Raw genomic sequence first — 115343 nt, forward strand, 5'->3', positions numbered from 1 at the left:
GGGCTCCGGCACGAAGCGGTACACACCCCGAACGATCACGTTGCGCAGGTACTCCGTGCGAGACGTGAAGCGGATGTCGCGCATCGCCCGCTGGAGCGCCAGCTCGCTGCGCCACTGCTCTCGGCCTCCGCGGCGGGCGTATGCGCCGGCACCGACCCGATACATGACGAGCGGCTCCGCGAGATTGCCCACCGCCGCCCCGGTGTCGATCATGCGCGCGAACAGCCAGTAGTCCTCCATGAGCCCGAGCGGCAGGTATCCGCCCGCCCGCGCGACTGCGGCACGTCGATACACGACCGTCGGGTGGCTGAACGGGTCGTGGAACCGCGCATACCTCGCGATGTCACCGGCATCCGTTCGCGGCACGCGCCGGCCGACGATCGAGCCGACGTCGTCGAGGAACTCGAGCATCCCCGTTCCGACGAGGTCGAGTCCGGCCTCGACGAGGGGAACCTGCTTCGCGAACCGCTCGGGCAACGAGATGTCGTCGGCATCCATGCGCGCGACGATGTCGTGAGCGCAGTGCGCCAATCCCTCGGACAACGCCTGGGCGAGTCCGACGTTCTCCGAGATGCGGTGATGCACGACGGGGACGGGCGATCCCGCGATGGCAGCGCCGATCGCTTCGTCGAGCCGTTCACCGACCGGACCGTCCTGGACCAGCACGACCTCGTCGGGCCGTCGTGTCTGCGCCGTCACGCTCGATGAGAAGGCCTTCGCGAAATGCGCCGCGTCGTCGCCCCGGTAGACGGGCATCAGGAGCGTGAACGGTTCGCTCATCGGTGCTCCACGCGATCGATCGCCTCGCTGACCGCGCCGAGGCCGGCGAGCGACATCGAGTTCGGCCGGGGCCGGGTCCGCGTGCCGTCCCGGTACCCACGACGCCAGCCGTCACGAAGCACCGCACGATCCGATGAGCGTGCGAAGGTCTTCACCCAGCGCCGCACGCTCGAAGCACCGTAGACCGACTTCTCGAACACGGAGAGGCTCTGCGACCGACGGAACATCCACAGCTTGTTGCGCACCTCGTAGTAGAAGCGGGCACCCGGATCCGCGTCGGTCGAGCCGAGCACCTTCGTCTTGTGCACGACGACGGATGCCGGCACGTGGAGGCCGCGGCGGCCCCGCAGCACCCGCGTCGAGTACTCGAAGTCGTCGTTCCAGATGAAGTAGTCCGCGATCGGCAGCCCGGCCTCGCGAACGACGTCGGCGCGCACGAGCATCGACACGAACGAGGTGCTCCGGATCGCGATCCCGCCGCGCCGCGCGGCGTCGACGCGTTCCGCCTTCGACACGAACGGCTTCGATCTCGGCGTGTTCATCGGGTGCTCGGTGCCGTCGGTCCAGATGACGCGGGATCCCGCTGCCACGACATCGGTGCCATCGACCGCGGCGAGCAGCGCCGCGAGCGCTTCCGCGGTCGGGATGGTGTCGTCGTCCATGAGCCAGAGCCAATCCGGCTCGTGCCGATCGAGCGCGACGGCCATTCCCGCGGCGAAACCGCCTGCGCCCCCCGTGTTCCGGGGCAGCGAGACGAGATCCACGAGCTCGCCGGCCGCACGGGCGACGTCCGCCGAGTCATCCGTCGACGCGTTGTCGACGACGACGACGCGGGCGAGCGGGTGCTGCTGGGCGGCGAGGGCCTCGAGCACCTCGACGAGAAGGTCGCGCCGGTTGTAGGCGACGACGACCGCGACCACGCGCGGGCTGGCGGTTGACGAACTCATTGACCCTCTGGGTTCGGGGAAGGGGAACACTCCATCTTGCCCTGTCGCGTCGCACGTTCTCTCCACAGCGGCACCGATTCCCCGCGGATTCAACGGTTGGCGACGGTAGATTGGACGAGGTGCCCGCGCACCATCCGCACGAAGGAGCACAATGCCCACGACCCTCCGGATGATCGTCGACCAGGTCATCGCGCCGGTTCCGGGACCGCTCGGCCTCTACACCGAAGCACTCACGAGTGCGCTCATCCAGAGCACTCCGCCCGGCTGCGAGATCGAGGGCATCGTGTCCTCATCGCCGCCCTCCGACTACGACCGGCTCGAAGCGCAGTTCCCCGGCCTCTCCGGGCTCTACAAGACCACGCTCGCACGTCGTGAGCTCGCCGCGGCGTGGCAGCTCGGGCTGACGACCTCGCCGGGCGGCGGCATGATCCACTCCTCCGGGCTCTTCGCCCCGCTCCGCCGGCACGACCGCAGCGTCTCGGGCGACCAGGTCGTGGTCACCCTGCACGACCTTCTCCCCTGGACGCACCCCGAGTCGCTCACGAACGCGTCCGTCACCTGGCACAGGGCCATGCTGAAGCGAGCGCGCAAGCATGCCGACGCCGTCGTCGTGCCCACGCACGCCCTCGCCGAGCGTCTCGCGAACGTGGCCGACTTCGGCGATCGCGTCCGCGTCATCGGCACCGCTCCGAGGCCCGGTCTCGTCGTTCCGACGGATGCCGCCGACGCCGCGGCGCGCGCCGCACGTCTCGGCCTTCCTGCCGCCTATCTCGTTGCGACGGGCACGCTCGATCCGCGCAAGGGCATCGTCGACCTGCTCGAGGCCCTCGGGCGCCCGGGGATGCCCGAGATCGCCCTCGTCGTGATCGGGCCGGCGACCTGGGGCGAGCTGCATCTCGCCACCGTCGCCGAGGAGTCGGGCGTCGATCCGCGTCGGGTGCACGCCATCGACGCCGACGACCCCGCCGACCTCGCCGTCGTGCTGGCGGGTGCGACGGCCTTCGTCGCACCCAGCCACGAGGAGGGCTCGGGCACGTCCCTGATCGAGGCGTTCTCACTCGGGCTGCCGGTGATCCACTCCGACACCCCCGCCTACGTCGAGATCGCGGCGGAGAGCGGGCTCGTGGTGCCGATCGGCATCGGCGGCGGGTACATCGAACGGCTCGCGGCCGCGGTGAGCACGCTGGTCGAGAGCCCCGCCCTCGCCGAGCGCCTCTCCGTGACCGCCGGCGACCGTTCGCACGCCTTCAGCTGGCGCGACACCGCCGAGCGGGTCTGGCAGCTGCACGCCGACCTCTGAGCCGCCCCCGAGCCGCCCAGAGCCGACCGCCGCTGAGCCGACGACACCTCAGCGGCGCAGCTCAGCGGCGCAGCTCAGCGGCGCAGCTCAGCACCGACGGCCGATGAGCGGATGCCGCGGCATCCGCTCGAGTGGCGACCTCACTCCGCGGCGGGTTCCTCCGTGGCCGGCGCGACGGCCGGCGCGATGAGCGAGCGGATGTAGTCCCAATCGGGATCGGTGGGGTCCACTCCGTTCGCCGGCACGAGTTCGACCGTGGCGATCGGCAGTTCCTTGGTCTTCATCGAGAGGTCCACGAAGTAGCCGAGCATCGACTGCGGGATGTCGGTCTTCACGGTGTCCGCGCCCGCGGCCGCGACCTCCTGGAACTTCGCGAGCACGTTCGTCGGCGTGAATTGGTGCAGGACGGCCTCCTGCAGCACTCGCTGACGGGCCATCCGCTCGTAGTCGCCGCCGGCGGTGCCGTACCTGGCGCGCCCGTACCAGAGGGCGTGGTAGCCGTCGAGGTGCTGCTGGCCGGGCTCGATCCACCCGTCGACGCCCTCGTTGTCCTCGTCGCCGCCGATCGGGATGCGGACGTCGACGTTGATGTCGACCCCGCCGAGCGCATCGATGAGCTGCTGGAATCCCTGCATGTCGATGAGCGCGTAGTACTGGATCTCGAGCCCGGTGATGCCCTCTGCGGCGTCCCTGACGCCCTCGATGCCGGGTTCACTGCCTTCGGCGACGGCGTTCGGGTACATCTCGGGGCTCTTCAGCTCCACCTCGGTGTAGATCGAGTTGAGCTGGCAGACGTCGACCTCGCAGCCGTCGATCGCGCCGTAGCCCTCGGGGTAGACGGCCGCGAGCGGCGAGTCCTCGGGGAACGGCACGTACTCGAGGTCGCGCGGCAGGCCGATGGTGACGGCCTGGCCGGTCTCGGCGTCGATCGAGACGACGGTCATGCTGTCCGGCCGCATGCCCTCGCGGTCGGGGCCGGAGTCGCCGCCGAGCAGCAGGATGTTGTACCGGCCGTCGACGGGCGGTTCGCTCGGCCCGGTGGGGAACACCGATGCGAGGAAGCCGCTCGTCGTCGTGGCGAAGTAGGCGCCGTACGCTGCGGTGCCCGAGAGTCCGACCATCACGAGGGTGGTGACCGCGGCGAGCCACACCCTGGCCGACGGCGCCGTCTTCACGAGTCGGACGAGGCGCAGCGTGTCGAACGTCAAGATCACCCAGAGGACCGCGTAGAACGCGAGCACCGCGGCGATGATCCAGAGCGTGAACGACATCGAGAAGACCGTGTAGAGGGTCGCGGGCCAGAACAGCCACACGACGAAGGCCGCGATCGCGATGGTCCACAGCGCGAGCGTCGCGCCGAGTCCGAACCGGCCGAGCTTGCGGCTGCCTGCGAGTACCTGCGGGGCACCCGGGATCAGGAAGTTGAGCACGACGAGCCACCACGCGCGGCGGGTCATGACCGTACGCGAGGCGACGTCCGGGTAGCGGATCGGGCTGGCGGCGAGCGTCATCGGTTCTGCTTGAGCCGTTCGTTCTTCTCCTCGACGAGGGCGGCGAGGCCGGACGCGTAGTCGGCGAGCGCCGTGGTGAGGGAGTCGTCGGCGGTCGCGAGGATCTTCACGGCGATGAGGCCGGCGTTCTTCGCACCGCCGATCGAGACGGTCGCGACCGGCACGCCCGCCGGCATCTGCACGATCGAGAGCAGCGAGTCGAGGCCGTCGAGACGCGACAGCGGCACCGGCACCCCGACGACCGGCAGCGTCGTCACCGAGGCGAGCATGCCGGGCAGGTGGGCGGCGCCTCCGGCGCCTGCGATGATGACCTTGAGTCCCCGAGCCGCCGCCTGCTTGCCGTAGGCGATCATCTTCTCGGGCGTGCGGTGCGCCGAGACGACCTCGACCTCGTGCGCGACGCCGAACTCGTCGAGCAGAGCGGATGCGTCGCGCATCACGTTCCAGTCGGAGTCGGATCCCATCACGACGCCGACGAGGGGTGCGGTGTTCGTCTCAATCACTTGATCGAGTGTAGGGCCGCGGGCTGTGAGATGTCCGCAGGGCACGCGGCCGCGGCCACGAGGCGGACCGAGTCAGTCAGTCCTGGAAGAACGCCGCCGTCGCCCGCGCCTCGTACACGACCTCGTCGAGATCGTCGCCCGTCGCGGTGACGTGGCCGATCTTGCGTCCGGGTCGCGGCGCCTTGCCGTAGTTGTGCACCTTGACCGTGGGATGGTCGAGGAGCGCTTCGGCGTAGCGGTCGGCCAGCGAGCCCTCGACGGGGCCGCCGAGCACGTTCACCATGACCGACCACTCGTCGCGACTGCCGGTGGCGCCGAGCGGCAGGTCGAGCACGGCACGCAGGTGCTGTTCGAACTGCCCGGTGGTCGAGCCGTCCATCGACCAGTGGCCGCTGTTGTGCGGCCGCATCGCGAGCTCGTTGACGAGGATGCGCTCATCGCTCGTCTCGAAGAGCTCGACGGCGAGCACGCCCGTGACTCCGAGCCCCTCGGCGATCGTGATCGCGACGTCGGCTGCGACATCCGCGAGCCGGCCCGCCGACCGTGGTGCCGGCGCGATGACCTCGCTGCACACGCCGCCCACCTGCACGGTCTCGACGAGCGGCCAGGCGACGACCTCGCCGGAGGGGCGACGCGCCACGAGCTGGGCGAGCTCGCGGCGGAAGTCGACGAGCTCCTCGACGAGCAGCGCTCCTGCGCGCCCGTCCTCGGCGATCGTCGAGAACCACTCGGCGACCTCGGAGGCGCTCCGCACGACGCGCACGCCCTTGCCGTCGTACCCGCCCCGAGGCGTCTTGACGACCGCGGCGCCGCCGTGGTCGGCGATGAAGTCGTCGAGTTCGACGAGCGTCTCGACGCGGGCCCAGTCGGGCACCGGCAGTCCGAGTTCCGAGAGGCGTTCGCGCATGACGAGCTTGTCCTGCGCGAAACGCAGTGCGTCGGGCCCGGGGTGCACGGCCACGCCGGCGTCGACGAGCGCCCGCAGCACGTCCTGCGGCACGTGCTCGTGGTCGAAGGTGATGACGTCGACCTCGCGCGCGAATGCGAGCACCGTGGCCGTGTCGGTGTAGTCGCCGACCCGATCGGCCGCGATCGCCGCCGACATGCCCTCGGCCTCGGCGAGCACGCGGAGGTCGACTCCGAGTTCGATCGCCGCGGGGATCATCATCCGGGCCAGCTGCCCTCCACCGATCACTCCGACCCGCACGCCATGCACTCCGTTCACCGCCGCCATCGGCGCCCGCGCGGGCGCCCAGTTCAGTCTAGGCTGCGCCCGACGGCATAGGATGTGCCGGTGTCCACCCGCCTCGCGAGCGCCATCCAACGCCTCTGGGACGGCCTGCTCGCGTACGCGGTGAAGTTCGGCGTCGTGGGCCTCATCGGGCTCGTCATCGACGTCGCGCTCTTCAACGCGCTGCGGCTCGGCGTCTTCGGCGAGGGTCACTGGGCGCAGTCGGCGATCGGTGCGAAGACCATCTCGACGAGCGTCGCCATCGTCTTCAACTGGCTGGGAAACCGCTACTGGACCTTCCGCACCCACCGCCGCCGCAACTACGTGCGCGAGTTCCTCGAGTACGCGATCGTCTCGCTCGGCGGCATGGCGATCGCACTCGGATGCCTCTGGCTCAGCCACCATTGGCTCGGGTACACGAGCCTCGTGGCCGACAACATCGCGACGAACGTGGTCGGCCTGGGGCTCGGCACGGCGTTCCGCTTCGTGCTCTACCGGTACTGGGTCTTCGGCCACCATCGCGCCGACGGGCTCTCGAACCTCGCGCGCGTCGAAGAGGCGCAGCGCTCCCTCTTCGAGGAACCCGACACGCACGCCGCTCCGGTCGAGGAACCGGTCGCCGAGGCATCCGACAGCGAAGCGGATGTCTCGGCGCCCGCGCCCGCCGACGCGGTCACCGGTCCCGGCGACCGCGCCTGAGCTGGCGGTCGGGCGTCTACTCCGCCGGTTCGGCGGTCGGCTGGAACCAGGGCGGATACACCGCGACGCGGGCACGCACTCCTGCGCTGGCGAGCTCGGCCCGCACCCGGTCGCGCACCGGCTCGTTCGCCACCGCGATGAGCGCCACGTCGTCGAGCGGGAGGCATTCGCGCACGAGCAGCTCCGCACCGTCGAGTCCGGACCCCGCTTCGTCGCGGTGCAGGCGCTGCAGCATGCGCTGCACGTCGGACCACTCGGTCGCGACGGCCGCGCCGGTCACCGCGGCATCCGCTTCGCTCACGACGATCGTGCCCGGCACCTCGGCCTTGTCGCCCTGCGCGCTCGTGAGCGAGCTCACGAAGATGACGAAGTCGGCCGGCGCCCGCTTCACGGCGTCCTCATGGAGCCGCGGGTCGGGCGTCGCCGTTCGCACGGCGTTCCAGACGTGCGCGTCGGTCGTCAGCAGGAACGGCACGTAGTCGGCGATGACCGCATCGGTGCCGTCGATCGCGGCACCGCGCCGGTACTCGCGGGCGTGCGGCGCAGCGAGGTCGACGACCGGCACCGCGCCCGCCGCGTCCGCCAGCAACGCACCGGCGTCGAGGATCGGCGGCAGGTTGTCGATGTGCGTCACGTGGTAGATGCGCATCGCCTTCAGGTCGAGGCGCGGTGCGTCGGAGGCGATCATCGGTCGCGAGGCTCCGGGGACGCGCGCCGGCGGGCGGCCGCTCCTCGTCGTCGAGGATCGCGCAGATCGGGCCACCGGGGCGGGCGCAGGCTTCGCCTCGGGCTCCGGTGGGGGGAAGCAGATGGCGCAGAGGCCGTCATCGAAACCGTGTTTGCATTCGTCGGCCAAGAGGAACCCTTCATCGTGCGGCTCGCGCTCGGGCGACGCGAGACCACCTGTCAACGTTACGTCCTTTGGAGGCGTCCCGCTGCACGATCGCTCAGGTTCAGCGTCCGCCCCATGCCACGGTGTCGCCGTCGATCATGGATTGCTCGGCCCGACGGCGGTCGGCGACGCGCGAATGCTCCTCGCCCATGAGCTCCTGGAGCGCGCCCTGCACGAGGGCCGGCTTCGGCACGTCCTTCAGCACGAACGGCTGTTCGTGGCCCGTGTTGATGCGCACATCGCCCGAGCCGAACGCGCTCTGGAGCCACGTGCGACGCACCGTCACGTCGTAGCCCCGGCTGTGCAGCATCTCCTGCCGCACCCGCACGAAGATGCCGCTGCGCACGATGATCCGCCGCGTCGTGATCGTGGTGCGCCGCGTGAGCCAGGCGAGGAAGGGCAGGAACGCGCCGAGCAGGGCGACGAGCGCGGCCGCGCCGATGATCGCGAGCTCCTGCCAGAGTTCGGGAACCACGCCGACGCCGTAGGCCGTCGCTCCGGCCAGCACGATGAGCAGGATCGCCGGAACGGTCAGCACACGGGCGTGGCGCCGCAACCGGGCCACGACGCGCTCCGGCGGCTGCGCCGGCGGCACGGTCGCCTCGGGTGTCGCGGCAGGCCTCATACGCCCATTAATACCGCAGGTGCGTCACGTCCCCTGCGGCGACAGACCACGGCTCGCCGTTCTCGCGGTCGATCACGACGAGTCGGCCGTCGCCGTCGAGCCGTTCTGCACGTCCGAGGAGCTCGCGGTCGCCGGGCAGCTCCACGCGGACATCACCGCCGATCGTGCCGCAGAGCGCCGTGACCCTGGCGGCGATGCCGCTCGCCTCGGCGTCGCCGCCCGACCGGGCGAATGCGTCGAACAGCTCGAGGAAGGTGCCGAGATAGTCGGCGAGCACGGCGTCGGCGTCGGGCTGCTCACCGGTGACGAGCAGCAGCGATGTCGAGGTCAGCGTCGGCAGGTCGTGCTCGTCGAGGGTGAGGTTGAGTCCGGCACCCACGATCACGGCCCCTGAATCGGGCAGCAGCTCCGACAGGATGCCGCAGATCTTGTACCCGGAGACGAGCACGTCGTTCGGCCACTTGAGCTCGACGTCGACCCCGCCGCTCTCGTCGGGGCGTTCCGTCTCCTCCGGGCGCGGTCCGCGCCGGCGACGACGGGGGGCGGCGGCCGGAGGCCCGTCCCCCGGCTCCGACCCGGCGACGGCGGCCGCGGTCGCCTGCAGGTGCGGCTCGACTGCGCGCTGCACCGCCTCGGTCATCGCGGCACCGGCGATGAGCGGGATCCATCCGTAGGCGTCGGGCGGGAACGCCGGGCCCCCGGCGAGCCCGGGGCGCAGCAGCACCGAGATCGCGAGGGTCTTGCCCGTCGGCGCGAGCCAGACGCGGCCGAGGCGCCCGCGGCCGCGCGTCTGGTTGTCGGTGACGAGCGCCGCGCCGTGACCCCACTCCGCGGCATCCGATCCGCTCGCCGCTTCGCGCAGCTCGTCGTTGGTCGACCCGACCTCGTCGCGGAACTCGAACCTCGGCACCGCCGCGCGCGAACGCTCCCAATCCATGCGATCACCCTACCCAGCCGGGCTCACGCCCACTCGCATGGCGATAGCCACCAGCGGCGGGACCGTTTTTGTAGGAATCCCTCAACGAAGACGGCCAACTGCTCAGCGGTAGAGTGAACGGCGTGACCGAAGCGACTGACGGCCCCGACCTCTCCACGACCGCCGGCAAGCTCGCCGACCTCAAGCTGCGCTACCACGAAGCCGTGACGGCGTCTGGTGAGGCGGCGATCGAGAAGCAGCACGCCAAAGGCAAGATGACGGCGCGCGAGCGCATCGCCGAGCTCCTCGACCCGGGCTCGTTCGTCGAGCTCGACGAGTTCGTGCGGCACCGCACCCACGCGTTCGGCATGGAGGCCAAGCGCCCCTACGGCGACGCCGTCGTCACGGGCACCGGTACGATCCACGGCCGCCAGGTGGCCGTGTACTCGCAGGACTTCACGATCTTCGGCGGCTCGCTCGGCGAGGTCGCGGGCGAGAAGATCATCAAGGTCATGGAGCTCGCGCTGAAGACCGGCGTGCCGATCATCGGCATCCTCGACTCCGGCGGCGCGCGCATCCAGGAGGGCGTCGTCGCCCTCGGCAAGTACGGCGAGATCTTCCGCCGCAACACGCAGGCCTCCGGTGTCATCCCGCAGATCTCGATCGTGTGCGGCCCCGCAGCCGGCGGCGCGGTCTACTCCCCCGCCCTCACCGACTTCGTCATCATGGTCGACAAGACGAGCCAGATGTTCGTCACCGGTCCCGACGTCATCAAGACCGTCACCGGCGAAGACGTCGGCATGGAGGAGCTCGGCGGCGCGCTGACGCACAACACGGTCTCGGGCGTCGCCCACTACCTCGCGAGCGACGAGTCTGACGCGCTCGACTACGCGCGCACCCTCGTCTCGTTCCTCCCCGACAACAACATGACGGATGCCCCGGTGTACGACGCCGAGCCCGAGCTCGAGATCACCGACGAGGACCGCCGGCTGAACACCGTCATCCCCGATTCGCCGAACCAGCCCTACGACATGCACGCGGTGATCGAGGGCATCGTCGACCACGGGGACTTCCTCGAGGTGCAGCCGCTGTTCGCCCCGAACATCGTCGTGGGCTTCGCCCGCGTCGAGGGCCGCTCGGTCGGCATCATCGCGAACCAGCCGAGCCAGATGGCCGGCACGCTGAACATCGCTGCCGGCGAGAAGGCCTCGCGCTTCGTGCGCTTCTGCGACGCGTTCTCGATCCCGATCCTGACCCTCGTCGACGTGCCGGGCTACCTTCCGGGCACCGACCAGGAGTGGACCGGCGTCATCCGCCGCGGTGCGAAGCTCCTCTACGCCTACGCCGAGGCCACCGTGCCGCTCGTCACGGTCATCACGCGCAAGGCGTACGGCGGCGCCTACATCGTCATGGGCTCCAAGCAGCTCGGCGCCGACATCAACCTCGCCTGGCCGACGGCCGAGATCGCGGTGATGGGCGGCCAGGGCGCTGTCAACATCCTCTACCGCGGCGAGATCAAGCGCGCAGAAGAGGCCGGCGAAGACGTCGCCGCCGTCCGCACGAAGCTCGCGAACGAGTACACCTACAACGTGGCGTCGCCGTTCCTCGCCGCCGAGCGAGGCGAGCTCGACGGCGTGATCGAGCCGGCGGCCACCCGCGTCGCGGTCGTGAAGGCGCTCCGGGCGCTCCGTACCAAGCGCGCGAGCCTGCCGGCCAAGAAGCACGGGAACATCCCGCTGTAGGGGGCGACATGAGCGACGACACCGACGATCGCGCCGCTGCGCTGCGTTTCGAGACCCGACTGGTCACCCCCGATGACGCCGCGGCGGTCACTGCCGTGCTGCTCGGCGCGCTCGACGAGGAGTCGTCGGCTGCGGCATCCGCCCCCGACCCGGGCCGCAGCGCCTGGGTGCGCGGCGACGGCGCCATGCGACAGCCGTTGGTCGTCGGACCCGGCCGTTGGGTGCGCGGCGGGCGCTGACCCCGCTGTCCCCCGATTTCCACCGCCCCGGAATCGCCGATCAGCGCCGGATGCCCGGAACATGGCGAATCCGTCGAAAGGGGGACACTCCGTGTCCCCCGAAATGATGACTTTGCGAACCGCGGTTCGTGCTCCAGTATTGTCAGTGCAGGCTCCACAGGAGTCGCCACCGCCACCGGTCGGGTAACCGGTGGCAGTTGGGGGCGAGTCAGGGCGACATTCGGGTTGTCGCCGCGACTCGGGCTTGATGGGGGGCCGATCTCGGATCGGCCCCCCACCTTCATGTCCGGCGTCGTCGTCGCGAGGGAGCCATCGCCGCTGGCACGGCGGTCAGACCTTCCGCGGGATCTCCAGCCACAGGTCGACCTCGGCCTCGTCCGAGTCGGATGCCGACGCGTCGGAGTCCCGCAGCCCGACGACCGTGACCGCGACGGGCGACGCCTCGGCGGCGGTGCGGACGATGATGCGGTCGGCCGTCGACCCCGCCACCACCTCCGCGAGACGCGACAGCACCCGGTTGCGCACGGCCTCGTCGAGGTCGTCGATGCCGCCCTCGTCGAGGAGCGTCACGGTGATCCCCCGCGCGCGTGCACGCTGCACCTCGGCGCGGACGGCGTCGGTCAGCAGCATCCTGCCCCGGATCTCGTCGCGGATGGCCGCCTCGAGCATGCGGCATTCCGCACGCTGCGCCTCGGTCAGTGCGCCGTCCCGGTCGGCGATTCGGTGCAGCATCGGCGCGGCGAGGCGGTTCGTGTACGCGAGACGCATGCGCCCCTCGAACAGGTGGGCGTCCTGGGCCGCCTGCCAGGCGGCCGCCTCGCGCTCGGCCTGGGCGTAGCGCCGCGTCTCGCGTGCCGCGTTCGTCAGGGCGCTCGTCAGCATGTGGGCGATCCCGACCCAGACGATGCTGCCGATCACGCCGAGACCGCCGAGGGAGAACGGACCCGCCCAGACGATGCTCTGCACGGCGAGGGCGATGACCCCGAGCCATGCGGCCGTCAACTGGCGGCGCGCGGCGGCGATCGTCATGAGCGTTCCCACGGCGGCGACGTACCAGGTCGCATAGCCGTTGTCCGCGTCGGGATCGAGCTGACTCGTCACGAGCAACGGCAGCACGATGGACACGGCGAGGTCGAAGGCGGCGAGCCAGTCGGGCATGCGCACGCGCTTGGCCGGCCAGAGACTGAGGGTCGTCGCCGTCGAGTAGAGGAGCAGGGCGACGACCGCCGGCCACGGCGACGCCGTGCGATCGAGCGAGTAGATGCCGAGCACGACGTGGTAGGTCGAGAACAGTGCGCCCAGCACGAGCAGGAGCCAGCGGGGAATCGAGATCATGCGCCGCCACCTGCTCGCTGCGGCCAGGCGATCGTGACCGTCGTGCCGTGCCCGATCCGCGAATCGACCTGTGCGGCGCCGCCGGCATTGGCCATGCGCTCCTCGATCGAGACGCGGAGGCCGAGCCGCTCGGCCGGGACCTGCGCAGGGTCGAATCCGCGGCCGTTGTCGGCCACCTCGATCACGCAGCCGCCCGCTCGCACGCCTCTGATCCGGAGTTCGCGTCTCGTCGAGAGGCCCGGCTCGTCGGCGTGCTGCAGGCTGTTGACCATCGCCTGCACCGCCGCCGCGTACAGGGCCTCCATCGCCTCGACGGGGAGTTCGACGCCGCCAGCGTTCACGACGCGCACGGTGAAGGGCGTGTTGAAGGTCGTGAGCGCCGCGCGCAGACGGCGCACCAGCACCGGAAGCCCCACCCGGTCGAGGGCGCGCGGACCCGTCACGCCCGCCTCGTCGAGTCGCTGCACGGCGTCCCTGGCCATGCGCGCGGCGAGCTGCTCCTGATCGGGCGTCGTGGCGGCGGCGGCCGAGAGCAGCGTCGTCAGCACGCTGTCGTGCACGAGCGCGTCGACCTTGACCCGCTCGATCTCGTTCGCGTGCAGGCGTGCGGCGACGTCGTACCGCTCGAGTGCGGCCTCCTGTGCGGAGTCGACGGACTCGGCGGCCTGACGCAGCATCGTCACGATGACGAGCACGACGACGCCGAGCACGACCGAGTACATGGCGTCGAGCACGGCGAGCAGCGGGCCCGCGTCGCCACCCGCGGGCAGGAACCGGACCACGCCGTAGATCGCCGGGACGACGACCGTGTACACGGCCGCCCAGATCGGCCGCACCGCGACGACCGCAGCCGTCGTCGCGACCGTGCAGAGGTAGTAGAGCCAGGGTGCACTGCCGCCGAGCGCTGCCGGGACGTCGACGAGGAACGGCCACACGACGAGCGCGACCGCGTACAGCACCGCGAAGGCGAGACAGGCGGTGCGCACCCCGACCTTCGTCACGGTGGCGACGGCCAGCGCCACGATCGCGCCGTACAGCACGGCCATCAGCGCGGCCTCCGCGCCCGGCAGGAGGGCGTCGGCCTGCGCGAGCGCCACCGGCACGGTCTGGGCGCCGAAGACGAGCCCGAAGAGTCCGAGGGCGCGAGCCGTCACGGTCTCGACCTGTGCGCGGGTCACCGTGGAGCGGCGACGCGCGATGCGCGTCACGCGCCAGTCAACGGCGGGCATCTCCACCATCGTCGAGTCCGGGCAGGATCCCGTCCTCCACGGCACGGCGCAACAGGTCGACCTTCGTCGGAGCCGGGCGGCCCACCTCGATGTACTTGGCGCGGATGCGGTCGAGGTACTCCCGCGCGGTCGAGTGGGCGATGCCGAGCTGCGCAGCGACGAGCTTCAACGGAAGCCCCGAGGCGTACAGGTGCAGCACGTCGTGCTCGCGACGGCCGAGCTGGGCCTTCGCGAAGTCGCGGTCGGCTTCGATCGCGCTCGCCCATTCGACGTTGTTGAGCGCGTCGCCCCGCGCCACCGTCGCGATCGCGGCGATGACCGCCGCCATCGGCGACGCCTTCGGGATCACACCGGCGGCTCCCGCCGCGAGCGATTCGCGCACTGCCGCGACGCGGTCGGCGATGCTGTGCACGAGCACGGCGCTGCCGGTCGCGAGCACGGCGTGCACGTTGTCGGTCACCGACGAGCCGTCGCCCAGCGACAGGTCGAGCACGACGACGTCGCACGATCGGCCGGCAAGACCGTCGAGCAGTTCCTGCACCCCCGCCGCGTCGACCACGACGTCGTACCCGGCCTCCTGGCACGCCGCCCGGAGCCCGAGTCGCACGGCCTCGTGGTCGTCGACGATCGCGACCGTCGCCGCGGCATCCGCTGTTCGTGTCGGCGCTGCGGCCCCGACGTCCCCCTCATTCACGTTCACACGATAGCGCGGAGGCGGGCGACCGCCTCGACGTGGTGCGTGTTCGGGAACAGGTCGTACGCGCGCAGTTCGTCGAGTTCATAGCCGCGTTCGCGGAAGAGGCCGACATCGCGGGCGAAGGCGACGGGGTCGCAGGCGACGTACACGAGCTGTCGGGGTCGCAGCTCGGCGAGTCGCTCCACGACCTGGCGTCCGGCTCCGGCGCGCGGCGGGTCGAGCACGATCGTGGCATCGCGCAGGCGTGCGCGCTCGGACGAACCCGAATCGGCCGCGAGTTCGTCGAGGTACCGGTCGACGCGGGCGGTCACCGCGCGTGCGCCGATCCACTCGGAGAGGTTCGCGCCGGCGTGCTCGGTGGCTCGCGCATCGGACTCGACGGTCGTGATGCGCACGGTCTCGCCGAATCGGTCGCCGACGGCGGCCGCGAGCAGCCCCACACCGCCGTAGAGATCGTGGTTGGCCGCGCGTGGGTCGAAGAGGTCGCCGTCGATGAGGTCCTGCACGGCGCGAGTGAGCGTCGCTGCGGCACCCCGGTGCACCTGCCAGAAGCCGTCGCGATCGAGTCGGAAGCCGCGCTCGCCCACGCGCTCCTCGACGGTCGGCCGCGCGCCGCGTGCTGCACGGTCGCTCTCGACCATCACGATCGCCGGATCGCCCGCGCTCGGCGCGACGAGGTCGATCGCTGTCGCACCGGGGAACCGGTCGCCGAGCGGCGCCAGTGCCGCGAGTTCGGCCACGGCGAGCGGAACGGATGCCACGGGGACGATCGTGTGGCTGCGGGCCGCGTACGGCCCGACACGGCCGTCTGCACCGACGTGGAGGCGCATGCGGGTGCGCCATCCGGTGCCCGCATCGACGGACGCCCCCGGTGCGAGCTCGGGGTCGACCGGGGCGACGTCGACGGCCACCTCGACGCCTGCCATGCGGGACAGTGCCTCGCGCAGCACCTCGCCCTTCAGCTCGCGCTGCCTCGGCATGCGGATGTGTCCGAATTCGGCCCCGCCGGCCCGGAGCTCGGGCGCGCGGTCGACGGAGGCCTCGGCCCACACGTGCTCACGGCGGTCGGGCGAAGCGTCGAGGACCTCCACGGTCTCCGCGCGCCAGAAGCGGTCCTTGCCCTGGTCGCTGACGCGGGCCATGACCCGCTCCCCCGGGATCGCGTCGGCGACGAACACGACGCGCCCCTCGTGACGGGCCACGAAGACGCCGCCGTGGGCGACGCGCTCGATCTCGAGCTCGATGATCGGCCCGTCGGTCGCTGGCGGCTTCGGGGCGGGGCGAGGCAATCGCGAGGGCTTCCGCCCACCGCTTCGACGTGGGCGTCGGTTCTCTGGCATGCATCGAGCATTCCACAGCGCCGGCGGAGCCGGGCAGGATGGACGCATGCGCCTCTACCTCGCCTCGACCTCGCCCGCTCGGTTGCAGACCCTCCGCGCAGCCGGAATCGAGCCGATCGCGGCGCCCCCGGGTGTCGACGAGGACGCGGTCGTCGCCGCGCGCGAGGCCGAGACCGGACCGCTCGCGCCTCGCGAGATGGTGCAGCTGCTGGCGCAGGCGAAGGCCGAAGCGCTCGTCGGCACGACGCCCGACGGATCGCCGATCGACGGCCTCATCCTCGGCGGCGACTCCGCATTCCTCACCGGCGGCGCGATCCACGGCAAGCCGCACCGCCCCGAGGTGGCGCGGCAGCGCTGGCTCGCACAGAACGGCGGACACGGCGAACTGTGGTCGGGGCACTGGCTCATCGACCACCGCGGCGGCCGGGTGAACGCCGCAGTCGGGCGAGCGGATGTCGCGACCGTGCGCTTCGCGGCGCTCGACGACACCGAGATCGACGCCTACATCGCCACGGGCGAGCCGCTGCTCGTCGCCGGCGCGTTCACGATCGACAGCCTCGGGGGCCCGTTCATCCGACGCGTGGAAGGCGACCCGTCGACGGTCGTCGGCCTCTCCCTCTCGACGCTCCGCGACCTCGTGCGCGAACTCGGAGTGGCGTGGCCCTCGCTCTGGAATCGCGGGCCGGCCAAGGAATGACGGCGCGTCGATTGTCGACGTCCGCAAGAGACATCCGCTCTTTTTGTGGAAGACGCCCAAAGTGAAGCATGTAGCGAGCAATAGGCTTGAGGATTATGCCGCGCATCTCCAAGGTCCTCATCGCCAACCGTGGCGAGATCGCCGTCCGCGTCATCCGGGCCGCCCGTGACGCCGGTCTCGGCTCCGTCGCCGTCTACGCCGACCAGGACCGGGACGCCCGGCACGTGAAGCTCGCCGACGAGGCATACGCCCTCGACGGCACCACGAGCGCCGACACCTATCTCGTGATCGACAAGATCCTCTCGGTGGCCCGCCGGTCCGGCGCCGACGCCGTGCACCCCGGTTACGGCTTCCTCGCCGAGAACCCCGACTTCGCCCGCGCCGTGATCGACGCCGGCCTCGTCTGGATCGGCCCGTCGCCCGAGGCAATCGAGCGACTCGGCGACAAGGTCTCCGCTCGGCACGTCGCCGAGAAAGTCGGCGCTCCGCTCGCGCCCGGCACGCTCAACCCCGTTGCGGATGCCTCGGAGGTGCTCGACTTCGTCGACGTGCACGGCCTGCCCGTGGCGATCAAGGCCGCCTTCGGCGGCGGCGGCCGCGGCCTGAAGGTCGCCCGCACCCGCGAAGAGGTGCCCGAGCTGTTCGAGTCCGCCACCCGCGAAGCCGTCGCCGCGTTCGGCCGCGGCGAGTGCTTCGTCGAGAAGTACCTCGACAAGCCGCGCCACGTCGAGACCCAGTGCCTCGCCGACGAGCACGGCAACGTCGTCGTGGTCTCGACCCGCGACTGCTCGCTGCAGCGGCGCCACCAGAAGCTCGTCGAGGAGGCGCCCGCGCCCTTCCTCACCGAGGAGCAGACCGCGCAGCTCTACGAGTCGTCGAAGGCGATCCTCCGCGAGGTGGGCTACGTCGGCGCCGGCACCTGCGAGTTCCTCATCGGCCAGGACGGTACGGTCTCGTTCCTCGAGGTGAACACCCGCCTCCAGGTCGAGCACCCGGTCTCCGAAGAGATCACCGGCATCGACCTCGTGCGCGAGCAGTTCCGTCTCGCCGAGGGCGGCGTGCTCGACTACCCCGACCCCGTCACGACCGGACACTCGATCGAGTTCCGCATCAACGGCGAAGACCCCGGCCGCGGCTTCCTCCCCGCCCCCGGACCGGTGCACCAGCTGCGGTTCCCGGGCGGCCCCGGCATCCGCATCGACTCGGGCGTCACCTCGGGCGATGAGATCTCGGGCGCGTTCGACTCGCTGCTCGCCAAGCTCATCGTCACCGGTCGCGACCGCAAGGACGCGCTCGAGCGCGCACGCCGCGCCCTCGACGAATTCGAGGTCGCCGGCCTGCCGACCGTGCTCCCCTTCCACCGCGACATCGTGAACAACCCGGCCTTCGCCCCTGCCGGCGACGAGCCGTTCTCGATCTACACGCGCTGGATCGAGACCGAGTACGACAACCGGCTCGAGCCCTGGTCCGGCGAACTCGCCGATTCCGCCGGCCCCGCCGAGCGCACGAGCGTCGTCGTCGAGGTCGCAGGGCGCCGGGTCGAGGTCACCCTCCCGAAGCGCATCGCCGGCGGTCCCTCGGCCGCGCACACCGCCGGAGCCGCTCCCCGCCGCCGTGCCGCATCGCACGCCGTCGACACCGGCACCGGCGATGCCGTGAAGGCGCCCATGCAGGCGACCGTCGTCAAGGTGGCCGTCGCAGAGGGCGACAAGGTCGTCAAGGGCGACCTCGTGCTCGTGCTCGAGGCGATGAAGATGGAGCAGCCGATCCTCGCCCACAAGGACGGCGTCGTCGACACCATCAATGCCGAGGCCGGCGCCACCGTCTCGAGCGGACACCTGCTGCTCGCGATCGTCGACGCGTAGGCGCGAACACTTCGATCACATCGAACCGCCGTGCGGTGCCGAGCCCGGCACCGCACGGCGGTTCGATGTTCGCCTGCGCGTCAGCGGGCCGCCAGCGCCGCCAGCGTCGAGGTCGCCGCGCTGATGCCGGTGTCGCGCGACGAGGCGATCGTGCTGGTGACCATGCCGGCCCAGAAGATCGTCTCGTTGATCGGGGAGTAGAGGCCGTTGCCGTTCCAGCGCGAGAACGGCCCGGGATAAGCGCCGCGGGCGAACTCGTCCTTCGACCAGTCGTAGGTCGACGACTTCGTGTACTGGAGCCCCTGGTCGCCGGTCGCCGTGCGGAGGTTGTCGAGTGCGGCGGCGAAACGCTGCGACTCGGGCAGGTCGAGCAGCTCCTGCGCCTTGCCGCCGGTCATCCACGACACGACGACCTCGCCGGCGAAGCCCGGCGTGCCGACCGAGGCGTTCCAGTTGCTGGGCGGGTTCTTCGAGAAGGTCGTGAGGATGTCCCAGCCCTGCGGCACCGGGTGGCCGCCGGGGAGCACCGGGTGCGCGAACTCGAGGATGCCCTTGAAGACGGGCAGGTAGCTGATCGCCTGAAACCCGTTGTTCTTCGCTGGGGGCAGGGGCGGGTCGAACACGACATCGCCGTGCTTCAGCACGCCGCCCGGAAGCGCGACGACGAGCGATTCGGCCGTGTAGGTGCCGCGACTGGAGTGCACCTCGACGTGGCCCGGCGCGTGCTCGACCGTGTGCACCTTGGCGTTCAACAGCAGGGGAAGACCGGCGACGAGCGGCTGCAGCACCTGGTCGTAGCCGCCGATCACCCGGTAGTCGCCGTACTCCTCTGGCGGCATCGGCCCCGATTCGTTCAGGAGTTCGAGGCAGGACTTGACCGTGTCGACGACGTCATCGGCCGGCAGCACGTCGAACTGCTCGGTGTCGACCTCGATCGCCGCGAGCATGATCGGGTAGTTGTCGGGGGTGATGCCCACGCGCTGCAGCCAGTGCAACGCGGTCTCGCCGTCGGTCGCGGCGGGGAGCCCGTTCGGGTAGGAGGGCGCGCCGAGCGGGAAGTGCCACGATTCGTAGTGGAATCCGTCGATCCACGGCGTCTCCGGCCGAAGCCGCCCGAACAGTTTCGTCTGCCGGTGCGTCGACAGCCCGAGTTGGTCGATCAACCCCCACGTCGAGACGGTGCTGCCGTGCACGAGCTCGGCGCCGCGCTCGATCGGGATCGACATCGAGGTTCGATCGGTCCACATGCGTCCACCGATGCGATTCCGCGCCTCGAGCACGAGCACGCTGCGGCCGGCGTCGGCGAGTGTCCTCGCCGCGCCGAGGCCGGCGACGCCGGCACCGATCACGATCGCATCCCAGGTGCGGGTCTGCCAGTCGCCCTGGGGCGGTTTCGCGCCGGCGGTCAGGATGAGCCCTGCCGCTCCGGCCGCGCCCGCTGCGAGCAGGGTGCGCCGGGTCAGGCCTCCAGCGCTGCCCGTCGTGCCGCTCGCGTCATCGTTGTACATCGGTACTGCCTCCTTGAACGTCGTTGTCATGAGGTGGTTCGCCGCCCGGCGGGCGAGGGTCAGCGCGCGGCGAGTGCCGTCAGCGCGGCGTTCGCCGCCGCCACCCCGGAGTTGCGGGACGAGTGGATGGTGCTGGTCACCATGCCGGCCCAGAAGATCGTGTCCGCGATCGGGGCGTTCAGGCCGCTGCGCCGCGAGAACGGACCGGGGTACGCACCTCGGGCGAACTCGTCCTTCGACCAGTCGTAGGTCGAGGCGTTGACGTACTGCAGGCCCTGATCGCCGACCGCGGTGCGCACGTTGTCGAGTGCCGCCTGGAACCGCTCGGCCTCGGGCAGGTCGAGTAGCTCCTGCGCCTTGCCGCCCGTCATCCAGGCCACGACGACCTCGCCGGCGTAGCCCGGGGTGCCGACCGAGCCGTTCCAGAGGCTCGGCGGGTTCTTCGAGAACGTCGTCATGATGTCCCACGCCTTCGGTACGGGGTGCGCTGCGGGCAGCACGGGCTGGGCGAACTCGAGGATGCCCTTGAAGACCGGCAGGTACTCGATCTCCTGGAAGCCGTCGCGCTTGTCGGCGGGCAGCGGCGGGTTGAATGTGATGTCGCCGTTCTTCAGCACGCCGCCGGGGAGCGCGACGACGAGCGTCTTAGCCTTGAACGAACCGGCGCTCGAGTGCACGTCGACCCGGCCGGCCCGGTGCTCGACCGTGTGCACTCGCGCACCGCGCAGCAGGTCGAGCCCCGCGGCGAGCGGCTGCAGCACCTGGTTGTAACCGCCGATGACCCGGTAGTCGCCGTACTCCTCTGGCGGCATGGGGCCCGAGAGCTCCTGCATCTCGAGGCAGGCGGCCACCGTGTCGACGACGAACCAGGCCGGCAGCACGTCGAACTGCTCGCTGTCGACCTCGGCCGCGGCGAGCATGATCGGGTAGTTGTCGGGCGTGATGCCGACTCGCTCGAGCCAGGCGAGCGCCGTCTCACCGTCGACCGGGTCGGGCAGCCCGCCCGGCAGCGAGGGCGCGCCGAGCGGGAAATGCCAGCTCTCGAAGGTGAAGCCGTCGATCCACGGGCTGTCGGGGCGAAGCCGTCCGAAGATCGTCGTCTGCCGACGCGTGGAGAGGCCGAGCTGGTCGATGAGTTCCCACGTCGAGACGGTGGTGCCGTGCACGAGCTCGGCACCACGCTCGATCGGGATCGTCATCGAGGTGCGGTCGGTCCACATGCGCCCGCCGATGCGGTCGCGGGCCTCGAGCACGAGCACGCGCTTGCCTGCGTCGGCGAGCACACGGGCCGCGCCCAGACCGGATGCACCGGCGCCGATCACGATCGCATCCCACATGCGGTGATACGAGCCGGGGATGCCTGCACCGGGACGCGCGCCCGCGGTCAGGACCACGCCTGCGGCACCGGCTGCTCCGATGCCGAGGATCGCACGCCGGGTCACCCCGTGCGTGCCGTGGGTGCTGTCGATCTCGCCGCGTTCGTTCATGTCCGCCTCCCGGGACTCCACTGTCAGGGGTGGTGCCTGCGGGCTCGGAAACCGCTCCGGCGCCGCTGACGCCATGGTGCTGACTCGGACGCTAGCAACGAACGGCGGAGGAAATCAACAGCGTTGACAAGCTTGTTGTCAAAATGATTGCGAAAGCACTGGCACCGACTGCTCCGGATCACGTTTCGGTCACCCCGGCGGAGGACGCGGTCGGTCGCCTCGACGGAGCGACCGACCCTGCGTCGTCAGGAGCCCGCCGGCGGCTCCGCGCCCTGTGCCGTGGGCAGCTCGACCTCGCTCACGCGCAGCTCGAGACCGAGCCGCGAGCGGCGGCGCCCGTACAGCAGGTAGATGACGACGCCGATGACGAGCCAGACGAGGAAGCGCACCCAGGTGAGTGTCGTCAGGTTGAACATCAGCCAGACGCAGAGCACCGCCGAGAGGATCGGCAGCACCGGTGACCACGGCACGCGGAAGCCGCGCGGCAGGTCGGGGCGGGTACGCCGCAGCACCACGACGCCGATGCTCACGAGCACGAACGCCGAGAGCGTGCCGATGTTGATCATCTCCTCGAGGAGGCCGACATCGGTGAAGGCGGCGACGAACGCCACGACCGTGCCCGCGATGATCTGGATGCGAGCGGGCGTCTTCGTGTGTTCGGTGGTCTTCGACAGCCAGCGGGGCAGCAGTCCGTCGCGGCTGAGCGCGAAGACGATGCGCGAGAGCCCGAGCAGGATGATCATGATGACCGTCGTGAGGCCTGCGAGCGCCCCGAGCGAGATCACGGCCGATGCCCAGTCCTGCCCGACGAGCCGGAACGCGGTCGCGAGCGACGGCGTCTCCTCGGCCGCGAGCTCGGTGTACGACACCATGCCGGTCATGACGATCGACACGAGCACGTAGAGCAGCGTCACGATGCCGAGTCCGAGGAAGATGCCTCGCGGCAGCCGCTTCTGCGGCTCGCGCACCTCTTCGGCGCTCGTGGCGACGACGTCGAAGCCGATGAACGCGAAGAAGACGAGCGCCGCGGCCGAGAGCATGCCGAAGACGCCGTACTGCGCGGGCGCGGCGCCGGTCATCCAGGAGAACAGCGACTGCGTCCAGACATCCGTCGCGCCGCCGTCGGTCGGCACCGCCTCGGGGATGAACGGCGTGAAGTTCGCCGCCTTCACGAAGAAGAACCCGACGACGATCACGAAGAGCACGATCGCGACCTTGATGATCGTGAACACCGCGCCGACGCGAGCCGTGAGCTTCGTGCCGGCCACGAGCAGCGCCGTGAAGACGGCCACGATGAGGAAGGCCGGCCAGCTCACCTCGACACCGCCGAGGTCGAAGGTCGATGGGAAGGGCAGCCCGAAGGCGAGCAGCGCCTCGCCGAGGTAGACGCCCCAGTACTTCGCGAGCACGGCGGCCGCCGTGAACAGCTCGAGGATGAGGTCCCAGCCGATGATCCAGGCGAGGAGCTCCCCCATCGTCGCGTACGTGAAGGTGTAGGCGCTGCCGGCGACCGGCACCGTCGAGGCGAACTCCGCGTAGCACATGATGGCGAGCCCGCAGGTGACGGCGGCCAGCACGAACGAGACGATCACACTCGGCCCGGCGAAGTTCGCCGCTGCCTGCGCTCCGACCGAGAAGATGCCGGCGCCGACCGCGACGGCGATGCCCATGAGGGCGAGGTCGAACGTGCCGAGCGAGCGTTTGAGGCTCCGCTCCTCGTCGTGGGAGTCGGCGATCGACGACTCGACCGATTTCACGCGCAGGTTCATCGCTACCCCCTGAGGTCGGCGCCGCCCGCGCGACGCGGATTCACACTCAGCGTACGACGTGCATGGCCCTGGCGGCAACCGTCAGCGAACCGGTCAGCGACGGGTACACCGGGAACGCCTCGGCGAACTGGTCGACCGTCAGCCGGTGCTCGACGGCGAGCGCGAGCGAGAAGATCAGCTCGGACGCCTTCGGAGCGACGATGACGCCGCCGATGATCGACCCCGAGCCGGCCGAGGCGAAGAGCTTCACGAAGCCGTCGCGGATGCCCATCATCTTCGCGCGGGGGTTCGAGGCGAGCGGCAGCTTGTAGACGACGCCGGGCACGACGCCCTCCTCGATCTCCTTCTCGGTCCAGCCGACCGTGGCGATCTCGGGCTGCGTGAAGATGTTCGAGGTGATGTTGCGGTTCTCGGGCGGGTTCACGATGTCGCCCATGGCGTGGAAGACGGCGGTGCGCCCCTGCATCGAGGCCACCGAGGCGAGCGGCATGAACGTCGTGCAGTCGCCCGCCGCGTAGATGTTCGGGATCGAGGTACGAGCCACCCGGTTGACGCGGATGTGTCCCGAGTCCGACAGCTGCACGCCCGCCTGCTCGAGGCCGAGCTCGAGCGTGTTCGGCACCGAGCCGACCGCCATCAGGCAGTGGCTGCCGCGCACCTCGCGCCCGTCGGTGAGCGTGGCCACGACGCTGTCGCCGTCGCGCACGACCGACTCGGCGCGGGACTTGTTCATGACCTTCATGCCGTTGCGCTTGAAGACCTTCTCGATCACGGATGCTGCGTCGGCGTCTTCACCCGGAAGCACCTGGTCGCGGCTCGAGATGAGCGTGACCTTCGCGCCGAGCGCCCGGTATGCGGAGGCGAACTCGGCACCGGTCACGCCGGAGCCGACGACGATGAGGTGCTCGGGCACCTGCTGCAGGTGGTAGAGCTGGGTCCACGTGAGGATGCGCTCGCCGTCGGGCACCGCGGTCGGCAGCACGCGCGGGGAGGCGCCGACCGAGATGACGAGCGTGTCGGCCTCGATGCGGTCGAAGTCCGTGCCGCCCTTCGCGGTCGCGACGATGACCGCGTTCGGTCCGTCGAGGCGCCCCTCGCCCTGCACGAGGTGCACGCCGGCCTCGATGAGGTTGCCGCGCATGTCCTCCGACTGCTGCGCGGCGAGGCCGAGCAGCCGCTTGTTGACCGCGGCGAGGTTGATCGCCACGTTGGGCTTGACGGCCTTCTCGGCGTCGCCCTTCGCGTAGAACTGCACGCCGAGGTCCGCAGCCTCCTTGACGGCGTTCGAGGCCTCTGCAGTGGCGATGAGCGACTTCGACGGCACGACGTCGGTGAGCACCGCTGCGCCGCCGACCCCCGCCCGTTCGATGAGGGTGACCTCCGCGCCGAGTTGCGCCCCGGCCAGGGCCGCTTCGTACCCGCCTGGCCCTCCTCCGAGTACGGCAATACGTTGGGTGCGCTCGAACTCATAGGCCATGCTCATATTCTGTCAGCTCCCGGCCATCGGCCAGCAAACGAGCAGCTCCTCGCCGCGGCATCCGCTCGTCATTAGAGTGGGATGATGCACGCTGCCAATCCGCTCGACGACCCAACTGCCGACCCGTTCGCCATCGCCGCCACCGCGGCGGAGCGCATCGCGGAACTCACCGGAGTGGAGCGACACGACATCGCCCTCACCCTCGGCAGCGGGTGGGGCCGCGCCGCAGAGCTCATCGGCGAGACCACGCACACGATCGCCGCGACCGAGGTGCCCGGCTTCTCGAAGCCCGCGCTCGAGGGTCACGTCGGGACGCTCCGCTCGGTGCTGCTGCCGAGCGGCAAGCGCGCCCTCGTCATCGGCGCTCGCACCCACTACTACGAGGACCACGGGGTGCGCCGCGTCGTCCATTCGGTGCGCACGGCCGCCGCGACCGGCGTGAAGACGATGATCCTCACGAACGGCGCAGGCGGCATCAAGGAGCACTGGAAGCCCGGCACGCCCGTGCTGATCAGCGACCATATCAACCTCACGGCCGACTCGCCGCTCGAGGGCGCGACGTTCATCGACCTCACCGACCTCTACTCGAAGCGGCTCAGGGACCTCGCGCACTCCATCGACTCGACGCTCGACGAGGGCGTGTACTGCCAGTTCCGCGGGCCGCACTACGAGACGCCCGCCGAGGTGCAGATGGCGAAGATCATCGGCGGCCACATCGTCGGCATGTCGACCGCGCTCGAGGCGATCGCCGCGCGCCAGTCGGGCATGGAGGTGCTCGGCATGTCGCTCATCACGAACCTCGCAGCCGGCATCCAGCAGACGCCGCTGAGCCACGAAGAGGTCATCGAGGCCGGTCGCACGGCCGAGCCGGTGATCTCGAGCCTGCTCGCCAAGATCGTCGCCGAACTCTAAGGGGCAGCGGATGTCGCAGACCGACGCCGACCAGCAGCGCATCGCCCTCGCCGAGGCCTGGCTCGCGCAGGACCCCGACCCGGAGACGAGGGCCGAGCTCTCGGCGATCGTCGACGCCGTGCACGGCGGCGACGCCGAGGCGGCCGCCGACCTCGCCGATCGCTTCGACCAGCGGCTCGCCTTCGGCACCGCTGGGCTCCGCGGCGAGATCGCAGCAGGCCCGAACCGGATGAACCGGGTGCTCGTCTCCCAGGCGGCTGCGGGCCTCGCGGCCCACCTCGTCGAGCACGCCGTGCTCGGACAGACGCCGTCGATCGTGATCGGGTACGACGGTCGCAAGAACTCGGCCGTCTTCGCACGCGACACCGCCGAGATCATGGCCGGCGCCGGGGTGCGGGCCATCCTGCTGCCCCGACTGCTGCCGACCCCCGTGCTCGCGTTCGCCGTGCGTCACTTCGACGTGTCGGCCGGCGTGATGGTGACGGCCTCGCACAACCCGCCGAACGACAACGGCTACAAGGTGTACCTCGGCGGCGACGACCACGGCTCGCAGATCGTCGCCCCGGCCGACGCCGAGATCGCGGCGCAGATCCAGCGCGTCGCCGAGACGCGGCTCGTGCCAGAGCTTCCCCGTGGCGTGTTCGAGACGGCCGCCGAATCCGTCGTCGACGAGTACATCCGGCTGACGGCGCAGGTCGCCGCTCCCCCGGCGGCGCAGCCGCGCGTCGTGTACACCGCGATGCACGGCGTCGGCTGGCAGACCATGGCGAGCGTGCTCGCCGCGGCGGGCTTCGACGCCCCCGCCCTCGTCGAGGCGCAGATCGAGCCCGACCCGGCGTTCCCGACCGTGTCGTTCCCGAACCCCGAGGAGCCCGGAGCGATGGATCTCTCCTTCGCCCGGGCCCGTGCGGTCGACGCCGAACTCATCCTGGCCAACGACCCCGACGCCGATCGCCTCGCGATCGCGATCCCCGACGTCTCGGCCGAGGCCGGGTACCGGCGGCTCACCGGCAACGAGGTGGGACTCGTGCTCGGCTGGCAGGCGGCGGAACGCGCCGCGGCGGTCGCCGGCGATTCCGGCCCGAACGGCTCGCTCGCCTGCTCGATCGTCTCCTCCCCCGGACTCGAGGCGATCGCCCGCGCCTACGGCCTCGACTTCGAGGCGACCCTCACGGGCTTCAAGTGGATCTCGCGCGCGCCCGGCCTCGTCTTCGGCTTCGAGGAAGCGCTCGGCTACCTCGTGAACCCCACCACGGTGCGCGACAAGGACGGCATCTCCGCGGGCCTGGCCTTCCTCTCCCTCGCGGCGGAGCTCAAGGCCGAGGGGCGCACGGTGGCCGATCACCTCGACGCCTTCGTCGAGCGGTTCGGATGCCACGACTCGGCCCAGATCTCGATCCGCGTCACCGAGCTCGCCCGCATCGGCGAGATCATGGCGCGGCTCCGGGCCGAGCCGCCCGCGTCCATCGGCGGCATCCGGGTGGAGCGCATCGAGGACCTCGCCGACGGGTTCGGCGAGCTGCCGCCCTCCGACGTGCTCCGCATCGTGCTCGACGGCGGCGGCCGCGTGATGGTGCGTCCGAGCGGCACCGAGCCGAAGCTCAAGATCTACATCGACGCCGTGGCCGAGACGGGCACCGTCGCCGAACGTCGCGCCGCGGCATCCGCTGCCGTGTCGGCGCTCGACGCGGGCATGCGCGAGCTCGTCGCGTAGGCAGTCGCCGTCGCCCTGGCGCTCGTCGCATCGGTGCCGCTCGTCGCTCGGACGATCGGGCGCCCGGTGCCACGAGGTCAGCCGAGCGAGGTCTCGAGCTTCGTGCTGATCTCCTCGACGTCGAAGTAGTTCGACACCTCGACGATCTCGGCGAAGCTGCGGCCGACCGCGGCGCGCACGGCATCGGCGAGCTCGCTCGACGTCAGGATCACCTGCGCGTCGGCGGCGGCGGCGGCGATGCCCGCGAGATCGCTCGCATCGACGTCGGCGGAGAGCCCGAGCCGATCGAGCGCGCGCTCCGCGTTCACCTTCAGGATCGCGGAGGTGCCGATGCCGACTCCGCAGACGGCGATGATCTTCACGCCTCCGCCTCTCGATCGAAGCCGAGCATCGCCCGCAGCTCGTCGGCGGTCTCCGCCTTCGCGATGCGGCCGACGATGCCGCTGTCGTTGAAGGCGTTCGCGAGGCGGGCGACCGAGGCCACGTGCTCCTCGGCGTTGGAGACCGCGAGTCCGACCACGACGCGCACCGGGTCGTTGTGCGGATGCCCGAACGGCACCGGCTCGGCGAGCGTCACGACGGCGAGTCCCTCTGCACGCACGTCGGGCCCCGGCCGGGCGTGCGCGAGCGCGAGCCCTGGGGCGATCACGACGTAGGCGCCGAACTCCTCGATGACCGCGATCATCCGGTCGGCGTACTCGGAGCGGGTCGAACCGGACCGCACGAGGGCCCGCCCCGCCTCGCGGACGGCGCCGCGCCAGTCGTCGACGTGGGCGCCGAGCACGATGGCTTCGTCGGGGAGCGGCGGGAGGGTCATCAGGGTCCGTTCAGGGGGCTGCAGGCGGGTGCGCGGTGCTCCGGAGCGTCCGCGCGTCAGGCGTCGTCGAAGCCGTCTTGGATCAACTCGGCGAGCTCTTCGCGGTCGTCGAGCGGCAGGAAGGCCGCCGCGGCCGCGTTCAGCTGGAACGTCTCGAAGTCGTCGAGGTCGTACCCGAACGCGTCGCTCAGGAGCGCCAACTCGCGGGTGAGGCTCGTGCCCGACTGCAACCGGTTGTCGGTGTTGACCGTCACACGGAACCCGAGCTGGTACAGCAGGTCGAAGGGGTGGTCGATGAGCTCGTCGCCCCACGCCGCGATCGCGCCGGTCTGCAGGTTCGACGACGGGCTGGTCTCGAGCGCGATCTCCCGGTCGCGCACCCACTGCGCGATCGGACCGAGCGAGACGTAGGTGTTCTCGTCGTCCTGGCGATCGATCAGCAGGTCTTCCGCGATGCGCACGCCGTGGCCGAGCCGCAGTGCGCGACCGTCGAACAGGGCACTGCGGATGGACTCGAGCCCGTCGGCCTCGCCGGCGTGCACGGTCACGGGCAGGTACTGGCTCGCGAGGTAGTCGAACGCCGTGCGGTGACGGCTCGGCAGGAAGCCCGCCTCCGCGCCCGCGATGTCGAAGCCGACGACGCCGCGATCGCGGTGACGCACGGCGAGCTCGGCGATCTCGAGACCGCGGTCGGCGTGGCGCATGGCGGTGATGAGCTGACCGGCGCGGATGCCGAGTCCCTGGGCGCGCGCATCGTCGATGCCCTGCTCGATGCCGGACTGCACGGCCTCGACGGTCTCGTCGAGGCTGAGACCGCGCGTGAGGTGCTGCTCGGGCGCCCACCGGATCTCGCCGTAGATCACGCCGTCGGCCGCCAGATCCTGCACGAACTCGCGGGCGACGCGGGTCAGGCCCTCGCGGGTCTGCATCACGGCGGTCGTGAGGTCGAAGGTCTTCAGGTACTCGACGAGCGAGCCGGAGTTCGAGCGTTCGGCGAACCACTGGCCGAGCGACTCAGCATCGGCCGCGGGCACCTCGACACCCATCCCGTCGGCGAGTTCGATGAGCGTCTGCGGACGCAAGCCTCCGTCGAGGTGGTCATGCAGCGAGATCTTCGGCAGCGCCTGGATGTTCGTGCCGTCGCCTTCGAGGCGGTACTCCGTCGGAATCGTGTTCACGAGTCAACGATAGCGACAGGGCCCCCGCGAAGTCTCGGCAATCTCGAAGCAAGACGTCCCGCGCCAGGCGGCGAGCCTCCTCAGCGACCGATGCGGTCGGCGATGAGCGGCCCGCCGTCCTCGATCGCCTCGCCGGCGTCGCCGATGCGCCAGGCGCCCTCGACGGCGTCGAGCGCCCGGGCGAATCGGGCGGGCTCGTCGGCGTGCAGCGTGAACAGCGGCTCGCCCTTGCGGACGACGTCGCCGGGCTTGGCGTGCAGGTCGATGCCGGCGGCGTGCTGCACCGGGTCCTGCTTGCGTGCGCGACCGGCACCGAGGCGCCAGGCCGCGATGCCGAACGGCAGGGCGTGCTGGGCCACGAGCACGCCGTCTCGCTCGGCCGTCACGACGTGCTGCTCGCGGGCAACCGGCATCGCCGCATCGGGGTCGCCGCCCTGGGCGCGGATCGCCCGGCGCCACGTGTCCATGGCGCGGCCGTCGTCGAGCGCGGCTTCGACGTCGACGTCGGGCTGACCGGCGAGGGCGAGCATCTCGCGGGCGAGGGCGATCGTCAGCTCACGGACATCCGACGGGCCGCCGCCGGCGAGCACCTCGACCGACTCGCGCACCTCGTTGGCGTTGCCGATCGTGAGGCCGAGCGGCACGTTCATGTTCGTGATGAGGGCGGAGGTCGCCACGCCCGCGTCTTCGCCGAGCTCGACCATCGTGCGGGCGAGCTCGCGCGAACGGTCGATGTCGGTGAGGAACGCGCCGGAGCCGAACTTCACGTCGAGCACGAGCGCACCGGTGCCCTCGGCGATCTTCTTCGACATGATCGACGACGCGATGAGCGGGATCGCCTCGACCGTGCCCGTGATGTCGCGGAGCGCGTAGAGCTTCTTGTCAGCGGGCGCGAGCCCCGCGCCGGCAGCGCAGATCACGCCACCGACGTCGCGGAGCTGCGCGAACATCTCGTCGTTCGTGATCTCGGCGCGCCATCCGGGGATGGACTCGAGCTTGTCGAGCGTGCCGCCCGTGTGGCCGAGCCCGCGGCCCGAGAGCTGCGGCACCGCCACGCCGAACGTCGCGACGAGGGGCATGAGCGGCAGCGTGATCTTGTCGCCGACGCCGCCCGTCGAGTGCTTGTCGCTCGTGGGCTTGCCGAGCCCCGAGAAGTCCATGCGCTCACCGCTCGCGATCATCGCCATCGTCAGGTCGCGGATCTCGCGGCGCGTCATGCCGTTGAGGAAGATCGCCATCGTCATGGCCGACATCTGCTCGTCGGCGACGTAGCCGCGCGTGTAGGCGTCGACGAGCCAGTCGATCTCGGGCGTAGCGAGTTCGTGCCCGTCGCGCTTGGCGCGGATCAGGTCGACGGCGTCGAACGGTTCGACGGTGTTCATGCCTTCACTCCTCTGAATTCGGCGAGCTGCCGCGGGCCGAACGCATCGGGCAGCACCTCGTCGATGGTCTTGATCCCCGAGACGGTGTCGAGCAGCATGCCCTCGGCGGAGTGCTCGTACAGCAGCTGCCGGCAGCGCCCGCAGGGCATGAGGGCGGCGCCGTGGCCGTCGACGCAGGCGAACGCGACGAGTTTGCCGCCGCCCGACATGACGAGTGCCGAGACGAGCGAGCACTCGGCGCAGAGCGTCACCCCGTACGAGGCGTTCTCCACGTTGCAGCCGCTCACGATGCGGCCGTCCTCGACGATCGCGGCGGCGCCCACCGGGAACTCCGAGTACGGCACGTACGCCTTCGCCATCGCCTCGCGGGCGCGCCCGCGGAGCTCGTTCCAGTCGATCGCATCCGTTGCGGTCATGGTGCTCCCCCGTTCCAGGATGTCGGGATCCGGGCGCTCAGCGCGCCCGATCAGGATTTGATGTACGGTTTGCCGGCCGCAGCTGGGCCTCTGACCTTGCCGACGAGGCCGGCCACCGCGAAGATCGTCACGACGTAGGGCAGCATCAGCATGAACTCGCTGGGCACGGGCGAGCCGATGACCGAGAGCGTGTTCTGCAGGTTCGACGCGAAGCCGAAGAGCAGCGCCGCGAGCGTCGCCTTGATCGGGTCCCATTGGCCGAAGATGACGGCCGCCAGCGCGATGAAGCCCGCGCCCGCGGTCATCTCCTTGTTGAAGGCGATGCCCGATCCGATCGTGAAGAACGTGCCGCCGAGACCGGCGATGGCGCCCGCGAGGGCGACGTTCCAGAACCTGGTGCGGTTCACGTTGATGCCCACGGTGTCCGCAGCCTGCGGGTGCTCGCCGACGGCGCGGAGCCGGAGGCCCCATTTCGTGTGGAACAGCCCGATGTAGACGGCCGCGACCGCGATGTACATGAGGTAGACCACGACGGTCTGCCGGAAGAAGACCGGCCCGATGATCGGGATGTCGCCGAGCACCGGGATCGGCCAGCGGTCGAACCGGGGCGGGGTGTTCAGCAGCGCCGCGTTCGGCGCGAGCACCTGCGAGAAGAAGAAGCTCGTGAGGCCCGTGACGAGCACGTTGAGCACGACACCGACGATGACCTGGTCGACGAAGTACTTGATCGCGAAGGCCGCGAGCACGAATGCGACGAGCATGCCGGCGACCATCGCCGCGATGAGCCCGAACCACGGCTGCCCGGTGATCGACGCCACGACGGCCGCCGTGAACGCGCCGGCGAGGAGCTGGCCCTCGATCGCGATGTTGATCACGCCGACGCGCTCGCCGAGCACGCCCGCGAGCGAACCGAAGATGAGCGGCACGGCGAGGCTCAGCGAGCCGAACAGCAGGCCGATCATCGGCAGCGACGCACCGGCGGCCGCCCACGTGAGGAAGCCGAACATGAAGAGGATCGCGAACACGACGATGGTCCAGAGCGGCACGCGATGCTTCGTGGCGACGAGCCAGATGGAGTACGCGGTCACCGCGGCGAGGAGCACCACGACGGTCCAGAGCGCCGGCATCGTCGGCACCGTGACCTCGGGCAGCTGCACCGCATCGGTGGGAGAGGAGAGGCGGAACTTCGTGACGCCCTCGCGCGGCGCGAACACCGCGAGGGCGAGCTCTGCGAGCGTGAACACGGCGAACGCGATCGGCGCCTTCCAGCTCGTCACGACGGTGGTGGCGAGCGCTTCGGGCTGCGGCGCCGTGCGGTGGTGCTCTGCGGTCGTGCTCATTTCGCGTCGACCTCCTTCGTGACGATGGGGCGCGGTCGTTTCGGACCGGCCTTCGGGTCTGGCAGGCGGAAGATCGTGCGAACGAGCGGCGGCGCCGCGATGAAGAGCACGATGAGGGACTGCACGACGAGCACGATCTCGATGGGCACGCCCTCGGCCGCCTGCATCGAGAAGCCGCCCGCCTTGAAGGCGCCGAAGAGGATGCCTGCGACGAAGATGCCCCACGGCGTCGACCGGCCGAGGAGCGCCACCGTGATGGCGTCGAAGCCGATGCCGGCGTCGATGCCGGCGGTGAAACCGGTGGTGACGGTGCCGAGCACCTGGCTGACTCCCGCGAGCCCCAGCAGCGCACCCGCGATGAGCATCGCGTACACGTACATCGAGGAGACGTTGATGCCCGCGACGCGCGCCGCGTTCGGGTTCTCGCCGACCGCGCGGAACTTGAAGCCGAGGCTCGAGCGGGAGAGGATCCACCACACGAGGACGGTCGCCGCGATGACCAGGATGAAGCCGAAGTGCAGGTTGTACTGCGGCCCGAGCAACTGCGGGAAGATCGCTGTCTCCTTCATCGCCGGCGTCTTCGGGTTCGAGGAGCCGGGCGCCTGCAGCAGGCCTGGGGTGCGGAGCATCCACGAGACCAGGTAGAAGGCGATGTAGTTGAGCATGATCGTGACGATCACCTCGTGCGCGCCGGTGCGCGCCTTCAGGAGGCCGGCGATGCCGGCCCACAGCGCGCCGCCGAGCAGACCGCCGACGAGCGCGACGAGCATGTGGAGGCCCATCGGCAGGTCGAGGCCGAAGCCGATCCAGCCGGCGACGGATGCCGCGATGAGCATCTGGCCGCGACCACCGATGTTGAACATGCCGACGCGGAACGCGAGACCGACGCCGAGGCCACCGGCGATGAGCGGGGTGGCGAAGGTGAGGGTCTCGGTCAGCGGGCGGATGCCGGCGGCGAAGGTGTCGCGCCGGAAGTTGTACACCGAGCCCTGGAAGAGCGCCGAGTAGGCGCCCGACACCGACTGCCAGATCGCGACGAAGGTGTCGCCGGGGCGAGCGAAGAAGTACCCGCTCGCGGCCTGCACGCGCTCATCGGTGAATGCGATCATGACCGCGCCGACGAGGAGGGCGAGCAGCACCGACAGCACCGAGATGAGCGCGTTGCCGGTCGAGATCTGGCGCAGCATCGTGTGCCAGCGCGAGGGCGGTTCGACCTCGTCGGCGGGCGGGGCGGCTGCACTTCGCGCCGCGTCCGCGTCGGTGGCGACCGAGCCCGGCTGCTCCAGCGCGATGTCGGGATCGAGGTCCTTGCCGGCCGGGGCGTCGCCCCGCGGCTCCTGGGGGTCGCTCATGCGGCGGCTCCTTCTGCGGGGGCTTCGCCGGCCATCATCAGGCCGAGCACGTCTCGTGGGGTGTCGCCCGGCACGATGCCGACGATGCGACCGCGGTACATGACCATGATGCGGTCGGCGAGGGCGGCCACTTCGTCGAGTTCGGTCGAGACGACGACGACGGGGACTCCGGCATCGCGCGTGGCGACGATGCGCTTGTGGATGAACTCGATCGAGCCGACGTCGACGCCGCGCGTCGGCTGGGCCGCGACGAACAGGCTCAGGTCTCGGCTGAGCTCTCGCGCGAGCACGACCTTCTGCTGGTTGCCGCCCGAGAGCCGGCCGACCTTCTCGTCGATGCCCTGGGTGCGGACGTCGAACTCCTTCACGCGATCGCGTGCGAACTCGGCGAGGAACCCGCGCTGGATGTTGCCGGCCTTGACGAACGGCGCGCCGCTCGACCGGTCGAGCATGAGGTTCTCGGCGATCGAGAACTCGCCGACGAGGCCGTCCTCGTTGCGATCCTCGGGAATGAAGCCGACGCCGGCGTCGAGGATCTTGCGCACGTTCTCGGTCGTGAGGTCGACGCCGTCGAGCTTGATCGAGCCCTGCACGCGCGGCTGGAGCCCGACGAGCGCCTCGGTGAGCTCGGTCTGCCCGTTGCCCTGCACGCCGGCGACCGCGAGGATCTCGCCTTTGCGCACGGTGAAGCTCACGTCGTTGACGACGAGCTGGCCGATGGGGTCGATGACGCTGAGGCCCTCGACGACGAGAGCGGCGTCGCCGACCTTCGGCTCGTCCTTGTGCACGGTGAGCTCGACGGCGCGGCCCACCATGAGGGCGGCGAGCTCGGCGTTCGACGCGGTCGGCGACGCCTCGCCGACGACCTTGCCGAGGCGGATCACGGTGATGCGGTCGGCGACCTCGCGCACCTCGCGGAGCTTGTGGGTGATGAAGACGATGGAGGTGCCGGCCTCCTTCAGCTGACGCATGATCTGCATCAGCTCGTCGGTCTCCTGCGGCGTGAGCACTGCAGTGGGCTCGTCGAAGACGAGCACCTTGGCGTCGCGCGAGAGCGCCTTGATGATCTCGACGCGCTGCTGCACGCCGACGGGCAGGTCGTCGACGAGCGCGTCGGGATCGACGTCGAACCCGAACCGATCCGAGATCTCACGCACGCGGGCGCGAGCCGTCGCGAGGTCGAGGATGCCGCCGGCCTTCGTGGACTCGTGGCCGAGCATGACGTTCTCGGCGACGGTGAAGACGGGGATCAGCATGAAGTGCTGGTGCACCATGCCGATGCCCGCGGCCATGGCATCGCCTGGTCCGGCGAAGTGCTGCACCTCATCGTTGAGGAGCACCTCGCCCCCGTCGGCCTGATAGAGGCCGTAGAGCACGTTCATGAGGGTCGACTTGCCTGCGCCGTTCTCACCGAGGAGGGCGTGGATCTCGCCGGCCTCCACGGTGAGGTCGATGTGGTCGTTGGCGACCAAGCTGCCGAATCGCTTCGTGATACCGCGAAGTTCGAGCTTCATGCTCCCGATCCTAGTGAGAGTGCGGCATCTGTTGGAGATGCTGCGCGGATGTTGTGGGACCAGAGGAGGCCCCGCTCAGATGTTGCCCTGCTCGCGCGAACGCGCACCCGGACGCCGAATCGGGGAGGCCGGCAAGCCGACCTCCCCGATCCGTGGTGCCTCGACTCAGCCGGCGAGGTAGGAGTCGACCGTCACGTCGCCCGCGATGATCGCAGCCTTGAGGTCGTCGAGCTCGGCCTGGAGCGTCGGAGAGACCTTCGACTCGAAGTCGTGGAACGGCGCGAGGCCGACGCCCTCGTTCTCGAGGGTGCCGAGGAACGGCGCCGGGTCGAAGTCGCCGTTGCCGGCGGCCAGCACGGCCTCGTAGGTACCGACGTCGATGCCCTTGAGGATCGAGGTCAGCACGAGGTCGGCGACCGACGGGTCGGTCTCGGTGAAGTCGGCGTCGACGCCCATGAGTGCGACGTCACTGCCGGAGTCGCGGATCGCGGCTGCGGCCGACTGGTAGATCGGGCCGCCGACGGGCAGCATCACGTCGACGTTCTGGTCGAGCAGGCCCTGCGCGGTCTGGCGCGCGGTGTCGTTGGCCTCGAAGCCACCGGTGAAGAGACCGTCGGTGCCGTCCCAGCCGAGGACCGTGACGCCCTTGCCCTTCTCTTCGTTGTAGTAGTCGACGCCCTGCTTGAAGCCGTCCATGAAGATGGAGACGGTCGGGAAGTTCATGCCGCCGAACGTGCCGACCGTGTTGGTCTTCGTGTAGTCGGCAGCAGCGTAGCCGCCGAGGAACGCGGCCTGGGCCGTGTCGAAGAGGATCGGCTTGATGTTCGGCGCGTCGACCTCGCTGTCGAAGTCGTTGTCGGCCGCATCGTCGATGATGACGTACTCGATGTCGGGGTTCTCGAGCGCGGACTCGACCGTGGCGGCCGAGAGCGCGAAGCCGACGGTGACGATCAGGTCGCAGCCCTGGTCGACGAGGCTCGTGATGTTCGGCGCGTAGTCGGTCTCGGAGTCGGACTGGACCTCGGTCAGCTTGACGCCGAGCTCCTCCGCTGCCTTCGTGGCACCCTCGAAGCCGAGCTGGTTGAAGGACTTGTCGTCGAAGCCGCCGGCATCGGACACCATGCAGGGCTTGAAGTCGATGGCCTCGCCACCGTCGCCGCCCGATTCTTCAGGTGCGGATGCGCAACCGGCGAGCAGCACGGCTGCACCGAGCAGCGCGAGACCGCTGAACGCGGCCTTCTTGGTCGTGACCTTCACTGTGTCCTCCAAAGACTGTCGCCCCGACCGTTCCGAGGCTCGTGCAGTCACGTTACCGAATGTTGCGCCGCGCGCCATCTCTCCGAGGGTCGACGACGTCCAATGGTTATCAAGACGCGATGTTCTGCTCATATGAGCAGAGCGGATGCCCCGATCAGGGGTTCTCACGGAGCGCTCGGCGACTCCACCACGATCTCGCCCGCGATGATCGCCTGCCGGAGGCCCTCGATCTCGCCGTCGAGCGCCGGCGGCACGATGGCGGCGAGATCGTGGTACGGGGCGATCTCGACGCCGCCGTTCTCGAGCGTGCCGACGAACGGCTCGTTCGAGAAGGTCTCGTCGAGCACTGCGCCGACGATCTCGACCATCGCGTCCTGCGTGTTCTTCAGCACGCTCGTGAGGATCACAGGGCGATACTCCGCAGCGAGCGACTCGTACCCGTCGCTGTCGACCCAGATGATCGAGACGCCGCCGCGTTCGAGCGCTGCCGACGCCGCGCCCTCGCCGACCTGGCCGGCGACGGGGAGGATGACGTCGGCGCCCTGATCGATGAAGCTCTCGGCGAGGGTCTTGCCCTTGTTGACGTCTTCGAAGTCGCCGGTGAAGGCGCCGTCCTGGGCGGCCTTGTCCCAGCCGAGCACGCGCACCTGTGCGCCGTGCACCTCGTTGTACTTCGCGACGCCGTCGACGAAGCCGTCCATGAAGAGGGTGACGGGCGGCTGGTTGCCGCCACCGAAGGTCGCGACCACCCCGGTCTTCGAGACCCCCGCCGCGAGGTAGCCGGCGAGGTAGGAGGCCTGCGCGGTGTCGAAGACCACCGGCTTGACGTTGTCGGCCTCGACGGTCTCGTCGACGATCGCGAACGCGAGCTCCGGGTTCTTCCCGGCCTGGTCGAGCGTCGACTCCGCGAGCTCCCAGCCGACCGTGACGATGAGCTCGCAGCCCGATTCGACGGCCTGCTGCACGTTCGGTGCGAGGTCGGTCTCGCCGGTCGAGACGATCGCCTCGGCCTCGATGCCGTACTCGTCTTCGGCCTGCTGCAGCCCCTCCCAGCTCGACTGGTTGAACGAGCGGTCCTCGAGGCCGCCGGAGTTCGTGACCATGCGCACGCACGTCTCGCTCGCCGCGCCGTCGTCTCCGGATTCCGGAGCGGGCGCGCAGGCCGCGAGCGCCACGGATGCCACGGCCAGCGCGGCCGCGGCGGACATGCTTCGGCGCAGCGCCATTCGACGACCAGCACCCCGCCCGCGCGATTCTCGACCCTGAGACATCCGGTACCCGCTCTCTCGCGCCCTAGAGCACGTCGTTGGACCCGCCGAGCCGGAGGGCGTCGACGACCGCCTTGACCCGCTGGGCGTGCTCGCTCGTCGTGACGAGCAGCGCGTCGGGCGTGTCGACGACGACGATATCGTGCACGCCGATCAGGCTGATGACCCGCTTCGACCGGCTGACGACGATGCCGCTCGAGGCGTCGGAGAGCACGCGCGCGTTCTCGCCGAGGATCGCGAGCTCGCCGGACCGGCCGGCGGTGTTGAGCTTGGCGAGCGAGGCGAAGTCGCCCACGTCGTCCCACACGAAGTGCCCGCGGATGACGGCGAGCCGTCCGGCGGCGGCCGCCGGCTCGGCGACCGAGTAGTCGATCGCGATCTTCTCGAGGCGCGGCCAGATCCGGTCGACGGCCGGGCCGCGCGTGGCCGGATCGTCCCACGCCTCGGCGAGTTCGATGAGGCCGGCGTGCAGCTCGGGCTTGTTCCGCGCGATCTCGGCGAGCAGCGCGTCGGCGCGCGCGATGAACATGCCGGCGTTCCAGAGGTGCTTGCCGCCCGCGAGGTAGCGCTTGGCGGTGTCGAGGTCGGGCTTCTCGACGAAGCTCGCGACGGCCTCGACGTGCTCGGCCCCGTCGACCTCGAGCGGTGCGCCGCACTCGATGTAGCCGAATCCGACGGCGGGCTCGGTCGGCGTGATGCCGATCGTCGCGATGTACCCGGCGCGGGCGGCAGCCACGGCGTCGGTCACGGCCGCACGCAAGAGCGCGGTGCCGGAGATCACGTGGTCGGCCGCGAACGAGCCGATGATGACGCCCGGCTCCCGGCGCTCGAGGATCGCGGCGGCGAGGCCGATCGCAGCCGTCGAGTCGCGCGGCTCGCTCTCGAGCACGACGTTGTGGTCGGCGAGGCCCGGCAGCTGCGACTCGACCGCTGCGCGGTGTGCGCGACCGGTGACGACCATGATGCGGTCGTCGCCCGAGAGCGGGGCCAGTCGATCCCAGGTGTCCTTGAGGAGCGTCTGGCCGGATCCCGTGAGGTCGTGCAGGAACTTCGGCGCATCGGCGCGCGAGAGCGGCCACAGCCGCGAGCCCACGCCACCGGCGGGGATGACGCTGTAGAAGCCGTCGATCGGGGTTTCGTCCATCCGCACAGCTTAACCGGCGTGCTCTTCGGCCGACACGGGCAGCGGATGCCGCGGCATCCGGTATCTCGACATCGAGAGAGTTCGGCAAGGCTGAGCGGCGGCCGCTCCGGCTCGGGTCTACACTCGACTCGGGCCGTGTGCCCGTCATGCCCCGGTATCTTCGGGGCGATTCACACAGCCAGGGAGGGTTGTTCATGCCAGAGACTTCGGCAGGAACCCTGACCGCACCCGCGAAGCCTGCGAAACAGAAGCCTGGTGGCACGCTGTACCGCGGCCGTGAGGGTATGTGGTCATGGGTGCTGCACCGCATCACCGGTGTCGCCATCTTCTTCTTCCTCCTCGTGCACATCCTCGACACGGCGCTCGTGCGGGTCAGCCCCGAGGCGTACAACGCGGTCATCGGCACCTACCAGACGCCCATCATGGGCCTCGGCGAGGTCGCCCTGGTCGGTGCGATCGTGTTCCACGCCTTCAACGGCCTGCGCGTGATCCTCGTCGACTTCTGGTCGTGGGCGACCCGGCACCAGAAGGTGCTGTTCTACATCGTCATCGCCCTCTGGGTGGTCACGATGCTCGCCTTCACGCCGCGCCACCTCATCAACGTCTTCAGCCACTAGGGAGCCGCGGGACATGACTGCCATCGAATTCTCCGATCGCCCGCGCCGCCGCGGTGTCAACCTGGAGAAGTGGGGCTGGATCTACATGCGCGCTTCGGGCGTCGTGCTGATCGTGCTCATCTTCGGACACCTCTTCATGAACCTCATGGTCGGAGACGGCGTCAAGGCCATCGACTTCGGCTTCGTCGGCGGCAAGTGGGCCGACCCGTTCTGGCAGTGGTGGGATGTGCTGATGCTCTGGCTCGCCCTCATCCACGGCGCCAACGGCATGCGCACGATCGTCAACGACTACACGAACCCCGGCCTCGTGCAGAAGGTGCTGAAGGGCGCCCTCTTCGCCGCCGCGGCCGTGCTCATCATCCTCGGCACCCTCGTCGTCTTCACCTTCGAGCCCTGCCCGGTCGGCGCCCCCGCCGACCTGCTTCCCTCGTTCTGCGCCGCATAGGAGATCCGTGAACACCCAGAGCGCCGACGCCGAGACCACGGTCATCGACGGCGTCCACTACCACCAGTTCGACATCGTCATCGTGGGCGCCGGCGGCGCCGGCATGCGAGCGGCGATCGAGGCCGGCCCCGGCGCGAAGACCGCGGTCATCTCGAAGCTCTACCCCACTCGCTCGCACACGGGTGCGGCGCAGGGCGGCATGGCCGCGGCGCTCGCGAACGTCGAGGAGGACAGCTGGGAGTGGCACACCTTCGACACCGTCAAGGGCGGCGACTACCTCGTCGACCAGGACGCGGCCGAGATCCTCGCGAAAGAGGCGATCGACGCGGTCATCGACCTCGAGAACATGGGCCTGCCGTTCAACCGCACGCCCGAGGGCAAGATCGACCAGCGCCGCTTCGGCGGCCACACCCGCGACCACGGCAAGGCGCCCGTGCGCCGGGCGTGCTACGCGGCCGACCGCACCGGCCACATGATCCTGCAGACGCTGTTCCAGAACTGCGTCAGGCTCGGCATCAACTTCTTCAACGAGTACTACGTGCTCGACCTCGTCATGACCGAGGTCGACGGGCCGGATGGATCAAAGACGAAGCAGCCCTCGGGCGTCGTCGCCTACGACCTCGCCTCGGGCGAACTGCACGTCTTCCAGGCCAAGGCCGTGATCTTCGCGACCGGTGGCTTCGGCAAGATCTACAAGACCACCTCGAACGCGCACACCCTCACCGGTGACGGCGTCGGCATCATCTGGCGCAAGGGCCTGCCGCTGGAAGACATGGAGTTCTTCCAGTTCCACCCGACCGGTCTCGCCGGTCTCGGCATCCTCCTCACCGAGGGGGCACGCGGCGAGGGCGCGATCCTCCGCAACGCCTCGGGCGAGCGCTTCATGGAGCGCTACGCCCCCACGATCAAGGACCTCGCACCGCGCGACATCGTCGCGCGGTGCATGGTGCAGGAGGTCGCGGAGGGCCGCGGCGCCGGGCCGCACAAGGACTACGTGCTCCTCGACTGCACCCACCTCGGCGCAGAGGTGCTCGAGACGAAGCTGCCCGACATCACCGAGTTCGCACGCACCTATCTCGGTGTCGACCCGGTGTTCGAGCCGGTCCCCGTCATGCCCACCGCGCACTACGCCATGGGCGGCATCCCCACGAACGTCGCGGCAGAGGTGCTCTCCGACAACGACACCGTCGTGCCCGGCCTCTACGCAGCCGGCGAGTGCGCCTGCGTCTCCGTGCACGGCTCGAACCGACTCGGCACGAACTCCCTGCTCGACATCAACGTCTTCGGCAAGCGCGCCGGCCGCAACGCGGTCGAGTACGTCAAGACGGTCGACTTCACTCCCCTGCCGTCCGACCCCGCCGCAGCGGTCCGCGGCATGCTGGAGCAGCTCCGCGACTCCAACGGCACCGAGCGCATCGCCGCGATCCGCAAGGAACTGCAGGACGAGATGGACAAGAACGCCCAGGTGTTCCGCACCGACGAGTCCCTCGAGCACGTCACGACGGTCATCGCCGGTCTCCGCGAGCGGTACAAGAACGTCGCCGTGCACGACAAGGGCAAGCGTTTCAACACCGACCTGCTCGAGGCCGTCGAGCTCGGCTTCCTCCTCGACCTCGCCGAGGTCGTCGTGTACTCGGCCCGCAACCGCCAGGAGAGCCGCGGCGGCCACATGCGCGACGACTTCCCGAACCGCGACGACGTCAACTACATGCAGCACACGATGGCGTACCTGTCGGGCGACGCGCACTCGTCGGATGCGGCCGACCACATCCGACTCGACTGGAAACCGGTGACGATCACCCGCTACCAGCCCATGGAGAGGAAGTACTGACGTGAGCACTGCAACGCTCGAAGCCCAGTCGACGGATGCCGCGATCCAGTCGTTCACCGTCACGTTCCTGATCCGCCGGTTCGACCCGGACGTCGACACCGAGCCGCGCTGGCAGGACTTCGACGTCGAGATGTACGCGACCGACCGCGTGCTCGACGCCCTGCACAAGATCAAGTGGGAGCAGGACGGTTCGCTGACCTTCCGCCGCTCGTGCGCGCACGGCATCTGCGGTTCCGACGCGATGCGCATCAACGGCCGCAACCGACTGGCCTGCAAGACGCTCATCAAGGACCTCGACATCTCGAAGCCCATCTACGTGGAGGCCATCAAGGGCCTGCCGCTCGAGAAGGACCTCATCGTCGACATGGAGCCGTTCTTCGCGAGCTTCCGCGAGGTGCAGCCGTTCCTCGTCGCGAACTCGAAGCCCGAGGCCGGCAAGGAGCGCGTGCAGTCGGTCGCCGAGCGTGCGATCTTCGACGACACCACCAAGTGCATCCTGTGCGCGGCGTGCACCTCGTCGTGCCCGGTCTTCTGGACCGACGGCCAGTACTTCGGCCCCGCCGCGATCGTGAACGCGCACCGCTTCATCTTCGACTCGCGCGACGACAACGCGCAGACTCGCCTCGACATCCTCAACGACAAAGAGGGTGTGTGGCGCTGCCGCACGACCTTCAACTGCACCGAGGCGTGTCCGCGCGGCATCGAGGTCACGAAGGCCATCGCCGAGGTCAAGCAGGCCGTCATGCGCGGCAAGCCGTAGTCGCACCACCACTGCAGGTCGAGCCTGCCGGATCCCGCTGAGGCGGGGCATCCGGCGGGCTCGACTCGTTTCCGGGCGCCTGACAGCACGTCATCCGGGCACGAGAGAGGGCCGGGTCATCGACCCGGCCCTTCCCGTTCGCGGTGGCGACGCCGTTACTCGGCGGACTCCTCCGCGCGGCGACGACGCATCGTCATCGCGGCGATCAAGAGCGCACCTGCGACGAGCAGGCCGCCCGCGCCCCACAGGAGTGGCGCTCCCGCGAACCCGGTCGAGGCGATGGCGCCCGGCTGCGGGATCTTGACGGTGACCGTCGAGTCGTCGCAGAGCACCGGCAATGCGGGATCGATCATCGAGAACAGCGTGACCTCACCCTCCTCGGTCGGTGCCTGCGGATCGGGCAGGTCGTTCCAGCAGACCTCGCCGGTGTTGTCGACGCTCGACTTCTTGGATGCGGGGTTCAGCGTGACGCTCAGCACCACGTCGGGAGCATCGGGCTCGATGCCGCCGATCATGCCGTTCAGCACGCAGTGCAGGGTGCCGCCGTAGCCGGCCGAGTCCGTGCCGGTCACCTCGCAGTCGTCCCAGCGCGGGAAGGCGGGAGCGGGATCGGTCGTGATCGCCGTGACCTTGAGGTCGGCGGGGATCTCGTCGAACAGCTCCATGGCCTCGACCGCGCCGAGCCCCGAGTTGGTGACCGACAGCGTGTAGTCGAACGAGCTTCCTGGCTTCGCCTCGGTCACGCTCGACGTCTTCAGGATGTCGACCGTCGGATCGCGCTGCACCTCGCAGGCCGGGGTGGCCTGCGGGTAGACCGCGAGCACAGACTGGCTCGGGTTGACCTGGAAGGTGATCGTCATCGGGTTGAACTGGTCGGCGAACGCGTAGCTCTCGAGCTTCGAGTCCTTCACCATGTTCTCCCAGATGTCGACGATGCCGTTCTCACCGACCACGTCGCCCTCCTGGATCAGGCGCCAGCCGGGCCATCCGATCGCGATGCCCTCGTCGTTGACCACGCCGTACGGCCACAGCACCCGCCCGTTGCGCTCCTCCCACGGGATCTCCGTGACGATCGGCGTGGCATCGGGGTAGACGCTCGCGTCGGGCGTCCACGTGACCGTGATCGGACCCGGAGTGACCGAGCCGGTCGTCTGCACGTCGTGGTACAGGTACGGAATGTCGTTGACGCACTGCACGTAGGCGTTCGCCTGCATGGCCCTGGTCGGAACCTCGGCGGTGTCGCAGTCGTTCGTGGGATCGACGTCGAACTCCGAGACCTCGACGCACGCCGTGTTCTCGATGTTCTCGGCCGGCTCGAGCGGCGGAGCCTCACTCGGGTTCTCCGGCAGCTCCGGTCCGACGGCGGGGTCCTTCAGCGTCACGGGGATCGTGATCGTCACGATCGGACCGGGTCCGAAGGTCGCATCGGTCGTCCAGGTCAGCTCGTTGCCGTTCTGGAGGAACGTCCACGATCCGATCGGGTCGAGCGTGATGTCGGCCGGGTCGAAGTCGAGCGAGTCGGACAGGGTGTCAGTCACGACGACGCCTTCGACCGGCGTCGGTCCGTTGTTCGTCACCGTCAGCACCCACTCGAACGTGTTCTCGTCGGTGCCCGCTTCGACCGCGTCGACGCCATCCGGCAGCACCGCGGTCTTCACGATGCCGACCTCGACGATCGGGATGTCGACGCAGCCGCTGATCGGCGTCTCGACCTGGCCGTTCGTGAAGAGCGCCCCGTTGAAGAAGCCGTGGCCGCTCTCGGTCGCGACGCACTTCGCGAGGTCGATGTCGGTGATCGTCGTGACATCGACGATCGCCGTGATCGACCAGGTCTGGTCGATCCCCGCGAGGATCGGCCGGCCGTCGGCCAGCACCGTGTCGTCACCGGTGCCGGTCCAGTCGGCGACCGGGGCGCCGTCGGGATCCACTGCCGTCGCCGTGAATGTCGCGCCCGCCGGGAAGGCCGGCTCGTCGCTCAGGTCGTAGAAGAGGTCCTTGTCGGGATCGGCCGTCACGACGATGTCGTAGTTCACCGTCCACGTGCCGTCGGGGTTCTCAGTCGGCACGCCGTCGACCGTCTTCACGGCGGTGGCGCGTCCCGGCTCGTCGCAGGCGCTCGCCTCCGTCGGCAGGTCGCCCACGGTGAGGATGGCCGTGTTGCGGAAGCCGCCCTCTCCGTCGGTGCACTCGACGGTCTCGTCGTCCCACGCGTCCTCGCTCACGGTCGCGTCCACCGTCACGAAGTACTCGTGGGTGTGTTCGCCGGCGGTGAGGATCGTGTTGTCCGCGAGCACCTCGACGGGCTCGACGGACGGATCCGCCCAGCTTCCGCTGGTTGCGCCCGGGCCGGTCCACGTCGCCTCGTCGACCGTGATGCCCTCGCCGAAGTCGGCGAGCGTGTCACTGAGGTCGTAGGTGACGGCGGAGACCACGCTCTTGTCGGTGACGACGATCTTGTACTCGATCGTCCAGCTGCCGTCGGCGTTCTGGACGGTGGAGACGACCTCCTTGTCGAGGTCGTACGTGGCCGGAGCCGCGGTGTTGGTGATCTCGCAGGTCACCTCCTGTCCGGGCTGCAGCAGTACGTCTCCGTCGGCTGCATCGAGCACGAGCGGCTCGACGCCGTTCGTGGCCTGGCAGCTCCACAGCGAGGGAACGAACTCGTCGTCACCCGGGAAGTCCGCGGCTTCGGCGAGCGTGTAGGCCACGTTCGAGTCGACCGTGCCGCTCGCGGTACCGGCGCCGCTGACGATCGGCGGGTTGGCGCCATCGGCAGCGGTCAGCATCCAGAGCGTCGCAGGGAAGTCCGGTGCGATCTCGAGGGGAAGCACCTTCTTCACGAGCGTCAGCTCGGGCGCGACATCCGTGTTCGTGATCTCGCAGTCGACGGATGCGCCGAGCGTCGTGACCGTGAGGGTCGCGTTCGTCGAACCGGGTGCGGACACGAGCGTGAAGGCGTCGGGCCCCTCGGGCGAGGTGCAGGTCCACGTCGCCGAGACGGTGTACGCGACGCCGTTCGGGTAGGTGGTGCTCACCTCGTTGAGGGTGTAGCCGACGCCGAGTTCCACGGGCCCGCTGGCGGTGCCGGTGCCCGAGAAGGTGTCGTCGGGCAGACCGACGTTGGTGCCGCTGAGCGTCCAGTCGTCGGCGACCGCCTCACCGCCGTGCTGGTTGACGACGTTCTTCTCGAGGGTGACCGTCTGCGTGCAGGTGACGGGGTTCGTCACGGTGTACGTGTTCACCGTGCCTGCGAGCGTCTTGTCGCCCACGCCGATCGGGTCGTCGGCGATGCAGCCATCGGGCACCAGCACCTCCGACTCGTCGACGGTCACCTCGGCGCCGTCCGCGAACGGGCCCTGCTCGGTGCTCCACGGCACGTCCTGGCCATCGAGCGTCGCCTGGGCGGTGAAGCCCTCGGGGAGGGACGGGCTGTCCCACTCGATCGGCTCGCCGCCGTTGATCGTCCACAGCTTCTCGAGCACCACGACCACCGGAACGTCGAAGCAGGCGTCATCGGTGTAGGTGTCGCCGGAGGTGACGGTCGCCGTGTTGGCGAGGCCCTGCTCCTCGCAGCTCAGCGTCGGATCGCTCGGCGTGGATGCCACCGTGAACTTCACGAGCACGGTGAACACGTCGCTCGCGCCGCCAGGCAGCGCCTGGTTCGCGACGATCGAGTCCGTCGTCGGCGGCGTGGCGCTCCAGCCCGGATCGACCGTCGCGTCGGAGCTCGTCACCGTGCGCCCCGTGATGGTCGCCGCGTCGGCGAAGTCCGGCGTGTCCTCGAGGTCGTAGACGAGCTCCTGGTCGGGCGAGAGGTTCTTCACCGTGATGGTGTAGCTCGCCTCCCAGTGGTCGCCGACCTTGGTGACGGAACCGGAGGTGACCTTCGTGACCTCAGGCTCGGCCGGTACACTGCAACCGGTGTCGGTCTGCGTGCTGCCGCCGGAGGTGAGGAGCACCTCGTTCAGGAACCCGACGTCCGGGGCCTCCTGGCTCGGCGTGCACGTGTCGGTCGCCGGGTCGGCGAACGCCGCCGTGTCGACCGTCGCGGTCACCGTGACGGTGTACTCCTCGACCGCATCGATGCCGAGGGTGCGCGGCGAACCGACGAGCGTCGCCGTCGGGTCCGCCTCGGGGTCGGCCCAGCCGCCCGAGGTCTCCCCGCTCCAGTCGGCGGACAGGATGTCGATCTCGGGACCGAACCTCAGCGTGTCCTGGAGCGTGTACGTCGTCACGAACTCGGCGTTGCCGGTGACCGTGATGTCGTACGTCATCGTCCAGACGCCATCGGCGCCCTGCACGACGGTCGGGTCTCCCTTCTCGACCGTCGGCTCGCCGCCTTCGGAGATGTCGGTGCAGTCGCTGTCGTCGACGACGAAGCTCCCGCTCGTGAGCACGGCCGTGTTGAAGAAGCCCTTGCCCGCGGTCGGAGCGGTCGGAACGCACTCGAGATCGGCGTCGGGCACGGTGCCGAACGGCACGTCGACGTTCAGCACGATCGTGTAGTCGTGCGTGGCGCCGGCCGCGATCGGGGTGCTCCCGACGACCGCGATGGGTCCGCCGGCGTACGGCTGGGCCGCCCCGCCGTCGATCGTGTACGAGTTGAACTCGACTCCGGCCGGGAAGCCCGGCTCGTCGGACAGCACGTAGTACGAGGGCTTGGCACCGGGATCGGTGTTCGAGACCGTCAGCGTGTAGGTCACGTTCCAGCTGCTGTCGGGCTGCTGGGACGACGTGGCCCCGGACTTCTCGATCTTCGGAACGCTCGGTGCGTCGCAGGCGGTGTCAGGGGTGGCGACTCCGGCGACCGTCAGGATGGCCAGGTTGTTGAACGCACCGTCGTTCTGGTTCGACGGGCACGCCGACTGTGCGGGCGTGAGTGTCGGCCCGGTCAGCACGATGCCGCTCACGGTGATGCGGTAAACATCGCTCGGATCGGGGTCGCCGGCCGGGAGATGCGCACCGACGGCGAGCGCCGTGCCGTCGACCCACGGCACCGCCGTTCCGCCGTCCTCGGAGAGCGTGAAGGTCGCCGCCGAAGCGTCGACGCCGGCGCCGAACCTGGTGTCGTCGAGGAGGTCGTACACACCGCCGATCGCACCGGTGTTCGTGACGGTGATGTCGTAGGCGATCGACCACGTTCCGTCGGCGGCCTGGCTCACCGAGCCCGGCACGACGGTCTTGTCGTGCACGATCGTGGGCTTGTCGACCGGCACGCAGCCGGTCGCCGAACCGGTCTGGTTGCCGGCGGTGACGGTGGCGGCGTTGTCGAGGTTCGGGCAGAGGAGCGCCGGGGCATCCGCCCCGATCTCGACCGTCACCGACACGCTGTAGACGTGCGTGTCGACGCCGGCGGTGCCGGCGAGCGTCACGTCGTCGGCGAGCAGCGTGTTCGGCGCGACGCCGGTCCAGCCCGCCACGGGCGTCACGCCGGCAGGCGGAGTGACGCTGCGGTCGAGCACCGTCACGGATGCCGGGTAGTCGAGCTCATCGGCGAGGTCGTACTGCACGCTCGTCGTGGCCGACGGGTTCGTCACCGTGATCGTGTACGGGAGCGTCCACGTGCCGTCGCCGTTGTCGACCGCCGCGCCGCCGACCTTCGCGATCGTCGGCTTCACCGGGATCGAGCAGTCCTTCGCCGGGTAGTCGACGCCGCCGACGGTCATGACCGCGGTGTTCAGGAACCCGACGGTGCCGGGCGCGCCCGCGTCGCACGCGGTCGGGCTGGTGCCGCCGAAGTCGGTGCCCGGAGCCACCGTCGCGTTGACCGTCACGTGCCAGGTGTGCGAGGTGCCCGTGACCAGCGACGGTTCGCCGGCGAAGGCCTGGACGTCGCCGAATGGCACGGTCCATGCCGTCGACGATCCCGGCGGCGCGGGCAGTGTGCGCTGGTAGCTCGCGCTGTTCACCGTGACATCGCTTCCGAAGTCGAGCTGATCGGTGAGACTGTACGCGAGGTCCTGGAACGCGCTCGGGTTCGTGACGACGATGTCGTAGCCGATGTCCCAGCTGGCGCCGTCGGCGTTCGGCGTCGGCACCGCAGCCGTCTTCACGATCGTCGGGGTGATCGGCTTCAGCGTGTTCGTCACGGTGCAGTCGACCGTGTCGCCCGGTGCGAGCGGTGAGACCGAGGGGCCGGGAACCGCTGCTCCCCCGTTCTTCGCACAGAGCCACGTGCCGGCCTGGAACTGGTCGGCGTTCGGCAGCGCGGTCGACTCGGAGAGCGCGATCGTCGCACCGGCGGGCACGGCGACGAATCCGGCGGTGCCGCCGGCACCCTGTGCGACGGTGACCGCGCCGACCGTTGCGGCGAGGTTCCACGAGGTCGCCGGTGCGACACCGTCGGTGACGACCTTCGTCAGCTTGAGCTTCGGCGGGACCGGCGTGTTCGTGATGACGCAGGTGCCCTGGGCGAGCGCCGGCAGCGTGATCGTCGTCGTGACGGCGTACGGGCCATCGGGGCTCGTCTGGCATCTCACGTCGACCTGCTGGTATCCGGTGGGACCGCCGGACTCGGAGATCGTGTAACTCGTGCCCGGACGAACCAGCACGGTACCCCCGGTCGTGGTCTCCTCCGGGTCGAGGCCGGGGATCGCGGCGTTCGGCGTTGCGATGAGGGTCCAGTCGCTCGGGTCGGGGTCGGTGCCCGCGAGCGGCTGCACGCTCTTGACGAGCGTGAGCTGTGCGGTCTGGTTGACCGCGGTGCACTGCACGCGGAAGCCGAGCGGCACCGTCACTCCGCCGTTCAACCCGTCGGCGAACCCGGGAACCACGGCGCCCTGCGCGTCCACCTGCACGCAGTCCCAGCTGCCCTCCGACGGCGGAACGGGGTCGGCGTTCAAGCCGAGTGTCTGCACATAGCGGGGGTCGCCGGCCTCGGTGAGGGGGTAGCGGACGTTCGGAGTCACGGAAGCGGTCACGCCGGTCGTGCCGCTCGGGCCGTCGAGGGCTCCGCCCGGGGCGACCGCATCGAGGTTCCACGTGTTCGCGGCGACGCCGCCGTTCGCCACGGTCTTCTTCAGCGTCAGCGTGGTGTCGCACGTGACCGTGTTCGTGATCGTGTACGAGTTTGCCCCCGGTTGCAGCGTCGCGTTGTACGGCAGCGTCGCGTTGGGGTTCTGGCCGTTCGCCATCGTGACCCGACGATCGGTGATCCGACAGAGATCGCGTGAACCCACGCCCGTCGTCTCATCGAGCGCGACGGTGGCGTTCGCCGGGAACGGGCCCTGCGACGTCACCCACGGTGCATCCGCACCGGCGACCTTCAGCTGAGCGGTGAGACCGCTCGGCTGGTTGCCGTGCTGGTACGTGACGCCGTCGACGACCCAGACCTTGTCGACGCTGAGGGCCGATTGCGGCAACGGCGGCCGGTTCCAGACCGTACAGGTGATCGCCTGCGTCGAGCTCACGGGAACCGAGAACCCGGTGTCCAGATTGCCCACCGCGACCGGAGCATTCGTCGCCTGGTCCGTGCAGACCGCGTTCTTGCCGTCCGTCTGCACGATGCTGTGCCCCTGCGGGTCCTCTGTGACGTTCACGGTGCCGGTCGTGGTGCCGCCCGCGAAGGTGAGCGGCAGGTTGACGGCACCGGTTCCGGCAGCCGTCGTCCCGTCCTGCGACGGAGGGGTGATGCCGGGGGTCGTCGGCGCGGCGGTGAACTTCCAGCCGCCAGCCGGGGTCTGCCCGGTCTTCTGCTCGCCGGTGCTCGAACTCGAGACGACCTGCTTGACGACCGAGACCGAGCCCTGGCAGGCGCCGAGGGCGATGTTGCGGAGGATCTGCCCGGCCTCGTCATAGCTGTCCGACTGGAAGTAGTCGGAGTTCAACTGGTCGCCCGAGATGGCGATGAGGTTGTCGGGCGAGCCGCCGACGCCGCTGCCGACGCCGAATGCGATGACCCGGGTGCCGAGCGCCTTCACGGCGTTCGCCGAGAACACGCCGTTCTCGACCTCGCGGAAGCGGGTGCGATTGCCCGGCCCCTCGTCGTTCGCGTAGACCGTCGGGTTGCCGTCGGTGAGCACCAGCGCGATGTCGTACTGCGTGTTGCTCGTCGCGACCTGGGAGATGCCGCGATCCCAGTTCGTCGCCTCGGTCGGCGTGCTGAAGCTGTCGATGTGATCGCGCACGGTGTTCGCACCGGCGACCGTCGAGACGGGCGTGATGCCGAGGTTGGCTCCGGCGGTGGCCGGTGCGACGTTGTTGAACGTGAAGATGCCGACCTGCGACGGGGTGCCCTGGAGTGCCGTGACGAAGCCCTTCGCCGCATCCTTCAGGTCGTCGAAGCTCGGCGCAACGGAGCCGGAGAGGTCGATGACGAGGGCGATGCGCACGCCGCACTGCTGGGCGCGTGCGGGGTTGGCGAGCGAGTTCTGCCAGATTCCGCCGGAGGCGTTGTTCGAGCTGTTGCCCGTGGCGATCATGAAGTCGCTCAGCGAGCTGAGCGTCTCACCGGCGTCGACGTCCGCGATGCGGAATCGGTACGGCGCAGAGGCGGGCGTCTCGCCGACGGCGAGCGTGTCGTTGGCGAACCACCCGGCCGGAACGCCGGCCGTCGCCTGGGCGACCCAGAAGTTGGAGTTGTTGGCGTTCGGTACGGCGAAGGAGCAGACGCCGGCCGGGGACGAGACGCACGTGGCCCACGGCTGGTTGATGACCGAGCCGAACGAGCCGTTGTCGTCGGTGTAGAGCTGCAGGGTCACTCCCCCGAGGCCGCCGACGCTGGAGGTTCCCGTGCGCGATCCGCCCACCTGGACGTCGATGGTCGCCGGGCCGCTGTAGGTCTGGGTGAACGTGCACGAGGCCGAACGGTGGTTCCCGTTCCCGTGGTTGCTCTCCGGGAACTCGACGGTGCGATTCGCGACGCTGACGTCGACCTGGTTGCTGCTCGTCGTGCACGCGAACGTCGTGGTGTAGTTCGGCACGCTCCCCTCGGCGAAGAGGGTGTACTCGGAATCCCAGGGCACCAGACGTGTCTGCCCGGAGGTGAAGTTGTAGTTGTCGCTCGCACCGTTCGCGCGGACCGCGTGCAGCGTCCAGTCCGCGACCGTCGCGGTTCCGCCGACGACGACCGTCGTCATGGTGAGGCTGGAGCAGTCGTTCCCCGTGCAGCTCGCGGTATCGGCCGGGAAGACCGCCATGGGCGTGACATCCGTCGGCGCCTTCGGCTCCTGGGCCGGTGGGGCCTGCGCCGGCGGATCGGACGGAGCCTCCGTCGCGGGAGGCTCTTCGGTCGGGGTGACCGAGGGTTCGTCGCTCGAGGGCACCTCACTCGACGGCGTCTCACTCGCCGGCGCCTCATTCGAGGACTCGTCGCTCGACGTCTCGTCGCTCGGCGTGGCTTCCTGCGTCTCGCTCGTGGCGGCATCCGGAGCCGGCTCGCCCGCCTGTTCCGCGAACGCCGTCATCGGCAGCCCGATCGCCAGCAGTGCACCGACCGAGAGCGAGGCGATGAGCGCAGTCGCTCTGCGCTTCCGCGTCTCAACTCGCTGTCGGCGCGACCGGCGGGGGCGAGCGTCATCGTGGGAAGTGTTGCCGAACCAGCTGTCCATGGTGGCCTTCTTGTGCTCTGGTGAGAACGCGGGGACGTGCGACTGTTGCGCAGCCGGGGCGAGTCAAGCAGAGAAAATGGGGGACACGAAAGAGGCGGACTGGCACCAATCCGGGGGACATGATTCGGTTCGAACCAGTCCCGATCAGGGATTTCATGGGAATTGTCACCCGAAAGCGGGGTACGCGAGATTTGCTCACGCGCCTCGAATGGGGGACACGCAGAGATCCGGCCCTGTGCCCGCGAGGCGCGCGGATGCCGCGGCTCACGTGAGCCGCGGCATCCGTGTGCCTGACCCGCTCCGGCTACACTCCCCCGGTGCGCCGCCTCCGGATCAGGACGTAGGCGACGGCGATGCCGCCCACCAGGAGCATGCCCGCGGCGACCCAGACGAAGGGTCCGCCGGCGAAGCCGGTGCTCGCGATGGCGGCGCCGGGCTGCGGCACACGCACGGTGACCGACGAGTCGTCGCACAGGATCTGCTCGGCGGGATCGAGCGGGATCGCTCCTTCCGCCGCGGGAGCGGTCTCGTCGTCGGGCAGGTCGTTCCAGCAGATCTCACCGGTGTTCACGATGCTCGACGAGGTCGACTTCGGATGCAGGGTGACCGAGAGCACCACATCGGGTGCATCCGGCCTGGTACCGCCGATCTGCCCGTTCAGGATGCAGTGCAGGGTGCCGCCGTAGCCGGCGGAATCTTCACCGGTCACCTCGCAGTCGTCCCAGCGCGGGAACGCGGGAGCCGGCGGCGTGGTGATCGAGGTCACCTTGAGGCCGGCCGGGATCTCGTCGAAGAGTTCCATGGCCTTCGTGGCGCCGAGCCCCGGGTTCGTGATCGACAGGGTGTAGTCGAACGTTCCACCGGGCATCACCGAGGTCACGCTCGACGTCTTCTCGATGAGCGGCCCTGACTCACGGGTCACCGCACAGGCCGGTGTCGCCTGCGGGTAGACCGCGAGCACGGACTGGCTCGGGTTGATCTCGAACGTGATCGTCATGGGATGCAGCTGATCGGCGAACGCGTAGCTCGGCAGCGACGAGTCCTTCACCATGTTCTCCCACGAGTCCACGATCGTGCCCTCGCCGACGACGTCTCCCGGTTCGGCGAGGCGCCATCCGGGCCAGGCGATCGAGATGCCCTCGTCGTTCACCTCGCCGTACGGCCACAGCACGCGGCCGTTGCGCTCCTCCCAGGGGATGATCGTCACGACCGGCACCGCGTCGGGGTAGAACACCGGGTCGGGCGTCCACGTGACCGTGATGTCGGACGGGGGGACCGGTCCGGCCGTCATGACGTTGTGGTACAGCCACGGCACATCGTTGATGCACTGCACGTACGCATTCGCCTGCATGGCCTTGGTCGGCACCGTGGTGTCGTCGCAGTCGTTGCCGGGGTTCAGGTCGCTGGCGGGCAGCGACGGGACGTCGACCGCGGCGAGCGCGGCACCGTCGAGCTCGATCGGAGGTTCGGGCACCACTATCTCGACGCACGCCTCGTTCATGACGGGCTCGGCCGGCACGGGCTCCGGCGGCACCTCGGGGTTCTCGGGCAGCGGCCCGATCGGCTCGCCGAGGAACCGCACCTGGAACCGGAACTCCGTGACGGAGCCGGAGGCGTAGATGCCGTCGTAGACCGCGGTGAACTGGTTGCCCGTGAACGACGCATCCCAGTTGGGATCGGCCGGGTCGATGTCGATGGCGCTGAGCACCTCGAGCGTGTCGGGCAGGAGGTCGGTCACCACCGCGCCGGGAACGTCGGGTCCGTGGTTCGTCACCGTGAGGGTGAACCAGAAGTCGGATGCCTCGGGGTCGGTGTCGTCGATCGCCTCGACGCCCTCGGGCAGCTCGTAGCCCTTCACGATGCCGAGGTCGGCCGGGTTCGCGGTGTTCACGATGCCGCAGGTGACGTCGCCGCCCGCCGGCACGTGGACCTCCGCCTCGGGCTGGCGCTTCTCGAGCACCTCGCCCTCGTCATCGCACTCCCACTCGCCCGGCACGTAGGTGCCGTCCGCGACGTAGGGGTTGTCGGAGTCGGGGTTCGGCCGCTCGCTCAGGTCGTACCAGCCCTCGGGAACGAGGGAGGTCCTTCCCGGGTCGGACATGCCGGGATCCTCGACCGTGACGGGGCCTTCGGCCTTCAGCAGCCAATCGCTCGGCACGGCGAGCGGGATGTCGGGCTCGACGACCTCGTTGATGTCCTCGATCGCCTCGTTGTCGACGTCCTTGATGAGCGTCAGGCGCCCGGGAGCGTCGCAGGCCTCGTCCTCACGCTCGCCCGTGCCGATCGTGACGACCCCGGTGTTCGAGAACCCGCCGCCGTCCTCGCCGTCGCAGCCGTACTCGGGCGCGCCGTCGTCGTCGATCACCGCGGTGATCCGCACGAACCAGTGGTCGGTCGCCCCGACGGCGAGCGGATGATCCGCCGCGATCAGGTACAGCCCGACCGGGTCGATCGGGGCCGGGCCCCCGAGCGGGGTGCCCGGATCGATGTCGGGGTCCTCCCCCGGTGCCCAGTACGTGATCGACCCGATCGTCATGCCCTGGCCGAAGTCGGTCTCGTCCGTCAGCATGTACGCGGTGTCGACGTCTCCGGTGTTCTCGACGTCGAGCGTGTAGTCGAGCGTCCAGGTGCCGGTGGCGACGTCGAGGTTGGTCTCCACGACGTTCTTGTCGATCATCACGTCGGGGGTCGGGTTGTCGGTGACGCAGTCGTCGATCGGCACCGGTTGCACGGCGGCCGTGACGATGTCGGGGCATCGACCGTTCTCACTCGGGGTGACGATGTTCGCCAGCACCCGGCCGAACGCATCGTCGTCGACCTTCACGGTGAACGAGATGCTCGTCTCCGCTCCCGGAGCGAGCGTCGGGATCGACCAGGTCAGGGTCGTGCCGACGAGGGCGAGCGGCGGCGCGATCACCGTCGTCATCTCAGAGTCGTCGAGCACGTCGCCGAGGTCGTCGACGAGCTGCGCGCCGGTCACCGGCACGAACCCGTCGTTCTTGGCGTGCAGCGTGTATGTGACGTTCTGGCCGGGTTCGACGGTGCTTCCGTCGGCCGGGCTGACCGTCTTCCATGCGAGCCATCTCGGCGCGAGGGTGTTCAGCACCCAGCAGTGGGTCGTCGTCTCCTTCGCGACGCCGGCCGTGAAGGTTCGAGCGACCGGATCGAACGGCACGGCGACCGCGGCGTCCATGTCGGGTGTGGTGCCGCACTTCGCGCCGGTCAGCAGGCTGCCGTCGCTCGGCGTCTCCGTGAAGGTGACCTGCCGAGCGGGCGGGTTCGGAACCACCTCGAAGCCGGTCACCTCGAACGGGTCCGTCTGGCTGGACGCGTCGGTGGTGTCCGAGTCGGGATCGACGTCGGTCGTCGCGGTCGAGAACTCCCAGCCGACGCCGCCCGGCGTGCCCGGGAATGCCGCACCGACCTGCTTGTGGACGATGACGTTGCCGCCGCAGAGCGCCTCAGCGACGAGCTGCAGGTCGTCGGCGAGGCTCGCGTAGTTGTCGGAGGTCATGTAGTCGGCGTCCGAGATGTTCGAGCCGTCGAACTCGTCGGGACCTGAGATCGCCTCGATCGGGCCGAGCGAGACGTCGGGGCCGACCGCCACCACGAAGACGTGCGACGAGGCGCCCTTGATCGAGTCGGCCTCCAGGATCGCCGGATTCACCGCATCGGGCGAGCCGTCGGGGAACTCACCGCCGATGTCCGGGTCGACCGTGTTCGGGTTGCCGTCGGTGATCACGATCGTGAGTTCGACGGGCACGTCGCTGAAGCCCCCGAACGACCCGAGGCCGACTTCGAGTCCGCGCTTCCAGTTCGTCCAGCCATCTGAGATCAGGCTGCCGTACGAGCCCTGGATCGTCGCGAGGTTCGCCGTCGTGAGCGCCATCGCCGATTGCAGCAGCGCAGCATCCTGGTCGAAGGAGGTGACGGAGACCTCGGAGCCCGTGTCCTTCAGCGCCGAGGTGAACGCGTCGGCGGCGTCCTTCAGGTCGTCCATGCCGTCGGAGCCGATCGATCCCGACTTGTCGAGCACGAGCGCGAAGTCGAGCCCGCAGCTGTTGGCGAGCGGGGGGTTCGGTGCGGGCTGCGGGTCCGCAGCGGCAGCGGAACTGCGGAGACCGGCCTGCTGCTCGGCCAGACAGGCGTCGCGGGCGCTGCGGTCGTCGTTGCCGATCGGGATCGCCAGGCAATCGACCGGCGCCGGCGCGGCGAGCACCTCCGGTGCCGGGTCCTCTTCGGCGGCCTCCTCAGCCGGGGGCGCCGCCTCCTCAGTCGGGGGCGCCGCCTCCTCGGCCGGGGGCGCGACCTCCTCACCCGTGGGCGCCTCACCCGCCGGCGGCGCCTCGGGTTCCGCTGCCGGCTCGTCGGCCGGCACGGCCGCCTGGTCGGCGGCCACGGGCGGCGTCGCCAGTTCGTCGGCGGCGGCGAGGGTGGGGCCGCCGAAGAGGATGAGCGCCCCGACCGTGACCGCGGCGAGCATCGCTCGGATCGGCGAGGACGGTGGCGCTCCTGAGACTTCGGTGCTGGCGACGGAACGAGTGCGCAGTTTGCGATGCATGACGGACTCCACGTTCAAGTGCGGGAAAGCCGGCTCGGGCGGATCTCGGGTCAGCGGCACCCAGTCTTCTCGCACTTCTCAGGCAAATTCAAGAAATTCTCATGTTTTTGTGTCCCCCAGTTCGTGGGGTACGACGGTCGGCATCGGCGAGCGCGAACATGCACTCGACCCCTCGCGATCCCAGGCGAACAGCGGGGAACAGGGCCTCGTCGCGGTGGCGGATCGGCCGAACCGATGACCGGGCTTCATCGGCCGTGTACCCCGAATGACGGATGCCGCGGCTCGCGCGAGCCGCGGCATCCGAGTCATCCGTCGCCGCCGCGATCGCCGCGCGGCCACCGCATTCCGGCCGGCCCGCCATCGCTAGGGTTGGAGCGTGAGCGAGCGCGGGTCGGGAGCCCCACACCACCATGAGGAGACGTTCGACGAGCGCGCGGGCCGCGACCCCCTCGGCCTCGACGAGCACTCCCCGACCACGAGGGAACGCTTCGACGCGATGAGCCAGCCGATCCGCGACCGCTTCGAGCAACCCATCAGCACGGTCAGCACGATCACGCAGAAGACGCTCGCCCTCTTCCCGGTTCGGGTCTGGCGCCATTTCCTCGACCGCAACGGCTTCATCCTCTCCTCGGGCATGAGCTACCAGGCGCTCTTCGCGATCTTCGCCGCGGTCTACGTCGCCTTCGCGGTCTTCGGCATCTGGCTCACGAGCAACAAGGCGACGCTCGACGCCTTCATCGCGCTGCTCAACACCTACGCCCCCGGCCTGATCGGGGACAACGGCGTCATCCCCACAGAGGAGCTCACGCAGATCGCCGCCTCCAGCACGAGCCTCTTCGGCTGGACCGGCGCCGTCGCCCTGGCTGGATTCATCTGGACGGCGATCGGATGGATCACGTACTCGCGCATGGCGGTGCGCAGCATCTTCGGCCTCCCGAAGGACCGCCGTGCGTACGTCTTCCTCAAGACGCGCGACTTCCTCGCCGGGTTCAGCTTCGGTGCGATCCTCCTGGTCGCCACGGTGCTCTCCGTCGCGACCACCTCGTTCCTCGGCTGGATGACTGAGCTGCTCGGGCTGTCGAGCGACTCGGGCTGGTACGGGTTCCTCGTGCAGGGCGGATCGCTCCTCGTCGTCTTCGTGATCGACACCTTCGCCCTCGCCGTGATGTTCCGCTTCCTGTCGGGAGCCGCGATGCCATGGCACCGCATGTGGGTCGGCTCGCTGCTCGGCTCCGCCGCGCTCTCGGTGCTCCAGGTGATCGGCGGCGCCCTGCTCTCCCGTTCGAGCACGAACCCGCTGCTCGCGACGTTCACGGTGTTCATCGGTCTCCTCCTGTGGTTCCGGCTCACGAGCATCGTCATCCTCGTCGCCGCGAGCTGGATCGCCGTCGAGGCATCCGACGCCCATGAGACCCTCCGCATGGTGACCCCGGAGCAGCTCGCGGCCGAACAGCGCGACCGGGAGCAGCGCGCACTCGTGACGGCCGCGCAGGTGCGGGTGCGCGAGGCGCGGAAGGACCTCGGGGCGGCCAACTGGTTCGAGCGGATCCCCGCCAGACGCCGCCTCGCCAAGGCCGAGCAGCGGCTCGCGGATCTCGAGGCGACGGCGCCGCCTGCCGGGCGGCGAGTCGACGTCTGAGGCCTCCCGTAGGATCGATCCATGCCCTCAGCGAAGCCCCTCCGTCTGGCCAGCGTCAACGTCAACGGAGTGCGCGCGGCATTCCGCAAGGGCATGGGCGAGTGGCTCGCCGCGCGTGACGTCGACATCCTCGCGATGCAGGAGGTCCGCGCCTCGACCGAAGACCTGCAGGGCCTGCTCGGCGACGAGTGGGACATCCTGCACGACCCGGCGACCGCCAAGGGGCGCGCGGGTGTCGCGATCGCCAGCCGCAACCGGGCCAGCATCCACCGTGTCGAGCTCGGCGCGGCCGATTTCGACAGCGCGGGCCGCTGGCTCGAAGCCGACTACGAGGTGGGCGAGCGCATCGTCACCGTCGTCTCGGCGTACGTGCACTCGGGCGTGGTCGACACCCCGAAGCAGGTCGAGAAGTACAAGTTCCTCGATGCGATGGTCGAGCGGATGCCGCGGCTCGCGGCGCACTCCGAGCTCGCCGTGATCGTGGGCGACCTGAACGTCGGCCACCGCACGCTCGACATCAAGAACTGGAAGGGCAACGTGAAGCGAGCCGGTTTCCTGCCCGAAGAGCGCGCCTACTTCGACCGCTTCGTCGGCGCAGAGGGCGACGCCGACTACAACGCAGGCGGCGGGCTCGGCTGGATCGACCTCGGCCGCCGCTTCGCCGGCGAGGTCGACGGTCCCTACACGTGGTGGTCGCAGCGCGGCAAGGCGTTCGACACCGACACCGGCTGGCGCATCGACTACCAGGTCGCGACCCCCGCCCTTGCCGATGCCGCCGTCGCCTACGTGATCGACCGTGCCGACTCCTGGGACACGCGATGGTCCGACCACGCTCCCGTGGTCGTCGACTACGCCATCTGACCTGCCGCACCGCGGCCGCACACTTCGAAGGATCTCCACATGACGCAGAAGCCCCGCCTCTACTCGGGCATGCAGCCCTCCGCCGACTCGCTCCACGCGGGCAACTACATCGGCGCCCTCCTGCAGTGGAAGGAGCTGCAGTCCACGCACGACGCCTTCTTCTCGGTCGTCGACATGCACGCCATCACCGTGTCGCAAGATCCGGCCGAACTGCGCGAGAAGACCCGCCGCACCGCCGCGCAGTACATCGCGGCCGGCATCGACCCCTCGAACTCGACCCTCTACGTGCAGTCGCACGTGCCCGCGCACGCACAACTCGCGTGGGTGCTGAACACCATCACGGGCTTCGGCGAGGCCGGGCGCATGACGCAGTTCAAGGACAAGTCGCAGAAGCAGGGCGCCGACGCCACGAGCGTCGGCCTCTTCGCCTACCCCGTGCTCATGGCGGCCGACATCCTGCTCTACCAGACCGAGGTCGTGCCGGTCGGCGACGACCAGAAACAGCATGTCGAGCTCACCCGCGACCTCGCGACCCGGTTCAACGCGCGCTACGGCGCCGACACCTTCGTGCTGCCCGAACCCGTGATCCAGCGCGAGACCGCTCGCATCTACGACCTGCAGAACCCGACGTCGAAGATGTCGAAGTCGGGCGAGACGCCGGCCGGCATCCTGTGGCTGCTCGACGAGCCGTCGGTCACCGCGAAGAAGATCATGCGAGCAGTCACCGACACCGACGGCGAGGTGCGCTTCGACCGCGAGCACAAGCCGGGCGTCTCGAACCTGCTCACGATCTTCTCCGTGCTGTCGGGGCGCACCATCGCCGAGATCGAGCAGGAGTTCGCGGGCCGCGGCTACGGCGACTTCAAGAAGGCGCTCGCCGAGGTCGTCGTGGGCGCGTTCGAGCCGATCCGGTCACGGGCGCTCGAGCTGCTCGACGACCCTGCCGAACTGGATCGCCTGCTTGCCGTCAACGCCGGCCGGGCAAGCGAGGTCGCCGAGGGCACCCTCGCGACGGTCTACGACCGCATCGGATTCCTCCGGCGCACGCGCTGACCATGCGGCCCGTCGTCCTCCGCACCGAACGCCTCGTGCTCGACCTCCCGGTCGAGCACGATACGGAGCTCGTGGCGCACTACTGCGGCGACCCGCTGTTCCTCAAGTACCTGACGACGCCATGGCCGTACACGGTCGAGCACGCGCGAGCATTCCTCACGGAGTATGTGCCGGCGGCCTGGGCGTCCGGCGACGAACTGACCTGGGCGATCCGCCGTCACGAGGGCGATTCCCTCCTCGGGGTCATCTGCTTCCGACGCGGCAACGAGATCGGCTTCTGGCTCGGCGCCGAACACCGGGGCGATGCCCTCATGGCCGAGGCCCTGAGCGCGGTCTGCGAGTGGGCGTTCAGCGGCACCGTCCCCGACGTCGAGTCCGTGCTCTGGCGTGCGAACGAAGGCAATCGGGCCTCGGCTCATGTCGCGCGCGCCGCGGGATTCCGGCGGATCACGCCCCGCATCGCCACCGTGCCCGACCGCCGCGGCCACCCGCTGCCCGCGTGGCACGCCGAGCACCGTGCCGAGGTCGAACCCGACGCGTTCGCGAGTTGGGAGCCGATCCTCGGGAGCGCGACATGAGCGATCCGTCGTTGCCGATCGCCCTCGCGCCCGTCGTGCTGTTCGACCTCGACGACACCCTCATGGCGCACCGCGCAGCGGTGCGCGCCGGCATCGCCCTGCACATGCGAGAACTGGCATACGAGGGCGACCCTACTGCGGCGTCGAGCCTGTGGCATGACCTCGAAGAGCAGCACTACCACTCGTACCTCGCGGGCCACCTGACCTTCGAAGGACAGCGCAGGGCGCGCGCCCGCGACTTCGCCATCGCGCACGGAGACGAACTCGACGAGCTCGCGGCCGGCGCCTGGTTCGACCGCTACTTCGAGCGGTACCGCGACTCGTGGTCGCTGCACGACGACGCACTGCCAGCCCTCGACGCACTCGCGCAGGCGTTGCCGGGAGTGCGGTTCGGCATCATCACGAACGGCGAACCCGACTTCCAGCTCGCCAAGCTCGAACGGCTCGGCATCCGCGACCGGTTCGAGCACGTCATCGCCTCGGGCGAGGTCGGCGTGACGAAGCCCGACGCCGAGATCTTCCGGGTCGCGCTCGAGCGATTCGCCGCTGTCGCGCCCGTCGGTCGGGCGGCGTACATCGGCGACCGCTTCGAGACCGACGCGGTCGGTGCGGCGGAGGCCGGCCTCGTCGGCGTCTGGCTGAATCGCACGGGCGACGCCGGGGCGCCGGGCCCTGCGGTATCCGGCGTGCTCGAGATCTCCTCGCTCAGCGAACTGCCGGCCCTGCTCACGTCGCGCCTCGCCGGCTGAGCGTTCCGCGGGAACGAGGAAGGGCCGGGCGCACCCCCATGCGCCCGGCCCTGCTCTTCAACCGTACCTTCGGTGCGGTCGATCACGTCATCGCGTCGCCGTGCGTCCGTGAGCTGCACGGCTCACGGCGTGGCGGTCGACGATCAGACGACGTCGTCGTCGACCCAGTCGAGGGTCTTCGAGACGGCCTTCTTCCAGTTGCGGTCGAGGCGCGCTCGCTCGGCCTCGTCCATCGACGGGGTCCAGCGCTTGTCCTCCTGCCAGTTGGCGCGGAGTTCGTCGAGGCTCGACCAGAAGCCGACCGCGAGACCGGCCGCGTACGCAGCGCCGAGTGCGGTCGTCTCCGCCACGACCGGTCGCACGACGGGCACGCCGAGGATGTCGGCCTGGAACTGCAGCAGCGTGTCGTTGGCGGTCGCACCGCCGTCGACACGGAGCTCGGTCAGGTCGACCCCGGCATCGGCGTTCACGGCCTCGATGACGTCGCGCGTCTGGAACGCAATGGCCTCGAGCGCGGCGCGGGCGATGTGGCCCTTGTTGACGTAGCGGGTGAGGCCGACGAGCGCGCCGCGGGCGTCGGGGCGCCAGTACGGCGCGAACAGTCCCGAGAACGCGGGCACGAAGTACGCACCGCCGTTGTCCTCCACCGACTTCGCGAGCTCTTCGACCTCGGCAGCCGAGGAGATGAGGCCGACGTTGTCGCGGAGCCACTGGATGAGCGAACCCGTGACGGCGATCGATCCCTCGAGGGCGTAGTGCACCGGCTGGTCGCCGAGCTTGTACCCGACGGTCGTGAGCAGGCCGTTCTTCGAGTGGACGATCTCCTCGCCCGTGTTGAAGATCAGGAAGTTGCCCGTGCCGTAGGTGTTCTTCGCCTCGCCCGTCTCGAACGCGGCCTGGCCGAACGTCGCGGCCTGCTGGTCGCCGAGGATGCCCGAGATGGGGGTCTCGCGGAGCAACGAGTGCTCGTTCGCGATGCCGTACACCTCGGACGAGCTCTTGATCTCGGGGAGCATCGACTTCGGCACGCCGAACGCGGCGAGGATGTCGTCGTCCCACTGGAGCGTCTCGAGGTCCATGAACATCGTGCGCGAGGCGTTCGTCACGTCGGTCGCGTGCACGCCGCCGTCGACGCCGCCCGTCAGGTTCCACAGCACCCAGGTGTCGGTCGTGCCGAACAGCAGGTCGCCGGCCTCCGCCTTCTCCCGTGCGCCGGGCACGTTCTCGAGGATCCAGACGATCTTCGTGCCCGAGAAGTACGTCGCCAGCGGCAGGCCGACCTTCTCCTTGAACCGCTCGACGCCGCCGTCGGCCGCGAGACGGTCGACGATCGACTGGGTGCGCGTGTCCTGCCAGACGATCGCGTTGTACACCGGCTCACCGGTGTTCTTGTCCCACACCACCGCGGTCTCGCGCTGGTTGGTGATGCCCACCGCTGCGATGTCGTGCCGGGTGAGCTTCGCCTTGCCGAGGGCCTGGCCGATCACCTCGCCCGTGTTGTGCCAGATCTCGGTGGGGTCGTGCTCGACCCAGCCCGCCTTGGGGAAGATCTGCTCGTGCTCGAGCTGCCCGGTCGAGACGATCGATCCGGCCTTGTCGAAGATGATCGCGCGCGACGAGGTCGTGCCCTGGTCGATCGCGAGGATGTAGTCGGCCATCTGAGAACTCCGTTGCTGTCAGTGAAACGAATGGATGAGGTGGACGGGTCAGCCGAGCAGCGGGAGCAGCGGGATCGCCGCCAGGCCTGCAGCGATTCCGCCGAGCAGCGGGCCGACGACCGGCACCCACGAGTACGACCAGTCGCTGCCGCCCTTGCCTTTGATGGGCAGGAGGGCGTGCGCGATGCGCGGGCCGAGGTCACGGGCCGGGTTGATCGCGTAGCCAGTCGGGCCGCCGAGCGAGGCGCCGATGCCGATCACGAGGAGGGCCACGGGCAGCGCGCCGAGGGCCGCCATGCCGCCGTCGCCCTGTCGACCGCCGCCGAAGCCGATGACCACGAAGACCAGGACGAAGGTGCCGATGAACTCGGTGACGAGGTTCCAGCCGTACGAGCGGATCGCGGGGCCGGTCGAGAAGACGCCGAGCTTGGTGCCGGCGTCGGGCTCGGCGTCGAAGTGCTGCTTGTACGCGAGCCAGCAGACGATCGCACCGAGGAAGGCGCCGATCAGCTGCGCGGCGATGTAGGTGAGCACCGACACGATGGTGACCGGCACGGTGGTGCCGAACGACGCGTTCCCGAACTCGGTCGCGCCGTTGGCGACGAGGCCGACCGTCACGGCCGGGTTCAGCTGCGCGCCCGAGGCGTACGACACGATGACACCGGCGAAGACCGCGAGGCCCCAGCCGAAGTTGATCATGAGCGTGCCGCCGCCGAAGCCCTTCGTCTTGGCGAGGATGACGTTCGCGACGACGCCGCAGCCGAGCAGCACGAGCATCGCCGTGCCGACGAGTTCGGACAGGAAGACGATTCCGAGATTGTCCACATTGACCTTCTTTCTTAGGGTGTGGTGCACGCCGCCTGGGCGACCGTCGTCCGGGAGGCTCCGTCGAAGCTATCGGGCGTTCCAGCCCGGAATGTGCGGATTCCGGTGCACATGCGTGCAGATTGTGCGACCTCAGACGAGGGTGGCGGATGCCTCCAGCTCGACCCCGTGGCGCTCGGCGAGCAGCTCCCGGGTGCTGGCCGTCTCGACGGCACGGCGCTCGAAGTCCCAGCCCAGTTCGGTGCCGACGATCTCGGCGAGCTCGTCGAGGAGCGGCGCCGTGAGCGCTCCGGTGAAGGCGATGCTCGTGCGGCGAAGCACGACGTCGGCGAGGTGCACGACCCGCTCGGTGCCGGCAAGCCAGGCGATCTCGCGCCGGCTGTAGCCCGCGTGGTGGGCGAGCGGCTCGTCGCGCTCGCCCTCGATCGAGGCGATGAACGCCTCGGCACGCGTGCCGTAGCGCTCGAGCAGCTCCTCGGCGCGGAGGCGGCCGATCTCGTCGCCGTGCGAGACGGTCCAGACGCGGCGGGCGTCGTCGGTCGTCGGGTACCCGGCGCCGCCGCCGATCGCGAGCCCCGCCGTGGAGCGGGTGCGGTCGCGGCCGAGGAGTTCGAGCACCTCGTTCGAGAGGTGCTCGGCGAGCGCGCGGAACGTGGTCCACTTGCCGCCCACGAGGCTCAGCAGCGTGGTGCCGGGGCGCTCGGGGACATCCGCTCGTTCGATGCGGTAGTCGCGGGAGACGAATCCGGGCGCCTCGTCGTCGTGTCGCGGCAGCGGGCGCACGCCCGAGAAGCGGTAGACGATCTGCGAACGGTCGACGGGCACTGCTGGGAAAACGTGCGCGATGAGTTCGAAGAAGTAGTCGACCTCGGCCTCGGTGCACACGGCGGGCTCCCGCATGTCGTGTTCGAGGTCGGTCGTGCCGACCATGACCTTGCCCTTCAGGGGGTAGATCAGCACGATGCGGCCGTCCTCGTGCTCGAAGAAGATCTCGCGCCCGCCGGTCGCGGCGAGGAGCTCGTCGTTGTCGAGCACGATGTGCGACCCCTTGGTGCCGCCCATGAACGCGGTGGGGCGCCCGAACCCCTCGTTGGTGAGGTCGGTCCACGGCCCCGAGGTGTTCACGACGACGTCGGCGGCGACGTCGAACTCCGCGCCCGTGAGGGTGTCGCGGAGGCGCACGCCCTCGGCGCCCATGCCGACGGCCTCGAGGTAGTTCGCGGCCCGGGCGCGCCCGCCGGCTGCGAGCCCGTCGAAGAGCACGTCGAGCGCGAGCCGCTCGGGGTCGTGCATGCTCGCGTCGTAGTAGGTCGCGGTGTACCTGATGCCGGCGTTCAGTGCGGGCAGCTCGGCGAGCGAACGCTTGCGACCGTGGAAGCGGTGGCGCGGCACCGAGCCGCCGTCGCGCGAGAAGGCGTCGTAGATCGTGAGGCCGGTCTTGATGAGCGCGGCGCCGCGCTCGGTGGGCTTGCCCGACTTGTGGGTGAGGAAGCGCATGGGCGCCGAGAGGATGCCCGAGAAGGTCGAGAAGATCGGCACGGTCGTCTCGAGCGGCTTCACGTAGTGGGGTGCGATGCGGATGAGCGCGTTGCGCTCGGTCACCGACTCCTTCACGAGCCGGAACTCGCCGTTCTCGAGGTAGCGGATGCCGCCGTGGATCATGTGCGACGAGGCGGCGGATGCCCCGGAGACGAAGTCGCCCCGTTCGACGAGCACGACGTCGACACCCTGCAGTGCGAGGTCGCGGAACGTCGCGATGCCGTTGATGCCGGCGCCGATGACGAGGACGGAGGCCTGCGGCCGGGTGCGGATGGCCGCGACATCCGCTCGCTCGCCGCTCGAGCTGGGGCGGGGCTGGTTCGGGGTCGTCTGCTGCGGAGACATCGCTGTCCTCTCGGGTGTGGAACGGCGGCTTGCGTCGAGCATGCCTGGTGTGGATGAATACATCGTGAACACGGCGGAACGAACTTGCAAGCCGGGTGAACGAACGTGCAAGGATGACCAGGATGAACGAGCAGCCAGCCGGGACCGTCGAGGACGGCACCGAATCAGTGCCGGGGAAGACGCGCGACGCGCTTCGAGCAGCGCATCTGTACTACATGCAGGACCTCACGATGGATGCGATCGCGCACGAGCTGCACACCTCGCGATCCTCCGTCTCGCGCCTGCTCAGCCATGCCAGGGCGAGCGGACTCGTCGAGATCTCGATCCACTCCCCGCTCGACCTGCCGAGCCGTATCGAGCAGGAGATCCTCGAGCGTTTCGCCGTCGGCGCGCACGTCATCCCAGTGCCCGATCACGCCAGCGACGTCGACCGACTCGACCGCGTCGCCCTCTCGGCTGCACGAATTCTCGGACGTTTCGTCGATTCGAACCAGACGATCGGCATCGCGTGGGGCTCAACGATGAGCGCGATGAGCCGCCACCTCGTTCCGAAGGCCACCCACAACTCCGAGGTCGTGCAGCTGAACGGCGCCGGCAACGGCCGCACCACCGGCATCGTCTACGCGAGCGAGCTGCTGCGCCGCTTCGGCGACGCGTTCGGCGCCCGCGTGCAGCAGTTCCCGGTGCCCGCCTTCTTCGACGACCCCGAGACGCGCCGCGCCTTCTGGCGCGAACGCAGCACCCGCCGCCTCCTCGACCTGCAGGAGCGCATGGACGTCGCGCTCTTCGGCGTCGGCTCCCCCTTCGCCGAGGTGCCGAGCCACGTCTACCAGGGCGGCTACCTCGAGCGGGCCGACTACGAGGCCCTCTCCCGCGACGGCGCGGTCGGCGACGTCGCCACCGTCTTCTACCGCGCCGACGGCTCGACCGACGGCATCTCGCTGAACGAGCGCGCCACCGGCCCCGACTTCGCCGTGCTGCGACGCGCACCCCGGCGCATCTGCGTCGTCTCGGGCCGCGCGAAGCTCGCGAGCCTCCGCGGCGCACTCGCCGCAGGGCTCATCACCGACCTCATCGTCGACGAGGGCACCGCGCGAGCCCTCGTCGAGTCTCCGAATGACCGGGAATAGCCGCGCGTCGCACGCGTTGACCTAGAATCGAGTGAGATACGTGCTCCGGGGTCGGTGTAAGTCCGAACCGGCGGTGACAGTCCGCGAACTGCGAGCGCGAGGTCGAAAGGCCCCGCACCCGTGGTCGAACCGGTGGAACTCCGGTACCGACGGTGAAAGTCCGGATGGGAGGCGCACGGGTCGGCAGCGCCTGTGCGCCGCCGACCGAGGCCGTCGACGACCGTCGACCACGTCCAGCACCCCGGAGCCCTGAGACAGGATCACGGATGAGTGCGGAAGAGCAGACGGCAGCGGATGTCGCGGCGATGCGTCGTGCGCTCGAGCTCGCGACCCGCGGACCGGCACGGGGCGTGAACCCGCGCGTCGGCTGCGTCATCCTCTCCCCCGGCGGCGAGGTCGTCGCCGAGGGCTGGCATCGCGGCGCCGGCACCACCCACGCCGAGGTCGACGCGCTCGCCAAACTCGAACCCGGCGCCGCCCACGGCGCGACCGCGGTCGTCACGCTCGAACCCTGCAACCACACCGGGCACACGGGCCCCTGCGCGGTCGCGCTCATCGAGGCCGGCATCGGCCGCGTCGTGTACGCCGTCGCCGACCCGGGCGACCACTCCTCGGGCGGTGCGCAGCGCCTGCGCGACGCCGGCGTCGAGGTCACCACTGGCGTACTCGCCGACGAGGTCGAGGCGATGCTCGACGACTGGCTCTTCGCGGCACGCAACCATCGCCCGCACGTCACGGTCAAGTGGGCGTCGAGCCTCGACGGGCGCGCAGCGGCCGCCGACGGCACGAGCCAGTGGATCACCGGCGGCGAGGCCCGCGCCGACGTGCACCGGCGCCGATCGGCCGCCGACGCGATCGCCGTCGGCACGGGCACCGTGTTCGCCGACGACCCGTCGCTCACCGCACGGGCGCCCGGCGGCGAGTTCTTCGACGCACAGCCGGTGCCGGTCGTCTTCGGGCGGCGCGAGACGCCATCGGATGCCGCGATCACCCGGCACCCGCACGCCCCCCTGTTCTTCGCGGGCACCGATCTGCGGGCCGATCTCGCGGAGCTCGCCGGCCGGGGCATCCGCTCGCTCTTCATCGAAGGCGGCCCGACGCTCGCGAGCGCCTTCATCGCCGACGGCCTCGTCGACGAACTCCTCGTCTACCTCGCCCCGACGCTCCTCGGCGGCCCGCGCCTCGCCCTCGGCGAGCTCGGCGTGCCGACGATCGACGGGGCGCTCCGCTTCGACTTCGCCGTCGTCGAACGACTCGGCGACGATCTCCTGCTCGTCGCCCGCCCCAAGCCCACGGAAGGGAACTGACATGTTCACCGGAATCATCGAGGAGCTCGGCACGGTCGAGCGCGTCGAGCGCACGGCCGACGCTGCACGGCTGACGGTGCACGGCCCGCTCGCCGTCGAGGGCGTGAAGCACGGCGACTCGATCTCGGTCTCCGGTGTGTGCCTCACGGTCGTCGACTTCGACACGGAGCGCTTCACCGCAGACGTCATGGCGCAGACGCTCGCGATGTCGACGCTCGACGGCGCCGGCGAGGGCCTCACCGTGAACCTCGAACGCGCGGCCCGGGTCGGCGACCGCATCGGCGGCCACATCGTGCAGGGCCACATCGACGGCACCGCCGAGGTGCTCGAGATCCGGCCGGGGGACGCATGGCGCGTCATCCGCTTCTCGCTCGACCCGGCGCACGCGCCGCTCCTCGTCGACAAGGGCTCCATCGCCGTCGACGGCGTGTCGCTCACGGTCAGCGCCGTCGGCGATGAACCGGCCGGCTCGTGGTTCGAGGTCTCCCTCATCCCCGAGACCCTCACCGCCACGACGCTCGGCGAACGCGTCGCCGGCGACCGGGTGAACATCGAGACCGACATCGTCGCGCGGCAGGTCGCACGGATGCTGCGATTCGACCCGCGCTGGGGCGGCGAACCCGAAGCGCGCACGAGCTCGGTCATCGGGTTCCAGGCGGGCCCGCTCTCCGAACCGCAACCGACGACCGGAGGAGCCGCATGAGCCTCGCCACGATGCCGGAGGTGCTCGAGGCGCTCCGCGCCGGAAAGCCCGTGATCGTCGCCGACGACGAGGCCCGCGAGAACGAGGGCGACGCCATCATGGCGGCCGAGTTCGCGACGCAGGAGTGGATCGCCTGGATGGTGCGCAACACGAGCGGCTACCTGTGCGCGCCGCTGCCCAACGAACTCGCCGACCGACTCGCGCTGCCGCTCATGACCGAGCGCAGCGAAGACGTGCGCGGCACGGCCTACACGATCTCCGTCGATGCCGCCGATCGCACATCGACGGGCATCTCGGCCTCCGATCGCGCCCACACCCTGCGCGTGCTCGCCGACCCCGCGTCGACCCCCGACCGGCTCATCCGGCCCGGCCACGTCATCCCGCTGCGCGCGGTCGACGGCGGTGTGCGCGAACGTGCAGGGCACACCGAGGCGGCCGTCGACCTCATGCGCCTCGCCGGCCTGGCCCCCGTGGGCGTCATCGGCGAGATCGTCGCCGACGACGGGGAGATGATGCGCCTGCCCGGGCTCATCGAGCTCGGCGAGCGAGAGGGGCTGCCGGTCACGACCGTCGCGGCGCTCATCGACTGGCTCGAGCAGCACCACGCGGGCCACGACCTCGCGGCCACGCCGCCCGCGGCGGCGGTGCCAGAGACCTCCTCCGTCGACTTCGAGGTCGAGACCGCCCTGCCGACCGAGCACGGCGAGTTCCGGGTGCGGGCGTACCGCGACCGGGCCACCGGCGCCGACCACGTCGCGATCATCGCCGGCGACCCGGCATCCGCCGCCGACGGCGCCATCGTGCGGGTGCACTCCGAATGCCTCACCGGCGAGGCCTTCGGCTCGCTCAAGTGCGAGTGCGGCCCCCAGCTCGACGCCGCGCTCGAGACCATCCAGCAGGACGGCGGCGTGGTCGTCTACCTGCGCGGCCACGAGGGGCGCGGCATCGGCCTCATCAACAAGCTCCGGGCGTACCGCCTGCAGGAGGACGGCCTCGACACCCTCGACGCGAACCTCGCCCTCGGGCTGCCGATCGACGCCCGCGACTACAGCGCCGCGACCGCGATCCTCACCGACCTCGGTGTCAGCCGGGTCCGCCTCCTCACCAACAACCCCGAGAAGGTGCGCCAGCTCGAGTCGCACGGCATCACGGTGAGCGAGCGCCTGCCGCTCGTCGTCGGCGTCGGCACCGGCAACTCCGGCTACCTCGACACGAAGCGGCAGCGCATGGGCCACGCGATCGACGACCAGCAACTCACCGACGGCGCAGCCGAAACCCTCCTGGAAGGACACCCATCATGAGCGGAGCAGGATCCCCCGCACTCGACGTCGACGGACGCGGCCTCAGGGTCGTGATCGTGGCCGGCAGCTGGCACGACGAGATCACGAACGGCCTGATCGCCGGGGCGACCCGCACGCTCGAGGCATCCGGCGCCGACTTCTCGCTCGTTCGCGTGCCCGGCAGCTTCGAACTGCCTGTCGTCGCGAAGGCGGCGCTCGACGCCGGAGCCGATGCGGTCGTCGCGCTCGGCGTGATCATCCGCGGCGGCACGCCGCATTTCGAGTACGTGTCGGCCGCAGCGACCGACGGGCTCACCCGCGTCGCACTCGACACCGGCAAGCCCGTCGGCTTCGGCCTGCTCACCCTCGACGACGAGCAGCAGGGGCTCGACCGAGCCGGCCTGCCCGGCTCGAAGGAGGACAAGGGTCGCGAGGCGGCCGAGGCCGCCGTCGCGACGGTTCGCGCCCTGCGGACGCTGAGCTGAGCCGAGGAGGCTACGGCTTCCAGACCATCAGCACGACGACGGCGACGAGGAGCAGCGACGCAATACCGCTGCCCGCTGCGATCGCCGGGTAGCTCGCCTTGGGCGCCTCGGCGCCGTCGCCGGCGCTCTCGCCGAGGGCCGCTGCGGCCTTCCGCATCGACGGCACGACGAGGAAGAGCGTCAGGGCGAAGGCGATGACGTAGAGGATGATCGACCAGAGGATCCACGGCGTCGTGACCGAGAGGTCGAACTCCTCGGGCGCCATGCTCATCGCACCGAAGCCGAACACGAACACGAGGAGCGAGAGCCAGGCGAAGAGGTTCGTCGACTTCGCGAGCACCGCAACCTGCGACCCGTTGCCGGCGCGCACCGCCCGCATCGCGGTCATCGGGAGGATGGCCATCGGGCCGACGATGAAGACGGCTCCGGCGACGTGGAGAATGCTGATGAAGGTATCCATGGGGTCAGCCTAACGACGAGCGGATGCCGCAGCATCCGTCGTTCGATCCATCTCCGCCGGCGTGGCGGGCGCCGTTCGGCGCGCGGACGCCACCGCTCGTCGCACGACGGACCCCCGATCTGGGGGATCGTCGACGATCGGTGCGTAGGCTGGTGAGGTTGCCACAAGCGACGATTCCACCCCACCGACTCCGCTCGACGCCAGACCGACGTGCCCGAAGCCGGCGCAACGCTCACCCTTTGGAGTCTTCGCTCACGATGTCCACATCCACCGCGGCCACGGCCGCCCCCGCAGCCCCCGCGAATCCCCGCAGCCGCGTCATCCTCGCGAGCCTCATCGGCACGACGATCGAGTTCTACGACTTCTACGTCTACGCGACCGCGGCCGTGCTCGTGTTCCCCCACCTCTTCTTCCCGACCGGCGACCCGACGACGGCGTTGCTCTCCTCGTTCGCCGTCTTCGGCGCCGCGATGGTCGCACGACCGCTCGGCGCCGTCATCTTCGGCCACCTCGGCGACAAGCACGGGCGCAAGGCCACGCTCGTCGGCGCTCTGCTCACGATGGGCGTCGCGACGTTCCTCATCGGCCTGCTGCCGACCTACGCGATGGTGGGCTGGCTCGCGCCGCTCCTGCTCGTCCTCCTCCGCATCGCGCAGGGCTTCGCACTCGGCGGCGAGTGGTCGGGCGCCGCGCTCGTCGCGACCGAGAACGCACCGAAGGGCAAGCGCGCCTGGTACGGCACGTTCCCGCAGCTCGGCGCGCCCATCGGATTCATCATCGCCAACGGCCTGTTCCTCATCATCGCGGCAGTGCTCCCGTCCGACGACCCGACCATGCCGTCCCAGGCCTTCCTCGACTGGGGCTGGCGCATCCCGTTCCTCTTCTCCGTCGTCATGGTCATCGTCGGCCTCTGGGTGCGCCTGCGCCTCGTCGAGTCGACGAGCTTCTCGAAGGCGTCGAAGGAGGGCAGGCTCAAGAAGCTGCCGCTCGGCGAGGTCTTCAAGCACCACTGGAAGCAGCTCATCCTCGGCACGTTCTTCATGCTGGCGACCTACGTGCTCTTCTACCTGATGACCACGTTCTCGCTCAGCTACGGCCGTGCGGCCGTCGAACCCGTCGACGGCGCCCTGCCCGGCCTCGGCTACTCGTACAGCACCTTCGTGCTGATGCTCATCGGCGGTGTCGTGTTCTTCGGCATCTTCACCCTGCTCTCCGGCCCGTGGGCCGACAAGTGGGGCCGCCGCAAGACGCTCATCTGGGTCACGCTCGCGATCATCGTGTTCGGCCTCATCTGGGTGCCGCTCCTCGGCGCCGGCTTCTGGGGCGTCATGCTCTGGCTCGTCGTGGGCTTCTCGCTCATGGGCATGACCTTCGGCCCGATGGGTGCGCTGCTGCCCGAGCTGTTCCCGACGAACGTGCGCTACACGGGCTCCGGCATCTCGTACAACGTGTCGTCGATCCTCGGCGCAGCCGTCGCCCCGTTCATCGCGGTGGCGCTCTGGCAGGCCGGCGACGGCAGCCCGTTCTGGGTCGGCATCTACCTCTCGGCCATGGCCGTGCTCACGCTCATCGCGCTGCTCGTCTCGAAGGAGACGAAGGACGTCGACATGGACGCCTGATCACGTCGTGACCAGAAGGGCGGATGCCGCGTGGCATCCGCCCTTCGTCGTCGGCGCGTGCGGCTCGCGTTCGCCGCCTGCGCCGCGCCGCCGCAGTCTCAGGCGTGCGCCGCCTGGGGCGGCAGCGCGGCGACGAGCGGGTGGTCGAAGTCGAGGGTGCCGGTCTTCGCCGCCCCGCCGGGCGAGCCGAGCGCCGACCTCGAGCCCGTCGACACCTCGAAGAACTCGACGTTGGCCTTGTAGTAGTCGGCCCAGACATCGGGCAGGTCGTCCTCGTAGTAGATCGCCTCGACCGGGCACACCGGTTCGCATGCGCCGCAGTCGACGCACTCGTCGGGGTTGATGTAGAGCGATCGCTCACCCTCGTAGATGCAGTCGACCGGGCACTCGTCGATGCAGGCCCGATCCTTGACGTCGACGCACGGCAGCGCGATGACGTACGTCACGAGAGCGCCAGGGCGACGTCGCGCGAGATCTCCACCTGCTCGTCACGGGGCACGACCTTCACGCGCTCGCGCACGACGCCGGCATGCGCGGCATCCGCCGGCTCCCACGCCTCGCCGAGTCCGCGCTCGTGCGCGTCGAGTCCGAGCCATCCGGTCCAGGTCGTGAAGCGGATGCCCCGCGCCTCGAGCAGTTCGAACACCTCATCGCCGTCGGCTCCCGCCGAGACGGACGGGGCGGGCAGCGCGCCCGCCGAGGCATCCGCCAGCAGGTTCGTGATGGTCTCGAGCGCGTCGCCCTTGGTGTGGCCGATGAGGCCGACGGGGCCGCGCTTGATCCAGCCCGTGGCGTAGACGCCGGGGATCGGAGCGCCGGCGGCATCCGTCACCCGGCCCCCGTCGTTGGGGATCACGGCCCTGCGCTCGTCGAACGGCACGCCGGCAACGGGCGAGCTCGCGTAGCCGACCGCGCGGTAGACCGCCTGCACGGGCACGTCGACGAACTCTCCGGTGCCCTCGACCGTGCCGTCGCCGACTGGGCGGGTCCGTTCGAACCGCACGCCCTCGACGCGGTCGGTGCCGAGCACCTCGACCGGTGCGTGCAGGAAGTGCAGATGCAGGCGACGCGACGCCGTGTACTCGTGGCCGGCGGGCTTCCGCCATCCGTTCAGCGTGCGGGTCATCACCTTGACCTGGTTGTTCGAGGCGAACAGCTGCTCGGCGTGCGGGTCGTCCGCAGCGCGCTCGAAGTCGTCGTCGTAGACGATCACGTCGACATCGGGGACCTCACCGAGTTCGCGCAGCTCGATCGGCGTGAACTTCACGTGCGTGGGTCCGCGGCGGCCGAACACGTGCACGTCGGTCACGGGCGAGGACTCGAGCCCCGCGACGACGTTCGCCGGCACATCGGTCGACAGCAGGTCCTTCGGATGCTTCGCGAGCACCCGGGCGACGTCGAGGGCCACGTTGCCGTTGCCGATGACGGCGATCTGCTCGGCCTCGAGCGGCCACTCGCGCGACACGTCGGGGTGGCCGTCGTACCACGCCACGACGTCGGCGGCGCCGTAGGATCCGGGCAGCTCGATGCCGGGGATGTCGAGCGGGGCGTCGCGCAATGCGCCGGTCGCGAAGACGACGGCGTCGTAGCGCTCGCGCAGCTCGTCGACGGTGATGTCGCGTCCGACCTCGACGTTGCCGATGAGCCGGATCGTGCCCGCGTCGAGCATCTCGTGCAATGAGTTCACGATGCCCTTGATGCGCGGGTGATCGGGCGCGACGCCGTAGCGGATGAGCCCGTACGGGGCGGGCAGCGACTCGAACAGGTCGATCGCGACGTCGGACGCAGCCGGTTCCTGAGCCTGTCGAAGGGCGGCGACCTGACGGCTCAGGATGTTGCCGGCGTAGATGCCGGCGGGGCCGGCGCCGACGATCGCGACGCGGAGGGAACGGGTCATGGCTGCTGGGCCTTTCGGTGGGGGTCGAGCGCCGCGGGGGCGTACGGGCTGAGGGTCACGACGTCGCCGACGACGACGACCGCGGGCGAGCGGATGCCGCGGCGCGCCGCCTGCAGCGCGATCGTGTCGAGCGTGCCGACGGTGACGCGCTGGCGCGGCCCGTAGCCGTCTTCGATGATCGCGACGGGGCAGTCGCCGCCGCGTTCACCGCGGGCGAGGGTGATGGCGGAGTTCGCGAGCGTGCCGATGCCCATGAGCAGCACGACCGTGTGGTCGCGACCGCCGCCGAGCGACCGGATCTGGTCGTGCCCGGTGACGACGGTGAACGTCGTCGCGAGACCGCGGTGGGTGAGCGGGATGCCGGCGATCGCGGGCACCGAGATGGCGCTCGTGATGCCGGGCACGACGTCGACGTCGACGCCGGCGTCGCGGCAGAATGCGAGTTCTTCACCGCCCCGGCCGAAGATGAACGGGTCGCCGCCCTTCAAGCGGACGACGCGCTTGCCGTCGCGGGCGAGGCTGACGAGCAGCTCGTTGATCGCGTCCTGCGGCACCGCGTGGTGGCCGGGGAGCTTGCCGACGTCGACGACCTCGGCGCGGAGCCGAACCCCCTCGGCCGCGAGGCCGTCGAGCACGCCGCGGGCACCGAGCCGGTCGGCGACGATGACGTCGGCGGCCTCGAGCGCGCGGAGCCCCCTGATGGTGAGGAGCCCGGCGTCCCCGGGGCCGGCACCGACGAGCACGACGCTGCCGGTTGGTCGAGTCGCGTCCGGAGTGGTCTCGGTCATCGGGTGCCTCCCTGCAGCAGTCCGCGGCGACGGAGCATCCGTCGCTCGAGCGGGGCGAAGACGACGAGCTCGATGAGGATGCCGATCGCGAGGATCACGAGGATCGTCGCGAGCACCCCGGCGAGATCGGCGAGCTCGCGGCTCTGGTCGAGCATCGAGCCGAGCCCGAAGCCGATCGTGCCGCCGACCGCGATGATCTCGGCGGCCATGAGCGAGCGCCACGAGAACGCCCACCCCTGCTTGAGCCCGGCGACGTAGCCGGGCAGGGCGGCGGGCAGCACCACGAGCGTCGCGAGGCGGCCGGGGCCGGCGCCGAGCACCGTGCCGACGCGTCGCAACTGCGGCGGCACCTGGTCGACGCCGGCGACGAGGCCGTTGACGATCGACGGCACGGCGCCCATGAGCACGACGAAGTACACCGTGGCGTCCGTGAGGCCGAACCAGATGATCGCGGCGGGCACCCAGGCGACCGACGGCAGCACCTGCAGGCCCGAGATGATCGGCCCGATGGCGCGGCGCAGCGGTTTCACCTCGGCGAGCAGGAGCCCGAGGGGCGTGCCGACGACGACGGCGATGAGGAAGCCGACGACGCCGCGTTCGAGGCTCGTGACGACGGCGAGCTGCAGCCGGCCCGACTCCCAGCCCTCGGAGATGGCGGCGACGACGTCGAGCGGACCCGGCACGATGTCGGGGCGGGGCTGGGCGATCACGACGTAGAGCTGCCAGGCCGCGACGAGCACGATGACGAAGACGATGGGCGGCAGCACGCTCGTGGTGAAGCGCCGCCACGCGCCCGGGGCGCGCTCGGGATCGGTCTGCAGGCGGTCGAGGCCGGCGGCGAGGCTGCGGAGCTCGTCGGCTCCGCCGGTGCTGTCGGTTCCGTCGGCGCCGTCAGCGCCCTCGGTCGAGTAGTGAGCGCCTGGGAGCGTATCGAGACCTTCCGGGGTCTCGACAGCAGAGGTCTCGATTCGCTCCTGCGTCGCTACTCGACCGGCGTCGGTGTCATGCGGCATTTCGGCGGATCTCCTTCCGGAGCTGTTCCGTGATCTCGATCGAGAGCGCCGCGACCTCGGGCGACTCGATGCGGCGGCCGGAGGTCTCGGCGATGCGCCACTCGCCCGCGACTCGCCCGGGACGGGACGACAGGAGGACGACCCGTTGCCCGAGCCGAGCAGCTTCGCGGACATTGTGTGTGACGAAGACGATGGTGCGACCGGTGCGGCGCCAGACCCGCTCGAGCTCCTCGTGGAGGAGGTCGCGGGTGATGGCGTCGAGCGCCGCGAAGGGTTCGTCCATCAGGAGCACGGGCCGGTCCTGCGCGAGGGCGCGCGCGAGGGCGACGCGTTGGCGCATGCCGCCCGAGAGCTCGTGGGGTCGCTTCTCCGCGGCATCCGAGAGGCCCACCGTGTCGAGGAGTTCCATCGCCTCGGCCCGGCGTGCCGACCGCGGAACCCCCCTGAGGCGCAGTGCGAGCTCGACGTTCTGACGGGCGGTCGACCACGGCATGAGCGCCGACTCCTGGAACATCACGGCGGCTCCCTCGGCCGGCACGTCGATCGCGCCCGTCGTTGGGCGGTCGAGGCCCGCGATGAGGTTCAGGAGCGTCGACTTGCCGCAGCCCGAGGCGCCGAGCAGGCAGACGAACTCCCCCGCCGCGACCGACAGGTTCACGTCGTCGAGCACGAGCGGGCCGGCGCCGAAGCGCTTGCCGAGGTGCTCGATGCGGATGGCCGTCTGCCCGCTCATGGCGTCCTACTCCTCGCCGAGGCCGCCGGCCGAGACCGGTTCGGCGCCGTCGCGTTCGAGCAGTGCGTTCAGCAGGCGCAGGTCGAACAGCCCCTCGATCGAGCCGTCCTTCTGCGTGCCGGCCTCGAGGCCGTTCGCGACGAGCGTCTCGAACGTCTCGGCGTGCGGGTCGACCCCGAAGCTCACGTGCTCGAGCGCCCGGGTGATGACGTCGTCGGCGAGCGGCTTGCCCGTGTCGGCCTCGAGCGCGGAGTTGATCACGGCCGGCGCTTCGCCGGCGTTCTCCTCGAGCCACGCGACGGAGGCCACGTGCCCCTCGAGCAGCGCCTGCACGGTCTCGGGGTGCTCCTCGAGGAATTCGGCACGCACGAGCAGCACGGTCGTCGGGAACGCACCGTCCTCCCAGAGCTCGGCCTCGTCGACCAGCACGTGCGCGCCGGCGTCGACGATGAGGCGGGAGACCCACGGCTCGGGCAGCCAGGCGCCGTCGAGGCCGCCCTGCTGGAAGAGGGTGAGGGTCTGCGCGTTCTCGGTGGGCGTGATGTGCACGTCGCCGCCGCCCGTCGTGTCGGTCTCGTAGCCTTCGCCCGCGAGCCACGAGCGCAGCGCCACGTCCTGCGTGTTGCCGAGCTGCGGGGTGGCGAGGGTCGTGCCCTCGAGGTCCTTCGCCGAGTCGATGCCGTCGCGCACGACGAGCGCCGCACCGCCGGTGGCGGCTCCGGCGACGATGTGCGCCGACTGCCCGCCCGACTGGATGAAGGTGTTGATCGACGGGTTCGGCCCGATGTACGTCGCGTCGATGGCACCCGCCGAGAGCGCCTCGATCGCGGCGGGGCCGGCGTTGAAGACCTGCGTCGTGAGTTTCGTGTCGCCGAGCGCGTCGGCGAAGAGCCCCTCCTGCACGCCGACGAGTGCCGGGGCGTGCGTGACGTTCGCGAAGTAGCCGAGGCGCAGCTCCGCCGCGGGCTCCGTCGAAGCGGATGCCTCGGCGTCCTGCCCGGCGGCGGCTTGCGCGCAGCCGCTCAGGGCCAGCACGGCGGTCGTGACGATCGCGGCGGCGAGCATCATGCCCGCGACCAGGCCGAGGCGGGAACGGGCGCGTGATGGTGCGGTCATGCTGCTACTCCTTCGGTATCGGTGGTCGTGCGGGTGGTGCTGGTGTTGCCGGCTCGGCCGGTGGTGGGCGTCACCGGTGCGGTGACGATCCCGGCAGCGAGCGTGGCGCCCGACTGCGGGTCGATGACGAGGAATGCGCCGGCGCGACGATGCGCGACGTACTCCTCGACGGGCAGTTCGGCCGAGAGGCGCACGCGCACCTGGCCGATGTCGTTGATCTCGAGGTGCTCGGCCGGCTCGAGTTCGAGCGAGTCGAGGTCGCGGCGCCCGACGATCTCGGGCACGAGCGCCTGCACGGTGGTCGTGCCCGACTTCACGAGCACGCGGGCGCCGGGGCGCAGCGCCCGGCCGCCGAGCCAGAACAGCGCGGCGTCGAGCTCGCGACGCGGCTCGGGCAGCGCACCGGCGGCCGCGATGACGGCGCCGCGTGCTGCATCGAGCTGGTCGGCGAGACGCAGCGAGACCGATTGCGGTGCGGATGCCGCGTCGAGCTCGCGCGGCCCGGCATCGATGCCGGTCACGACCGTCGTGGCGCCGCCCGGGAACACCTGCACCCGGTCGCCGACGCGCACGGTGCCCGAGGCGATGCGGCCGGCGAAGGCGCGGTAGTCGCGGAAGCGGTCGGGGTCGTCGACGCCGTGCGCCACGGCCCCCTGCGGGCGGATGACGAGCTGCACCGGCATCCGCAGCGCTTCGAGCTCGGTCTCGAGCTCGTCGAGCGACGGGAGGGTCTCGAGCAGCTCGAGCAGGGCCGGGCCGCGGTACCAGGGCGTGTTCGCCGAGCGATCGACGATGTTGTCGCCCGCGAGGGCCGAGACCGGCACGACGTGCGCCTCTGGCAGGCCGAGCTCGCCCACGAGGGTCGTGACCTCGTCGGCGACGGCGGTGTACGCGGCCTCGGAGTAGCCCAGCAGGTCGATCTTGTTGACCGCGATGATCACGTGCGGCACCCGGAGCAGGGCGACCACGGCGAGGTGGCGCCGGGTCTGCTCGAGCACGCCGTTGCGGGCGTCGACGAGCACGACGACGGCGTCGGCGGTCGTCGCGCCGGTCACCATGTTGCGCGTGTACTGCACGTGGCCGGGGCAGTCGGCGAGGATGAACGAGCGCCGACCGGTCGAGAAGTAGCGGTAGGCCACGTCGATCGTGATGCCCTGCTCGCGCTCGGCGCGCAGGCCGTCGGTGAGCAGCGCGAAGTCGATCGCGCCGGGCTCGCCGCCGAAGCCGCGCTCGGCGGAGGTGCGGGCGACCGACTCGAGCTGGTCGGCGAGGATCGCCTTCGAGTCGTGCAGCAGTCGACCGACGAGCGTCGACTTGCCGTCGTCGACCGAGCCGGCCGTCGCGAAACGGAACAGTGCGTCGCCCATCAGAAGTACCCGTCCTTCTTGCGATCCTCCATGGCGGCCTCCGAGATGCGGTCGTCGGCCCGAGTGGCGCCGCGTTCGGTCAGCGTCGAGGTCGCCACCTCGGCGACGACGTCGGCGACGGATGCCGCGGCCGACTCGACCGCCCCGGTGCAGCTCATGTCACCCACGGTGCGGTAGCGCACCGTGCGGCGCTCGACGACCTCGTCCGGCCTCGCCGGCGAGACCTCGCTCACCGCCCGCCACATGCCGTCGCGGCGGTAGACCTCGCGCTCGTGGGCGTAGTAGAGCGGCGGCAGCTCGATGCCCTCGCGCTCGATGTAGCGCCAGACGTCGAGTTCGGTCCAGTTCGAGATCGGGAAGGCGCGCACGTGCTGGCCCACCGTGTGGCGGCCGTTGTAGAGGTCCCAGAGCTCGGGGCGCTGGTTGCGCGGGTCCCACTGGCCGAACTCGTCGCGGAGGCTGAGGATCCGCTCCTTCGCCCGTGCCTTGTCCTCGTCCCGGCGGGCGCCGCCGAAGACCGCGTCGTGGCGACCGGCTGCGATCGCGTCGAGCAGCGGCTGCGTCTGCAGCGGGTTGCGCGTGCCGTCCGCACGCTCCTGCAGGCGGCCGTCGTCGAGGTAGTCCTGCACGGATGCCACTTCGAGGCGGAGGCCGAGGCGGGCGACCGTGCGGTCGCGGAAGTCGATGACCTCTGGGAAGTTGTGCCCCGTGTCGACGTGCAGCACGGGGAACGGCACGCGTCCGGGCCAGAACGCCTTGGCGGCCAGGTGCAGCACGAGCACCGAGTCCTTGCCGCCCGAGAACAGCAGCACGGGCCGCTCGAACTCGGCGACGACCTCGCGGATGATGTGGATCGACTCGGACTCCAGCGCGTCGAGCGTGTCGATGCCGGTCTCGAAGGGGATCGTGTCGATGGCGCTCATACGTGAAGCCCGCATTCCGTCTTGTCGAGGCCCGCCCAGCGGCCGGCCCTGGGGTCTTCGCCCTCCGCCACCTTCCGGGTGCACGGTTCGCAGCCGATCGACGGGTAGCCCTGGCTCAGCAGGTCGTTCACGGGGACGCCGAAGGCGTTCGAGTAGTCGATCAGCTCGTCGAAGCTCCACGCCGCGAGCGGGTTGACCTTGACCAGCCCGTTGCGTTCGTCGAACGTCACGAGCGGGGTGTTCGTGCGAGTGGGCGCCTCGTCGCGGCGCACGCCCGTGAACCACAGCTCGTAGCCCGTGAGCGCATCGTGCAGGGGTGCGACCTTGCGCATGGCGCAGCACTCGGCGGCGTCGCGGGCGAACAGGTCGAGCCCGTACTTCGCGTTCTGCTCGGCGACCGTGAGTTCGGGCAGCACGTCGACCACGCGCACGTCGAGCGCCGAGGCGACCCGGTCCCGCGTCTCGTAGGTCTTCGCGAAGTGGTAGCCGGTGTCGAGGAAGAGCACGTCGACACCGGGCAACGACTGGGCGACGACGTGCGGGAGCACGGCGTCGGCCATCGAGCAGGCGACGGCTGCGGCATCCGCATGGAAGTTGCGTGCGACCCAGGCGATGACCTCGTAGGCGGATGCCTCGTCGGCCGCGAGGCTCCGGAGTTCGACGTTTCCCGCCTCGGCCAGCGAGCGCAGCTCGTCATGGGTGCGCAGCGCCGTGGCGCGCGGAGCGAGGGAGACGCTCATCGCAGTGCCTCCTCGTCGGCGCGGTGCGCCCATTCGGCGAACGTCTCGTCACTCGCGGTGTCGCGGTCGTCGAGGAATCGCTTGACCACCCGCTCGACGTAGTCGGCGATGCCGTCGGCCGTGACCTTCAGGCCGCGGACGGTGCGGCCGAGGCCGGCCTCCTCGCGGTCGGCCGTCGCGAGCCCGCCGCCGAGGTGCACCTGGTAGCCGGGAACCTGCTCGCCGTGGTCGTCCATGATGAGCTGGCCCTTCAGGCCGATGTCGGCCGTCTGGATGCGCGCGCACGAGTTCGGGCAGCCGTTGACGTGCAGGCTGATCGGGTGCGGCAGGTCGAAGCCGTCGAGCGTGCGCTCGAGGTCGAGCACCGCGGCCGTCGCGAACGCCTTGGTCTCGACGATCGCGAGCTTGCAGAACTCGATGCCCGTGCACGCGATCGTGCCGCGGCGGATGAGGCTCGGTCGGGCCGAGAGGCCGAGCTCGTCGAGGCCCGTGATGAGCGACTCGACGCGGTCTTCGGGGATGTCGAGGATCACGAGCTTCTGGTGCGGTGTCGTGCGCAGGCGCGAGGAGCCGTGCGCCTCGACGAGGTCCGCGAGCTTCGCGAGCGCCGGGCCCGAGACCCGGCCGACGATCGGCGTCGCGCCGACGTAGAAGCGACCGTCCTTCTGGCGGTGCACGCCGACGTGGTCGCCGTGGGCGAGGGGCTTTGGAGCCGCGGGGCCGTCGGGCAGCGGGGTCGCGAGGTACTCGGTCTCGAGCACCTGGCGGAACTTCTCGGTGCCCCAGTCGGCGAGCAGGAATTTCAGGCGGGCCTTGTTGCGCAGGCGCCGGTAGCCGTAGTCGCGGAAGATCTGGGCGACTCCGTGCCAGGCCTCCGCCACACGCTCCGGGGCGACGAAGACGCCGAGGCGCTCGGCGAGCCGCGGGGTGGTCGAGAGTCCGCCGCCGACCCAGAGGTCGTAGCCCACGCCGAACTCGGGGTGTCGCACCGCCACGAACGCGACGTCGTTGATCTCGTGCACGACGTCTTGACTCGGGTGGCCGGTGATGGCCGTCTTGAACTTGCGGGGCAGGTTGGCGAGCGTCTCGTCGCCGATGAACCGGCTCGTGATCTCGTCGATCTGCGCGGTCGGGTCGATGAGCTCGTCGGCGGCGATGCCCGCGACGGGCGAGCCGAGCACGACCCGCGGCACGTCGCCGCACGCCTCGGTCGTGCCGAGGCCGACCGCCTCGAGACGCCGCCAGATCTCGGGCACGTCCTCGACGCGGATCCAGTGGAGCTGGATGTTCTGCCGGTCGGTCAGGTCGGCGGTGTCCCGGCCGAAGTCGATCGAGATGTCGGCGATCACCCGCAGCTGCTCGGTCGTGAGCTGCCCGCCGTCGATGCGCACGCGGAGCATGAAGTACTCGTCTTCGAGTTCATGCGGTTCGAGCGTCGCGGTGCGACCGCCGTCGATGCCCGGCTTGCGCTGCGTGTAGAGGCCCCAGACGCGGAACCGCCCGTGCAGGTCGGTCGGGTCGATCGACGCGAAGCCGCCCTTCGAGTAGACGCGCTCGATGCGGTCGCGCACGCTCAGGCCGTTGTCGACCTGCTTCCACTCCTCGTTGCCGTTGAGCGGCGTCGTGCCGTCGACCTTCCACTGACCGTGCGGGCGGCTCGCCGGACGCGGCGGACGCTCGCCGGCACGGGCCGCCGGACGGTTCGGCGCCTCGATCGTCTCCTGCGTCATGTCTGCTCCTCGGTCGCCGCTGAGTGCGGGTTTCGACCGAGGCTAGGCGTGTTGGCGGCGGGCCGGAGCGTGCGCCGTCACATCACGGCAAGGAAGGCAACACGGCGTCAATCACGGCAATGCGGCGTCACAATCCGTGACACGGGGCGTACGGCGCTATGCTCCCTGCGCCGAGTCGGAGGCCTCCGCGGCTGCCTCAGTGGTCGCCTCCGCGAACCGGTCGAGCACGACCTCGACGAGCTCGTTCGGGGCATCGTCCGGGGTCAGGAGCGGCTCGGTGACGAGATCGGCGCCAGCGGCGGCCGCGAGGTCCTGGAAGTACCCCGGTGCGAGCAGGTAGCTCGCCGCGACGACCCGGCGGGTGCCCCCCGCGGCTCGCACCTGGGCGATCGCGTCGGCGAGCCGGGGCTCGGCCGCGGAGAGGAAGCCGACGGTCACCTGAGTGCCGAGTACGGCGCCGAGGCGCTCCCCCATGTCCCGGCAGTCGTCGACCGCACGCGCGTCGCTCGACCCCGCCACGGCGAGCACCACGAGGTCGTCGGGCGCGGCGCCCGCCTCGGCGAGGCGGCGGCGCAGCACCTCGGCGAGCCGGTCGTCGGGCCCGAGGGCCGCGGCGAGGCGCACGGTCCGGTGCTGCACCGCATCGATCTCCCGTCGTAGGTCGACGTGCACGTGGTACCCGGCCGAGAGCAGCAACGGCACGACGACCGCGGGCATCGCCGGCGGCAGCGAGGCGAGGGTCGCCGCGACATCCGGCTGCTGCACGTCGACGTGGCCGAGTCGCACCGCTGCCGAATCCTCGACCGACGCCGCGACGGCGTCGATGAGCCGCTGCACCGCGGCCTGTCCGTCGGGCGATGCGGTGCCGTGCGATATGCCGACGAGGGCGGCCGTGGTGAGGTCCATCCCTCCATCGTGCACTGCCGTCGGAATGCTCGCGCGCGCAATACCGTCAACGGCTTTGACAACACTGTGGACACACCGTAGATTCCGGGAGACACGAGGGAGCAACATGACATCTGGGAGACTCGCCAAGGTCGCGTCGATCGCGATCGCGGCCACGGCCACGGCACTGCTGCTGAGCGGATGCATCGCCGGCGGCGCAGCCGACGACGACGCGCCTGCCGCCGCGCCGCAGGTCGAGATCGAGCAGGGGTCGCTGACGGGCGTCGCGACCGCCGATGGCGTCGAGTACCTCGGCGTCCCCTTCGCCAAGCCTCCGGTGGGCGACCTCCGCTGGCGCGAGCCCGAGGCCCCCGAGCCCTGGGAGGGCGTGCTCGACGCGTCCAAGCCCGGCCCCGACTGCGCGCAGACGGTGAACGGCGACTCCGACGGCTCGCTGAGCGAGAACTGCCTCTACCTGAACGTCTACGCCCCCGACGACGCCGCGACGGAGAAGCTGCCGGTCGTCGTCTTCCTGCACGGCGGCGGGTACACCGCGGGCACGCCGAACATCTACGACGGCCGCAACTTCGCCGCGACCGGAGACGCCGTCACCGTCATCCCCGCATACCGTCTGGGTCTCTTCGGCTTCTTCGCCACCGCGGCGACGGCCGAGGAGGGCGAGTACGGCGCCCAGGGCAACTGGGGCATGCTCGACCAGCAGCAGGCGCTGCGCTGGGTGCAGGAGAACATCGAGTCCTTCGGCGGCGACCCCGACAACGTCACCATCGTCGGCGAGTCCGCCGGCGGCGGCTCGGTCTGCTTCCAGCTCGCGTCGCCCACGGCTGACGGGCTCTTCGACAAGGCCGTGGTGCAGTCCATGGGCTGCGGCGCCGGCGCACCGGCATCCGACCCGACCGAGTTCACGACGCAGTGGGGCTGCGCGGCCGATGACGCCGAGTGCCTCCGCGCCGTGCCGACCTCGACGATCGTCGGAACGGCGACCGGGTTCGGCTTCGCCTCCCCCGCCAGCGGCGGCCCCGACCAACCGGTCGGCCCGCTCGAGGCGGCCGCCGACGGCACCCTCGCCGACGTGCCGATCATGATGGGCGTCACCCGCGACGAGTGGCTCGGCTTCGCCTCGGCGCAGTACCCGCTCGACCCCGCCGAGTACGAGGCGGGCGTCACCGCCCAGTTCGGTGCGCTCGCCCCCGACGTGCTGGAGCTCTACCCCGCCGATGCCGGCGAGGACCCGATCTTCGCCTCGGGTTGGCTCAGCGGCGACTCGATGTTCGCCTGCCCGTCGGTCGTCGCCTCCGACACCTTCGCCGACGCCGGGCGCTCGGTGTACTTCTACGAGTTCGCCGACGAGACGACCCCCGGGTGGCGCTCGCTCGGCGACCCGTTCCCGCCCTCGACGCTCGCCCTCGGCGCCACGCACACCACCGAGCTGCAGTACCTGTTCAACTACACCGCCGCACAGCGCGGGTTGAACGACGAGCAGTCGGCCCTCGCCGACCAGATGGTCGCCCTGTGGTCGTCGTTCTTCGAGACCGGCACCCCGAGCATCGACGGCGGCCCCGAGTGGACCGCGTTCGCCGACGGCCGCGGGGTGCTGGAGCTGAAGACCGAGGAGGCCGGCGGCCTCGAGATGATCGACACGTTCGAGACCGCGCACAACTGCGGGTTCTGGAACGGACTCGGCTGATCCCGCACGGGCAGTGACGAGGAGGCGGGGCGGCTGGATCAGCCGCTCCGCCTTCTTCGTGCATCGCACCGTCGCTTTTCTCGGACGCGCCGCGGCGACGTAAGCTGCAAGGCGGCGATTTGCGAAGACGAGCGGATGCGGCATCCGCTCGTCGCGCGGACCAGGAAGAGGACATGAGCGACACCAGGACCCGACGATCCCCCTTCTCGAGGCGTGCAACGGCCACCGGGCCGCGCGCGACCTTCAGCCAGCTGCTGCCCTTCATCTTCGAGCACCGGCCGGTGCTCATCTGGGTCGCGATCCTGTCGGTCATCGGCGCCCTCGCGAGCCTCGCCCAGCCGCTGCTCGTGAGCCAGGTCATCCAGATCGTCGAGGCCGGCGAACCGCTCGGCTGGATCGTCTGGGCGCTCATCGCACTCGTCATCATCAGCGGCGTGATCTCGGGCTACCAGCACTACCTGCTGCAGCGCACGGGCGAGGGCGTCGTGCTCTCGAGCCGAAAGCGACTCATCGGCAAGCTGCTCCGCCTGCCGATCGCCGAGTTCGACACCCGCCGCACAGGCGACCTCGTCTCCCGCGTCGGCAGCGACACGACGATGCTGCGCGCCGTGCTCACCCAGGGCCTCGTCGAGGCGGTCGGCGGCACCGTGACCTTCGTCGGCGCCCTCATCGCGATGCTCATCATCGACCCGGTGCTGCTCGGACTCACCGTGCTCGTCATCGCGATCGCCGTCACGACCGTCACGCTGTTGTCGGGCCGCGTGCGCGAGGCCTCGCACCAGGCGCAGGAGAAGGTCGGCGACGTCGCAGCCTCCGTCGAACGCGCCATCGGAGCCGTCCGCACGATCCGTGCCGCCGGCGCCACGGATCGCGAGATCCGCGACGTCGAGGTGCAGGCCGAGGGCGCATGGGAGATGGGCGTGAAGGTCGCGAAGATCTCGGCGCTCATCGTGCCGGTCGCCGGCATCGCGATGCAGGTCTCGTTCCTCGTCGTGCTCGGCGTGGGCGGCTTCCGCGTGGCATCCGGCGCCCTCTCGGTCGCGAACCTCGTCGCGTTCATCCTGTTCCTCTTCATGATGATCCTCCCGCTCGGGCAGGCGTTCGGCGCGATCACCTCGGTCAACCAGGCGCTCGGCGCACTCGGGCGCATCCAGGAGATCCTCGACCTGCCCGATGAGGACGCGCACGATCGCGAACTCGCACCGCTCGCGCTCATGGTCGGCGACGCGAACGAGGGCGTGCTGCCGGAGGCCGCGGCGATCGCCTTCGACGACGTGCACTTCGCCTACGCGGCGACGCGTCAGGATCCGGCCGACCCGGCGAACGAGTCACCCGACGAGCACCTGCCCGAGCCCGATGTCACCGACCGGCAGCCGGTGCTGCGCGGCGTCTCCTTCCAGGTTCCGCGGGGTCGGCGCATCGCCCTCGTCGGCCCCTCCGGCGCAGGCAAGTCGACGATCCTCGCACTCATCGAGCGGTTCTACGACCCCTCGGTCGGCGCGGTCCGCATGGGCGGCCTCGACCTGCGCGCCCTCGATCGCGCAGAGCTCCGCGCCCAGATCGGCTACGTGGAGCAGGACGCCCCCGTGCTCGCGGGCAGCCTCCGCGACAACCTCAAGCTCGCGAGCCCCGACGCGAGCGACGAGGAATGCGAGCGCGTGCTGCGTGCGGTGAACCTCGGCGGCGTGCTCGATCGCGACCCTGCCGGCCTGGGCGCGGCGGTCGGGGACGACGGCATCATGCTCTCGGGCGGCGAGCGTCAGCGCCTGGCGATCGCGCGTGCACTGCTCTCGGCTCCCCCGATCCTGCTGCTCGACGAGTCGACGTCGTCGCTCGACGGCGTCAACGAGCGGATGATGCGCGAGGCGGTCGATGCGGTCTCCGAGGGGCGCACGCTCATCGTGATCGCGCACCGCCTGTCGACGGTCATCGACTCCGATCGCATCATCGTGATCGACGAGGGTCGGGTGATCGGCGAGGGCACGCACGCCGAGCTCGTCGAAGCGGTGCCGCTCTACCGCGATCTGGCCGCGCACCAGCTGCTCGTCTGAGCGCAGGGCGGAGGCGCGCCACCTCAGTGCGAACCCGAGTGAAACTCAGTGCTCGCTCGGATGGCGCGCCGCAGCCGCCTTCGTAGCGTGGAATCCCGCATCCCCCACCGGATGCGAGAGCCCATGCCCCACGGAGGACCACCATGACCATCGCCACCGTCTCGAACGAGCGCGATCTCACCCGCCTCGACGAACTTCCCGTCGAGCTCATCGACGAGCTGCCTGATTCGACGGACGCGGAGACCGCGACGACCCGCAGCGGACTCGGCAACTCCTTCGACCGCGTCCAGGCCGGCATCCAGGGCTGGCTCCGCCACTGGGAGCCGCAGCGCCTGCCCGCATTCACCGCGGTGCGCGACGTCATGCCCGCCGGCGATCGGGGCCGCTCCTCCCTGCTGGCCGCCCCGACGCAGCCCGACGGCGCCGTGCGACTGACCGCGAGCCTCTACGACCCACCGAACCGCGACGGCGACCCGCTCGCCTGGTCGCGCAACTGGGCGAGCCTCGCCGTGCTGCCACCGGCACGGGAATCGGGCCGGCTGTTCTACCGATTCCGTGTCTCGAGCCGGCTCGTGCTCGACGGGCAGGCCTCGCTCAGCCTCGTCTCGACGAGCGTGAACTTCGGCGTCGTCGCCGACGTCGGAAAGGCCAGCCCCTTCAACGTCACCGGCTTCGCCACGCCGATCGCGCGACCCCTCATGGGCGTGCAATGCCGCGCAGACCAGGATGCCTCGGCGTCGCAGGTCTTCGAGGGATCGATCGCCGTGCGCCAGGGCGAGACCCCTGCGATGGCGTTCGTCATCGGCACCGACCTGCTCTTCGAGAACGGGTGGGTGCGGATGCACGAGGGCTCCAGCACGTGGACCGGCCCGACCGAGCCCGGGGCGAGCGGCACGATCGAGTTCCGCTACGCGCCCGCCGCGATGCTGCGCCTGCTCGGCCGGCTCGACGAACCGCACGTCGCCTGAGTCCATTCGGCCACGGCTCCGGCCCTGTACGCCTCGGCCGAGGTGGACGAGAATCGGCTGATGACGCACTTCGTCGTCGTGCTGCCGCTCTCGCCGCTCGCGGCAGACGAGTCGTTCACCGTCGCGGGCTGGCCGCTGCACGTCACGCTCGTCGAGCCGTTCGCCACCGAACAGCCGAAGGAGGTCGTCGCGGCGGCGCTCAGCCGGGTGGCCTTCGGCGCTCGGACGATCAGCAGCACCGCGGGCGAGTCCGCCATGTTCGGTCGTCGACACGACGTTCCGGTGACCCTCATCCGCGACGGCGGTGAGATCTCCGCACTCCGAGCCGAGGCGCTCGCGGCCCTCGCCGCCGCAGAGATCGATGCCGGCCGCCTTCGCACCGACTTCCGCCCGCACGTCACCGTCAAACGCCACGGCGGTGTGAACCCCGGCGAGCGCGTGGTGCTCGGGCAACTCGCCCTCATCGACATGCGGCCGCCGACGGGCGCGCATCACCGCCGCGTGCTCGGCGCGTGGCCCCTCGGCGGGGCGACCCTCACCCGTTCGCCGCCCCTGACGACACGCGACTGATGCGCACGGTCGCCAACTGGAACGGGCGGAGCTCGAGCCGCCAGGCGCCGGCGCTTCCCTGCACCTCGACGAGCCGGGCCCGCGACTCGGCGAGGGGACGCTCGAGGAGGTCGACCTCGGTCGCCACCGCTCCGGCGAGATCGGCGGAGAGCACGGCCTGCGCGCGCGCGCCGTGCGCCTCGTAGAGTCGCACCACGACGTCGCCCGAACGGTCTTCAGCGAGTTTGACCGCCTCGACGATGACCCCGTCGCCCGCGACGGCGATGAGCGGGTCGATGCGATCGACCGCGGCGTCGAGCACGCGACGCGGCGGCACGTTGAGCCGGTATCCCTCGGCGACGGCCTCCGGGATCCCCGCGCCGGGCGCGATCGCCACGCGGAAGACGTGCGACCCCTGGTCGGCCGTCGGATCGGGGTAGCGGGGGGCCCGCAGCAGCGACAGCCGCACGGTCGTCACCGTGGCGCCGTCGACGACGGAGCGCGCGATGTCGTGCCCGTAGCTCGCGTCGTTGGCGACGGCGACGCCGTAGCCCGGCTCGCCGACGTGCACCCATCGGTGCGCGACGGACTCGAAGCGCGCCGCGTCCCACGAGGTGTTCGTGTGCGTCGGCCGATGGAGATGGCCGAACTGGATCTCGGACGTCGCCCGCTCGGCGTGCACGTCGAGCGGGAACGCGAGTTTCAGGAGCTTCTGCCGCTCGTGCCAGTCCACGTCGAGCCGCACGTCGAGCGCCCGTCCCATCGCATCGAGCGAGACGGTCTCGACGACCTCGGACTCGCCGAACCGGCGGACGATGCGCACGACGACGCAGGCGGGGTCGTCGTCGAGGATCTCGATCGACTCGAGTTCGCGGAGTTCGACGACGTTGCGGCGGTCCTGGACGTCGATGTCCCAGGCGTCCCACTGGTTGGGCGTGTCGCGGAAGAGCTGCAGCAGCTTCGCCGCACCGCCCTCGGGGATCGCGTCGCGGCCGGTCCTCTGGTCGACGAGGGAGACGAGGAGGCCATGGTCGTCGAGCACGGCCTCGAGCCGGGCGTTCGCCAGCACGATCCGCTCGCCGTCGCGCCGCACGGTTGCCGCGGCATCCGTCACCGGTGCCACCGCCGCCGCGAGCGCGGCGACTCCGTCGAGCGCGAGCGGTCCGGCGTTCGCGACGACGCGCTGCTCGCCCGCGCCGACGAGCGAGCGCAGCGAACGCGCGATGATCGTCTCGAGCACCTCGGCGACCTCCGCGTAGCGGCGCTCCGCCTCGGCGTGCACCCAGGCGATCGACGACCCGGGCAGGATGTCGTGGAACTGCTGGAGCAGCACCGTGTGCCAGGCGCCTTCCAGTTCCTCGTACGGGTACTGGAGTTCTCCGCGCACGGCCGCGGTGGCCGCCCACAGCTCGGCCTCCCGCAGGAGGTGCTCGCTGCGCCGGTTCCCCCGCTTCGTCCGCGCCTGCGAGGTGTACGTTCCGCGATGGAACTCGAGGTACAACTCGCCCGACCAGACGGGCGGCTTCGGCAGCTCCGCCTCCGCCGCCTCGAAGAACTCGCGCGGACTCGACAGGACGACCCGCGGCGACCCCTCGAGATCCGCCGTGCGCGCCGCCGCGGCGAGCATCTCCTCGGTGGGCCCGCCGCCGCCGTCGCCCCAGCCGAACGGCACGAGCGAGGTGTTGCCGGAGCCGTGCTCGGCGTACTGCCGCTCCGCGCGCGCGAGCTCGGCGCCCGAGAGTTCGGAGTTGTACGTGTCGACGGGAGGGAAGTGCGTGAAGATGCGCGTGCCGTCGATGCCCTCCCAGTCGAAGGTGTGGTGGGGCATCACGTTCGTCTCATTCCAGGAGATCTTCTGCGTGAGGAACCAGCGACTGCCCGCCGCTCGGGCGATCTGCGGCAGCGCCCCCGAGTAGCCGAACGAATCCGGCAGCCACACCTCGAGCGGTTCGACGCCGAACTCCTCCATGAAGAAGCGCTTGCCAGCGACGAACTGGCGGGCGAGCGCCTCGCCGCCCGGCATGTTCGTGTCGGACTCGACCCACATGCCGCCGACCGGCACGAACGTCCCTTCGCGCACTCGCCGGCGAATCCGTTCGAACAGCTCGGGATAGCCCGCTTTCAGCCAGGCGAACTGCTGGGCGGATGACGCGGCGAACACGAAGCCCGGATTCCGCTCGATGAGCGCATCGACGTTCGAGAAGGTCCGCGCCACCTTCCGCACGGTCTCGCGGGTCGGCCACAGCCAGGCGCTGTCGATGTGCGCATGGCCGACGCCGTGCACCCGGTGCGAACTCGCCCACGCCGGAGCGGAGAGGGCAGGTGCCAGCATCTCACGCCCCAGCGCCGCGGTGCCCGAGACGTCGTCGGGATCCATCGCGTCGACGCATCGTTCGAGCGCCCGGAGGATCTGGGCTCGCCGTGGCAGCGCGTCGGGCAGTTCGGCGTGCAAGCCGCGCAGGGTCCAGAGGTCCTGTGCGAGCTCCCAGACCGGGAGGTCACGCAGCGCCAGCTCGAGTCGGCGCATCAGGTAGAGCGGCGCCTCCCCGGCCGTCGCGGGGTCGCCGAGCGGTGTCGGGGCGAAGGACCACCCGCCCTGGAGATCGGGGTTGGATGCCGCCTCGAGGTACAGCTCGAACTCCCGCCCGGGCTCGATCCGGAGCGGGACGGCGCGGTTCAACGGCTCGATCGCCTTCAGGATGACCCCGTCGGCGCTCCAGACCGTGCCTTCGGCCTGGAAGCCCGGTGCCGCACCGGTGAACCCGAGATCCACCACGAGTTCGACACGGGCATCGCGTTCGGCCGCCCACGCCTCGGGCACGCGGCCGCGGATGCGGAACCAGGTCGTGCCCCAGGGACGGCCCCACGGGACATCCATCGCGAAGGGCTCGAATCGCTGCGCGACCGCCTCGGCGAACGGCACCGGCTCGCCGGGCGCCACCCACTGCTCGATCGAGACGGGAGCGCTCCGGCGGTGGAGCGCCGGCTCGATGCGCTCGGCGACGAATCGTGCGATCCGCCGTTCGACCAGCCTGCTGTCATCGTGCATCGGAATCCCTATCCCTTGATCGCGCCCTGCATGGCGAACGAGCCGCCGATGCCCTTCGACACGATGACGTAGAGCACCACCACCGGCAACGAGTAGATGAGCGAGTACGCCGCGAGCTCACCGTACGCGACGGTGCCGTACTGGCCGAAGAAGCTGAAGACGCTCACCGAGGCGGGTTGCTTCGAGGGCGAGAGCAGCAGGATGAACGGCACGAAGAAGTTCCCCCATGCCTGGATGAAGACGAAGATGAAGACGACGGCGAGCCCCGGGCGCATGAGCGGGAGCACGATCAGACGGAGTGCACGCATCGCGGAGGCGCCGTCGACCCACGCCGCCTCCTCGAGCGAGACCGGCACCGAGTCCATGAAGTTCTTCGTCATCCAGATCGCCATCGGCAGGCTCGTCGCCGCGAGGAAGAAGGTCACGGCTGCGAGGTTGTCGAGCATTCCGAGGCGCACGAAGAGGCTGTAGACCGGCACCATGATCGCGGTGATCGGCAGGCAGGTGCCGAACAGGATCGCGGAGAGGTAGGGCGTGTTGAACCGCGAGTTGTACCGCGAGATCGGGTACGCGGCGAGCACCGCGACGATCACCGTCACGATGGCGGAGCCGGCCGACAGCAGCGTGCTGTTCCAGAGCGGCAGCAGGGTGCGCTCGGGGGTGAGCACGGCGGCGTAGTGCTCGAGGGTGAAGTCGGTGGGCACGCGCGTCTGCTGGCTCGGCGCGGTGTCGATCGAGGCGAGGATGAGCCAGGCGAGCGGCACGAGGAAGCACGCGCCGATGACGAGCAGCACGACGTTCGAGGCGAGGGCGGCGACTGCTCGGCGCGGCGCGGCCATGCTCAGGGGACGCGGGCGGGCGGGTGCCGCCGGCTGCCCGGTCATGCGTCCCTCCCGGGCCGGATGGTGCGCAGGTAGAGCACCGAGAACACGGCCCCGATCAGGATCATGACGACCGCGATCGCCGATCCGTAGCCGATCTCCTGGAACTTGAAGGCCTCCTGGTAGGCGAGGATCGGCAGCGTCGTGCTGCTGATGCCCGGGCCGCCCTTCGTCATCACCCAGATCAGCGTGAAGACGGCGAGCGTCTGCAGGGTGATCAGCATGAGGTTGGTGGCGATGCTCCCCCGGATCATCGGGATCGTCACCCAGACGAGTCGCTTGAGCCCGCCGGCCCCGTCGATGACGGCGGCCTCGGTGATCTCGGGAGGCACATCGTTCAGCGCGGCCTCGTAGACCATCATCGAGAACGCCGTGCCGCGCCAGATGTTCGCGAGGATCACGGCCAGCATCGGGAACTCGTAGAGCCAGTTCGCTCCGTCGATGCCGATCCCTGCGAGCAGCTGGTTGAGGGTTCCGTCGTCGGCGAAGTAGGCGTACGCGGCGAAGGCCGCGACGATCTCGGGCAGCACCCACGCGCCGACCACGATCGTCGTCACGATGGCGCGCGTCGCCCGAGTGACCCGGCCGAGGAGCAGCGCGATCGCGAGCCCCAGCGCGTTCTGGCCGATGACCGCCGACGCGATGACGAAGACGACGGTCAGCCAGACGGAGATCGGGAAGCCCGGGTCCTGGAGGAGTCGCGTGTAGTTCTCGAACCCGACCCAGGACGGGTCCTTGGCCTCACGGCCGGTGAGCGCGGTGTTCGTGAAGGAGATCGTGATCGACCAGATGACCGGGCCCGCCATGAACAGCGCGAGCAGCAGAATCGACGGGACGACGGGGAGGAATCGAGCGATCGAGGCGCGCGATGACCGGCCGACGCGGGAGTTCGGGTCTTCCCGCGACGGCCGGACGGCGCCGTCACGCAGTGCCGAAGTGGATGCCACCACCCGTCACTGCGTCACATTCTCATCGCCGACGATGCCGATCACGGCGTCGTCGTATGCCGCGGCGGCCTCTTCGGGGCTCATCTGGCCGGTCATGACCGCCTCGGTGGCAGCCTGGATCTCGGCCGAGATCTGCGGGTAGTCGGCGGTCGCCGGGCGGAAGTGCGTGACGCTCACGAGGTCGGTGAAGAAGCCGATGAACGGGTTCGCCTCGAGGTACGCGGGGTCTTCGGCGACGTCGGCGCGAACCGCGATCTGCGAGTTGGCGATGTTGTACTCGAGCGCGTTCTCCCGATCGAGCGCCATGGCGAGGAAGTCGAACGACGCATCGGGGTTCTGGCTCTGAGCACCGACCGCGAGGGTCCATCCACCCGAGAGGCTCACCGCCCCGTCGCCCTGGCCGTTCTGCGTCGGGAAGGCGGCGACTCCGATGTCGTCGACGTACTCGGGCCATTCGTACGATCCGTCCTGCTTCCAGAACGAGGGTGACCACGATCCTTCGATCGTGCCCGCGATCTGCCCGCCGGGGAACCACTCGCCGAACAGCTTCTGCCACATCGAGCCGTCGAGCGCGACGTCGGGGGCCGGAGCGAGGCCCTCGCCGTAGAGGGTCTCGATGAAGGCGAGCGAGTCGACGAAGCCCTGCGAGCCGGTGACCCACTTCTGGTCTTCGGCGTCGTAGAGCGTGTCGTCGGTGCCGTACATGAGCATGCCGAAGCCCTGCATGACCGACCCCTCGCCTGCCGGCTTGCCGGAGTACACGTTGAACGCGACCTTGTCGGGCGACGCCGCCTTGACAGCACGGGCGGTCTCGAGGATCTCCTCCCAGCTCTTCGGCTCCCACGGGAGCGGCACCCCTGCCGCCTCCAGCACCGACTTGGAGTACCAGATTCCGCGAGTGTCGGTGCCGAGCGGCACCGCGTAGACGCTGCCGTCGTCGGCCCGCCCGGCCTCCTTCGCCCCGTCGTTGAACTGCTCCCAGTCCTCCCACTCGGCGAGGTATTCGTCGAGGTTCAGGAGGTAGCCGGCGTCGACGTCGCTCCGCACGCGGAACGTGTCCTCGTAGAACACGTCGGGCGCGGTCTCTGCGCTCTGCTGCATGAGTGCGAGCTTCGTGGCGTAGTCGCCCTCGTCGGCGACGATGGGTTCGAGCTCGACGGTGATGCCGGGGTTGGCGGCCTCGAACTCGGGCTTGACCTTCTGGAAGAGCTCGTCGAGCGCGACGAAGCCGTCGGTCTTCTGGTAGACGACCGTGATCGTCTTGGACTCGTCCGCCGCCGGGCTGCACCCGGCGAAGGCGAGAGCCGCCGCAGAGACGGTCGCCACGCCGGCGAGTACGCGAGAGAAACGCATGGTGCTCCTTTGCTCCAGCTGGATCGAACGCGGTCGCGTCTGTCGAAATAGTAAATCGAATGGAATTACTCTGCAAGCCCCCGCTCCCACCCGAGCCGAACCCGCCGTCAGGCGTCGAGCATCAGGCGCGCCGCCGACGGCCCGAGCGTGCGCTCGAGCACCAGGCAGGCCGCCCCGACGGCAGCCACGTCCTCGCCGGCCGATGTGCCGACGACCGGCACCCGCCGGATCGACCGGGTGACGCTCAATTCGTCGAGCAGCGCGGGAATGCGCTCGAGGTGATACGGGCGGAATCGCTGCCAGAAGGGCCCGCCGAACACGACCCGGTCGACATCGAGCAGGTCGGAGAGCACGGCGACGGCCTTCGCCGTCCGAGCCGACGAGCGCTCGAGGATCTGACGCGCCCCGGCGTCTCCGTCGGCGGCGAGGTCGCAGAGCGCCGAGAAGCGCACATCGACGTCGTGCGCACCGCTGCGCAGTCGCGTGTCTTCGAGCACGCCGAGCCGTTCGGCTTCGGTCACGAGGGCCTCGGGGGTGCACGTGGCGGCGATGCATCCGTGCAGGCCGCACGTGCACACGGCCCCGCCCGGGTCCACGACGATGTGACCGACCTCGCCGGCGTTGCCCGTGGCTCCGCGCACGACCTCGTCGTCGAGCACCAGGCCGGCGCCGATCCCGGTGCCGAGGTAGAAGAACACGAAGCTGCCGACCCCGTTGGCGCCCCCGGTCCACATCTCGGCGACCGCCGCCGCCGTGACGTCCTTGTCGACCAGCACCGGCAGGCCCGTGGATTCGGCGAGCGCATCGCGGAGCGGCACCCGGTGCCAGCCGAGCAGGTGGGGCGGATCGACGATGGTGCCGCGCTCGGCGTCGATCGGGCCGGGCGCGGCGACTCCGAGCCCCACGATCTTCTCGCGGCGCACGCCGGATTCGGCGATCAGCCGGTCGAGTCCGTCATGGATGCTCGACATCACGAGTCGGGGGTCGTTCGCGATGGGGGTGCGCCGGCGCGCGTGCGCGACCACGGTCCCCTCGAGATCGAGCACGACGAACGTCATCACGGCCGGATCGATGTGCACCCCGGCCGCATACGCGCCGCCGGGGTTCAGCCGGAGCAGCGTTCGCGGCTTTCCGGGGCCGGAACTGGCCTTGCCCGCCTCCACCACGAGGTCGCCGTCGAGCAGTCGTCGCACGACGTTCGAGATCGTCTGCGCCGAGAGTCCGGTCGCCGCGACCAGTTCCACACGACTGCAGCCGCCACTCGACCGTCGGATCGCGTCGAAGACGACCGACTGGTTGAAATCGCCCATGCGCGGCAGGTTCGTCCCGCGCCGCGCGCCTGTCGGATCACCCACCCAGTCTCCTCGACTCATTTCTCACGACGTTGGAGAAATGCTACTCCGCGCGGGCGCGGGCGGCCGAGGTCAGCCGGCGTCGGTCTGCGCGAGTGACGGTTCGTCATCGGGCGAGCTGCGCTTCTGCCACGGCCAGCGACCGGAGACCTCGAGCTCGAGCGACCAGCTGAGGAACGTTCGGATGAGCACGATCATCGCGAGCACGAGCACCGACTCCACAGTGGGCGTGACGGCGACGGTCTTGATGATGTCGGCGGCCACGAGCAGCTCGAGGCCCAGCAGGATCGCCCGGCCGAGCACGCGGCGGAAGCGCTCGTAGATCGGGGACTTCCGGCGAAGCCCCCGGAGACCGGCATCGAGGCTCGCGTAGACGACGCCGACCACGATCGCCAGCACGCCGACGAAGTCGATGACCCCGCCGATCGTCTCGATGACCGTGCTGAACTCCATCGCGCCTCCCTGCGGCACACGCTAGCGCGGTGGCGGACGGCTCGGCGCGCGACGTGCCGAAATGCCGTCGACGGATGCCGCGGGCGCGAGGACCTTCCCGAGCGCCGGCGTCCGCGGCATCCGCAGGCGGCACGGCGATGCGCCCCGCGCGATCGCAGGGCGCATCTCCGTCGGGCTACGCCTCCTGGTGCTGCAGGTGGTAGCGCAGGCTCGCGAGTTCGGCGCGCAGTGCCGCGGGCACGCGGTCGCCGAACAGGTCGAAGTACTCGTCGGTGAGCTCGCACTCGGCGAGCCACGAGTCGCGGTCGACGTCGAAGAGCTGCTCGAGCACGGAGTCCTCGATCTCGAGGCCGTCGAGGTCCAGCGAACCGGATGCCGGGAGCAGGCCGATCGGCGTCTCGACGGCGTCGCTGACACCCTCGATGCGGCCGACGATCCACTCGAGCACGCGCGAGTTCTCGCCGAACCCGGGCCACAGGAACGAGCCGTCGGCACCCTTGCGGAACCAGTTGACCTGGTAGATCTTCGGGGCGTTCTCGCCGAGCACGCGGCCCATCTTGACCCAGTGGCCCCAGTAGTCGGCCATGTTGTACCCGCAGAACGGGAGCATCGCGAAGGGGTCGCGGCGGAGCTCGCCGACCGTGCCCTCGGCGGCGGCGGTCTTCTCCGACGAGATCGTCGCGCCCATGAAAACGCCGTGCTTCCAGCTGCGCGCCTCGGCGACGAGCGGCACGTTCGTCGCGCGGCGTCCGCCGAAGAGGATCGCGTCGATCGGCACGCCGTCGTGGGCGTCCCAGTCGTCGGAGATCTGCGGGCACTGGGCCGCGGCCACGGTGAAGCGCGAGTTCGGGTGGGCGGCCGGGCGACCGGAGTCGGGCGTCCACGGCTTGCCCTGCCAGTCGGTGAGCTCGGCGGGCGTCTCGTCGGTCAGGCCCTCCCACCAGATGTCGCCGTCGGGGCGCAGTGCCACGTTCGTGAAGATCGTGTTGCCCCAGAGGGTCTGCACGGCCGTCGGGTTCGTGGTCTCGCCGGTGCCGGGCGCAACGCCGAAGAAGCCCGCCTCGGGGTTGATCGCGTAGAGACGGCCGTCGGCGCCGGGACGCATCCAGGCGATGTCGTCGCCGATCGTCTCGACCTTCCAGCCGGGGATCGTCGGGCGCAGCATCGCGAGGTTGGTCTTGCCGCACGCCGAGGGGAATGCCGCGGCGACGTGGTACGAACGGCCCTCGGGCGACGTGATCTTGATGAGCAGCATGTGCTCGGCGAGCCAGCCCTCATCGCGTGCCATGACGCTCGCGATGCGCAGCGCGAAGCACTTCTTCGCGAGCAGCGCGTTGCCGCCGTAGCCGGAGCCGTACGACCAGATCTCCCGCGAGTCGGGGAACTGCACGATGTACTTGGTGTCGCTGCACGGCCACTCGACCTCGGCGCGGTGGTGACCGACGCCGTCGATGAGCGGGTAGCCGACCGAGTGCACGGTGCGCACCCAGGGCTCGCCCGCCTCGATGAGGCGGTAGACGGCGTCGCCCATGCGGGTCATGATGCCCATCGAGAGCACGACGTAGGGCGAGTCGGTGATCTCGACGCCGAGCTGCGAGATGGGGCCGCCGAGCGGGCCCATCGAGAAGGGCACGACGTACATCGTGCGGCCCTTCATCGAGCCGTCGAAGACGTCGGTCAGCTCAGCGCGCATCTCGCGCGGGTCGCGCCAGTTGTTCGTGGGGCCCGCGTCCTCTTCGTAGGTCGAGCAGATGAAGGTGCGGTCCTCGACGCGCGCCACATCCTGCGGGTCGGTGCGCGCGAGGAAGCTGTTGGGGCGCCACTCGGGGTTCAGCTTGATGAGCTTGCCCTCGGCGACGAGCTGCTTCGTCAGCAGGTCGGCCTCGTGCTGCGAACCGTCGCACCAGACGATCTCATCGGGCTTGGTGAGGCCGGCGATCTCGTCGACCCACGCGCGCAGTGCTGCGTCGGTGGTGCCGCGACGGATGCTGCCGGCCGAGTCGGATGCCTCTGTGCCGATCGAAAACTCGGAGATGGTCATCGTCGTCCCTTCTGAAGTGGTGCCGGCGAGTGCCAGAACCGGTTCGTACTTCAAGAATGCGTGCTGTTGAGGCATCCGTTCGGCAATTCGCGGTGTTAAGAACCTGTGATCTTTCGCTATTCTTAAGCCATGAAGGCAGGCTCCCCCGATCTCGCTACCCTCGGCCAGCGCATCCGCCACTTCCGGGGCGAGCGAGCGCTCACGCTCGACCAGCTCGGCGAAGCGGTGGGCATGGCGGGCAGTCAGCTCTCCCTCATCGAGAACGGCAAGCGCGAACCGAAACTCTCACTGCTCGACTCGCTCGCCGCGGCGCTCGACGTCGAACTCGCCGACCTCCTCTCCCGCGAGGCCCCGAGCCGCCGCGCCGCCCTCGAACTCGAGCTCGGGCGCGCACAGTCGAGCCCCCTCTACGCGAGCCTCGGGCTCCCCGCGATCCGGCCCGGCCGCGGCATCACCGACGAGTCGCTCGCGGCGATCGTCGGCCTCCACCATGAGTTGCAACGGCGGGCGAGCGAGGCCATCGCCACCCCCGAGGAGGCCCGCCGGGCCAACACCGAACTGCGCGAGCGCATGCGCGAGCGCGACAACTACCTCGGCGACATCGAGCAGCTCGCCGAAGACCAGGTCCGCGCCTCGGGCCACCGCTCGGGCGCGCTCACGCACCGAGAGGTGAGCGTCATGGCCGAGCGGCTCGGCTTCCAGCTCATCTACGTCGACGACCTGCCCGACTCGACGCGGTCGATCACCGACATCGCGAACGGCCGCATCTACCTGCCGCCGGCCTCGATCCCCGGCGGTCACGGCCTGCGCTCGATGGCGCTGCAGGCCATGGCGCACCGGTTGCTCGGGCACGAGCGGCCCGCGAGCTACGCGGAGTTCCTCTGGCAGCGGCTCGAGATCAACTACTTCGCCGCGGCGTGCCTGATGCCGCGCGAGGCATCCGTCTCGTTCCTCCAGGCCGCCAAGAAGGAGAAGCGGCTCGCCATCGAGGACTTCCGCGACGCGTTCGGCGTCACCCACGAGGCCGCTGCGCTGCGCTTCACGAACCTCGCGACGAGCCACCTCGACATGACCCTGCACTTCCTCCGCGTCGCGGGCGACGGCGCCCTGCTGAAGGGCTACGAGAACGACGGGCTGCCGCTGCCGTCCGATGTCACCGGTTCGATCGAGGGCCAGTGGGTCTGCAAGAAGTGGAGCGCTCGCACCGCGTTCGGCCACACCAACCGCACGACCGAGAACTACCAGTACACCGACACCCCCGCCGGCACGTTCTGGTGCGCGACCCAGACCGGGCGCACGGATGCCGCGGAGTTCTCGATCTCGGTCGGCGTGCCGTTCAGCCAGGCCAAGTGGTTCCGCGGGCGGGAGACCACGCATCGCGCCGTCTCGACCTGTCCCGACGAGGCGTGCTGCCGCCGCGCGCCGTCCGAGCTGGCCGAGCGCTGGGCCGGGCGGGCGTGGCCGAGCGCCCGACTGCACGCGCACGTGCTGTCGCCGCTGCCGTCCGGCACCTTCCCCGGGGTCGACGACTCCGCGGTCTACCGCTTCCTCGAGGCGCACGCCGAGCAGTAGCCGCGACGGCCCACCCGCCCCCCTCCTTCCGGCACCGAGTCACCTCGTCACCGGCCGGTCACAACTGCGGATATACGATCCGGCGCGCCGTCGATCAGTGGCGAGTCACGGCGTGGCGGATCGTATATCCGCAGGAATGAGGCGAGATCGCACTCGTCTCGCCAGCACGAACGCTGCACTATGAAGTTTCTGTTGCATTAGTGTGTGACGCACAGTATCGTGTGACGCATGAGCACCGAAGAGACGACCGCAGGGCACCTGCAGGAGCTGAGGCGCGGCACCGTCGTGCTCGCGTGCCTGGTGCGGCTGCGCACGCCCGACTACGGCTACGCGCTGCTCGAGTCGCTGAACGGCCTCGGCATCCTCGTCGACGCGAACACCCTGTACCCGCTGCTGCGGCGACTCGAGAAGCAGGGACTCCTCACGAGCGAGTGGAACACCGACGAGGCCCGGCCCCGCAAGTTCTATCGCACGAGCCCGACCGGCGAACACCTCGCCGACGCCCTCACGACCGACTGGCGACGCATCGACGACGCGCTCGCCGGACTCACGACCGGAGACGAATCATGACCACCCTGACCGACCGCTACGTGTGGGCCGCCGCCCGCACCCTCCCCGAGACGCAGCGCGCCGACTTCGACCGCGAACTCCGCGAGCGCATCGGCGACGCGACCGACGCCCTCGTCGAGGCGGGCAGCTCCCCCGTCGACGCCGAACGCTCCGCCCTCACCGAACTCGGCGACCCGGCGGCGCTCGCCGCGCAGTACGTCGACCGGCCGCTGCAGCTCATCGGGCCCCGCTACTACCTCATGTGGTGGCGCCTGCTGAAGGTGCTCTACTCGATCGTGCTGCCGATCGGGGCTGCCGGTGTGCTGCTCGGGCAGTTGCTCTCAGGTGCCGACATCGGCGAGGCGATCGGGTCGACCGTCACCACCGCGATCTCCATCGCCGTGAACCTCGGATTCTGGACGACCCTCGTCTTCGCGGTCCTCGAGCGGACCACGGCCGGGGCCGGTCAGCCCGGCATCGCCGCGGTGTGGACGCTCGACATGCTGCCCGCCCTGCCCGAACCCGCGAAGACGTCGCGCCTCGGCGAACTCATCGGTTCGCTCGTCTTCCTCGGCATCTTCGCCGCGGCAATCGTGTGGCAGCAGTTCGGCGTCGTGTTCCATGACGGCGTGCGCGAGCCGATCCCCCTGCTCGAGCCCGCACTGTGGTCGTTCTGGCTGCCGTACTTCCTCGCGCTGATCGCCCTCGAGATCCTCTTCGCGATCGCCCTCTACGCGTGGGGGTGGAACTGGTGGCTCGCACTCGCGAACCTCGTGCTGAACGTCGCGTTCACCGTGCCGGCGCTCTGGCTGTTCCTGACCGGACAGCTCATCAGCGACGAAGCGCTCGCGGCGATGCAATGGCCGTGGGGCAGCTCCGGGCCCGTCATCGTCGCGATCATCGTCGTGGTCGTGATCGGCGCCGCGACGTGGGACGTCATCGACGGCGGCATCAAGGCCTGGCGGGCGACCCGTGCACGCCGAGCGGCGAGCATCGCCTGACGCAGCGCGACGACGGGAGGGCGGGGCCGATCGGCCCCGCCCTCCTTGCGTGCTCAGCGTCTGCTGCAGCCGCGCAGGCTACTTCGGCTGCATGCGGATCGCGCCGTCGAGGCGGATCGTCTCGCCGTTCAGCAGCGGGTTCTCGACGATGTGCCGAACGAGCGCCGCGTACTCGGCGGGCGTGCCCATGCGCGACGGGTGCGGGATCGCCTCCTCGAGCGAGGCCTGCACCTCCGGCGGCATGCCGGCCATCATCGGCGTCTGCATGATGCCGGGGGCGATCGTCACGACCCTGACGAGCAGCTTCGAGAGGTCGCGGGCGAGCGGCAGGGTCATCGCGGCGACGCCGCCCTTCGAGGCCGAGTAGGCGGCCTGCCCGATCTGACCGTCGAATGCCGCGACCGAAGCGGTGTTCACGATGACGCCGCGCTCTGCCGTCTCGGGCACGCCGGGCAGCGACTGGGCCACGATCGGATCGTTCGCCGCCATCGCCGCGGCCGCGAGTCGGGCGACGTTGAACGTGCCGATGAGGTTGATCCTGATCGTCCGCTCGAACGCGTCGAGCGCCAGCGGGCCGTCGCGGCCGACCGTGCGCCCTGCGGTCGCGATGCCCGCGCAGCTCACTGCGACGCGGAGCGGCGCGCGCTCCTGCAGGAGGTCGATCGCGGCCTGCACGGATGCCTCGTCCGTGACGTCCGCCGGTGCGAAGCGCACGTGCTCGCCGAGTTCGCGCGCGGTCTGCTCGCCGGGTGAGCCGGGGAGGTCGACGATGACGACCTCGGCGCCCGCGGCGGCGAGCACGGCGGCCGTGCCCCGGCCGAGCCCCGACGCGCCGCCCGTGACGATGGCGCCTGTTCCGTTCAACTGCATGTGGTGCGTCCTCTCCGTTCTGGCGAAGGTGTGGTCGAAATCCGCGATGCCCTGTGGCCGTGGCCGCAGACGTCGCCCACCCGCTCGCGGTGTCTGTGCGTCAGATGCGTTCGATGATCGTGGCGTTGGCCATGCCGCCGCCCTCGCACATCGTCTGCAGGCCGTAGCGGCCGCCGGTGGCCTCGAGCTGGTTGACGAGCGTCGTGAGCAGGCGCGTGCCCGAGGAGCCGAGCGCGTGCCCGAGGGCGATGGCGCCGCCGCGGGGGTTGAGCTTCGCGGCATCCGCCCCGGTCTCGGCGAGCCACGCGAGCGGCACGGACGCGAACGCCTCGTTGACCTCGTAGGCGTCGATGTCGTCGTGCGTGAGACCGGCACGCGTGAGCACCTTCTCGGTCGCGGGGATCACGCCGGTCAGCATGTAGAGCGGGTCGCTGCCGACGACCGTGAACGACCGGAACCGCGCCCGCGGCGTGAGGCCGAGCTGCTCGGCGCGCTCGGCGCTCATGATGAGGGCGGCGGAGGCGCCGTCGGTGAGCGGCGAGGAGTTGCCGGGCGTGATGCGCCAGTCGAGCTCGGGGAACCGCTCGGCGAGTTCGTCGGTGCGGAACGCGGCGTTCAGGCCGCCGAGCGACTCCGCCGACGTGCCCGGGCGCACGGTCTCGTCGGTCAGCGAGTCGACACCGGGAACCGGCACGACCTCGCTCGCGAACGCACCCGCCTCCTGAGCGGCCGCGGCCAGCTCGTGCGAATGAGCGGCGAACGCGTCGAGCTCGTCACGGGCGAAACCCCACTTCGCGGCGATGAGCTCGGCGGAGACGCCCTGATTCACGAGCCCGTCGGGGTACCGGGTGCGGATGCGCGAACCGTAAGGGTCGGCGCCCGCCGCGCTCGAGCCGAGCCGCACGCGGCTCATCGACTCGACGCCGCAGGCGATCACGATGTCGGCCTGCCCGGCGAGCACGGCCTGCGCGGCGAACGTCGCTGCCTGCTGGCTCGAGCCGCACTGCCGGTCGATCGTGGTGCCCGGCACGTGCTCGGGGAAGCCGGCCGCGAGCACGGCGTTGCGGGTGATGTTGTAGCTCTGCTCGCCGATCTGGCTGACGCAGCCGCCGATCACGTCGTCGATCAGTGCGGGGTCGAGGTCGTTGCGGTTCACGAGGGTGTCGAGCACCCCGGCGAGGAGGTCGACCGGGTGGATCCCCGACAGGAGACCCCCGGGCTTGCCTCGCCCCACGGGCGTGCGTACGACGTCGACGATGACGGCTTCTCTGCTCATGCAGACAGCCTACGACGGCCCGAGAGACACGAATGCCCCGGGCGCTCGTGCGCACGGGGCATCCGTCGTCCGCGGCTCAGACCGCCGCGACGACCTCGCGCTCGAGCGCGACCGGCTGGCGCTCGGGCAGCACGACGGGGTGCGTGCCGGCCATCGCCTCGATGACGCGCACGACCTGGCAGGAGTAGCCGTACTCGTTGTCGTACCAGACGTAGACGATCGCGTCGGTGCCGTCGGCGATCGTCGCGAGCCCGTCGACGATGCCGGCCCGGTTGGAGCCGACGAAGTCGGTCGAGACCACCTCGGGCGACTCGATGTAGTCGATCTGCTGGCGCAGCGGCGAGGTGAGCGACACCTGGCGGAGGTAGCGGTTCAGCGACGTCTTCTCTGCGGGCTGCTCGAGTTGCAGGTTCAGGATCGCGAGCGACACGTCGGGCGTCGGAACCCGGATCGCACTTCCGGTGAGCTTGCCCGCGAACGAGGGCAGCGCCTTCGCGACGGCCTTCGCCGCACCGGTCTCGGTGATGACCATGTTGAGCGCGGCCGAACGCCCGCGCCGGTCGCCCGAGTGGAAGTTGTCGATGAGGTTCTGGTCGTTCGTGAACGAGTGCACGGTCTCGACGTGTCCGCGCACGACGCCGTAGGCGTCCTCGATCGCCTTCAGCACGGGCGTGATCGCGTTCGTCGTGCACGAGGCGGCAGAGAGGATCGTGTCGGCGTCGGTGATGTCGTCGTGGTTGATGCCGTGCACGATGTTCTTGATGGCGCCCTTGCCGGGAGCCGTGAGCAGCACGCGCGCGACGCCCTTCGACTGCAGGTGCTGCGAGAGCCCCGCCTCGTCGCGCCAGCGGCCGGTGTTGTCGACGACGATCGCGTCGTCGATGCCGTAGGCGGTGTAGTCGATCGACGCGGGGTCGTTCGAGTAGATCACCTGGATGAGCGTGCCGTTGGCGAGGATCGTGTTCGCCTCTTCGTCGACCTCGATCGTGCCGGCGAAGGGGCCGTGCACCGAGTCGCGGCGCAGCAGGCTCGCGCGCTTGACGAGGTCGTTGTCCGAGCCCTTGCGCACGACGATGGCGCGCAGTCGCAGGCCCTTGCCGTTGCCGGCGTGCGAGATGAGGATGCGGGCGAGCAGGCGCCCGATGCGGCCGAAGCCGTAGAGCACGACATCGGTGCCGGACACCTCGGGCTCGCCCTCGGCCGCGATGACGGGCGTGAGCTCGTCGCGCACGAAGTCGGCGAGCTCGCGGGCGTCGCCCTCGCCGACGGCGTCGGCGTAGCCGGCGACGAGTCGGGCGACGTCGATCGAGGCCGGGCCCGGAGCGATCTCGCGCAGCACCTCGAGCACGCGCATCGTGTCGGCGAGGTCGAGCTCGACCTCACCCGCCTGCCGGGCGAAGCGGTGCGCCTTCAGCAGTGCGATCGCGGAGCGGTTGATCAGCCGCCGGCCGTGGATGGAGGTCACCACCCCGTGGTCTCGGTAGAGGCCGCCGATGAGCGGAATCATCCGCTCGGCGAGCTCCTCCTTGGCGATCCATTCCGTACGGCGTGCATCGAACTCGTGGCTCACGATCTTCCTTCTCGGTCGAACGTGCGGAGGGCGTCGTCGACCAGGTCCTCGCGGGCGAGCCTGCCGGTGGGCAGCATCGGCCGCATTCTCTTCCGGGGATGGGTCGATTCTACGGATGTCTCGCTGCGGATGCCCTGTACACGGCGTCGAGTGGGGCGGCGGCGACCCGACGCGGCGGCTGCGAACCCCGTCCGAGGCGTTCGTAGACTCTCGGAGTGGATCGCATCATGCCGGGGGTCATCGCCGTGCTGTTCGGCTCGATGGCGCTCATGGTGGCCTTCGTGCCGCTCGTCGTACTCAGCTACCGTCGCAGGGGCGGATTCTCGGCCCTGCGGATGACCGCGTGGGTCGCCCTGCTCTTCTCCGTGATGGGCCTCTGGGCGTACACGCTCCTGCCGCTGCCCGACGGCGACGACTTCCGATGCGTCGGGGTGGTGCCGAACCCGTTCGAGGATGTCGTCGACATCGCCCGCCTGCAGGCCGAGCACGGCGGCTCGCTGCTCGCGAACGCGGCCGTGCAGCAGCTCGCGCTCAACGTGCTGCTCTTCCTGCCGCTCGGGTTCTTCGTGCGCGCATTGTTCGACCGCGGCATCGCCGTCGCGATCGGCGCCGGGGCGCTCGTGTCGCTCTCGATCGAGCTCACCCAGCTGACCGGGGTCTGGGGCCTCTTCCACTGCGCGTACCGCGTGTTCGACACGGGCGATCTCGTGTCGAACACGGTCGGCGCGGCACTGGGGTCGCTCGCAGCGCTCCTGGTGGTGCGTCGCGGCCGCGGCGGCGGCTCGGCCACCGCCGCCCGCCCCGTCACGTCGGGCCGACGGCTGCTCGCGATGCTCGTCGACCTCGCGACCGTGTCACTCACGGCCGCCGGCCTGTCGGTGCTCGTGAACACCGCGATCCTCGCGCTGGTGGGCGACGAGGCGGTGCTCGCGGTGTCGGACGCGGTCGCGGCGGGTGCGACCCTGGTCGCGATCGGCGCCCAGGCGGTGTCGGTCATGGCCGGCGGCGTCACCCTCGGGGAACGCGCGGTGCTGATCGACGTCCGCGAGCACCGCGCACCCCGATGGCCCTGGCGCGCCGTGCGCTTCCTCGCGGGCATCGGCGGCTACAGCCTGCTCGCGCTCCTCGGTGCGGCGGGTGGAGCGGCCGCCGCCGTGCTCGCCGTCGCGAGCCTCGTGGCCGCATTCACGACTCGAGGACACCGCGGCCTCGCGCAGGCGGTGGCGGGTATGGACGCGGTCGATCGGAACGCGGCCCGCGAGTCGGTGCCGGTCGTCGGCGGGTCGGAGCCGGTCAGTACGTCTCGATGAACGAGAGCTGCATCGTCGCGACGCGGTCGGGCAGCCCCTCGAAGACGGCCGCACGCTCGGGCGAGATCTTGTAGGCGGCATCCACCCGCTCGAACTCGGCGGCGTCGCCCGGCACGCTCACGGCCCACGTGAACTCGTTCGCCTCCGGAGAGCCGTAGGCGAACTCGATGGCGAATCCCATCGCGGGGCGCAGCACCGGCATGGTCTCCCGCCACCACGCGACGAACTCCTCGTAGAGTCCGTCGACGATCACGTAGTGGCGCAGCTGGGTGGTCTTCATGCGACCATTCTGCCGTGCGCCGGCCGCCGGTGACGCCGGGATGTCGGCGCGAACCGGACACGCCGACCGGCGCTCAGCCGAGCGGCATCGCGAGCGCCATGCAGGCCATGGCCACGGCCATGAGCGGATGCCCCCATCGCGACCATCCCGAGGCCGACCGCCCTCCTCGTCGACGTGGTGCAGCGCACGACGTGCGGCGAGCACCGCGAGCGCGGCGGCCGCGACGAGGACCGCCGCGGCGAGCGGAGGACCGCCGTGGGACGCATGGCCAGCGCCGTCAGGGCCAGCGCGACCGCGGCGCACCCGGCGCCCAGCCACTCGTGCAGGGTCGAGAGCATGCCGCAACGCTAGGGGCCGGGCGGGCCCGACCGGCACTGCCGCGAGCGCACGACGCTTGACGCGCACGGCACGATCGATCGCCCGAACCACTCCAACGGGAGACTGATAAGCTCGCGCTCGGATCGTCCACAGTGCCGTCACGCTCCGATCATCCCGAGGTGAGCCCATGCCCGTCGCATCGTCTACCCGCCAGCGCCCCAGCGCACAGGTGCACACCATCCGCGCGCGCGATCTCAACGAGTTCCGCAACGGCGCCTCCGAGGCGTTCGTACCGTTGCAGGTCACGAGCCCCCGTCCCGACCGGTTCCGCGGCGTCATCCGCACCGCCGGCATCGACGAGGTGCACGTGAGCGACCTCCATGCCACCGGCCATGTGGTCGAACGCACCCCCGAGCTCATCAGCCGCGGCAATCGTCCGTTCTTCAAGCTGAGCCTCATGCTCGCCGGAACCGGGCTGCTCATCCAGGACGACCGGGAGGCGGTGCTGCAGCCCGGCGACCTCGCCGTCTACGACACGAACCGGCCGTACTCGCTCGTCTTCGACGAGGAGTTCCGCACCATGGTCGTCATGTTCCCGAAGCACCTCATCGATCTGCCCGCCGAGGTCGTCGGCCAGCTCACCGCGGTGCGGATGTCGGGATCCGAGGGACTCGGCGGGGTCATCGGCCCCTACCTCGCCCAGCTCGCCGGCAACCTCGAGCAGCTCTCGGGGCCCACGGGAATGCGGCTCGCGCACTCCGCACTCGACCTCATCACCACGCTGTTCGCCGGAGAGCTCGACCTCGATCGCGCGGCGGCGGACCCGCACCATGCGCTCATGCAGCGCATCAGGGGGTACATCGAGGAGCATCTCGCCTCGACCGAACTCGGTCCGGCCTCGATCGCCGCCGCGCATTTCATCTCGACGCGCCACCTGCACGGTCTCTTCCACGAGCAGGGCACGACCGTGTCGACGTGGATCCGCACACGACGGCTCGAGAACTGCCGGCGCGATCTCGTGAATCCGCTGCACGCCGACCGCGCGGTCTCCGTCATCGCCGCCCGCTGGGGATTCGTGGACGCCGCGCATTTCAGCCGCGCATACAAGTCGCAGTTCGGGCATGCGCCGAGCGAGGCACGGGCGCTGGCCGGGGTCGCCGTGCGGCGATGACGAGGTGCCCGGGCGCGCACGGCCGGGCACGTCCGGATCACCGACCGGCGCCGGGTGCGCCGAACTCGGCCGTGCCGAGCTGCTCCGCGGTCTCGTCGCCGCCGTGGCCGATGCGGGCGTAGACGTCGGGCCGACTCCGCCGCAGGCGGTAGCCCCACATGACGCCGATCACTCCTGGCACGATGGCGATCGCGGGCAGCAGGTAGGTCGTGAGGTCTGGCTCGGCCTGGCCGAGGAGCACCGTGAAGTTCGTGAGGATGAGCACGAACACGATGGCGAGCGCGATCGCCGCGACGATCGGCGCGACGAGGCGGCTGCCGACGCCGACACCGCGGTGGTCGCGACGGAAGTACCCGACGACGGCGACCGAGACCACGGCCATCAGCAGCACGAGGCCGAGCGCACCGGTGTTGGTGAGCCAGGTGAAGAGCGTGATGACGGGGTAGGGACCGGCCGCCGGGTCCCAACCGACCTCGGCGACCGCGAAGAGCGCGACCACCACGAGCGCGAGCACCGACTGCGCGACCGAGCCGGCCCACGGCGCGCCGTTGCGCCCGACCGCGGCGAGCTTCGCGGGCAGCACGCCCTCGCGCCCGAGCGAGAACAGGTAGCGCGCCACCGCGTTGTGGAAGCTCACGAGCGCGGCGAAGATGCTCGTGATGAACAGGAGCGACATGATGTCGACCCAGACGACGCCGAGCCGTTCGGCGACGAAGCCGAAGAAGAGCGGCGGACCGGCCTCCTCAGGCGTGATGCCGGCGGGATCGACGATCTTGTCGACGCCGATCGCGAGCGCGAGCGCCCACGACGAGATCGCGTAGAACACGCCGATCACCGCGACGGCGAGGAACGTCGCGCGCGGGATCGTGCGGCGCGGGTCCTTCGACTCCTCGCTGTAGATCGCGGCCGACTCGAATCCCATGAAGCCGGCGATGCCGAACGCGAGCACGGCACCGACCCCTGGCACGAAGAGCGAGGAAGGCTCGATCGGCACGGTCGAGAAGCCGGCGGCCGGCTCGGCGAACGCCACGACGTCGAACACGATGACGACGACGAACTCGGCGGCGACGAGCACACCGAGCACCTTGGCCGAGAGGTCGACGCGGTTCACTCCCATCCAGCCGACGATGACGATGCCGACCACGACGCCGACCCACCAGGGGATGTCGGCGCCCGTCTTCTCGGCGATGAACATCGACACCTGGAAGCCGAACATGCCCCAGATGCCGATCTGCATCAGGTTGTAGGCGACGAGCGCCACGACCGATGCGCCCACGCCCGCGGGTCGCCCGATGCCCTGCGCCACGTAGGCGTAGAACGCCCCCGCATTCGTGACGAAGCGGCTCATCGCGGCGTAGCCGATCGCGAAGACGGCGAGCGCGGCGGCGAGCAGGATGAATGCGACCGGCATGCCAGCGACGTGGGTCACCGAGAAGGTCGAGGTCACCCCGCCAGCGATGACGGTGAGCGGTGCGGATGCCGCGACGATGAGGAACGCGACGCCGATGACGCCGAGCCGACGGCGAACGGCTGCGGGCGCCGGTGGGGCGTCGGTGCGTGGGGTGGTCATGATTCTCCTTCGAATCGACGGCGAAAGCCGGTGCAGCAGTCGGGGGCTGCCATGATTCTCCGATCGACCCACCGCCGCGACTGTGCTGAGCGTGCACGATGCTTGTCCGGGCGGGAACTCCCCGGCCGGACCTACCGTTCGCGGGCGAGTCCGGCGAGGAGGTTCTCGAGCGCGCTGCGTTGACGCCGGGCCGTCGCGAGCTCGGGTGCCAGTCGGCACATGGCCTGCAGTCCCGTCATCATCCAGATGAGCTGGTCGACGATCTCCGCATCGCTGTCGGGTGTCGTGATCTGCCCGTCGGCACGCCCCTCGGCGAGCCGACGCTCGAGCTCGGCCATCCAGAGCTTCGTATGGCGGCGGTAGACCGTCGCCATCCGGTCGTTGCCGACGGCCCGCTCCCAGAAGGCCACGACGATGCGCGCCTCGGTGCGCCGTTCCTCGTCGAGCGGCATGATCTCGAGGCAGAGGCGACGCACGGCCTCGATGCCGCGCACCGCACCGATGGCCGCGACGGCGCGTTCGTTGGTTCGCTCGAACGCCCGCTGGTAGGCGGCCTGCAGCAGTTCATCCTTGCTCGCGAAGTACGGCTTGACCGCCCCGTTCGCGAGTCCCTGCTCTGCCGCGACCCGTCGCAGCGTGACCGCGTCGACGCCCTCGTGCTCGATGATGCGCCAGGTGACATCGATCACGGCGTCCCGCCTGGCCGACTTGTCGACGATCTTCGGCATGTGCGTCTCTCCCCCGTCGACGCCCAGGCGGTGCCGACGTTCGAATGCTAGCGACACCCGGGCCGAGCCGTGTACGTTGTTCTCCCACGGGAGGGTTTTACCGATGTGCCGGTCAGTCCAAGGACGGCGCACTCCTCGACAAGACCCGATCGCGGCCTGCCGCCGATACTGAACGAAGACACGATCCCGAGGTTCCGATGACGCACCACCACGACACGCACCAGCACGACACGTACCGCCACGATGCAGGCGGCGCCGCCGTCGCCCACCCGCTCGACCCGCTGTCGGCCGAAGAGATCGCCGCGGCACGTGAGATCCTCACGGGCGCCGGGATCATGACGGAGACAACGCGCGTTCCGCAGTTGCTGCCGGTGGAGCCGCCGAAGGAGGAGCTCGCCGAGTGGACGCCGGGCGCCCCCGTCGACCGGCGCATCGCCGTGACACTGCTCGAGCCCGCGACCGGCCGTTCCAGCGAGGCCGTCGTCTCCGTGACACGGCGCGAGGTGCTCGAGCACCATGGACTCGAGACCGGCGCCGCCCCCTACGGGCAGCCGCAGTACCTCTTCGAGGAGTACGACGCGGCGGCCGCGATCGCGAAGGCCTCGCCCGACTGGCGGGCCGCGATGACCCGCCGCGGGCTCGAGGATCGCATCGAGCTCGCGTTCTGCGCACCGCTCGCCCCGGGGTTCTTCAACCGCCCCGAGGAGGTCGGGCGCCGGGTCATCCGCTCGCTCACCTTCCTGCGCGACAGCCCGACCGACAGCCCCTGGGCGCACCCGGTCGAGGGACTCATCGTGCACATCGACCTCACCGAGGGCCGCGTCATCGGCGTCGAGGACGAGGGCGACGTGCCGGTGCCCGCCGAGCACGGCAACTACACCCCGGATGCCACCGGCCGGGCCCGCACGAGCCTGAAGCCCATCGAGATCACCCAGCCCGAGGGGCCGAGCTTCGCCGTCGACGGCAACGCCGTCGAGTGGGAGAACTGGAAGTTCCGCGTGGGCTTCAACGCCCGCGAGGGGCTCGTGCTGAACCAGCTCACCTTCCGCGACGGCGACGAGGACCGCTCCGTGATCCACCGCGCGAGCGTGCCCGAGATGGTGGTGCCCTACGGCGACACCACCTCGACGCGGTTCTGGATCAGCTATTTCGACGCGGGCGAGTACCTGCTCGGCAAGAACGCCAACCCGCTCTCGCTCGGCTGCGACTGCCTCGGCGTCATCCACTACTTCGACGGCTTCGTCGCCGACGACCGCGGCAACCCCGTCAAGATCCCGCAGGTCGTCTGCATGCACGAGGAGGACTACGGCATCCTCTGGAAGCACACCGACCTCGACGGCGATTCCGAGGTGCGCCGCAGCCGCCGCCTCGTGATCTCGTACTTCTCGACGATCGGCAACTACGACTACGGGTTCTTCTGGTACCTCTACCTCGACGGCACCATCCAGGTCGAGGCGAAGGCCACCGGCATCGTCTTCGCCGGCGCCGGACACCCCGGCGAGCAGAACCCGCACGCCCCCGAGATCGCCCCCGGACTCTACGCGCCGGTGCACCAGCACCTGTTCTGCGCCCGCCTCGACATGGCGATCGACGGCGAGGACAACACGGTGCACGAGATCGACGCCGTCGGCATCCCCACGGGGCCGGCGAACCCCATGGGCAACGCGTTCACGTGGACGTCGACACAGCTCGCCCGCGAATCCGAGGCGCAGCGACTCGCCGACACCTCGAAGGCCCGCACCTGGGAGGTCGCGAGCGCGAGCCGCGTGAACCGGCTCGGTAAGCCGACCGCCTACCACCTGCTCCCCCAGCCCGGCCCGACCCTGCTCGCGCAGCCCGACTCGACCGTCTCCGGCCGCGCCACGTTCGCGACGAAACACCTCTGGGCCACGGCGTTCGACCCGGCCGAGCGCTTCCCAGCCGGCGACTACCCGAACGCCCACGCCGGCGGCGCTGGCCTGCCGGCATGGACGGCAGCCGACCGCGACCTCGACGGCGCCGACATCGTGCTCTGGCACGTCTTCGGCCCGACGCACATCCCCCGCCCAGAGGACTGGCCGATCATGCCCGTCGACTACTCGGGCTTCGTGCTGAAGCCCTACGGCTTCCTCGACCGCAACCCCGCGCTCGACCTGCCGGACTGGAGCCGGCACGGCGAGGCATCCTGCTGCACGGGCGGCAGCTGCACCTGCGACCACTGACGCGGCATCGGAAGGCGAATCGAATGACGGCACTCACCCCCACCGACACGACCACCTGGCTGCCGCTCGACGGGCTGGCACCGGGCTTCGACGCGAACAGGGCGCCGCACTCGACGGCGCTCGCCGGGCGGATCCTCACCACGCTCGACGACCGCGGCACCCGCATCGCGCACACCTTCACCGAGCAGACGGTCACGTGGACGGTCGAACCCGGGGCCGGCGACGCCACCGCGGCGTCCACCGCGACCGACGACTACGAGGCGTTCGAGGTCGACGACGAGCTGTACTTCGTGCAGTTCCACCACCGCACCCGGCCTCACGAGGCCGTCTCCCTCGTGCTCGACCTGCGCGCGGGCCGTGCGCTCGCGGTCGTGCAGACCCTCGGCGATGCGGCGCCCGGGCGCACCGCCGTGCAGCAGGCGTTCGTACCGTCGGTGATCGAGGAGCTCGAGACCTCGGGCAGGCCGGCGGCACCGACGAACTCGCTCATCGGCCGCCGCGTGATGTGGGTCTACAGCACCGAGCACGCCTACGAGCACGTCTACCTCTCGCCCCAGTGGTACACGTGGCAGTGCCTCGCCGGCCCCGAGCGCGGCCTCGCCGACACCGACGAGCACACCACGTTCGAGGTGCGCCCCGGCATCAACGTCTTCGCCTGGCGCGAGAAGGTGATCCCGTGCGGCTCGGTCACGATCGCCGACCACCGGGACGCGCGGGCGATCCGCTCGCACGGCGTGCTCTTCGGCGAGAACGAGGCGGGCGGCTGGACCCATTTCACGTTCGGCGCCCACGGGCGACTCATCTCCGCCACCGTGCACCCCGACGAATACGACCCGGCGCGCTGACCCGGCGCGCTGACCCGGCGCGCTGCCCCTGCGCGCTGACCCTGCGGTCGATCGGGCCGGTCCGGACCGGCGGCCTTCGCGCTCGGTCAAGCACCGTGCCGCCGCAGACAACCCGATGCACCGGCACGGGGAGAGACTGTCCGAACCAGCTTGGAGGCTTCATGGAACAGTACGAAACGCTCCTCGCCGCCGTCGCCGCACCCGCGGGCGACGGCCGCGAGGTCTTCGACCCGGCGACCGGCGATCTCATCGCCGCCGCACCCGCCGACACGACCGCGGCGCTCGACGACGCCGTCGCGCGCGCCGTGGCCGCGCAGCCCGCGTGGGCTGCGCGGAGCGACGAGGAGCGACGTCAGGCGCTGCACCGCATGGCCGACGCGGTCGAGCGTTCGGCCGACGCCCTCGCCGAACTGCTGTCGCGCGAGCAGGGAAAGCCCCTGAACGGCCCGAACGCCCGCTTCGAGG

At 70.2% G+C, this 115343-nt stretch carries 92 protein-coding genes and 1 riboswitch (2 of these 93 only partly in view); of the genes, 35 read left to right on the forward strand and 57 right to left on the reverse strand.

The genetic code is table 11. The features are described from left to right. On the reverse strand, positions 1-780 hold the 5' portion of the coding sequence (locus ASE14_RS05555) for a glycosyltransferase (RefSeq protein WP_056652074.1). Its footprint begins 60 nt before the window's first position; the window shows 780 of its 840 coding nt (coding positions 1-780); it begins with the start codon at positions 778-780; its stop codon lies off the left edge, out of view. Next, positions 777-1727 (reverse strand): glycosyltransferase, encoded by a 951-nt coding sequence (locus tag ASE14_RS05560; RefSeq protein WP_056652077.1) that lies wholly within the window; start codon positions 1725-1727, stop codon positions 777-779. Before ASE14_RS05560 ends, ASE14_RS05555 begins: the two co-directional genes overlap by 4 nt. Before the next feature lie 151 nt (positions 1728-1878). Between ASE14_RS05560 and ASE14_RS05565 the strand changes: the two genes are divergently transcribed. Beyond that, positions 1879-3027 carry a glycosyltransferase gene (locus ASE14_RS05565; protein ID WP_056652080.1) on the forward strand — a complete coding sequence of 383 codons (1149 nt, stop codon included), beginning with the start codon at positions 1879-1881 and terminating at the stop codon, positions 3025-3027. A gap of 140 nt (positions 3028-3167) precedes the next feature. On the opposite strand, the gene ASE14_RS05570 is transcribed toward ASE14_RS05565, so the two are convergent. The 3 genes from ASE14_RS05570 to ASE14_RS05580 all read right to left on the reverse strand — a co-directional run bounded on the left by ASE14_RS05570 (position 3168) and on the right by ASE14_RS05580 (position 6266). After that, a complete protein-coding gene (locus ASE14_RS05570) occupies positions 3168-4538 on the reverse strand; it encodes an LCP family protein (RefSeq protein ID WP_056652083.1) in 1371 nt (456 codons plus the stop codon). Next, complete coding sequence (purE, locus tag ASE14_RS05575) at positions 4535-5002, reverse strand: 5-(carboxyamino)imidazole ribonucleotide mutase (protein WP_200953336.1); 468 nt, start codon at positions 5000-5002, stop codon at positions 4535-4537. The genes ASE14_RS05570 and purE overlap by 4 nt, the downstream gene beginning before the upstream one ends. A gap of 115 nt (positions 5003-5117) precedes the next feature. Then, positions 5118-6266, reverse strand: a complete 1149-nt coding sequence (locus ASE14_RS05580) for a 5-(carboxyamino)imidazole ribonucleotide synthase (RefSeq protein ID WP_255356073.1) — start codon at positions 6264-6266, stop codon at positions 5118-5120. Positions 6267-6335: 69 nt separating this feature from the next. Between ASE14_RS05580 and ASE14_RS05585 the strand changes: the two genes are divergently transcribed. Next, positions 6336-6971 (forward strand): GtrA family protein, encoded by a 636-nt coding sequence (locus ASE14_RS05585; protein ID WP_235511115.1) that lies wholly within the window; start codon positions 6336-6338, stop codon positions 6969-6971. Between the two features lie 16 nt (positions 6972-6987). Here ASE14_RS05585 and ASE14_RS05590 read toward each other — a convergent pair whose 3' ends face one another. From ASE14_RS05590 to ASE14_RS05600, 3 genes are all read right to left on the reverse strand, one after another. Next, positions 6988-7659 (reverse strand): DarT ssDNA thymidine ADP-ribosyltransferase family protein, encoded by a 672-nt coding sequence (locus ASE14_RS05590; protein ID WP_056652091.1) that lies wholly within the window; start codon positions 7657-7659, stop codon positions 6988-6990. 265 nt (positions 7660-7924) lie between these two features. After that, positions 7925-8488: a PH domain-containing protein gene (locus tag ASE14_RS05595; protein WP_235511116.1), complete on the reverse strand. Its 564-nt coding sequence runs from the start codon at positions 8486-8488 to the stop codon at positions 7925-7927. A gap of 7 nt (positions 8489-8495) precedes the next feature. Beyond that, on the reverse strand, positions 8496-9425 hold the full coding sequence (locus ASE14_RS05600; protein ID WP_056652092.1) for a biotin--[acetyl-CoA-carboxylase] ligase: 930 nt from the start codon (positions 9423-9425) through the stop codon (positions 8496-8498). A gap of 122 nt (positions 9426-9547) precedes the next feature. Between ASE14_RS05600 and ASE14_RS05605 the strand changes: the two genes are divergently transcribed. Both ASE14_RS05605 and ASE14_RS05610 read left to right on the forward strand, forming a co-directional pair. Then, entirely contained in the window at positions 9548-11146 is a 1599-nt protein-coding gene (locus ASE14_RS05605; RefSeq protein WP_056655850.1) for an acyl-CoA carboxylase subunit beta, read from the forward strand. Positions 11147-11154: 8 nt separating this feature from the next. Continuing rightward, positions 11155-11385: an acyl-CoA carboxylase subunit epsilon gene (locus tag ASE14_RS05610; protein WP_056652095.1), complete on the forward strand. Its 231-nt coding sequence runs from the start codon at positions 11155-11157 to the stop codon at positions 11383-11385. 330 nt (positions 11386-11715) lie between these two features. On the opposite strand, the gene ASE14_RS05615 is transcribed toward ASE14_RS05610, so the two are convergent. The 4 genes from ASE14_RS05615 to ASE14_RS05630 are packed head-to-tail and all read right to left on the reverse strand — an operon-like array spanning position 11716 to position 15935. Continuing rightward, complete coding sequence (locus ASE14_RS05615; protein WP_056652099.1) at positions 11716-12720, reverse strand: hypothetical protein; 1005 nt, start codon at positions 12718-12720, stop codon at positions 11716-11718. After that, a complete protein-coding gene (locus ASE14_RS05620; RefSeq protein WP_162257709.1) occupies positions 12717-13949 on the reverse strand; it encodes a sensor histidine kinase in 1233 nt (410 codons plus the stop codon). Before ASE14_RS05620 ends, ASE14_RS05615 begins: the two co-directional genes overlap by 4 nt. Then, positions 13936-14643, reverse strand: coding sequence for a response regulator (locus ASE14_RS05625; RefSeq protein WP_056655853.1), 708 nt, complete (start codon positions 14641-14643; stop codon positions 13936-13938). The genes ASE14_RS05620 and ASE14_RS05625 overlap by 14 nt, the downstream gene beginning before the upstream one ends. Before the next feature lie 2 nt (positions 14644-14645). After that, positions 14646-15935, reverse strand: coding sequence for a class I SAM-dependent RNA methyltransferase (locus ASE14_RS05630; protein WP_056652106.1), 1290 nt, complete (start codon positions 15933-15935; stop codon positions 14646-14648). Between the two features lie 97 nt (positions 15936-16032). On the opposite strand from ASE14_RS05630, the gene ASE14_RS05635 reads away from it, so the two are divergent. Beyond that, the gene (locus ASE14_RS05635) at positions 16033-16683 is read left to right on the forward strand and encodes a nucleoside triphosphate pyrophosphatase (protein ID WP_056655856.1); all 651 of its coding nucleotides are present in this window, start codon (positions 16033-16035) and stop codon (positions 16681-16683) included. Between the two features lie 95 nt (positions 16684-16778). Then, positions 16779-18548 (forward strand): biotin carboxylase N-terminal domain-containing protein, encoded by a 1770-nt coding sequence (locus ASE14_RS05640; RefSeq protein ID WP_056652109.1) that lies wholly within the window; start codon positions 16779-16781, stop codon positions 18546-18548. Positions 18549-18628: 80 nt separating this feature from the next. Here ASE14_RS05640 and ASE14_RS05645 read toward each other — a convergent pair whose 3' ends face one another. The 4 genes from ASE14_RS05645 to ASE14_RS05660 all read right to left on the reverse strand — a co-directional run bounded on the left by ASE14_RS05645 (position 18629) and on the right by ASE14_RS05660 (position 24789). Further along, positions 18629-20056: an NAD(P)/FAD-dependent oxidoreductase gene (locus ASE14_RS05645; RefSeq protein ID WP_056652112.1), complete on the reverse strand. Its 1428-nt coding sequence runs from the start codon at positions 20054-20056 to the stop codon at positions 18629-18631. A 59-nt stretch (positions 20057-20115) separates the two neighbouring features. Beyond that, positions 20116-21543, reverse strand: coding sequence for an NAD(P)/FAD-dependent oxidoreductase (locus tag ASE14_RS05650; protein WP_056652115.1), 1428 nt, complete (start codon positions 21541-21543; stop codon positions 20116-20118). A 245-nt stretch (positions 21544-21788) separates the two neighbouring features. Beyond that, on the reverse strand, positions 21789-23312 hold the full coding sequence (locus ASE14_RS05655) for an APC family permease (protein ID WP_056652118.1): 1524 nt from the start codon (positions 23310-23312) through the stop codon (positions 21789-21791). 46 nt (positions 23313-23358) lie between these two features. Then, a complete protein-coding gene (locus tag ASE14_RS05660; RefSeq protein WP_056655860.1) occupies positions 23359-24789 on the reverse strand; it encodes an NAD(P)H-quinone dehydrogenase in 1431 nt (476 codons plus the stop codon). A gap of 84 nt (positions 24790-24873) precedes the next feature. Between ASE14_RS05660 and ASE14_RS05665 the strand changes: the two genes are divergently transcribed. Then, on the forward strand, positions 24874-25701 hold the full coding sequence (locus ASE14_RS05665) for a purine-nucleoside phosphorylase (RefSeq protein ID WP_200953283.1): 828 nt from the start codon (positions 24874-24876) through the stop codon (positions 25699-25701). Between the two features lie 10 nt (positions 25702-25711). Further along, positions 25712-27415 carry a phospho-sugar mutase gene (locus tag ASE14_RS05670; RefSeq protein WP_056652123.1) on the forward strand — a complete coding sequence of 568 codons (1704 nt, stop codon included), beginning with the start codon at positions 25712-25714 and terminating at the stop codon, positions 27413-27415. 77 nt (positions 27416-27492) lie between these two features. Here the strand turns inward: ASE14_RS05670 and ASE14_RS05675 are convergent, their stop codons facing one another. From ASE14_RS05675 to ASE14_RS05725, 11 genes are all read right to left on the reverse strand, one after another. Next, positions 27493-27777 carry a PTS sugar transporter subunit IIB gene (locus tag ASE14_RS05675; RefSeq protein WP_056652126.1) on the reverse strand — a complete coding sequence of 95 codons (285 nt, stop codon included), beginning with the start codon at positions 27775-27777 and terminating at the stop codon, positions 27493-27495. Beyond that, positions 27774-28232 (reverse strand): PTS sugar transporter subunit IIA, encoded by a 459-nt coding sequence (locus ASE14_RS05680; RefSeq protein WP_056652128.1) that lies wholly within the window; start codon positions 28230-28232, stop codon positions 27774-27776. Before ASE14_RS05680 ends, ASE14_RS05675 begins: the two co-directional genes overlap by 4 nt. A 56-nt stretch (positions 28233-28288) precedes the next feature. Beyond that, positions 28289-29410 carry an adenosine deaminase gene (locus tag ASE14_RS05685; RefSeq protein WP_235511117.1) on the reverse strand — a complete coding sequence of 374 codons (1122 nt, stop codon included), beginning with the start codon at positions 29408-29410 and terminating at the stop codon, positions 28289-28291. An 80-nt stretch (positions 29411-29490) separates the two neighbouring features. Beyond that, positions 29491-30792 carry a thymidine phosphorylase gene (locus tag ASE14_RS05690; RefSeq protein ID WP_056652131.1) on the reverse strand — a complete coding sequence of 434 codons (1302 nt, stop codon included), beginning with the start codon at positions 30790-30792 and terminating at the stop codon, positions 29491-29493. Beyond that, positions 30789-31208 (reverse strand): cytidine deaminase, encoded by a 420-nt coding sequence (locus ASE14_RS05695; RefSeq protein ID WP_056652133.1) that lies wholly within the window; start codon positions 31206-31208, stop codon positions 30789-30791. Before ASE14_RS05695 ends, ASE14_RS05690 begins: the two co-directional genes overlap by 4 nt. 50 nt (positions 31209-31258) lie before the next feature. Beyond that, entirely contained in the window at positions 31259-32548 is a 1290-nt protein-coding gene (locus ASE14_RS05700) for an ABC transporter permease (RefSeq protein WP_056652136.1), read from the reverse strand. Continuing rightward, positions 32545-33900, reverse strand: a complete 1356-nt coding sequence (locus tag ASE14_RS05705; RefSeq protein WP_082600226.1) for an ABC transporter permease — start codon at positions 33898-33900, stop codon at positions 32545-32547. The genes ASE14_RS05700 and ASE14_RS05705 overlap by 4 nt, the downstream gene beginning before the upstream one ends. Further along, a complete protein-coding gene (locus ASE14_RS05710) occupies positions 33897-35414 on the reverse strand; it encodes an ABC transporter ATP-binding protein (RefSeq protein ID WP_056652139.1) in 1518 nt (505 codons plus the stop codon). The genes ASE14_RS05705 and ASE14_RS05710 overlap by 4 nt, the downstream gene beginning before the upstream one ends. A gap of 165 nt (positions 35415-35579) precedes the next feature. Beyond that, positions 35580-36671, reverse strand: a complete 1092-nt coding sequence (locus ASE14_RS05715; RefSeq protein WP_056652141.1) for a BMP family protein — start codon at positions 36669-36671, stop codon at positions 35580-35582. 164 nt (positions 36672-36835) lie between these two features. Next, on the reverse strand, positions 36836-37897 hold the full coding sequence (locus ASE14_RS05720) for a BMP family protein (protein WP_235511118.1): 1062 nt from the start codon (positions 37895-37897) through the stop codon (positions 36836-36838). Between the two features lie 67 nt (positions 37898-37964). Continuing rightward, complete coding sequence (locus ASE14_RS05725; protein ID WP_056652146.1) at positions 37965-39083, reverse strand: mannose-1-phosphate guanylyltransferase; 1119 nt, start codon at positions 39081-39083, stop codon at positions 37965-37967. 194 nt (positions 39084-39277) lie between these two features. On the opposite strand from ASE14_RS05725, the gene sdhC reads away from it, so the two are divergent. Genes sdhC through ASE14_RS05745 form a run of 4 tightly spaced genes read left to right on the forward strand, consistent with a single transcriptional unit; the run spans position 39278 to position 42736 of the window. Continuing rightward, positions 39278-39700, forward strand: coding sequence for a succinate dehydrogenase, cytochrome b556 subunit (gene sdhC / locus ASE14_RS05730; protein ID WP_082600754.1), 423 nt, complete (start codon positions 39278-39280; stop codon positions 39698-39700). A gap of 13 nt (positions 39701-39713) precedes the next feature. Then, positions 39714-40145, forward strand: coding sequence for a succinate dehydrogenase hydrophobic membrane anchor subunit (locus tag ASE14_RS05735; RefSeq protein WP_056652150.1), 432 nt, complete (start codon positions 39714-39716; stop codon positions 40143-40145). A 7-nt stretch (positions 40146-40152) separates the two neighbouring features. Continuing rightward, positions 40153-41976 (forward strand): succinate dehydrogenase flavoprotein subunit, encoded by a 1824-nt coding sequence (sdhA, locus tag ASE14_RS05740; RefSeq protein WP_056652154.1) that lies wholly within the window; start codon positions 40153-40155, stop codon positions 41974-41976. Between the two features lies 1 nt (position 41977). After that, on the forward strand, positions 41978-42736 hold the full coding sequence (locus ASE14_RS05745) for a succinate dehydrogenase iron-sulfur subunit (protein ID WP_056652159.1): 759 nt from the start codon (positions 41978-41980) through the stop codon (positions 42734-42736). 155 nt (positions 42737-42891) lie between these two features. Here the strand turns inward: ASE14_RS05745 and ASE14_RS05750 are convergent, their stop codons facing one another. Both ASE14_RS05750 and ASE14_RS05755 read right to left on the reverse strand, forming a co-directional pair. Further along, positions 42892-52284, reverse strand: a complete 9393-nt coding sequence (locus tag ASE14_RS05750) for a DUF11 domain-containing protein (protein WP_056652163.1) — start codon at positions 52282-52284, stop codon at positions 42892-42894. Between the two features lie 304 nt (positions 52285-52588). Beyond that, positions 52589-56767: a VWA domain-containing protein gene (locus ASE14_RS05755; RefSeq protein ID WP_157372835.1), complete on the reverse strand. Its 4179-nt coding sequence runs from the start codon at positions 56765-56767 to the stop codon at positions 52589-52591. Positions 56768-57221: 454 nt separating this feature from the next. On the opposite strand from ASE14_RS05755, the gene ASE14_RS05760 reads away from it, so the two are divergent. The 5 genes from ASE14_RS05760 to ASE14_RS05780 are packed head-to-tail and all read left to right on the forward strand — an operon-like array spanning position 57222 to position 61725. Continuing rightward, positions 57222-58484: a YihY/virulence factor BrkB family protein gene (locus tag ASE14_RS05760; protein ID WP_157372836.1), complete on the forward strand. Its 1263-nt coding sequence runs from the start codon at positions 57222-57224 to the stop codon at positions 58482-58484. Between the two features lie 21 nt (positions 58485-58505). After that, positions 58506-59345 carry an exodeoxyribonuclease III gene (locus ASE14_RS05765; protein ID WP_056652171.1) on the forward strand — a complete coding sequence of 280 codons (840 nt, stop codon included), beginning with the start codon at positions 58506-58508 and terminating at the stop codon, positions 59343-59345. Between the two features lie 39 nt (positions 59346-59384). Then, on the forward strand, positions 59385-60398 hold the full coding sequence (trpS, locus tag ASE14_RS05770; protein WP_056652174.1) for a tryptophan--tRNA ligase: 1014 nt from the start codon (positions 59385-59387) through the stop codon (positions 60396-60398). A gap of 2 nt (positions 60399-60400) precedes the next feature. Beyond that, a complete protein-coding gene (locus ASE14_RS05775) occupies positions 60401-60976 on the forward strand; it encodes a GNAT family N-acetyltransferase (RefSeq protein ID WP_056652177.1) in 576 nt (191 codons plus the stop codon). Further along, positions 60973-61725, forward strand: a complete 753-nt coding sequence (locus ASE14_RS05780) for an HAD family hydrolase (protein WP_235511119.1) — start codon at positions 60973-60975, stop codon at positions 61723-61725. The genes ASE14_RS05775 and ASE14_RS05780 overlap by 4 nt, the downstream gene beginning before the upstream one ends. Before the next feature lie 143 nt (positions 61726-61868). Here the strand turns inward: ASE14_RS05780 and glpK are convergent, their stop codons facing one another. The 3 genes from glpK to ASE14_RS05795 form a co-directional block, all read right to left on the reverse strand. Then, positions 61869-63383 carry a glycerol kinase GlpK gene (glpK, locus tag ASE14_RS05785; RefSeq protein WP_056652180.1) on the reverse strand — a complete coding sequence of 505 codons (1515 nt, stop codon included), beginning with the start codon at positions 63381-63383 and terminating at the stop codon, positions 61869-61871. 48 nt (positions 63384-63431) lie between these two features. Then, on the reverse strand, positions 63432-64160 hold the full coding sequence (locus ASE14_RS05790; protein WP_056655871.1) for an MIP/aquaporin family protein: 729 nt from the start codon (positions 64158-64160) through the stop codon (positions 63432-63434). A 180-nt stretch (positions 64161-64340) separates the two neighbouring features. After that, positions 64341-66092, reverse strand: coding sequence for a glycerol-3-phosphate dehydrogenase/oxidase (locus ASE14_RS05795; protein ID WP_056652182.1), 1752 nt, complete (start codon positions 66090-66092; stop codon positions 64341-64343). Positions 66093-66214: 122 nt separating this feature from the next. Between ASE14_RS05795 and ASE14_RS05800 the strand changes: the two genes are divergently transcribed. The 5 genes from ASE14_RS05800 to ribH all read left to right on the forward strand — a co-directional run bounded on the left by ASE14_RS05800 (position 66215) and on the right by ribH (position 70997). Next, the gene (locus ASE14_RS05800; protein ID WP_056652185.1) at positions 66215-67222 is read left to right on the forward strand and encodes a sugar-binding transcriptional regulator; all 1008 of its coding nucleotides are present in this window, start codon (positions 66215-66217) and stop codon (positions 67220-67222) included. A 37-nt stretch (positions 67223-67259) separates the two neighbouring features. Beyond that, positions 67260-67402: riboswitch (FMN riboswitch) on the forward strand. A gap of 86 nt (positions 67403-67488) precedes the next feature. Then, the gene (gene ribD / locus ASE14_RS05805) at positions 67489-68529 is read left to right on the forward strand and encodes a bifunctional diaminohydroxyphosphoribosylaminopyrimidine deaminase/5-amino-6-(5-phosphoribosylamino)uracil reductase RibD (RefSeq protein WP_056652188.1); all 1041 of its coding nucleotides are present in this window, start codon (positions 67489-67491) and stop codon (positions 68527-68529) included. A 1-nt stretch (position 68530) separates the two neighbouring features. Further along, a complete protein-coding gene (locus ASE14_RS05810; RefSeq protein ID WP_082600232.1) occupies positions 68531-69232 on the forward strand; it encodes a riboflavin synthase in 702 nt (233 codons plus the stop codon). Then, positions 69229-70533 carry a bifunctional 3,4-dihydroxy-2-butanone-4-phosphate synthase/GTP cyclohydrolase II gene (locus ASE14_RS05815; protein WP_056652191.1) on the forward strand — a complete coding sequence of 435 codons (1305 nt, stop codon included), beginning with the start codon at positions 69229-69231 and terminating at the stop codon, positions 70531-70533. Before ASE14_RS05810 ends, ASE14_RS05815 begins: the two co-directional genes overlap by 4 nt. Further along, positions 70530-70997 (forward strand): 6,7-dimethyl-8-ribityllumazine synthase, encoded by a 468-nt coding sequence (gene ribH / locus ASE14_RS05820; protein ID WP_056652195.1) that lies wholly within the window; start codon positions 70530-70532, stop codon positions 70995-70997. The genes ASE14_RS05815 and ribH overlap by 4 nt, the downstream gene beginning before the upstream one ends. Before the next feature lie 10 nt (positions 70998-71007). Here ribH and ASE14_RS05825 read toward each other — a convergent pair whose 3' ends face one another. Continuing rightward, entirely contained in the window at positions 71008-71457 is a 450-nt protein-coding gene (locus ASE14_RS05825) for a DUF2269 family protein (RefSeq protein WP_056652198.1), read from the reverse strand. Between the two features lie 257 nt (positions 71458-71714). Here ASE14_RS05825 and ASE14_RS05830 point away from each other — a divergent pair, with 257 nt between their 5' ends. Next, positions 71715-73076, forward strand: a complete 1362-nt coding sequence (locus tag ASE14_RS05830) for an MFS transporter (protein ID WP_056655873.1) — start codon at positions 71715-71717, stop codon at positions 73074-73076. A gap of 98 nt (positions 73077-73174) precedes the next feature. Here the strand turns inward: ASE14_RS05830 and fdxA are convergent, their stop codons facing one another. The 11 genes from fdxA to ASE14_RS05885 all read right to left on the reverse strand — a co-directional run bounded on the left by fdxA (position 73175) and on the right by ASE14_RS05885 (position 84289). Then, positions 73175-73522, reverse strand: a complete 348-nt coding sequence (fdxA, locus tag ASE14_RS05835; protein ID WP_056652200.1) for a ferredoxin — start codon at positions 73520-73522, stop codon at positions 73175-73177. After that, positions 73519-74973, reverse strand: a complete 1455-nt coding sequence (locus tag ASE14_RS05840) for an FAD-dependent oxidoreductase (RefSeq protein ID WP_056652204.1) — start codon at positions 74971-74973, stop codon at positions 73519-73521. The genes fdxA and ASE14_RS05840 overlap by 4 nt, the downstream gene beginning before the upstream one ends. Continuing rightward, positions 74970-75761 (reverse strand): uroporphyrinogen-III C-methyltransferase, encoded by a 792-nt coding sequence (gene cobA / locus ASE14_RS05845; RefSeq protein ID WP_056652206.1) that lies wholly within the window; start codon positions 75759-75761, stop codon positions 74970-74972. The genes ASE14_RS05840 and cobA overlap by 4 nt, the downstream gene beginning before the upstream one ends. After that, positions 75758-76774, reverse strand: coding sequence for an ABC transporter permease (locus tag ASE14_RS05850; RefSeq protein WP_157372837.1), 1017 nt, complete (start codon positions 76772-76774; stop codon positions 75758-75760). Before ASE14_RS05850 ends, cobA begins: the two co-directional genes overlap by 4 nt. Next, complete coding sequence (locus ASE14_RS05855) at positions 76764-77507, reverse strand: ABC transporter ATP-binding protein (RefSeq protein ID WP_056652208.1); 744 nt, start codon at positions 77505-77507, stop codon at positions 76764-76766. The genes ASE14_RS05850 and ASE14_RS05855 overlap by 11 nt, the downstream gene beginning before the upstream one ends. A 6-nt stretch (positions 77508-77513) precedes the next feature. Continuing rightward, positions 77514-78623 (reverse strand): ABC transporter substrate-binding protein, encoded by a 1110-nt coding sequence (locus tag ASE14_RS05860; RefSeq protein WP_082600234.1) that lies wholly within the window; start codon positions 78621-78623, stop codon positions 77514-77516. Continuing rightward, positions 78620-79990 carry a sulfate adenylyltransferase subunit 1 gene (locus ASE14_RS05865; RefSeq protein ID WP_082600236.1) on the reverse strand — a complete coding sequence of 457 codons (1371 nt, stop codon included), beginning with the start codon at positions 79988-79990 and terminating at the stop codon, positions 78620-78622. Before ASE14_RS05865 ends, ASE14_RS05860 begins: the two co-directional genes overlap by 4 nt. Then, positions 79990-80913: a sulfate adenylyltransferase subunit CysD gene (gene cysD / locus ASE14_RS05870; protein ID WP_235511120.1), complete on the reverse strand. Its 924-nt coding sequence runs from the start codon at positions 80911-80913 to the stop codon at positions 79990-79992. The genes ASE14_RS05865 and cysD overlap by 1 nt, the downstream gene beginning before the upstream one ends. Continuing rightward, positions 80910-81653 (reverse strand): phosphoadenylyl-sulfate reductase, encoded by a 744-nt coding sequence (locus ASE14_RS05875; protein WP_056652213.1) that lies wholly within the window; start codon positions 81651-81653, stop codon positions 80910-80912. Before ASE14_RS05875 ends, cysD begins: the two co-directional genes overlap by 4 nt. After that, positions 81650-83383 (reverse strand): nitrite/sulfite reductase, encoded by a 1734-nt coding sequence (locus ASE14_RS05880; protein WP_056652216.1) that lies wholly within the window; start codon positions 83381-83383, stop codon positions 81650-81652. The genes ASE14_RS05875 and ASE14_RS05880 overlap by 4 nt, the downstream gene beginning before the upstream one ends. A 156-nt stretch (positions 83384-83539) precedes the next feature. Further along, positions 83540-84289: a sirohydrochlorin chelatase gene (locus tag ASE14_RS05885; RefSeq protein ID WP_056652219.1), complete on the reverse strand. Its 750-nt coding sequence runs from the start codon at positions 84287-84289 to the stop codon at positions 83540-83542. Between the two features lie 106 nt (positions 84290-84395). On the opposite strand from ASE14_RS05885, the gene ASE14_RS05890 reads away from it, so the two are divergent. The 4 genes from ASE14_RS05890 to ASE14_RS05905 all read left to right on the forward strand — a co-directional run bounded on the left by ASE14_RS05890 (position 84396) and on the right by ASE14_RS05905 (position 89562). Continuing rightward, entirely contained in the window at positions 84396-85973 is a 1578-nt protein-coding gene (locus ASE14_RS05890) for a carboxylesterase/lipase family protein (RefSeq protein ID WP_056652221.1), read from the forward strand. Positions 85974-86146: 173 nt separating this feature from the next. Next, on the forward strand, positions 86147-88024 hold the full coding sequence (locus ASE14_RS05895; RefSeq protein WP_056652224.1) for an ABC transporter ATP-binding protein: 1878 nt from the start codon (positions 86147-86149) through the stop codon (positions 88022-88024). Between the two features lie 143 nt (positions 88025-88167). Further along, the gene (locus ASE14_RS05900; RefSeq protein WP_056652227.1) at positions 88168-88992 is read left to right on the forward strand and encodes a hypothetical protein; all 825 of its coding nucleotides are present in this window, start codon (positions 88168-88170) and stop codon (positions 88990-88992) included. Positions 88993-89052: 60 nt separating this feature from the next. Further along, positions 89053-89562 carry a 2'-5' RNA ligase family protein gene (locus ASE14_RS05905; RefSeq protein ID WP_056652230.1) on the forward strand — a complete coding sequence of 170 codons (510 nt, stop codon included), beginning with the start codon at positions 89053-89055 and terminating at the stop codon, positions 89560-89562. On the opposite strand, the gene ASE14_RS05910 is transcribed toward ASE14_RS05905, so the two are convergent. The 7 genes from ASE14_RS05910 to ASE14_RS05940 all read right to left on the reverse strand — a co-directional run bounded on the left by ASE14_RS05910 (position 89528) and on the right by ASE14_RS05940 (position 99617). Then, complete coding sequence (locus ASE14_RS05910; RefSeq protein WP_056652231.1) at positions 89528-92590, reverse strand: glycoside hydrolase family 38 C-terminal domain-containing protein; 3063 nt, start codon at positions 92588-92590, stop codon at positions 89528-89530. The two genes, ASE14_RS05905 and ASE14_RS05910, sit on opposite strands and share 35 nt — an antisense overlap. A gap of 8 nt (positions 92591-92598) precedes the next feature. Further along, positions 92599-93474 carry a carbohydrate ABC transporter permease gene (locus tag ASE14_RS05915; protein WP_082600241.1) on the reverse strand — a complete coding sequence of 292 codons (876 nt, stop codon included), beginning with the start codon at positions 93472-93474 and terminating at the stop codon, positions 92599-92601. Then, positions 93471-94277, reverse strand: coding sequence for a carbohydrate ABC transporter permease (locus ASE14_RS05920; RefSeq protein WP_082600763.1), 807 nt, complete (start codon positions 94275-94277; stop codon positions 93471-93473). Before ASE14_RS05920 ends, ASE14_RS05915 begins: the two co-directional genes overlap by 4 nt. Before the next feature lie 147 nt (positions 94278-94424). Next, a complete protein-coding gene (locus ASE14_RS05925) occupies positions 94425-95771 on the reverse strand; it encodes an extracellular solute-binding protein (RefSeq protein WP_056652237.1) in 1347 nt (448 codons plus the stop codon). Positions 95772-95878: 107 nt separating this feature from the next. Beyond that, complete coding sequence (locus ASE14_RS05930) at positions 95879-97081, reverse strand: ROK family transcriptional regulator (RefSeq protein ID WP_056652240.1); 1203 nt, start codon at positions 97079-97081, stop codon at positions 95879-95881. Positions 97082-97195: 114 nt separating this feature from the next. Further along, positions 97196-97576 (reverse strand): DUF1622 domain-containing protein, encoded by a 381-nt coding sequence (locus ASE14_RS05935; protein WP_056652242.1) that lies wholly within the window; start codon positions 97574-97576, stop codon positions 97196-97198. A gap of 175 nt (positions 97577-97751) precedes the next feature. Beyond that, positions 97752-99617, reverse strand: a complete 1866-nt coding sequence (locus ASE14_RS05940) for a phosphoenolpyruvate carboxykinase (GTP) (protein WP_056652245.1) — start codon at positions 99615-99617, stop codon at positions 97752-97754. A gap of 129 nt (positions 99618-99746) precedes the next feature. Here ASE14_RS05940 and ASE14_RS05945 point away from each other — a divergent pair, with 129 nt between their 5' ends. The 3 genes from ASE14_RS05945 to ASE14_RS05955 all read left to right on the forward strand — a co-directional run bounded on the left by ASE14_RS05945 (position 99747) and on the right by ASE14_RS05955 (position 102739). Further along, positions 99747-101189, forward strand: coding sequence for a helix-turn-helix transcriptional regulator (locus ASE14_RS05945; protein ID WP_056652248.1), 1443 nt, complete (start codon positions 99747-99749; stop codon positions 101187-101189). A 228-nt stretch (positions 101190-101417) separates the two neighbouring features. Next, positions 101418-101759 carry a PadR family transcriptional regulator gene (locus ASE14_RS05950; protein WP_056652251.1) on the forward strand — a complete coding sequence of 114 codons (342 nt, stop codon included), beginning with the start codon at positions 101418-101420 and terminating at the stop codon, positions 101757-101759. Then, complete coding sequence (locus ASE14_RS05955) at positions 101756-102739, forward strand: permease prefix domain 1-containing protein (protein ID WP_056652254.1); 984 nt, start codon at positions 101756-101758, stop codon at positions 102737-102739. Before ASE14_RS05950 ends, ASE14_RS05955 begins: the two co-directional genes overlap by 4 nt. A 78-nt stretch (positions 102740-102817) precedes the next feature. On the opposite strand, the gene ASE14_RS05960 is transcribed toward ASE14_RS05955, so the two are convergent. The 3 genes from ASE14_RS05960 to ASE14_RS05970 all read right to left on the reverse strand — a co-directional run bounded on the left by ASE14_RS05960 (position 102818) and on the right by ASE14_RS05970 (position 106392). After that, positions 102818-103609, reverse strand: a complete 792-nt coding sequence (locus tag ASE14_RS05960; protein ID WP_056652257.1) for an SDR family NAD(P)-dependent oxidoreductase — start codon at positions 103607-103609, stop codon at positions 102818-102820. Positions 103610-103709: 100 nt separating this feature from the next. Then, positions 103710-104885 carry a thiolase family protein gene (locus ASE14_RS05965; protein WP_056652260.1) on the reverse strand — a complete coding sequence of 392 codons (1176 nt, stop codon included), beginning with the start codon at positions 104883-104885 and terminating at the stop codon, positions 103710-103712. A 76-nt stretch (positions 104886-104961) separates the two neighbouring features. Next, positions 104962-106392, reverse strand: a complete 1431-nt coding sequence (locus ASE14_RS05970; RefSeq protein WP_235511401.1) for a glyceraldehyde-3-phosphate dehydrogenase — start codon at positions 106390-106392, stop codon at positions 104962-104964. Between the two features lie 278 nt (positions 106393-106670). Here ASE14_RS05970 and ASE14_RS05975 point away from each other — a divergent pair, with 278 nt between their 5' ends. Next, complete coding sequence (locus tag ASE14_RS05975; protein WP_056652264.1) at positions 106671-107765, forward strand: VanZ family protein; 1095 nt, start codon at positions 106671-106673, stop codon at positions 107763-107765. Here the strand turns inward: ASE14_RS05975 and ASE14_RS05980 are convergent. Next, positions 107749-108045, reverse strand: coding sequence for a hypothetical protein (locus ASE14_RS05980; RefSeq protein WP_056652267.1), 297 nt, complete (start codon positions 108043-108045; stop codon positions 107749-107751). The two genes, ASE14_RS05975 and ASE14_RS05980, sit on opposite strands and share 17 nt — an antisense overlap. Before the next feature lie 505 nt (positions 108046-108550). Here ASE14_RS05980 and ASE14_RS05985 point away from each other — a divergent pair. Further along, entirely contained in the window at positions 108551-109534 is a 984-nt protein-coding gene (locus tag ASE14_RS05985; protein ID WP_056652269.1) for a helix-turn-helix domain-containing protein, read from the forward strand. 37 nt (positions 109535-109571) lie between these two features. Here ASE14_RS05985 and ASE14_RS05990 read toward each other — a convergent pair whose 3' ends face one another. After that, the gene (locus ASE14_RS05990) at positions 109572-111104 is read right to left on the reverse strand and encodes an APC family permease (RefSeq protein WP_056652274.1); all 1533 of its coding nucleotides are present in this window, start codon (positions 111102-111104) and stop codon (positions 109572-109574) included. A 131-nt stretch (positions 111105-111235) separates the two neighbouring features. Continuing rightward, entirely contained in the window at positions 111236-111832 is a 597-nt protein-coding gene (locus ASE14_RS05995; RefSeq protein WP_056652276.1) for a TetR/AcrR family transcriptional regulator, read from the reverse strand. 197 nt (positions 111833-112029) lie between these two features. Between ASE14_RS05995 and ASE14_RS06000 the strand changes: the two genes are divergently transcribed. The 3 genes from ASE14_RS06000 to ASE14_RS06010 all read left to right on the forward strand — a co-directional run. Next, positions 112030-114033, forward strand: a complete 2004-nt coding sequence (locus tag ASE14_RS06000; protein ID WP_056652279.1) for a primary-amine oxidase — start codon at positions 112030-112032, stop codon at positions 114031-114033. A 23-nt stretch (positions 114034-114056) separates the two neighbouring features. Beyond that, on the forward strand, positions 114057-114878 hold the full coding sequence (locus ASE14_RS06005; RefSeq protein ID WP_056652283.1) for a MoaF C-terminal domain-containing protein: 822 nt from the start codon (positions 114057-114059) through the stop codon (positions 114876-114878). A gap of 161 nt (positions 114879-115039) precedes the next feature. Further along, positions 115040-115343 carry the beginning of an aldehyde dehydrogenase family protein gene (locus ASE14_RS06010; RefSeq protein ID WP_056652285.1) on the forward strand. Its footprint extends 1106 nt past the window's final position, so only the first 304 of its 1410 coding nucleotides appear in the window; its start codon is at positions 115040-115042; its stop codon lies off the right edge, out of view.

Origin of the sequence: Agromyces sp. Root81 (assembly GCF_001429165.1) — a bacterium.
Taxonomy (GTDB): domain Bacteria; phylum Actinomycetota; class Actinomycetes; order Actinomycetales; family Microbacteriaceae; genus Agromyces.

Coding starts and splice junctions, on each gene's coding strand:
- ASE14_RS05560 (WP_056652077.1), bottom strand. CDS start 1,727: ATGAGTTCGTCAACCGCCAGCCCGCGCGTGGTCGCGGTCGTCGTCGCC.
- ASE14_RS05565 (WP_056652080.1), top strand. CDS start 1,879: ATGCCCACGACCCTCCGGATGATCGTCGACCAGGTCATCGCGCCGGTT.
- ASE14_RS05570 (WP_056652083.1), bottom strand. CDS start 4,538: ATGACGCTCGCCGCCAGCCCGATCCGCTACCCGGACGTCGCCTCGCGT.
- purE (WP_200953336.1), bottom strand. CDS start 5,002: ATGGGATCCGACTCCGACTGGAACGTGATGCGCGACGCATCCGCTCTG.
- ASE14_RS05590 (WP_056652091.1), bottom strand. CDS start 7,659: ATGATCGCCTCCGACGCACCGCGCCTCGACCTGAAGGCGATGCGCATC.
- ASE14_RS05595 (WP_235511116.1), bottom strand. CDS start 8,488: ATGAGGCCTGCCGCGACACCCGAGGCGACCGTGCCGCCGGCGCAGCCG.
- ASE14_RS05600 (WP_056652092.1), bottom strand. CDS start 9,425: ATGGATTGGGAGCGTTCGCGCGCGGCGGTGCCGAGGTTCGAGTTCCGC.
- ASE14_RS05610 (WP_056652095.1), top strand. CDS start 11,155: ATGAGCGACGACACCGACGATCGCGCCGCTGCGCTGCGTTTCGAGACC.
- ASE14_RS05615 (WP_056652099.1), bottom strand. CDS start 12,720: ATGATCTCGATTCCCCGCTGGCTCCTGCTCGTGCTGGGCGCACTGTTC.
- ASE14_RS05620 (WP_162257709.1), bottom strand. CDS start 13,949: ATGCCCGCCGTTGACTGGCGCGTGACGCGCATCGCGCGTCGCCGCTCC.
- ASE14_RS05635 (WP_056655856.1), top strand. CDS start 16,033: ATGCGCCTCTACCTCGCCTCGACCTCGCCCGCTCGGTTGCAGACCCTC.
- ASE14_RS05640 (WP_056652109.1), top strand. CDS start 16,779: ATGCCGCGCATCTCCAAGGTCCTCATCGCCAACCGTGGCGAGATCGCC.
- ASE14_RS05645 (WP_056652112.1), bottom strand. CDS start 20,056: ATGTACAACGATGACGCGAGCGGCACGACGGGCAGCGCTGGAGGCCTG.
- ASE14_RS05650 (WP_056652115.1), bottom strand. CDS start 21,543: ATGAACGAACGCGGCGAGATCGACAGCACCCACGGCACGCACGGGGTG.
- ASE14_RS05655 (WP_056652118.1), bottom strand. CDS start 23,312: ATGAACCTGCGCGTGAAATCGGTCGAGTCGTCGATCGCCGACTCCCAC.
- ASE14_RS05660 (WP_056655860.1), bottom strand. CDS start 24,789: ATGGCCTATGAGTTCGAGCGCACCCAACGTATTGCCGTACTCGGAGGA.
- ASE14_RS05665 (WP_200953283.1), top strand. CDS start 24,874: ATGCACGCTGCCAATCCGCTCGACGACCCAACTGCCGACCCGTTCGCC.
- ASE14_RS05670 (WP_056652123.1), top strand. CDS start 25,712: ATGTCGCAGACCGACGCCGACCAGCAGCGCATCGCCCTCGCCGAGGCC.
- ASE14_RS05680 (WP_056652128.1), bottom strand. CDS start 28,232: ATGACCCTCCCGCCGCTCCCCGACGAAGCCATCGTGCTCGGCGCCCAC.
- ASE14_RS05690 (WP_056652131.1), bottom strand. CDS start 30,792: ATGAACACCGTCGAACCGTTCGACGCCGTCGACCTGATCCGCGCCAAG.
- ASE14_RS05695 (WP_056652133.1), bottom strand. CDS start 31,208: ATGACCGCAACGGATGCGATCGACTGGAACGAGCTCCGCGGGCGCGCC.
- ASE14_RS05700 (WP_056652136.1), bottom strand. CDS start 32,548: ATGAGCACGACCGCAGAGCACCACCGCACGGCGCCGCAGCCCGAAGCG.
- ASE14_RS05705 (WP_082600226.1), bottom strand. CDS start 33,900: ATGAGCGACCCCCAGGAGCCGCGGGGCGACGCCCCGGCCGGCAAGGAC.
- ASE14_RS05710 (WP_056652139.1), bottom strand. CDS start 35,414: ATGAAGCTCGAACTTCGCGGTATCACGAAGCGATTCGGCAGCTTGGTC.
- ASE14_RS05720 (WP_235511118.1), bottom strand. CDS start 37,897: ATGGCGCTGCGCCGAAGCATGTCCGCCGCGGCCGCGCTGGCCGTGGCA.
- ASE14_RS05725 (WP_056652146.1), bottom strand. CDS start 39,083: ATGGACGAAACCCCGATCGACGGCTTCTACAGCGTCATCCCCGCCGGT.
- sdhC (WP_082600754.1), top strand. CDS start 39,278: ATGCCAGAGACTTCGGCAGGAACCCTGACCGCACCCGCGAAGCCTGCG.
- ASE14_RS05735 (WP_056652150.1), top strand. CDS start 39,714: ATGACTGCCATCGAATTCTCCGATCGCCCGCGCCGCCGCGGTGTCAAC.
- ASE14_RS05750 (WP_056652163.1), bottom strand. CDS start 52,284: ATGGACAGCTGGTTCGGCAACACTTCCCACGATGACGCTCGCCCCCGC.
- ASE14_RS05755 (WP_157372835.1), bottom strand. CDS start 56,767: ATGCTCGCCGCGGTCACGGTCGGGGCGCTCATCCTCTTCGGCGGCCCC.
- ASE14_RS05765 (WP_056652171.1), top strand. CDS start 58,506: ATGCCCTCAGCGAAGCCCCTCCGTCTGGCCAGCGTCAACGTCAACGGA.
- trpS (WP_056652174.1), top strand. CDS start 59,385: ATGACGCAGAAGCCCCGCCTCTACTCGGGCATGCAGCCCTCCGCCGAC.
- ASE14_RS05775 (WP_056652177.1), top strand. CDS start 60,401: ATGCGGCCCGTCGTCCTCCGCACCGAACGCCTCGTGCTCGACCTCCCG.
- ASE14_RS05780 (WP_235511119.1), top strand. CDS start 60,973: ATGAGCGATCCGTCGTTGCCGATCGCCCTCGCGCCCGTCGTGCTGTTC.
- glpK (WP_056652180.1), bottom strand. CDS start 63,383: ATGGCCGACTACATCCTCGCGATCGACCAGGGCACGACCTCGTCGCGC.
- ASE14_RS05790 (WP_056655871.1), bottom strand. CDS start 64,160: ATGCTCGTGCTGCTCGGCTGCGGCGTCGTCGCGAACGTCATCCTCGCC.
- ASE14_RS05795 (WP_056652182.1), bottom strand. CDS start 66,092: ATGTCTCCGCAGCAGACGACCCCGAACCAGCCCCGCCCCAGCTCGAGC.
- ASE14_RS05800 (WP_056652185.1), top strand. CDS start 66,215: ATGAACGAGCAGCCAGCCGGGACCGTCGAGGACGGCACCGAATCAGTG.
- ribD (WP_056652188.1), top strand. CDS start 67,489: ATGAGTGCGGAAGAGCAGACGGCAGCGGATGTCGCGGCGATGCGTCGT.
- ASE14_RS05810 (WP_082600232.1), top strand. CDS start 68,531: ATGTTCACCGGAATCATCGAGGAGCTCGGCACGGTCGAGCGCGTCGAG.
- ASE14_RS05815 (WP_056652191.1), top strand. CDS start 69,229: ATGAGCCTCGCCACGATGCCGGAGGTGCTCGAGGCGCTCCGCGCCGGA.
- ribH (WP_056652195.1), top strand. CDS start 70,530: ATGAGCGGAGCAGGATCCCCCGCACTCGACGTCGACGGACGCGGCCTC.
- ASE14_RS05825 (WP_056652198.1), bottom strand. CDS start 71,457: ATGGATACCTTCATCAGCATTCTCCACGTCGCCGGAGCCGTCTTCATC.
- ASE14_RS05830 (WP_056655873.1), top strand. CDS start 71,715: ATGTCCACATCCACCGCGGCCACGGCCGCCCCCGCAGCCCCCGCGAAT.
- ASE14_RS05840 (WP_056652204.1), bottom strand. CDS start 74,973: ATGACCCGTTCCCTCCGCGTCGCGATCGTCGGCGCCGGCCCCGCCGGC.
- cobA (WP_056652206.1), bottom strand. CDS start 75,761: ATGACCGAGACCACTCCGGACGCGACTCGACCAACCGGCAGCGTCGTG.
- ASE14_RS05850 (WP_157372837.1), bottom strand. CDS start 76,774: ATGCCGCATGACACCGACGCCGGTCGAGTAGCGACGCAGGAGCGAATC.
- ASE14_RS05855 (WP_056652208.1), bottom strand. CDS start 77,507: ATGAGCGGGCAGACGGCCATCCGCATCGAGCACCTCGGCAAGCGCTTC.
- ASE14_RS05860 (WP_082600234.1), bottom strand. CDS start 78,623: ATGACCGCACCATCACGCGCCCGTTCCCGCCTCGGCCTGGTCGCGGGC.
- ASE14_RS05865 (WP_082600236.1), bottom strand. CDS start 79,990: ATGGGCGACGCACTGTTCCGTTTCGCGACGGCCGGCTCGGTCGACGAC.
- cysD (WP_235511120.1), bottom strand. CDS start 80,913: ATGAGCGCCATCGACACGATCCCCTTCGAGACCGGCATCGACACGCTC.
- ASE14_RS05875 (WP_056652213.1), bottom strand. CDS start 81,653: ATGAGCGTCTCCCTCGCTCCGCGCGCCACGGCGCTGCGCACCCATGAC.
- ASE14_RS05880 (WP_056652216.1), bottom strand. CDS start 83,383: ATGACGCAGGAGACGATCGAGGCGCCGAACCGTCCGGCGGCCCGTGCC.
- ASE14_RS05885 (WP_056652219.1), bottom strand. CDS start 84,289: ATGGACCTCACCACGGCCGCCCTCGTCGGCATATCGCACGGCACCGCA.
- ASE14_RS05890 (WP_056652221.1), top strand. CDS start 84,396: ATGACATCTGGGAGACTCGCCAAGGTCGCGTCGATCGCGATCGCGGCC.
- ASE14_RS05895 (WP_056652224.1), top strand. CDS start 86,147: ATGAGCGACACCAGGACCCGACGATCCCCCTTCTCGAGGCGTGCAACG.
- ASE14_RS05900 (WP_056652227.1), top strand. CDS start 88,168: ATGACCATCGCCACCGTCTCGAACGAGCGCGATCTCACCCGCCTCGAC.
- ASE14_RS05905 (WP_056652230.1), top strand. CDS start 89,053: ATGACGCACTTCGTCGTCGTGCTGCCGCTCTCGCCGCTCGCGGCAGAC.
- ASE14_RS05910 (WP_056652231.1), bottom strand. CDS start 92,590: ATGCACGATGACAGCAGGCTGGTCGAACGGCGGATCGCACGATTCGTC.
- ASE14_RS05915 (WP_082600241.1), bottom strand. CDS start 93,474: ATGACCGGGCAGCCGGCGGCACCCGCCCGCCCGCGTCCCCTGAGCATG.
- ASE14_RS05920 (WP_082600763.1), bottom strand. CDS start 94,277: ATGGCGGGCCCGGTCATCTGGTCGATCACGATCTCCTTCACGAACACC.
- ASE14_RS05925 (WP_056652237.1), bottom strand. CDS start 95,771: ATGCGTTTCTCTCGCGTACTCGCCGGCGTGGCGACCGTCTCTGCGGCG.
- ASE14_RS05930 (WP_056652240.1), bottom strand. CDS start 97,081: ATGGGCGATTTCAACCAGTCGGTCGTCTTCGACGCGATCCGACGGTCG.
- ASE14_RS05935 (WP_056652242.1), bottom strand. CDS start 97,576: ATGGAGTTCAGCACGGTCATCGAGACGATCGGCGGGGTCATCGACTTC.
- ASE14_RS05940 (WP_056652245.1), bottom strand. CDS start 99,617: ATGACCATCTCCGAGTTTTCGATCGGCACAGAGGCATCCGACTCGGCC.
- ASE14_RS05945 (WP_056652248.1), top strand. CDS start 99,747: ATGAAGGCAGGCTCCCCCGATCTCGCTACCCTCGGCCAGCGCATCCGC.
- ASE14_RS05950 (WP_056652251.1), top strand. CDS start 101,418: ATGAGCACCGAAGAGACGACCGCAGGGCACCTGCAGGAGCTGAGGCGC.
- ASE14_RS05955 (WP_056652254.1), top strand. CDS start 101,756: ATGACCACCCTGACCGACCGCTACGTGTGGGCCGCCGCCCGCACCCTC.
- ASE14_RS05960 (WP_056652257.1), bottom strand. CDS start 103,609: ATGCAGTTGAACGGAACAGGCGCCATCGTCACGGGCGGCGCGTCGGGG.
- ASE14_RS05965 (WP_056652260.1), bottom strand. CDS start 104,885: ATGAGCAGAGAAGCCGTCATCGTCGACGTCGTACGCACGCCCGTGGGG.
- ASE14_RS05970 (WP_235511401.1), bottom strand. CDS start 106,392: ATGATTCCGCTCATCGGCGGCCTCTACCGAGACCACGGGGTGGTGACC.
- ASE14_RS05980 (WP_056652267.1), bottom strand. CDS start 108,045: ATGAAGACCACCCAGCTGCGCCACTACGTGATCGTCGACGGACTCTAC.
- ASE14_RS05985 (WP_056652269.1), top strand. CDS start 108,551: ATGCCCGTCGCATCGTCTACCCGCCAGCGCCCCAGCGCACAGGTGCAC.
- ASE14_RS05990 (WP_056652274.1), bottom strand. CDS start 111,104: ATGACCACCCCACGCACCGACGCCCCACCGGCGCCCGCAGCCGTTCGC.
- ASE14_RS05995 (WP_056652276.1), bottom strand. CDS start 111,832: ATGCCGAAGATCGTCGACAAGTCGGCCAGGCGGGACGCCGTGATCGAT.
- ASE14_RS06000 (WP_056652279.1), top strand. CDS start 112,030: ATGACGCACCACCACGACACGCACCAGCACGACACGTACCGCCACGAT.
- ASE14_RS06005 (WP_056652283.1), top strand. CDS start 114,057: ATGACGGCACTCACCCCCACCGACACGACCACCTGGCTGCCGCTCGAC.